Source organism: Streptomyces sp. DS1-CR2, assembly GCF_055760475.1.
Map to the genome: position 1 here is coordinate 2523059 of NZ_CM147085.1, position 115343 is coordinate 2638401.

99 protein-coding genes, 1 tRNA gene and 2 pseudogenes (1 of these 102 cut by a window edge) are annotated in these 115343 nt (G+C 70.7%); 48 read left to right on the forward strand and 54 right to left on the reverse strand.

Features of this window, described 5'->3' with window-relative positions:
- The first annotated feature begins 221 nt into the window (after positions 1–221).
- Positions 222–1034 carry a class I SAM-dependent methyltransferase gene (locus tag ACY0PA_RS12495; RefSeq protein WP_473086301.1) on the forward strand — a complete coding sequence of 271 codons (813 nt, stop codon included), beginning with the start codon at positions 222–224 and terminating at the stop codon, positions 1032–1034.
- Positions 1035–1107: 73 nt separating this feature from the next.
- Positions 1108–3651, forward strand: coding sequence for an ATP-dependent helicase HrpB (hrpB, locus tag ACY0PA_RS12500; RefSeq protein WP_473084691.1), 2544 nt, complete (start codon positions 1108–1110; stop codon positions 3649–3651).
- Here hrpB and pgfA read toward each other — a convergent pair.
- The 3 genes from pgfA to ACY0PA_RS12515 all read right to left on the reverse strand — a co-directional run bounded on the left by pgfA (position 3641) and on the right by ACY0PA_RS12515 (position 6704).
- Complete coding sequence (gene pgfA, locus ACY0PA_RS12505) at positions 3641–4642, reverse strand: cell envelope lipid trafficking protein PgfA (RefSeq protein WP_473084692.1); 1002 nt, start codon at positions 4640–4642, stop codon at positions 3641–3643. The two genes, hrpB and pgfA, sit on opposite strands and share 11 nt — an antisense overlap.
- A 20-nt stretch (positions 4643–4662) precedes the next feature.
- A complete protein-coding gene (locus tag ACY0PA_RS12510; RefSeq protein ID WP_107489191.1) occupies positions 4663–4797 on the reverse strand; it encodes an SPW_0924 family protein in 135 nt (44 codons plus the stop codon).
- A gap of 173 nt (positions 4798–4970) precedes the next feature.
- Positions 4971–6704, reverse strand: a complete 1734-nt coding sequence (locus tag ACY0PA_RS12515) for a lytic transglycosylase domain-containing protein (protein WP_473084693.1) — start codon at positions 6702–6704, stop codon at positions 4971–4973.
- A gap of 215 nt (positions 6705–6919) precedes the next feature.
- On the opposite strand from ACY0PA_RS12515, the gene ACY0PA_RS12520 reads away from it, so the two are divergent.
- Positions 6920–7804: a DUF4184 family protein gene (locus ACY0PA_RS12520; protein WP_473084694.1), complete on the forward strand. Its 885-nt coding sequence runs from the start codon at positions 6920–6922 to the stop codon at positions 7802–7804.
- Positions 7805–7889: 85 nt separating this feature from the next.
- Here ACY0PA_RS12520 and polA read toward each other — a convergent pair whose 3' ends face one another.
- Complete coding sequence (polA, locus tag ACY0PA_RS12525) at positions 7890–10616, reverse strand: DNA polymerase I (RefSeq protein ID WP_473084695.1); 2727 nt, start codon at positions 10614–10616, stop codon at positions 7890–7892.
- 123 nt (positions 10617–10739) lie between these two features.
- On the opposite strand from polA, the gene ACY0PA_RS12530 reads away from it, so the two are divergent.
- From ACY0PA_RS12530 to ACY0PA_RS12565, 8 genes are all read left to right on the forward strand, one after another.
- Positions 10740–13031 (forward strand): FdhF/YdeP family oxidoreductase, encoded by a 2292-nt coding sequence (locus tag ACY0PA_RS12530; RefSeq protein WP_473084696.1) that lies wholly within the window; start codon positions 10740–10742, stop codon positions 13029–13031.
- A gap of 78 nt (positions 13032–13109) precedes the next feature.
- Positions 13110–13571 carry a PaaI family thioesterase gene (locus tag ACY0PA_RS12535; protein WP_473084697.1) on the forward strand — a complete coding sequence of 154 codons (462 nt, stop codon included), beginning with the start codon at positions 13110–13112 and terminating at the stop codon, positions 13569–13571.
- 355 nt (positions 13572–13926) lie between these two features.
- Positions 13927–14349, forward strand: a complete 423-nt coding sequence (locus ACY0PA_RS12540; protein ID WP_473084698.1) for a hypothetical protein — start codon at positions 13927–13929, stop codon at positions 14347–14349.
- Positions 14350–15020: 671 nt separating this feature from the next.
- Positions 15021–16220 (forward strand): branched-chain amino acid ABC transporter substrate-binding protein, encoded by a 1200-nt coding sequence (locus ACY0PA_RS12545; protein ID WP_473084699.1) that lies wholly within the window; start codon positions 15021–15023, stop codon positions 16218–16220.
- Positions 16221–16330: 110 nt separating this feature from the next.
- On the forward strand, positions 16331–17260 hold the full coding sequence (locus tag ACY0PA_RS12550) for a branched-chain amino acid ABC transporter permease (RefSeq protein ID WP_454402808.1): 930 nt from the start codon (positions 16331–16333) through the stop codon (positions 17258–17260).
- Between the two features lie 5 nt (positions 17261–17265).
- A complete protein-coding gene (locus ACY0PA_RS12555; protein ID WP_473084700.1) occupies positions 17266–19035 on the forward strand; it encodes a branched-chain amino acid ABC transporter permease in 1770 nt (589 codons plus the stop codon).
- Between the two features lie 5 nt (positions 19036–19040).
- Entirely contained in the window at positions 19041–19892 is an 852-nt protein-coding gene (locus ACY0PA_RS12560; RefSeq protein ID WP_453773430.1) for an ABC transporter ATP-binding protein, read from the forward strand.
- Positions 19889–20605: an ABC transporter ATP-binding protein gene (locus ACY0PA_RS12565; RefSeq protein ID WP_453773431.1), complete on the forward strand. Its 717-nt coding sequence runs from the start codon at positions 19889–19891 to the stop codon at positions 20603–20605. Before ACY0PA_RS12560 ends, ACY0PA_RS12565 begins: the two co-directional genes overlap by 4 nt.
- A 72-nt stretch (positions 20606–20677) precedes the next feature.
- Here the strand turns inward: ACY0PA_RS12565 and ACY0PA_RS12570 are convergent, their stop codons facing one another.
- Positions 20678–21334: an ANTAR domain-containing response regulator gene (locus tag ACY0PA_RS12570; RefSeq protein ID WP_473084701.1), complete on the reverse strand. Its 657-nt coding sequence runs from the start codon at positions 21332–21334 to the stop codon at positions 20678–20680.
- Between the two features lie 102 nt (positions 21335–21436).
- On the opposite strand from ACY0PA_RS12570, the gene ACY0PA_RS12575 reads away from it, so the two are divergent.
- The 3 genes from ACY0PA_RS12575 to ACY0PA_RS12585 all read left to right on the forward strand — a co-directional run bounded on the left by ACY0PA_RS12575 (position 21437) and on the right by ACY0PA_RS12585 (position 23862).
- Positions 21437–21509 (forward strand) — tRNA-Leu (locus ACY0PA_RS12575).
- 105 nt (positions 21510–21614) lie between these two features.
- Entirely contained in the window at positions 21615–22394 is a 780-nt protein-coding gene (locus tag ACY0PA_RS12580; RefSeq protein WP_473084702.1) for a helix-turn-helix domain-containing protein, read from the forward strand.
- 91 nt (positions 22395–22485) lie between these two features.
- Positions 22486–23862 (forward strand): IS701 family transposase, encoded by a 1377-nt coding sequence (locus tag ACY0PA_RS12585; protein ID WP_473084703.1) that lies wholly within the window; start codon positions 22486–22488, stop codon positions 23860–23862.
- A 38-nt stretch (positions 23863–23900) separates the two neighbouring features.
- On the opposite strand, the gene pyk is transcribed toward ACY0PA_RS12585, so the two are convergent.
- Both pyk and ACY0PA_RS12595 read right to left on the reverse strand, forming a co-directional pair.
- Positions 23901–25337 carry a pyruvate kinase gene (gene pyk, locus ACY0PA_RS12590; protein WP_473084704.1) on the reverse strand — a complete coding sequence of 479 codons (1437 nt, stop codon included), beginning with the start codon at positions 25335–25337 and terminating at the stop codon, positions 23901–23903.
- A gap of 155 nt (positions 25338–25492) precedes the next feature.
- Positions 25493–26218, reverse strand: a complete 726-nt coding sequence (locus ACY0PA_RS12595) for an SIMPL domain-containing protein (protein ID WP_473084705.1) — start codon at positions 26216–26218, stop codon at positions 25493–25495.
- A gap of 132 nt (positions 26219–26350) precedes the next feature.
- Here ACY0PA_RS12595 and ACY0PA_RS12600 point away from each other — a divergent pair, with 132 nt between their 5' ends.
- Positions 26351–28150, forward strand: a complete 1800-nt coding sequence (locus ACY0PA_RS12600) for a bifunctional metallophosphatase/5'-nucleotidase (protein ID WP_473086302.1) — start codon at positions 26351–26353, stop codon at positions 28148–28150.
- Positions 28151–28167: 17 nt separating this feature from the next.
- Here the strand turns inward: ACY0PA_RS12600 and ACY0PA_RS12605 are convergent, their stop codons facing one another.
- From ACY0PA_RS12605 to ACY0PA_RS12625, 5 genes are all read right to left on the reverse strand, one after another.
- Positions 28168–29604 carry a lysine N(6)-hydroxylase/L-ornithine N(5)-oxygenase family protein gene (locus ACY0PA_RS12605; protein ID WP_473084706.1) on the reverse strand — a complete coding sequence of 479 codons (1437 nt, stop codon included), beginning with the start codon at positions 29602–29604 and terminating at the stop codon, positions 28168–28170.
- On the reverse strand, positions 29601–31022 hold the full coding sequence (locus tag ACY0PA_RS12610) for a pyridoxal phosphate-dependent decarboxylase family protein (protein WP_473084707.1): 1422 nt from the start codon (positions 31020–31022) through the stop codon (positions 29601–29603). The genes ACY0PA_RS12605 and ACY0PA_RS12610 overlap by 4 nt, the downstream gene beginning before the upstream one ends.
- Positions 31023–31196: 174 nt before the next feature.
- Positions 31197–33734, reverse strand: a complete 2538-nt coding sequence (gene pepN / locus ACY0PA_RS12615; RefSeq protein ID WP_473084708.1) for an aminopeptidase N — start codon at positions 33732–33734, stop codon at positions 31197–31199.
- A gap of 124 nt (positions 33735–33858) precedes the next feature.
- Positions 33859–34194, reverse strand: a complete 336-nt coding sequence (locus tag ACY0PA_RS12620; RefSeq protein WP_473084709.1) for a chorismate mutase — start codon at positions 34192–34194, stop codon at positions 33859–33861.
- An 11-nt stretch (positions 34195–34205) separates the two neighbouring features.
- Positions 34206–35117, reverse strand: coding sequence for a helix-turn-helix domain-containing protein (locus ACY0PA_RS12625; RefSeq protein WP_473084710.1), 912 nt, complete (start codon positions 35115–35117; stop codon positions 34206–34208).
- A 137-nt stretch (positions 35118–35254) separates the two neighbouring features.
- Between ACY0PA_RS12625 and ACY0PA_RS12630 the strand changes: the two genes are divergently transcribed.
- From ACY0PA_RS12630 to ACY0PA_RS12640, 3 genes are all read left to right on the forward strand, one after another.
- Positions 35255–37000, forward strand: a complete 1746-nt coding sequence (locus ACY0PA_RS12630) for a beta-galactosidase (protein ID WP_473086303.1) — start codon at positions 35255–35257, stop codon at positions 36998–37000.
- 286 nt (positions 37001–37286) lie between these two features.
- Entirely contained in the window at positions 37287–38180 is an 894-nt protein-coding gene (locus ACY0PA_RS12635; protein ID WP_473084711.1) for a hypothetical protein, read from the forward strand.
- Between the two features lie 48 nt (positions 38181–38228).
- Positions 38229–39707, forward strand: coding sequence for an ankyrin repeat domain-containing protein (locus ACY0PA_RS12640; protein ID WP_473084712.1), 1479 nt, complete (start codon positions 38229–38231; stop codon positions 39705–39707).
- A 214-nt stretch (positions 39708–39921) separates the two neighbouring features.
- On the opposite strand, the gene ACY0PA_RS12645 is transcribed toward ACY0PA_RS12640, so the two are convergent.
- Together ACY0PA_RS12645 and ACY0PA_RS12650 are read right to left on the reverse strand one after the other, a co-directional pair.
- Positions 39922–40869, reverse strand: coding sequence for an SDR family oxidoreductase (locus ACY0PA_RS12645; RefSeq protein ID WP_473084713.1), 948 nt, complete (start codon positions 40867–40869; stop codon positions 39922–39924).
- Position 40870: 1 nt separating this feature from the next.
- Positions 40871–41626, reverse strand: a complete 756-nt coding sequence (locus ACY0PA_RS12650) for an SDR family oxidoreductase (RefSeq protein WP_473084714.1) — start codon at positions 41624–41626, stop codon at positions 40871–40873.
- A gap of 88 nt (positions 41627–41714) precedes the next feature.
- Here ACY0PA_RS12650 and ACY0PA_RS12655 point away from each other — a divergent pair, with 88 nt between their 5' ends.
- The 5 genes and pseudogenes from ACY0PA_RS12655 (at position 41715) to ACY0PA_RS12675 (ending at position 45474) form a co-directional block, all read left to right on the forward strand.
- The gene (locus ACY0PA_RS12655; protein WP_473084715.1) at positions 41715–42554 is read left to right on the forward strand and encodes an enoyl-CoA hydratase family protein; all 840 of its coding nucleotides are present in this window, start codon (positions 41715–41717) and stop codon (positions 42552–42554) included.
- Positions 42551–43402 (forward strand): annotated as a pseudogene (locus ACY0PA_RS12660) (CoA transferase subunit A); the annotation flags it as partial. The gene ACY0PA_RS12655 and the pseudogene ACY0PA_RS12660, both read left to right, overlap by 4 nt.
- Before the next feature lie 99 nt (positions 43403–43501).
- Positions 43502–44212 carry a CoA-transferase subunit beta gene (locus tag ACY0PA_RS12665; protein ID WP_473086304.1) on the forward strand — a complete coding sequence of 237 codons (711 nt, stop codon included), beginning with the start codon at positions 43502–43504 and terminating at the stop codon, positions 44210–44212.
- Positions 44209–45273, forward strand: coding sequence for an NAD(P)H-dependent flavin oxidoreductase (locus ACY0PA_RS12670; protein ID WP_473084716.1), 1065 nt, complete (start codon positions 44209–44211; stop codon positions 45271–45273). The genes ACY0PA_RS12665 and ACY0PA_RS12670 overlap by 4 nt, the downstream gene beginning before the upstream one ends.
- Positions 45274–45300: 27 nt before the next feature.
- Positions 45301–45474, forward strand: coding sequence for a tyrosine-protein phosphatase (locus ACY0PA_RS12675; protein ID WP_473084717.1), 174 nt, complete (start codon positions 45301–45303; stop codon positions 45472–45474).
- A 94-nt stretch (positions 45475–45568) separates the two neighbouring features.
- Here the strand turns inward: ACY0PA_RS12675 and ACY0PA_RS12680 are convergent, their stop codons facing one another.
- From ACY0PA_RS12680 to ACY0PA_RS12705, 6 genes are all read right to left on the reverse strand, one after another.
- Entirely contained in the window at positions 45569–47269 is a 1701-nt protein-coding gene (locus ACY0PA_RS12680) for a DEAD/DEAH box helicase (RefSeq protein WP_473084718.1), read from the reverse strand.
- 189 nt (positions 47270–47458) lie between these two features.
- Positions 47459–47662, reverse strand: a complete 204-nt coding sequence (locus tag ACY0PA_RS12685; RefSeq protein WP_042152846.1) for a cold-shock protein — start codon at positions 47660–47662, stop codon at positions 47459–47461.
- A gap of 199 nt (positions 47663–47861) precedes the next feature.
- Positions 47862–49019 carry an acetyl-CoA C-acetyltransferase gene (locus ACY0PA_RS12690; protein ID WP_473084719.1) on the reverse strand — a complete coding sequence of 386 codons (1158 nt, stop codon included), beginning with the start codon at positions 49017–49019 and terminating at the stop codon, positions 47862–47864.
- Between the two features lie 13 nt (positions 49020–49032).
- Complete coding sequence (locus tag ACY0PA_RS12695) at positions 49033–49653, reverse strand: TetR/AcrR family transcriptional regulator (RefSeq protein ID WP_473084720.1); 621 nt, start codon at positions 49651–49653, stop codon at positions 49033–49035.
- A gap of 36 nt (positions 49654–49689) precedes the next feature.
- Positions 49690–50475 (reverse strand): SDR family oxidoreductase, encoded by a 786-nt coding sequence (locus ACY0PA_RS12700; protein ID WP_473084721.1) that lies wholly within the window; start codon positions 50473–50475, stop codon positions 49690–49692.
- Positions 50472–50681 carry an acyl-CoA dehydrogenase family protein gene (locus ACY0PA_RS12705; protein WP_473084722.1) on the reverse strand — a complete coding sequence of 70 codons (210 nt, stop codon included), beginning with the start codon at positions 50679–50681 and terminating at the stop codon, positions 50472–50474. Before ACY0PA_RS12705 ends, ACY0PA_RS12700 begins: the two co-directional genes overlap by 4 nt.
- 47 nt (positions 50682–50728) lie before the next feature.
- Here ACY0PA_RS12705 and ACY0PA_RS12710 point away from each other — a divergent pair, with 47 nt between their 5' ends.
- Genes ACY0PA_RS12710 through ACY0PA_RS12720 form a run of 3 tightly spaced genes read left to right on the forward strand, consistent with a single transcriptional unit; the run spans position 50729 to position 53753 of the window.
- Complete coding sequence (locus ACY0PA_RS12710; RefSeq protein ID WP_473084723.1) at positions 50729–51631, forward strand: enoyl-CoA hydratase; 903 nt, start codon at positions 50729–50731, stop codon at positions 51629–51631.
- Positions 51631–52776: an acyl-CoA dehydrogenase family protein gene (locus ACY0PA_RS12715; protein ID WP_473084724.1), complete on the forward strand. Its 1146-nt coding sequence runs from the start codon at positions 51631–51633 to the stop codon at positions 52774–52776. The genes ACY0PA_RS12710 and ACY0PA_RS12715 overlap by 1 nt, the downstream gene beginning before the upstream one ends.
- Positions 52776–53753 (forward strand): acyl-CoA dehydrogenase family protein, encoded by a 978-nt coding sequence (locus tag ACY0PA_RS12720; RefSeq protein ID WP_473084725.1) that lies wholly within the window; start codon positions 52776–52778, stop codon positions 53751–53753. The genes ACY0PA_RS12715 and ACY0PA_RS12720 overlap by 1 nt, the downstream gene beginning before the upstream one ends.
- 295 nt (positions 53754–54048) lie before the next feature.
- Here ACY0PA_RS12720 and ACY0PA_RS12725 read toward each other — a convergent pair whose 3' ends face one another.
- The gene (locus ACY0PA_RS12725; protein WP_473084726.1) at positions 54049–54627 is read right to left on the reverse strand and encodes a HutD/Ves family protein; all 579 of its coding nucleotides are present in this window, start codon (positions 54625–54627) and stop codon (positions 54049–54051) included.
- Between the two features lie 124 nt (positions 54628–54751).
- Here ACY0PA_RS12725 and ACY0PA_RS12730 point away from each other — a divergent pair.
- Positions 54752–55405 (forward strand): annotated as a pseudogene (locus ACY0PA_RS12730) (rhomboid family intramembrane serine protease); the annotation flags it as partial.
- A gap of 79 nt (positions 55406–55484) precedes the next feature.
- Positions 55485–56390 carry a chitosanase gene (locus ACY0PA_RS12735; protein ID WP_473084727.1) on the forward strand — a complete coding sequence of 302 codons (906 nt, stop codon included), beginning with the start codon at positions 55485–55487 and terminating at the stop codon, positions 56388–56390.
- A gap of 396 nt (positions 56391–56786) precedes the next feature.
- Here the strand turns inward: ACY0PA_RS12735 and ACY0PA_RS12740 are convergent, their stop codons facing one another.
- From ACY0PA_RS12740 to ACY0PA_RS12750, 3 genes are all read right to left on the reverse strand, one after another.
- Positions 56787–58247 carry a glutamate synthase subunit beta gene (locus ACY0PA_RS12740; protein WP_473084728.1) on the reverse strand — a complete coding sequence of 487 codons (1461 nt, stop codon included), beginning with the start codon at positions 58245–58247 and terminating at the stop codon, positions 56787–56789.
- Positions 58240–62844, reverse strand: coding sequence for a glutamate synthase large subunit (gene gltB, locus ACY0PA_RS12745; protein WP_473084729.1), 4605 nt, complete (start codon positions 62842–62844; stop codon positions 58240–58242). Before gltB ends, ACY0PA_RS12740 begins: the two co-directional genes overlap by 8 nt.
- A gap of 345 nt (positions 62845–63189) precedes the next feature.
- Positions 63190–63921, reverse strand: a complete 732-nt coding sequence (locus tag ACY0PA_RS12750) for a VIT1/CCC1 transporter family protein (protein ID WP_384680302.1) — start codon at positions 63919–63921, stop codon at positions 63190–63192.
- Between the two features lie 273 nt (positions 63922–64194).
- On the opposite strand from ACY0PA_RS12750, the gene ACY0PA_RS12755 reads away from it, so the two are divergent.
- The 7 genes from ACY0PA_RS12755 (at position 64195) to ACY0PA_RS12785 (ending at position 72473) form a co-directional block, all read left to right on the forward strand.
- Entirely contained in the window at positions 64195–65271 is a 1077-nt protein-coding gene (locus ACY0PA_RS12755; RefSeq protein ID WP_473084730.1) for a LacI family DNA-binding transcriptional regulator, read from the forward strand.
- Positions 65268–66485 carry an ADP-ribosylglycohydrolase family protein gene (locus tag ACY0PA_RS12760; RefSeq protein WP_473084731.1) on the forward strand — a complete coding sequence of 406 codons (1218 nt, stop codon included), beginning with the start codon at positions 65268–65270 and terminating at the stop codon, positions 66483–66485. The genes ACY0PA_RS12755 and ACY0PA_RS12760 overlap by 4 nt, the downstream gene beginning before the upstream one ends.
- 127 nt (positions 66486–66612) lie before the next feature.
- Positions 66613–67812, forward strand: coding sequence for an ADP-ribosylglycohydrolase family protein (locus ACY0PA_RS12765; RefSeq protein WP_473084732.1), 1200 nt, complete (start codon positions 66613–66615; stop codon positions 67810–67812).
- On the forward strand, positions 67809–69020 hold the full coding sequence (locus tag ACY0PA_RS12770) for an ADP-ribosylglycohydrolase family protein (protein ID WP_473084733.1): 1212 nt from the start codon (positions 67809–67811) through the stop codon (positions 69018–69020). The genes ACY0PA_RS12765 and ACY0PA_RS12770 overlap by 4 nt, the downstream gene beginning before the upstream one ends.
- Positions 69020–70435 carry an ADP-ribosylglycohydrolase family protein gene (locus tag ACY0PA_RS12775; RefSeq protein WP_473084734.1) on the forward strand — a complete coding sequence of 472 codons (1416 nt, stop codon included), beginning with the start codon at positions 69020–69022 and terminating at the stop codon, positions 70433–70435. Before ACY0PA_RS12770 ends, ACY0PA_RS12775 begins: the two co-directional genes overlap by 1 nt.
- Positions 70432–71640, forward strand: a complete 1209-nt coding sequence (locus tag ACY0PA_RS12780; RefSeq protein WP_473084735.1) for a CaiB/BaiF CoA transferase family protein — start codon at positions 70432–70434, stop codon at positions 71638–71640. Before ACY0PA_RS12775 ends, ACY0PA_RS12780 begins: the two co-directional genes overlap by 4 nt.
- Complete coding sequence (locus ACY0PA_RS12785; RefSeq protein ID WP_473084736.1) at positions 71637–72473, forward strand: HpcH/HpaI aldolase/citrate lyase family protein; 837 nt, start codon at positions 71637–71639, stop codon at positions 72471–72473. Before ACY0PA_RS12780 ends, ACY0PA_RS12785 begins: the two co-directional genes overlap by 4 nt.
- Before the next feature lie 74 nt (positions 72474–72547).
- Here the strand turns inward: ACY0PA_RS12785 and lgt are convergent, their stop codons facing one another.
- The 11 genes from lgt to hisI all read right to left on the reverse strand — a co-directional run bounded on the left by lgt (position 72548) and on the right by hisI (position 81361).
- Positions 72548–73477 carry a prolipoprotein diacylglyceryl transferase gene (lgt, locus tag ACY0PA_RS12790; protein ID WP_473084737.1) on the reverse strand — a complete coding sequence of 310 codons (930 nt, stop codon included), beginning with the start codon at positions 73475–73477 and terminating at the stop codon, positions 72548–72550.
- Between the two features lie 90 nt (positions 73478–73567).
- Entirely contained in the window at positions 73568–74347 is a 780-nt protein-coding gene (locus ACY0PA_RS12795; RefSeq protein WP_473084738.1) for a DsbA family protein, read from the reverse strand.
- A gap of 93 nt (positions 74348–74440) precedes the next feature.
- Positions 74441–75265, reverse strand: coding sequence for a tryptophan synthase subunit alpha (gene trpA, locus ACY0PA_RS12800; protein WP_473084739.1), 825 nt, complete (start codon positions 75263–75265; stop codon positions 74441–74443).
- Positions 75262–76551, reverse strand: coding sequence for a tryptophan synthase subunit beta (gene trpB / locus ACY0PA_RS12805; protein WP_473084740.1), 1290 nt, complete (start codon positions 76549–76551; stop codon positions 75262–75264). Before trpB ends, trpA begins: the two co-directional genes overlap by 4 nt.
- Before the next feature lie 142 nt (positions 76552–76693).
- Positions 76694–76840, reverse strand: a complete 147-nt coding sequence (gene trpM / locus ACY0PA_RS12810) for a tryptophan biosynthesis modulator TrpM (protein WP_473084741.1) — start codon at positions 76838–76840, stop codon at positions 76694–76696.
- Between the two features lie 8 nt (positions 76841–76848).
- Complete coding sequence (gene trpC, locus ACY0PA_RS12815) at positions 76849–77658, reverse strand: indole-3-glycerol phosphate synthase TrpC (RefSeq protein ID WP_266669554.1); 810 nt, start codon at positions 77656–77658, stop codon at positions 76849–76851.
- Between the two features lie 145 nt (positions 77659–77803).
- Positions 77804–78259 carry a DUF2752 domain-containing protein gene (locus tag ACY0PA_RS12820; RefSeq protein ID WP_473084742.1) on the reverse strand — a complete coding sequence of 152 codons (456 nt, stop codon included), beginning with the start codon at positions 78257–78259 and terminating at the stop codon, positions 77804–77806.
- Positions 78260–78367: 108 nt separating this feature from the next.
- Positions 78368–78610 carry an HGxxPAAW family protein gene (locus ACY0PA_RS12825; protein ID WP_329574166.1) on the reverse strand — a complete coding sequence of 81 codons (243 nt, stop codon included), beginning with the start codon at positions 78608–78610 and terminating at the stop codon, positions 78368–78370.
- A gap of 140 nt (positions 78611–78750) precedes the next feature.
- Positions 78751–79407 (reverse strand): TIGR02234 family membrane protein, encoded by a 657-nt coding sequence (locus ACY0PA_RS12830; protein ID WP_473084743.1) that lies wholly within the window; start codon positions 79405–79407, stop codon positions 78751–78753.
- Positions 79408–79429: 22 nt separating this feature from the next.
- A complete protein-coding gene (locus tag ACY0PA_RS12835; RefSeq protein ID WP_473084744.1) occupies positions 79430–80911 on the reverse strand; it encodes an anthranilate synthase component I in 1482 nt (493 codons plus the stop codon).
- Positions 80912–80986: 75 nt separating this feature from the next.
- A complete protein-coding gene (hisI, locus tag ACY0PA_RS12840) occupies positions 80987–81361 on the reverse strand; it encodes a phosphoribosyl-AMP cyclohydrolase (RefSeq protein ID WP_100592257.1) in 375 nt (124 codons plus the stop codon).
- A 139-nt stretch (positions 81362–81500) separates the two neighbouring features.
- On the opposite strand from hisI, the gene ACY0PA_RS12845 reads away from it, so the two are divergent.
- A complete protein-coding gene (locus ACY0PA_RS12845; RefSeq protein ID WP_473084745.1) occupies positions 81501–82136 on the forward strand; it encodes a TIGR03085 family metal-binding protein in 636 nt (211 codons plus the stop codon).
- Between the two features lie 174 nt (positions 82137–82310).
- Here ACY0PA_RS12845 and hisF read toward each other — a convergent pair whose 3' ends face one another.
- The 8 genes from hisF to hisD are packed head-to-tail and all read right to left on the reverse strand — an operon-like array spanning position 82311 to position 88065.
- Positions 82311–83066 carry an imidazole glycerol phosphate synthase subunit HisF gene (gene hisF / locus ACY0PA_RS12850; RefSeq protein WP_473084746.1) on the reverse strand — a complete coding sequence of 252 codons (756 nt, stop codon included), beginning with the start codon at positions 83064–83066 and terminating at the stop codon, positions 82311–82313.
- Positions 83063–83464 carry a RidA family protein gene (locus tag ACY0PA_RS12855; protein WP_383096426.1) on the reverse strand — a complete coding sequence of 134 codons (402 nt, stop codon included), beginning with the start codon at positions 83462–83464 and terminating at the stop codon, positions 83063–83065. The genes hisF and ACY0PA_RS12855 overlap by 4 nt, the downstream gene beginning before the upstream one ends.
- Positions 83461–84189, reverse strand: a complete 729-nt coding sequence (priA, locus tag ACY0PA_RS12860) for a bifunctional 1-(5-phosphoribosyl)-5-((5-phosphoribosylamino)methylideneamino)imidazole-4-carboxamide isomerase/phosphoribosylanthranilate isomerase PriA (protein WP_473084747.1) — start codon at positions 84187–84189, stop codon at positions 83461–83463. The genes ACY0PA_RS12855 and priA overlap by 4 nt, the downstream gene beginning before the upstream one ends.
- The gene (hisH, locus tag ACY0PA_RS12865; protein ID WP_473084748.1) at positions 84189–84851 is read right to left on the reverse strand and encodes an imidazole glycerol phosphate synthase subunit HisH; all 663 of its coding nucleotides are present in this window, start codon (positions 84849–84851) and stop codon (positions 84189–84191) included. The genes priA and hisH overlap by 1 nt, the downstream gene beginning before the upstream one ends.
- Positions 84852–84871: 20 nt before the next feature.
- Positions 84872–85036 carry a hypothetical protein gene (locus tag ACY0PA_RS12870; protein ID WP_356283346.1) on the reverse strand — a complete coding sequence of 55 codons (165 nt, stop codon included), beginning with the start codon at positions 85034–85036 and terminating at the stop codon, positions 84872–84874.
- Between the two features lie 4 nt (positions 85037–85040).
- Entirely contained in the window at positions 85041–85634 is a 594-nt protein-coding gene (gene hisB / locus ACY0PA_RS12875; protein ID WP_473084749.1) for an imidazoleglycerol-phosphate dehydratase HisB, read from the reverse strand.
- Complete coding sequence (locus ACY0PA_RS12880) at positions 85631–86746, reverse strand: histidinol-phosphate transaminase (protein ID WP_473084750.1); 1116 nt, start codon at positions 86744–86746, stop codon at positions 85631–85633. The genes hisB and ACY0PA_RS12880 overlap by 4 nt, the downstream gene beginning before the upstream one ends.
- Entirely contained in the window at positions 86743–88065 is a 1323-nt protein-coding gene (hisD, locus tag ACY0PA_RS12885; protein WP_473084751.1) for a histidinol dehydrogenase, read from the reverse strand. The genes ACY0PA_RS12880 and hisD overlap by 4 nt, the downstream gene beginning before the upstream one ends.
- 217 nt (positions 88066–88282) lie before the next feature.
- Between hisD and ACY0PA_RS12890 the strand changes: the two genes are divergently transcribed.
- The 4 genes from ACY0PA_RS12890 (at position 88283) to ybaK (ending at position 92326) form a co-directional block, all read left to right on the forward strand.
- The gene (locus tag ACY0PA_RS12890) at positions 88283–89857 is read left to right on the forward strand and encodes an oxidoreductase (RefSeq protein WP_473084752.1); all 1575 of its coding nucleotides are present in this window, start codon (positions 88283–88285) and stop codon (positions 89855–89857) included.
- Between the two features lie 142 nt (positions 89858–89999).
- Complete coding sequence (locus ACY0PA_RS12895) at positions 90000–90995, forward strand: hypothetical protein (protein WP_473086305.1); 996 nt, start codon at positions 90000–90002, stop codon at positions 90993–90995.
- Between the two features lie 11 nt (positions 90996–91006).
- On the forward strand, positions 91007–91789 hold the full coding sequence (locus ACY0PA_RS12900; RefSeq protein ID WP_473084753.1) for an LON peptidase substrate-binding domain-containing protein: 783 nt from the start codon (positions 91007–91009) through the stop codon (positions 91787–91789).
- 36 nt (positions 91790–91825) lie between these two features.
- Entirely contained in the window at positions 91826–92326 is a 501-nt protein-coding gene (ybaK, locus tag ACY0PA_RS12905) for a Cys-tRNA(Pro) deacylase (RefSeq protein WP_383096472.1), read from the forward strand.
- 160 nt (positions 92327–92486) lie between these two features.
- Here ybaK and ACY0PA_RS12910 read toward each other — a convergent pair whose 3' ends face one another.
- From ACY0PA_RS12910 to ACY0PA_RS12925, 4 genes are all read right to left on the reverse strand, one after another.
- Positions 92487–93137 carry an AAA family ATPase gene (locus ACY0PA_RS12910; RefSeq protein ID WP_473084754.1) on the reverse strand — a complete coding sequence of 217 codons (651 nt, stop codon included), beginning with the start codon at positions 93135–93137 and terminating at the stop codon, positions 92487–92489.
- A 34-nt stretch (positions 93138–93171) separates the two neighbouring features.
- Positions 93172–94005 carry an ABC transporter permease gene (locus ACY0PA_RS12915; protein ID WP_406107344.1) on the reverse strand — a complete coding sequence of 278 codons (834 nt, stop codon included), beginning with the start codon at positions 94003–94005 and terminating at the stop codon, positions 93172–93174.
- A 60-nt stretch (positions 94006–94065) separates the two neighbouring features.
- Positions 94066–95037, reverse strand: coding sequence for an ABC transporter ATP-binding protein (locus tag ACY0PA_RS12920; RefSeq protein ID WP_326778712.1), 972 nt, complete (start codon positions 95035–95037; stop codon positions 94066–94068).
- Positions 95038–95485: 448 nt separating this feature from the next.
- Positions 95486–96814 carry an NYN domain-containing protein gene (locus ACY0PA_RS12925; RefSeq protein WP_473084755.1) on the reverse strand — a complete coding sequence of 443 codons (1329 nt, stop codon included), beginning with the start codon at positions 96812–96814 and terminating at the stop codon, positions 95486–95488.
- A gap of 308 nt (positions 96815–97122) precedes the next feature.
- Here ACY0PA_RS12925 and ACY0PA_RS12930 point away from each other — a divergent pair, with 308 nt between their 5' ends.
- Positions 97123–97302: a hypothetical protein gene (locus ACY0PA_RS12930; RefSeq protein WP_473084756.1), complete on the forward strand. Its 180-nt coding sequence runs from the start codon at positions 97123–97125 to the stop codon at positions 97300–97302.
- Between the two features lie 117 nt (positions 97303–97419).
- On the opposite strand, the gene dnaE is transcribed toward ACY0PA_RS12930, so the two are convergent.
- A complete protein-coding gene (gene dnaE / locus ACY0PA_RS12935; protein WP_473084757.1) occupies positions 97420–100959 on the reverse strand; it encodes a DNA polymerase III subunit alpha in 3540 nt (1179 codons plus the stop codon).
- A 283-nt stretch (positions 100960–101242) separates the two neighbouring features.
- On the opposite strand from dnaE, the gene ACY0PA_RS12940 reads away from it, so the two are divergent.
- From ACY0PA_RS12940 to ACY0PA_RS12960, 5 genes are all read left to right on the forward strand, one after another.
- A complete protein-coding gene (locus tag ACY0PA_RS12940) occupies positions 101243–102568 on the forward strand; it encodes a DUF2252 domain-containing protein (protein WP_473084758.1) in 1326 nt (441 codons plus the stop codon).
- 65 nt (positions 102569–102633) lie between these two features.
- Positions 102634–103341 (forward strand): hypothetical protein, encoded by a 708-nt coding sequence (locus ACY0PA_RS12945; RefSeq protein ID WP_473084759.1) that lies wholly within the window; start codon positions 102634–102636, stop codon positions 103339–103341.
- A 60-nt stretch (positions 103342–103401) separates the two neighbouring features.
- Positions 103402–104211: a thioredoxin domain-containing protein gene (locus ACY0PA_RS12950; protein ID WP_473084760.1), complete on the forward strand. Its 810-nt coding sequence runs from the start codon at positions 103402–103404 to the stop codon at positions 104209–104211.
- A gap of 118 nt (positions 104212–104329) precedes the next feature.
- The gene (locus tag ACY0PA_RS12955) at positions 104330–106009 is read left to right on the forward strand and encodes an alkaline phosphatase D family protein (RefSeq protein WP_473086306.1); all 1680 of its coding nucleotides are present in this window, start codon (positions 104330–104332) and stop codon (positions 106007–106009) included.
- Between the two features lie 317 nt (positions 106010–106326).
- A complete protein-coding gene (locus ACY0PA_RS12960; protein ID WP_473084761.1) occupies positions 106327–107325 on the forward strand; it encodes a zinc metalloprotease in 999 nt (332 codons plus the stop codon).
- Positions 107326–107341: 16 nt separating this feature from the next.
- Here the strand turns inward: ACY0PA_RS12960 and ACY0PA_RS12965 are convergent, their stop codons facing one another.
- From ACY0PA_RS12965 to ACY0PA_RS12990, 6 genes are all read right to left on the reverse strand, one after another.
- Positions 107342–107911 carry a dienelactone hydrolase family protein gene (locus ACY0PA_RS12965; protein ID WP_266565256.1) on the reverse strand — a complete coding sequence of 190 codons (570 nt, stop codon included), beginning with the start codon at positions 107909–107911 and terminating at the stop codon, positions 107342–107344.
- Positions 107912–107963: 52 nt separating this feature from the next.
- Positions 107964–109550: a Na+/H+ antiporter gene (locus ACY0PA_RS12970; RefSeq protein ID WP_473084762.1), complete on the reverse strand. Its 1587-nt coding sequence runs from the start codon at positions 109548–109550 to the stop codon at positions 107964–107966.
- 125 nt (positions 109551–109675) lie between these two features.
- Positions 109676–110182, reverse strand: a complete 507-nt coding sequence (locus ACY0PA_RS12975; RefSeq protein WP_473084763.1) for a GNAT family N-acetyltransferase — start codon at positions 110180–110182, stop codon at positions 109676–109678.
- Positions 110179–111120, reverse strand: a complete 942-nt coding sequence (locus ACY0PA_RS12980; RefSeq protein WP_473084764.1) for an RluA family pseudouridine synthase — start codon at positions 111118–111120, stop codon at positions 110179–110181. Before ACY0PA_RS12980 ends, ACY0PA_RS12975 begins: the two co-directional genes overlap by 4 nt.
- A gap of 62 nt (positions 111121–111182) precedes the next feature.
- Positions 111183–111764, reverse strand: coding sequence for a signal peptidase II (gene lspA / locus ACY0PA_RS12985; RefSeq protein ID WP_473084765.1), 582 nt, complete (start codon positions 111762–111764; stop codon positions 111183–111185).
- Between the two features lie 102 nt (positions 111765–111866).
- Positions 111867–112943 carry a TraR/DksA family transcriptional regulator gene (locus ACY0PA_RS12990; protein ID WP_473084766.1) on the reverse strand — a complete coding sequence of 359 codons (1077 nt, stop codon included), beginning with the start codon at positions 112941–112943 and terminating at the stop codon, positions 111867–111869.
- A gap of 345 nt (positions 112944–113288) precedes the next feature.
- Here ACY0PA_RS12990 and ACY0PA_RS12995 point away from each other — a divergent pair, with 345 nt between their 5' ends.
- Together ACY0PA_RS12995 and ileS are read left to right on the forward strand one after the other, a co-directional pair.
- Complete coding sequence (locus ACY0PA_RS12995; protein ID WP_473084767.1) at positions 113289–113480, forward strand: DUF1059 domain-containing protein; 192 nt, start codon at positions 113289–113291, stop codon at positions 113478–113480.
- A gap of 383 nt (positions 113481–113863) precedes the next feature.
- Positions 113864–115343, forward strand: the start of a protein-coding gene (gene ileS, locus ACY0PA_RS13000) for an isoleucine--tRNA ligase (RefSeq protein ID WP_473084768.1). Its footprint extends 1649 nt past the window's final position; only the first 1480 of its 3129 coding nucleotides appear in the window; the start codon lies at positions 113864–113866; the stop codon falls past the right edge of the window.

Consider the following 115343-nt stretch of genomic DNA (forward strand, 5'->3'; position numbering starts at 1 on the left):
GACATACATACAGATGCGAGCGCAGCCTGCTACGTCTGAGGAGCGCAGGCTCGCAGCGCAACTTGTAGCATACGGGGGCAGCCGGACAGGGTCAATGCGCGAAGCCGCACACCCGGGGCGAAATTCGCATACCCGGCACAAAACCTGTCGCACGAGGCCATGGGCCGCTCGGCACTCTGCCGCGACGGGTTGAACGGAAGAGTACGACTAGGGAGCCCATCATCCAAGAGCCCGAACCGTTCGAGCCCGAAGCCACCCGGCGCGATGCCGACGTCACGGAGAGTTCCCGTGCCAATCGTGGCTGGTGGGACAGGAACGCGGACGACTACCAGGTCGAGCACGGCACGTTCCTCGGAGATGACCGCTTCGTGTGGGGGCCCGAGGGTCTCGACGAGGTGGAGGCCGAGCTGCTCGGCCCTCCGGAGGACCTGAAGGGCAAGGTCGTCCTGGAGATCGGCGCGGGCGCGGCGCAGTGCTCGCGCTGGCTCGCCGCGCAGGGCGCGCACCCCGTCGCGCTCGACCTATCGCACCGGCAGCTCCAGCACGCGCAGCGCATCGACGGCGGTGCGGTGCCGCTGGTGGAGGCGGACGCGGGCGCGCTGCCGTTCGCGGACGGCTCCTTCGACCTGGCCTGCTCGGCGTACGGCGCGCTCCCCTTTGTCGCCGATCCGGTGCGGGTGCTCCGGGATGTGCACCGGGTGCTGCGGCCCGGCGGCCGGTTCGTGTTCTCGGTGACGCATCCGATCCGCTGGGCGTTCCCGGACGAGCCGGGTCCGGAGGGGCTCTCCGTAGCGGCCTCCTACTTCGACCGCACCCCTTATGTGGAGCAGGACGACGAGGGGCGCGCCGTATACGTGGAACACCACAGGACGGTCGGTGACCGGGTGCGGGACATCGTGGCCGGCGGGTTCCGTCTGGTGGACCTCGTCGAGCCGCAGTGGCCGGCATGGAACACGCAGGAGTGGGGCGGCTGGTCCCCGCTGCGCGGAAACCTGATCCCGGGGACGGCGATCTTCGTGTGCGAGCGAAGCTAGATCCAGAGGGGGCACCCCCGGCCGAAGTCCCCCAGCCTCCGGCCGGAGGTGCCCCCGGGGAGAGACTGAGCATGTGATCCGTAACGACGCTCTGGACCTGCCTGTACGCAGTGCACTGCCCGGCCTGCGCGATGCCCTCGACGGGCCCGCGGCGCCGGGCAGCGCCGTTCTCGTGGCGCCGCCGGGGACCGGCAAGACGACCCTGGTGCCGCTGGTGCTCGCCGGGCTCGTCGGTGACGGGCCCGCGCGGCGTGTCGTCGTCGCGGAGCCGCGGCGGATCGCGGCGCGGGCCGCGGCGCGGCGGATGGCGTGGCTGCTCGGCGAGGAGGCCGGCGAGAGCGTCGGCTACACGGTGCGCGGTGAGCGGGTGATGGGGCGCCACGCGCGCGTGGAGGTCGTCACGACGGGTGTGCTCCTGCAACGGCTCCAGCGCGACCAGGAGCTGACGGGCGTGGATGTCGTCATGCTCGACGAGGTCCACGAGCGGCATCTGGACGCGGACACGGTCGCGGCGTTCCTGTGCGACGTGCGCGAGACGCTGCGGCCCGAGCTTCGGCTGGTGGCGGCGTCGGCGACGACGGACGCGCAGGGCTGGGCGCGGCTGCTCGGCGGGGCGCCCGTGGTCGAGGCCGAGGGAATCTCGTATCCCGTGGAGACGGCGTGGGCGCCGCCCGCGCGTCCGGTACGGCCGCCGCACGGGATGCGGGTGGATCCGGCGTTGCTCACGCACGTGGCGGCGGTGGTGCGGCGCGCGCTGCGGGAGCAGAGCGGGGATGTGCTGTGTTTCCTGCCGGGGGTCGGTGAGATCGCGCGCGTGGCCGGGCAGTTGGGCGCGCTGGGTGATGTGGATGTGCTTCAGGTGCACGGGCGGGCGCCGGCCGCGGTGCAGGACGCAGTGCTCTCGCCCGGCGCGCGGCGGCGGGTGGTGCTCGCGACGTCCGTGGCCGAGTCGTCGCTGACGGTTCCGGGTGTGCGGGTCGTCGTGGACTCGGGGCTCGCGCGGGAGCCGCGGGTGGACCACGCGCGCGGGCTGAGCGCCCTGACGACCGTACGGGCCTCGCAGGCTGCGGGGCGGCAGCGGGCGGGGCGTGCCGGGCGCGAGGCTCCCGGCGTGGTGTACCGGTGCTGGACGGAGGCGGAGGACGTGCGGCTGCCTCGGTTCCCCGCGCCGGAGATCAAGGTGGCGGACCTGACGGCGTTCGCGTTGCAGGCGGCGTGCTGGGGCGATCCGGACGCCTCGGGCCTCGCGCTCCTGGACGCTCCGCCGGCCGGGGCGATGGCGGCGGCCCGGTCCGTCCTGACGGCGATCGGGGCGGTCGGGGCGGACTCGGGCCGGGCCACGGAGCGCGGCGCGCGCCTCGCGGGCCTCGGCCTGCATCCGCGCCTGGCCCGCGCCCTCCTCGACGCGACCCCGCTGGTGGGCGCTCGCCGCGCGGCCGAGGTGGTCGCCCTCCTGAGCGAGGAGCCGCCCCGCGACTACGGCGACGATCTGGCCGCCGCGTGGCGCACCGCGCGCCGGGGCGCCGACGCGTACGCCGCGCGCTGGAAGACGGAGGTACGGCGGCTTACGGGGGCGGCAGGGGCCGGATCGGAGCGAACCGCCGGGCAGGCCCCGGTGCGCGATGCCGGGACCGGGGTCCTGTCCGAGGACCGGGTCGCCGGCATCGTCGCCGCGCTCGCCTTCCCCGAGCGGGTGGGGCGTGGGCGCGACGGCGAGTATCTGATGGTGTCCGGTACCCGGGCCGCGCTCGCGGAGGGGTCACGACTGCGGGGCGCGCCGTGGATCGCCGTCGCGGTCGCCGACCGGCCTGTGGGCGCCGGGCACGCGCGCGTGCGGCTCGCCGCGGTCGTCGACGAGGAGGTCGCGCTGCGTGCCGCGGCGCCGCTGCGTACCGAGGGGGACGAAGTGGCGTGGGCCGACGGCGAGTTGGTGGCGCGGCATGTCGAGCGGCTCGGCGCGGTGGAACTCGCCGTGCGCCCGCTGAAGGAGGCCGCCCCCGCTCTCGTACGGGAGGCGCTGAAGGAAGGACTGCGGCGGGAGGGGTTCTCTCTGCTGCGGTGGTCTCGGGAGGCCGGGGAGCTGCGGGAGCGGCTCGCGTTCCTGCACCGGACGCTGGGCGCGCCCTGGCCCGACGTGTCGGACGACGCGCTGCACGCGCGCGTGGACGAGTGGCTGGAGCCGGAGCTCGGCAAGGCGCGGCGCCGGTCCGATCTGGGCCGGATCGACGCGGGCCAGGCGCTGCGGCGGCTGCTCCCCTGGGCGAGCGGTGACGCGGCCCGCCTCGACGAGCTGGCGCCTGAGCGTCTTGAGGTGCCGAGCGGGTCCAGGATCCGGATCGACTACGCGAACCCCGAACAGCCCGTACTGGCCGTGAAGGTGCAGGAGATGTTCGGGCTGCACGAGTCGCCGCGCGTGGCCGGTGTGCCGGTCCTGGTGCATCTGCTGTCCCCCGCGGGGCGGCCCGCGGCCGTGACCGCGGATCTCGCCTCCTTCTGGCGCGAGGGCTACCGGGCGGTGCGCTCCGAGCTGCGCGGCCGGTACCCGAAGCATCCGTGGCCCGAGGATCCGGCGGGCGCGGTCGCGACGCGGCACACGAGCGCGCGGCTCAGGCGCTGACGGGTTCCGGCTCGTGCTCCGGGGCGGCCTCGGGCTCGCCCGGGCGGCGGCCGCGGGCCTCCAGCCACAGGGAGAGCGCGAGCAGGAGCAGGCCGAGGACGAAGAAGCCCCACGGCAGGTACGAGGTGAGCAGGACGACCAGGACGCGGTTGGACTTGACGAGGTCGACCGTCGACCTGATGTAGTCCTCGCGCATCTTCACGTGGCCCTTGAAGACCGTCACCTTGTCGCGGCCTCCCAGGAGCGTGCCGCCGCGGAGTTCGTTGTTCTGGATCTCCTCGCCGTAGACGGGGGCGCCGGTGACCGGCTCGACCCAGAACTTGCGGACCGTGCTGTACCAGCGGGTGGTGCCGGTCTTGGCGACGGACTCCGGTGTGATGCCCTTGACCGGCATCGTCTTGGGGAGGGGAACCTTCGTCCAGGGGATGGTCTGTTCGAAGTAGTAGACCTTCACGCCGCGGAACGTCTGGGTCCCCTTGTAGTGGATGGGCCGGGTGATGCGGGCCTGGGCGTCGTAGTACTCGTAGTCCCGCTTCTCCGTGAGGAAGGGCCACTTGAACTCGATGCCGTCGCGCCTGACCTTGTCGCCGTCGACGGTCTCGGCGTACTTGCCCGTGGGGTGGACGGGTGCCTGGCTGTGGGCGTCGAAGACGTAGCGTTCGGGGACCTGGGAGACCATCTTGCCGTCGGGTCCGACGACGTAGGAAAGGGAGTCCCAGACGACGACGTCGCGGCCCGCGCTCTTCTCGACCTGTTCGGAGGCCTCCACGTTGCCCTTGAGCGTCTGGACGATCGTGACCTTGGGGACCTTCTTCGCCTGCATCGAGCCGTAGTCGAGGAGGGTCGGGTTCTTCGCCTCCAGGACGGCGGTCTGGTACTGGCCGGCCGGGATCTTCGCGAGGCGCGGGAACGCGTACCAGCGCATCAGCGGGGACATCGCCGTGCAGAACACGGCGAGGGCGAGCAGGATCAGGCTGGCCTTGCGGCGCATCGCGCGGCCTCCTCGGCGGGTCAGGGGTGCTTGGGGACGGTGGTCAGCAGCGGTTTGGGCGAGGTCTCGCCGGGCGGGGAGCCGATCGCCGAGATCGTGATGACGAGGGCGAGCGCCACGGCCAGACCGGTCGCGGCGGCGATCAGGGCACGCATGCAGCCTCCCGGCGGATCACCGGATCTGGAATCTGATAGAGCGTCAGGGCTGGGGCACCGTAGCAACGCGCGGCCGAGATGAGAACACGTTGCACAACAGCGCCGCCCCCTCGGCCGGTGAGCGGCGAGGGGGCGGCGCGGGTGCTGCTGATACGGCTTGTGCCGTACGGGAGTTACGTCGCCGAGGGCGAGGCGGACGGGGTTGCCGTGGCGCCGGCCGCGGTGACCTTCAATTCGATGGTGAGGGTCGCGCCGCCGGTGGTGTTGATGCGGAGCAGGAACGTGCCGGTGGCGTCGTCCGCGTAGATCCTCGGCAGCTGGAGGCGGCCGTCGCCGTCGGTCTTGAGGCCCTTGAGGGTGCGGATCGCCTTGCCGTCCGCGTCCTTGAAGTAGGGGCCCTTGTCGTTCTCGGCCGCGTCGTCCTTGGACTTGATCAGCGTGGCCGTGGTGGCGACCCCGTCGGCGGCGTCGCCCTTGTACGTGGCCTTGACCTGGACCGGGTCGGCGAACTGGCCGCCGGCCTCGCAGGTCAGCTCCGTGTCGCCGGTCCTGGTGAGGGCGTCGGCCTGGCGCGCGGAGACGGTCGCCGTGTAGTCGAGGCCGGGCAGCTTGCGGTCGACGACGGTGGCGCGGACGGTGAACTCGCCGGTGTCCTCGCCCGCCCTCAGCGGCGGCGCCGTGGCCTTGCCGGTGCTGTCGGTGACAACGGTGACGGTCTTGAAGCCGCCGCTGAAGGCCAGATCCGTGTCGCCGACGACGGTGAGCTTCACCTTGACCGTGCCGACGCCTTTGCCCGCGGCGTTCTCCGTGCGCACGGCGACGCGTTCGGCGAAGGCGTCGCCGGCGGTCGCGGCGAGTTTGCCCGTGCCGGCGTCCTCGATGTGCGCGACCGTCTCGGCGGGCGTGGGCGGTGTGGGGCTCGTGGAGCCTCCGCCGCCCGGCTTCGACGGGTCGGTGCCCGGGGAGCCGCCCGGGTTGCCGGGCTTCGACGGCTCGGAGGGCTTGGGCGGCTTGGATGTGCCGGGGGACGGGCTGGTCGTGCCGGGGCTGCTCGGCGAGGGCGAAGGGCTGGGGCCGCCGTCGCTGCGGTCGCCGGGCTGGACTCCGGTGCCGTCCGGGACCTCGTGGGTGCCCTTGCGGTAGAACTCGAGCCACGACAGGACCGTGTTGAGGTATTCCTGCGAGTGGTTGTAGCTCAGGATCGCCGCGTTCAGGCCGGCGCTGCGGGACAGGTCGCGGTCGCCGCGGCACAGGTAGTGGCCCGCGGCGAGAGCCGCGTCGTAGATGTTGTTGGGGTCCTTCTTACCGTCGCCGTTGCCGTCGCGGCCGGACCACTCCCAGGTCGACGGGATGAACTGCATGGGGCCGACGGCCCGGTCGTGCGTCATGTCCCCGTCGTAGGCGCCGTTGTCCGTGTCGGTGATCCTCGCAAAGCCGTTGCCGTCGAGGACCGGGCCGAGGATCGGCTTGAGCGTCGTGCCGTTCGCGTCGACGTTGCCGCCGCGGGCCTGGCCCGACTCGACCTTGCCGATCGCGGCGAGCAGCTGCCAGGGGAGGTTGCAGCCCGGCTTGGTCGCGGCGAGCTCCGCCTCGGCCTTCTTGTACGCGTCGAGAACGGTGGCGGGGATACCGTCCTCACCCGAGCCCGTACCCGTACCTCCCGGGCCGCCGGTGCCCGTACTGGGCGGCGCGGTGGGGCTGTTGAGGGGCGGCAGGTCGGTGTAGTACGGGGAGTTGCCGGTCGCCGAGTCGCCGGGCGGGGGCGTCGCGTCGGCCGTGGAGTGCCCGCCGTTCTGCGCGGTGGTGAAGCCGGGCGCCTGGGACGCGGAGAGTGCCGCCACGGCGGCAGCCGCCACAGCGGTCGTCATCGCCGACCTGCGCAACCGCTTTCCGAATAGCGCCGCCATGCCGTGAGCCCCTCCGATTGCCGACCGTTTCCGGGTCCGTCCACGCTCCCCAGCGTGGAGTGACCCAGGCGACACTACGACAACTTCCCGCGCGCAGACACCTGTTCGTGCCCGAATTTCGCCGGTTGGCCATGTACGCGTTACCGCGATCGCCACGGGCCATACTGAGCGCCGCGTACGCACCGCATCATCAAGTACCGTCCGAGGGGGACCTCTTGCCGTTCACGATCAGCCATGCCGCGGCCGTGCTGCCGGCCGTCCGCCGCGACGGCACGGGGCGCGGCGCGCTCGTACCGTCGCTGCTGGTGGCGGGCTCGTTCGCGCCTGACGTGACGTACTTCGCGGCGAGTGCGGTGCCGGGGGCGATGGAGTTCGGGGACTTCACCCACTCCTTCCCGGGCGTCTTCACGATCGACGTGGCCATCGCTGCGGTACTGGTCGGCCTGTGGCGCCTGCTGCGGGAGCCGGTGATCGCGCTGCTGCCGGGGCGGGTGCGGGGGCGGGTTCTTGTGGTGGCGCGGGGTGCGGGCGGCGCTCGGGGCGGCGTCGCGTCCGGCGCTTTCGCGTGGGAGCGGCGGCCGGTGGCCGCGGCGTGGTGGTGGTACGTGTCCGCCGTCCTCGGCGCGGCGACGCACGTGGTGTGGGACGCGTTCACGCATCTCGACCGGTGGGGCATGCGCGTGTTCCCGGTCCTCGGCGAGAGGATCGCCGGCTCCCCTCTCTACTGGTACGCGCAGTACGGGGGTTCGGCGGTCGCGCTCGTCGTGATCGCGCTCTTCGTGATGTCGGCGGTGCGCCGTGTCCCCTCGTCGGCCGCCGCCGACGCCCGCGCCGCGCTGCCTCAGCTCTCGGTGCGCGAGCGGTGGGTGGCGGCGCTGGTGATCGGCGGGTGCGTGGCGGTGGCCGCGGGGGTACGGACGGTGCGCTGGTGGACGTACTGGGGCGCTGTCGCCAAGCCGTGGGAGATCATCCCGACCCTGTGCTTCGGCGGGGGCGCGGGCCTCGTACTCGGCCTGGTCGTGTACGCGCTTCTCGTGCGGGGGCGTCGAGGAGCGGCCGATCGCGGTGAGGCGCCGGCTCCGGTGACACAAGAACGGTGAACAGGGTCGTGAAGCAGGTAAGGGGCGGAGCCTATGGGCCCCGCCCCTTACCTGAACTCCCGTCCGGACTCCCGTCCGCCGGAGGCTAGTGCGCCGCGGACTCCCAGTCCGGGCCCACGCCCACCGACACGTCCAGCGGCGCCCGCAGCTGCACGGCCCCGGCCATCTCGCGCCGGACCAGCTCCTCCGCCGCCGCGGCCTCGCCCGGGGCGATCTCCAGGACGATTTCGTCATGGACCTGGAGCAGCAGCCGGGACGTGAGCTTCGCGTCCTTGAGCGCCTTGTCCACGTTCAGCATGGCGATCTTGACGATGTCGGCGGCCGTGCCCTGAATGGGAGCGTTGAGCGCCATGCGCTCGGCCATCTCACGGCGCTGGCGGTTGTCGCTGTTGAGGTCCGGCAGATACCGGCGGCGGCCGAGCATCGTCTCGGTGTAGCCCGTGGCGCGCGCCTCGTCGACGACGCGGCGCAGATAGTCGCGCACGCCGCCGAACCGCTCGAAGTACGTGTCCATGAGGACCCGCGCCTCGCCCGGCTCGATGTTCAGCTGCCCGGACAGGCCGAACGCGGACAGGCCGTAGGCGAGCCCGTACGACATGGCCTTGATCTTGCGGCGCATCTCCGCGTCGACGGCGGATCGCCCGACGCCGAAGACCTGCGCGCCGACCGTGGTGTGCAGGTCCTCGCCCGAGGTGAACGCCTCGAGAAGGCCCTCGTCCTCGGAGAGGTGCGCCATGACGCGCAGCTCGATCTGGCTGTAGTCCGCGGTCATGAGCGACTCGAAGCCCTCGCCGACGACGAAGCCGCGGCGGATGGCGCGGCCCTCGTCGGTGCGGACCGGGATGTTCTGCAGGTTCGGGTCGGTCGAGGAGAGCCGGCCGGTCGCGGCCACGGTCTGGTTGAACGTCGTGTGGATGCGGCCGTCCGCGGCGATCGTCTTGATGAGGCCCTCGACGGTGACGCGCAGCTTCGCCTGCTCGCGGTGGCGCAGCATGATCACGGGGAGTTCGTGGTCGGTCTGCGCGGCCAGCCAGGCGAGCGCGTCCGCGTCCGTCGTGTACCCGGTCTTCGTCTTCTTCGTCTTGGGCAGGTCGAGCTCGCCGAAGAAGACTTCCTGGAGCTGCTTGGGCGAGCCGAGGTTGAACTCGTGGCCCACGGAGGCGTGCGCCTCCTTCACCGCCTGCTGGACGGCGCCCGCGAACATCTGCTCCATGGTCTCCAGATGGGCGCGGTCGGCGGCGATGCCGTGCCGCTCCATGCGGGCGAGGAGCGTGGACGTGGGCAGCTCGACGTCCTTGAGGAGGTCGGCCGCGCCGACTTCCCGGAGCTTCCCGCCGAAGGCCTCGCCGAGGTCGAGGATGGCGCGGGCGTGCACCATGAGCGCGTCGGCCTCGGCCTGGTCGTCGTCCTCCGTACCGAAGGCGAGCTGTCCGTCGGCCGCCGCCGGGGCGAGCTCACGGCCGAGGTACTCCAGGGTCAGCGCGTCGAGCGCGAAGGAGCGGCGGCCGGGCTTGACCAGGTACGCGGCGAGCGCCGTGTCCATGGTGACGCCGTCCACGGTCCAGCCGTGCTCGGCGAAGACCCGCATGACACTCTTCGCGTTGTGCAGGACCTTGGGCTTCGCGACGTCGGCGAGCCAGGCCGCGAACGCGTTCTCGTCGGCCTCGTCGAGCTGGGTGGGGTCGAACCAGGCGGCGGCTCCCCCGGCGCCGGCGAGCGCCACCTCGGTGACGGATCCCGTGCCGAGCGTCCAGGTGTCGACGGTGGCGAGACCGAGGACCGCGTCGCCGTGCTCGGCGAGCCACGGGGCCACCTCGCCCGCACCGAGCACCGAGCCGTCGACGTCGACGCCCGGCTCGGCGGGCGCCTGTTCGGCCTGCTCGGCGCCCGGGTCGACGGCGAGGAGCCGCTCGCGCAGCGACGGGTTACGGATCTCCAGGGTGTCCAGGATCATCGCGAGGGCCGTGCGGTCGTACGCGGTGCGCTCCAGGTCGTCGACCGTCTTGGGGAGCTCGACGTCGCGCACCATCTCGGTCAGCCGGCGGTTCAGCTTGACGGCTTCGATGTGGTCGCGGAAATTCTGCCCCGCCTTGCCCTTGACCTCTTCGGCGCGCTCCACGAGCTCGGCGAACGAACCGAACTGGTTGATCCACTTCGCGGCGGTCTTCTCGCCGACGCCGGGGATGCCCGGCAGGTTGTCCGACGGGTCGCCGCGCAGGGCCGCGAAGTCCGGGTACTGGGCCGGCGTGAGCCCGTACTTCTCCTCGACCTTCTCCGGCGTGAACCGGGTCAGCTCGGAGACGCCCTTCGTCGGGTAGAGCACCGTGACGTGGTCGCTGACGAGCTGGAAGGAGTCCCGGTCGCCGGTGACGACCAGGACGTCGAACCCGGCGGCCTCGGCCTGGGTGGCGAGCGTGGCGATGACGTCGTCCGCCTCGAACCCGTCGACCGCGAAGCGCGGTGTGTGCATCGCGTCGAGGATCTCGCCGATCAGCTCGACCTGGCCCTTGAACTCGTCCGGGGTCTTCGAACGGTTCGCCTTGTACTCCGTGAACTCCTCGGAGCGCCATGTCTTGCGCGAGACGTCGAACGCCACCGCGAAGTGCGTGGGCGCCTCGTCGCGCAGCGTGTTCGCCAGCATCGACGCGAAGCCGTAGATCGCGTTCGTCGGCTGTCCGGTCGCGGTCGTGAAGTTCTCCGCGGGCAGCGCGAAGAACGCGCGGTACGCCAGCGAATGCCCGTCCATGAGCATCAGCCGCGGCCGGCTGCCTGAGGTCGTCTTCTCGGTCTTCTTCGCTGCTGTCTCTGCCACGCCCCCGATCCTGCCACGCCCCACTGACAGTCCGGTCCGCCACGGGCCTCCGGCGAGGGCTGTCAGTCGTGCGTGCGAGGATCGGAGACGTACCTCACACGTGTGCTAGAAGGGGAACAGACGATGGCAACGAAGCCGCCCACGGGAGATCCGGTCCAGGACGCGCCGCAGGTGGACGCGCCGCTGCACGCCGCCGCCGGACTGCCCGCCGTCGCCCATTCCCTCAAGATCGCCCAGCAGCAGATGGGCGTGCGCCGCACCGCGCTCACCCTTCTCCGCGTCAATCAGAAAGACGGCTTCGACTGCCCGGGCTGCGCCTGGCCGGAGCCCGACCACCGGCACAAGGCGGAGTTCTGCGAGAACGGCGCGAAGGCGGTCGCCGAGGAGGCCACCCTGCGCCGGGTCACCCCCGACTTCTTCGCCGCGCACGCCGTCGCCGACCTCGCGACCCGCTCCGGGTACTGGCTGGGCCAGCAGGGCCGCCTCACCCACCCCATGTATCTGGCGGACGGCGCCGAGCGCTACGAGCCGGTGTCCTGGGAGCGCGCCTTCGACATCATCGCCGAGGAGCTGGCGGCCCTGGCCTCCCCCGACGAGGCCGTGTTCTACACCTCGGGCCGCACGAGCAACGAGGCGGCGTTCCTCTACCAGCTGTTCGCCCGCGAGTTCGGCACGAACAACCTGCCCGACTGCTCGAACATGTGCCATGAGTCGTCCGGTTCCGCGCTCACGGAGACCATCGGCATCGGCAAGGGCAGCGTCCTGCTGGAGGACCTCTACAGGTCCGACCTGATCATCGTGGCCGGGCAGAACCCGGGCACGAACCACCCGCGCATGCTCTCCGCCCTGGAGAAGGCCAAGGAGAACGGCGCGAAGATCATCACGATCAACCCGCTGCCCGAGGCCGGACTCGAGCGCTTCAAGAACCCGCAGACCCCGCAGGGCATGTTCAAGGGCGCCGCCCTGACCGACCTGTTCCTCCAGATCCGCCTCGGCGGGGACCAGGCCCTCTTCCGCCTCCTGAACAAGCTGATCCTGGAGACGGACGGCGCCGTCGACGACGCCTTCATAGAGGAACACACCCACGGCTACGAGGAGTTCACGGAGGCCGCCCGCGCCGCCGACTGGGACGCGACACTGACGGCGACGGGCCTGGAGCGCGCCGAGATCGAGGAGGCCCTCGCCCTGGTGCTCGCCTCCGAGCGCACCGTCGTGTGCTGGGCGATGGGCCTCACCCAGCACAAGCACTCCGTGCCCACGATCCGCGAGGTCGTCAACTTCCTGCTGCTGCGCGGGAACATCGGCCGCCCCGGCGCGGGCGTGTGCCCGGTGCGGGGCCACTCCAATGTGCAGGGCGACCGCACCATGGGCGTCTTCGAACGCCCCGCGCCCGCCTTCCTGGACGCCCTGGAGAGGGAGTTCGGCTTCGCGCCGCCCCGCGAGCACGGCTTCGACGTCGTACGGGCCATCGAGGCGCTGCGCGACGGCGAGGCGAAGGTGTTCTTCGCGATGGGCGGCAACTTCGTGGCGGCCTCCCCCGACACCGACGTCACCGAGGCCGCGATGCGCCGCGCCGCCCTGACGGTGCACGTGTCGACGAAGCTCAACCGCTCCCACGCGGTCACCGGCGCGCGCGCCCTGATCCTGCCGACGCTGGGCCGCACCGAGCGCGACCTCCAGGGCAGTGGCGAGCAGTTCGTGACCGTCGAGGACTCCATGAGCATGGTCCACGCCTCCCGTGGCCGCCTCGCGCCCGCGAGCAAGCACCTCCTGTCGGAGCCGGCGATCGTGGCCCGCCTCGCGCGCCGCGTCCTGGGCGAGGCGTCACGCACGCCCTGGGAGGAGTTCGAGAAGGACTACGCCACGGTCCGCGACCGCATCGCGAAGGTCATCCCGGGCTTCGAGGACTTCAACGCGCGCGTGGCTGGTTCTGCTGGTCGCCCTGGCGGCTTCACCCTGCCGCACGGCCCGCGCGACGAGCGGCGCTTCCCCACCACCACCGGCAAGGCGAACTTCACGGCCGCGCCCGTCGAGTACCCGAAGCTCCCCGAGGGCCGGCTGCTGCTGCAGACCCTGCGCTCGCACGACCAGTACAACACCACGATCTACGGCCTCGACGACCGCTACCGCGGCATCAAGAACGGCCGCCGGGTCGTCCTCGTCAACCCCCACGACGCCCAGGACCTGGGCCTCGCCGACGGCTCCTACGTCGACCTGGTCAGCGAGTGGACGGACGGTGTGGAGCGCCGCGCCCCCGGCTTCCGCGTCGTCCACTACCCGACGGCCCGGGGCTGCGCGGCCGCGTACTACCCGGAGACCAACGTCCTGATCCCGCTGGACGCCACCGCCGATACCAGCAACACCCCCACCAGCAAGTCCGTCGTCGTCCGCCTGGAACAATCGGCGACCGACTGAGCGTTCGCTCAGGCAGCCGACCAGGCCGCACAGCACCACATCACGAACACCGACAGACGACGAACGGAGCCGGGCACCATGGGCGAGCACAGCAGCGTGAAGTTCCCGCAAGAGGTCATCGACGAGTATGCGGCGCTCGGCGTCGACCTGCACGCCCTGTTCTCCGCGGGGCATCTCGGCACCCGCATGGGCGTCGAAATCAAGGAAGCGTCCGCTGACCGCGTCGTCGGCACCATGCCCGTCGAGGGCAACACGCAGCCCTACGGCCTGCTGCACGGTGGCGCCTCCGCGGTGCTCGCCGAGACCCTCGGCTCCGTCGGCTCCATGCTCCACGGAGGCAGCTCCAAGATCGCCGTCGGCGTCGACCTGAACTGCACGCATCACCGCGGCGCACGCTCCGGCCTCGTCACCGGCGTCGCCACCCCCGTACACCGCGGCCGCTCCACCGCCACGTACGACATCGTGATCACCGACGAGCAGGACCGGCGGGTCTGCTCGGCCCGCCTGACCTGCCTCCTCAAGGACATGCCCACGAGCTGAAGCCCCTCGTCCGCGGCAGGACCCGCCCGTCACCGGACTCAACCGTCGCAGGGCCCGTCCGCCGCGGGGCCCGTCCGTCACAGGGCGCCACAACGATCACGACGCTTCACGCCGCCGCTCCCGGCGCGGACGGCCACCGCCGCCGCGCCGGGCAGTGCAGACGTCGATCAGGGGACGGGAGCCGGGCACCGCGGCACACGGCCGCCGACGCGAGTTCCTCCCGCGCGAAGCCCTCCCCCGGCCACCACAGCGCAGGCATCCACCAACACCGGCCCATGCCCCAACTGGCCGCTGACACACCCCGGTTACCCCCGCCCATATGGGCGGACCCGCCCCCTGCGCACCAGCGTGGAGCATGGCCGGTATCGGGCCCGTCGAGCCGGAACCCCCCTCCGGCGACGGCGCCCCGCACACCCCCGCCCACACCGACACCCTGTGGGCCGAATCCCTCAACTCACACCATCTCTACGAGCGTTGGGCAGCCCTTTTGCCGCACCCGCGCCGCACCCTGCAAGCTCTGCTCGCCGCCGCAGCCATCACGGGCGCTTACGCGTACGCCGCCCTCACCACCACCCCGGCCGCACCCGCCCCCACTCCCTGGCCCTCCCAGGTCACCTTCCTGCACTACGAGGGAACGGGCCCGCCGGACCCGCACCACCCGCGCCCCGCCACCTTCCGCTTCACCGTCTCCGTACCCGGCACCCACCCCGTGACCAACCGTCAAGTACGAGCCGGACCACCGGGATTGACCGCCTACGCCACCCCGCCCTGCCACTGACAGTGAAGGCGGCACCCCGACACCCCTCACGGTGCGCATCTCCGTATACAAGTGCACCGCCCTGCCGCCCGGCTTCACCCTGCCGCACCTCGACCTCGGTCTGCACAACCGTCAGGCACAGCAGCAGCACAGCTACCTCTTCGGCGGCGCCTTCCCACGCGACTCGCCACCTACCTGCACGACACCTGCGGCACACAGGGCCCCGCGGACCGCCCCGCGGACCGCGAACAGATCTCACGCAGAAGTAACACTCAGTTACCTCTGTCGCAACAGAGCAATGCGGAGCGCGAGCCACCGCCACCCGAAGCACCCGGCACCCACCCCGCCGACGGCACGCTCCCGCCCGTAAGGACCAAGATCACCTCAAGTTCCTTAGCGGAACAGCATGTTCTCTACACGCGAGCGCCGGCCACCCATATCCACAAGGCCTGATCGCCCCCACCACACCCGCCCACGAGCACCGCGTCATAACAAGAGCGTCACATCCTTCCCTCCTCAGCTCCGCACCCCACCCACCTGCGCTTATAGTCACGGCCAGTCACCGCGCCGCCGGGCGCGTCTGCTGCACGGCCCTGTACCACCCCAGTACGGCCCGGCGAGACACACGGCCCCCAACCGCGGGAGCCGCGCCAGGGAGAGGATTGATCGTGCGACACCGTTCCTTGCTCATCATGACCAGCGTGCTCACCACCGGAGCACTCACGCTCACCGCCTGCGGATCGCGCGACGACAACAAGGGCAGCGACAGCAGCAAGAAGGCCACCGTCGTCATCGGCGTCGACGCCCCGCTCACCGGCGCGAACTCCGCCACCGGCCTCGGTATCCAGTACGGCGTCCAGATCGCCGTCGACGACGCCAACAAGAAGAACACCGTTCCCGGCGTCACGTTCAAGGTCAAGGCGCTCGACGACAAGGCCGTCCCCGCCACCGGCCAGCAGAACGCCACCGCCCTCGTCGGCAACAAGGACGTCCTCGGAGTCGTCGGCCCCCTCAACTCCGGTGTGGCCACCTCCATGCAGCAGGTCTTCGCTACGGCCAACCTCGTCGAGATCTCGCCCTCCAACACGGCGCCCGAGCTCACCCAGGGCAAGGACTGGCAGACCTCGAAGAAGCGCCCGTACAAGTCGTACTTCCGCACCGCCACCACCGACGCCCTCCAGGGCGGCTTCGCGGCCGACTACGCGTACAACACCCTCAAGAAGAAGAAGGTCTACGTCGTAGACGACAAGCAGACCTACGGCGCCGGCCTCGCCAAGCTCTTCACCGCGGGCTTCAAGAAGACCGGCGGCAAGGTCGTCGGCACCGACCACGTCAACACCGGCGACAAGGACTTCTCCACCCTCGTCACCAAGATCAAGAACTCCGGCGCCGACCTGCTCTACTACGGCGGCCAGTACGACGAGTCGCAGATCCTCACCAAGCAGCTCAAGGACGCCGGCGCCAAGATCCCGCTCTTCGGCGGTGACGGCATGTTCTCCGACACGTACATCAAGACCGCCGGAAAGTCCGCCGAGGGCGACCTCTCCACCTCCGTCGGCGTCCCCGTCACCACGCTGCCCGCCGCCAAGGACTTCATCGCCACCTACAAGGCGAAGAAGTACCCCGGCGACTACGGCACCTACGGCGGCTACTCCTACGACGCCGCGACCGCCATCATCAAGGCCGTCGGCGCCGTCGTGAAGGACGGCAAGGTCCCGTCCGACGCCCGCGGCAAGATCGTCGAAGAGGTCCAGAAGGCCAAGTTCGACGGCATCGCCGGCCCCGTCGCCTTCGACGAGTACGGCGACACCACCAACAAGCAGCTCACCGTCTACCAGGTCACCAAGGGCGAGTGGAAGGCCGTCAAGAGCGGCACCTACAACGCCGGCTGACCCACCCCGCACCGCACGCACCACACAGGGCCGCGCGGCCACGACGACCCGTCACCGCGCGGCCCCACCCATATCCCTGCCCCACTCTCCCCACCCATGGAGGCCACGCGGTGAACACCCTGCCGCAGCAGCTGGCCAACGGGCTGTTCCTCGGCTCGATGTACGGGCTGATCGCCATCGGCTACACGATGGTGTACGGCATCGTCCAGCTCATCAACTTCGCCCACGGCGAGATCTTCATGACCGGCGGCTTCGGCGCACTCACGGTCTACCTCGCGCTCCCCGACGGCATATCCATGTGGATAGCCCTCCCGGCCATGCTCATCGGAGGCGCACTCGTCGCCACCCTCATCGCCGTCGGAGCCGAACGCTTCGCGTACCGGCCACTACGCGGCGCGCCACGCCTGGCCCCCCTCATCACCGCGATCGGCCTCTCCCTCGCACTCCAGCAGGCCGTCTTCAACTGGTACCCCGACGCCAAGAGCGCCCGCGTCTTCCCGCAACTCCCCTTCGGGCCCTACCACCTGGGTGACATCCGCATCCAGAGCGGCGACGTCTTCCTGATCATCGCCGCCCCCCTGTGCATGGCCGCCCTCGCCTTCTTCGTCCGCCTCTCGCGCACCGGCCGCGCCATGCAAGCCACCGCCCAGGACCCGGACACCTCCCAGCTCATGGGCATCGACACCAACCGCATCATCGTGATCGCCTTCGCCATCGGCGGCATCTTCGCCGCCGTCGCCGGCGTCGCCTACGGCCTCAAATACGGCTCCGTCCAGTACGACATGGGCTTCCAGGCCGGCCTCAAGGCCTTCACCGCAGCCGTACTCGGCGGCATCGGCAACATCTACGGCGCCATGCTCGGCGGCGTCGTCCTCGGCCTCGCCGAAGCCATGGCCACCGCCTACATCGCCGACATCCCCGGCATGCAACAGTTCGGCGGCCAGGGCTGGGCCTCCGTCTGGGCCTTCGTCCTCCTCATCCTCGTACTGCTGCTACGGCCACAAGGCCTGCTCGGCGAACGCGTCGCGGACAGGGCGTGATCACCATGACCACACAGAAGACCGACACCGCCCGCGGCCTGATCACCCTCCCCGCAGGCGCCCCCCGCATCCTCATCGCCGCCGGCGCCGCCGCCACCATCGCCAGCACCTTCATGTCCTGGACCTGGACCTCCGACTTCCCCGGCGACCTCACCGTCTACGGCTACCCCGCAGGCCTCCAGACCATCGCCCTCGTCGCAGGGCTCATCACCCTCCTCTTCACCCTCCCCCTGTGGAACGTGCGAGGACTGCACCGGCTCAACCCCGCCGGCGCCACCTCCCCGATCCTCCTCACCACCCTCGCCGGCTTCACCGTCTGCTGGTACGCGGCCATCGCCATCGCAGTCGAACTCGGCGGACTCGCCAACCTCGACCCCGGCGCCTACGTCGCCGCCATCGCCTCCGCACTCCCCGTCCTCGGCGCCCTCGCCCTGCCACGCCCCGGCGACACGGCCAAGGCCTACCTCACCAAGCCCGACCAGCCCGCACCCACCGGCCAACTCCCCGGCTGGACACAGCGGCTCATCGTCACCCTCGGCATCACCCTCGGCCTCATCGCCTTCACCTACGGCATCGGCATCAACGACGAAGAAAGCGAAACCTTCATCGGCTTCGTCCTCCTCCTCGTCTTCGTCGCCTGGGCCCTCGTCCACGCCGGACAGCTCGACCGCTTCTCCACCCTCTGCGCCCAGAACAAGGGCTTCGCCACCGGCATCGCCTTCCTCGCCGCAGCGATCTTCCCCTTCACCCAGAGCGAAGACCACAACGCCAACCTCGGCGTCAACATCCTGATCTTCGCCACCGTCGCCCTCGGCCTCAACATCGTCGTCGGCCTCACCGGACTCCTCGACCTCGGATACGTCGCCTTCCTCGGCGTCGGCGCCTACGCCGCCGCCCTCGTCTCCGGCTCCGAGTTCTCCCGCTTCTCCGGAGTCCAGTTCCCCTTCTGGGCCGCCGCCCTCACCGGCATGGCAGCCTCACTCGTCTTCGGCGTCCTCATCGGCGCCCCCACCCTGCGACTGCGCGGCGACTACCTCGCCATCGTCACCCTCGGCTTCGGAGAGATCTTCCGCATCGCCGTCAACAACATGGACGGCTCCTCCGGACCCGACATCACCAACGGCCCCGACGGAATCCCCTCCATCCCCGACCTCGAAATCTTCGGATTCAACCTCGGCGCCCCCCACGACGTCGCCGGATTCACCCTCGGCCGATTCGCCAACTACTTCTTCCTGATGCTCCTCATCACGGCGCTCGTCGTACTCGTCTTCACCCGCGCCGCCGACTCCCGCATCGGCCGCTCCTGGATCGCCATCCGCGAAGACGAAACCGCCGCCACCGCCATGGGCATCAACGGCTTCCGCGTCAAACTCATCGCCTTCGCACTCGGCGCCACCCTCGCCGGCCTCGCCGGCACCGTCAGCGCCCACGTCACCTACAGCGTCGTCCCCAGCCCCTACCAGTTCGCCGGCGCCGCACCCCCCAACAGCGCCTTCCTCCTCGCCGCCGTCGTCCTCGGCGGCATGGGCACCGTCAGCGGCCCCCTCCTCGGCGCCTCACTCCTCTACCTCATCCCCGAAAAGCTCACCTTCCTCAAGGAATACGAGCTCCTCGCCTTCGGCATCGCACTCGTCATCCTCATGCGCTTCCGCCCCGAAGGCATCATCGCCAACCGCCGCCGCCAACTCGAATTCCACGAGACCGGCCAACTAGACATCCCAGAACAACAAAGCCTGCCCGACAGCACCGTCGGCGCCACCAAGGCAGGGGCGTGACCCGCATGACCACCACCACGACCACTGCCGTCCTCGAAGCCAAGGGCGTCACCATGCGCTTCGGCGGACTCACCGCCGTACGCTCCGTCGACCTCACCGTCAACAGCGGCGAAATCGTCGGCCTCATCGGCCCCAACGGCGCAGGCAAAACCACCTTCTTCAACTGCCTCACCGGCCTCTACATCCCCACCGAAGGCCAGGTCTCCTACAAGGGCACCGCACTCCCCCCCAAGCCCCACCTGGTCACCAAAGCGGGCATGGCCCGCACGTTCCAGAACATCCGCCTCTTCGCGAACATGACCGTCCTGGAGAACGTCCTCGTCGGACGCCACACCAGGACGAAGGAAGGCCTCTGGTCCGCTCTCCTGCGCGGCCCCGGCTTCAAAAAGGCCGAACGCGCCTCCGAAGAACGCGCCATGGAACTCCTCGAGTTCATCGGCCTCGCCCACAAACGCGACCACCTCGCCCGCAGCCTCCCCTACGGCGAACAACGCAAGCTCGAAATCGCCAGGGCCCTGGCGAGCGAGCCGGGCCTCCTCCTCCTCGACGAGCCGACCGCGGGAATGAACCCCCAAGAGACGCGCGCCACCGAAGAACTCGTCTTCGCCATCCGCGACAAGGGCATCGCCGTACTCGTCATCGAGCACGACATGCGCTTCATCTTCAACCTCTGCGACCGCGTCGCCGTCCTCGTCCAAGGCGAAAAACTCGTCGAAGGCACCAGCGACGTCGTCCAGGGCGACGAACGCGTCATCGCCGCCTACCTCGGCGAACCCTTCGAAGGCGCCCCCGAAGACACCGCCGCAGCCGCAGTCGAAGCCGCGGAAGCACACGCCACGGAAGGAGACGACCAGTGAGCGCACTCCTCGAAGTAGAAGACCTCAAGGTCGCCTACGGCAAGATCGAAGCCGTCAAGGGAATCTCCTTCAGCGTCCAGCAAGGCGAAGTCGTCACCCTCATCGGCACCAACGGCGCCGGCAAAACCACCACCCTGCGCACCCTGTCCGGGCTCCTCAAGCCCCTCAGCGGCAAAATCACCTTCGACGGCAAACCCCTCACCGGCATCCCCGCACACAAGATCGTCGCCATGGGCCTCGCCCACTCCCCCGAAGGCCGACGCATCTTCCCCCGCCTCTCCATCGCAGAAAACCTCCAGCTCGGAGCATTCCTCCGCTCCGACAAGGCCGGCATCGAGAAGGACATCCAGCGCGCCTACGACCTCTTCCCCATCCTCGGCGAACGCCGAAAGCAAGCCGCGGGAACTCTCTCGGGCGGCGAACAGCAAATGCTCGCCATGGGCCGCGCCCTCATGTCCCAGCCCAAACTGCTCATGCTCGACGAGCCCTCCATGGGCCTCTCCCCGATCATGATGCAGAAGATCATGGCCACGATCGCGGAACTCAAGTCCCAGGGCACGACCATCCTGCTCGTCGAGCAGAACGCCCAGGCCGCACTCTCCCTCGCCGACCACGGCCACGTCATGGAAGTCGGCACCGTCGTCCTCTCCGGAACCGGACAAGACCTCCTCCACGACGAATCCGTCCGCAAGGCCTACCTCGGCGAGGACTGAGATCCACATATGGCTGAGGCCCGTACCCCCCTCGGGGTACGGGCCTCAGCCATACGACGTGTGCGGCGGAACTCAGTCCTTCGCCGCCTTCTTCTCCTCGGCGTCCTGAATAACCGCCTCAGCAACCTGCTGCATCGACAGACGACGATCCATCGACGTCTTCTGAATCCACCGGAACGCCGCCGGCTCCGTCAGCCCGTACTGCGTCTGCAACACCGACTTCGCCCGGTCCACCAGCTTCCGTGTCTCCAGCCGCTGCGTCAGATCCGCGACCTCGTTCTCCAGCGTCCGCAGCTCCTGGAACCGCGACACCGCCATCTCGATGGCCGGAACGACATCACTCTTACTGAACGGCTTCACCAGATACGCCATCGCACCCGCGTCCCGCGCCCGCTCCACCAGATCGCGCTGCGAGAACGCCGTCAGCATCAGCACCGGAGCGATCGACTCCTCCGCGATCTTCTCCGCCGCCGAGATGCCGTCCATCTTCGGCATCTTCACGTCCAGGATCACCAGATCGGGCTTGTGCTCACGGGCGAGCTCGACCGCCTGCTCACCGTCACCGGCCTCACCGACGACTGAGTAGCCCTCTTCCTCGAGCATCTCTTTGAGGTCGAGGCGGATCAGGGCCTCGTCCTCGGCGATGACGACACGGGTCGTCAGCGGCGGGACGTGCGACTTGTCGTCGTCGGGCGCGTCTACGGGCTGGGGCGACTCGGGGGCGGTCACGATAGCTCCTAGTTCAGGGCACGGGTACTGCTCCCAAGAGCGTACCTAGCTGCGATAAGGTGTGAGCACGGCGGGTAACCGCCAACCTCTGTTTTAGAGGAAGCCCCGGTAGTCCAGCGGTAGAGACACGGTGCTCAAACCACCGACAGCGTCGGTTCGAATCCGACTCGGGGCACTTTTCCTTCGATTCGAAGGTTGGAGCTGCAAGCGGATGTCCACATTCTCGTGAACATCCGCTTTTTGCTGCGTGGCACAGCCATCAGTGACACAGAGTGGCCGCATGGAACCGCACAGCGAATCGATTCGCGCCCATGCCGTCGAACTCATGCGCCAAGGCATTCCCAACCGCATCGTTGCCGAGCGACTCAACATCCCGCGCGGAACCGTCGGCTGGTGGCGCAGCGAAGACCGAAAAGCGCGTGGCGAAACTTACGAGCAACCGACCGACTGCCCGCAGTGCACGAGACGCGAGTTCGACACGGTCGCGTATGCCTATCTACTTGGCCTCTATCTCGGCGACGGCCACATCATCTCCAAGCCCAAGCAGCATCACTTATCGATCTTCTGCAACGCAACGCAGGTCGGACTGATCGCAGCTGCGGAAGACGCGATTCGCAGGGTGATGCCGCTCCCAAGCGTGCGCGGACGCCACAAGACCGGCTGCGTCGAGGTGAAGTCCTACACCAAACACTGGACGTGCATGTTCCCTCAACACGGCCCCGGCAAGAAGCACGAGCGCAAGATCGCCCTCGAACCCTGGCAACAAGAGATCGTCGACGCCCATCCGTGGGAGTTCATCCGAGGCCTCATCCACTCCGACGGCTGTCGGGTCACCAACTGGACCACCCGCGTCGTCCGGGGCGAGCGCAAACGCTACGAGTACCCCCGCTACTTCTTCACCAACGTCTCCGACGACATCAGGCAACTCTTCACTGACACTCTCGACAAACTCGGCATCCAGTGGACGCACTGCACCCGCGACGGGAACCCATACAACATCTCGGTCGCCCGGAAAGCGTGCGTCGCCCTCATGGACATCCACGTAGGCCCCAAATACTGACACGGCAGCTGTAGTTCCGTCGTCTTCGCTGTTCAGCGGCTTGCCGGGGTGCGGGCGGGCGCAAGTACGGCCACCGCGATCATGAACGTTTGTGACGACGTATCAAGACGCGGTGGCCGTGGAGGCCACGATAGTCGAGCGGGCGTGGGGCCAGACGTTCGGGAGGGCGATGGCGGTGGTCTCGGGCTGCTTCGCGCGATGCGAGACGCGCACGACAGCGGCGGAGTTGGTCGCTGGACTGTTGCTGGAAGTGGACACGCGGAACTGCTGGACGCTCGCGCAGGCGCTGGGACACCCGGGCCCGCACCGGCTGCAGCACCTGCTGTCCCGTGCCCGGTTCGACCACGAGGAGGCCCGGAAGGAGATCACCCGCCTGGTGATTGGCGAACTCGCCGGGCAGGACGTGGTGTTGGTCGTGGACGAGACGGGCGACGCAAAGTCGTCCACGGACTGTGTGGGCGCCGGCCGGCAGTACTCCGGTGCGATCGGCGGCGTGGGACTGTGCCAGGTGGCGGTGCATTTGGCGGTGGTCACCGCGACGACGAAGGTGATCATCGATCGGGCCCTGTATCTCCCGGCGGACTGGGCCGCGGACGAGGAACGCCGCGGAGTGACCGGGGTGCCGGAGAAGATCGGGTTCGCGACGAAGCCGCAGCAGGCGTTGACCATGGTCGCCGATGCGCTCGCGGCCGGGAGCGAGGCCCGCTGGTTCGCGGGCGACGAGGTGTACTGCGGACGCGAACTGCGCCAGGGGGTACGGGCGTTGGGGCTCGGCTACACGGTCGGGATCGCCGCTACATATCAGGTCACCGACGGGTCCGGCCGTCGGTGGGAGGCCCGCAAACTGATCAACAAGGTGCGGCCCGGGCAGTGGATGCGAAGGCAGACCGGACACGGCACGAAGGGCACCCGCGAGTACGACTGGGCCTGGCTCGATGTCCGTCCCGACGATGCTCCCGCCGAGAACGAGAACGAGAACGAGAACGAGAACGCAGCCGGTGTAGGGGCCGGGACGAGTGTGCTGGTCGCGCGGCGGCACCGTTACACCGGCGAGGTGTCCTACTTCCGCTGCTGGGCACCCGGCAACGTCTCGCTGGGCACGCTGGTGGAAGTGATCTGTCGCAGGTGGCGGATCGAGGAGACCTTCCAACTCGCCAAGGGTTTCACCGGACTCGACCAGGGTCAGGTGACCTGCTGGAACTCCTGGATGCGCTGGTCGCTGTTCTCCCTGATCGCCGCCGCTGTCCTCGCCCTTACGACCGCCGCCGTCCACGAGGCCACCGAGGAGCGGCCTGAACTCGTCCCGCTGACCTGCCCCGAGCTCATCCGTCTCCTGCGGGCCCTCGCGCTGCCCCCACCAGTCCGCGACCGGGATCACGTCCTGCACTGGACCGCCTGGCGCCGCCGCCACCAAGCCGTTGCGACAGCGTGCCACCAGCAACGACACCGCCGTCACGACCAGCCGTGATCAAGAACTACAGCTGCCGTGACTGACCCCTAACGCCCCTACTTCGGGCTGTCGTCCTCGCCGATGTGGTGGACGCGGACCAGGTTGGTGGAGCCGGAGACTCCGGGCGGGGAGCCGGCCGTGATGACGACGATGTCGCCCTTCCGGCAGCGGCCGTACTGGAGGAGGAGTTCGTCGACCTGGTCGACCATCGCGTCGGTGGAGTCGACGTGGGGGCCGAGGAAGGTCTCCACTCCCCAGGTGAGGTTGAGCTGGGAGCGGGTGGCCGGGGTCGGGGTGAAGGCCAGGAGCGGGATGGGTGAGCGGTAGCGGGAGAGGCGGCGGACCGTGTCTCCGGACTGGGTGAAGGCGACCAGGAACTTCGCGCCGAGGAAGTCGCCCATTTCGGCTGCGGCGCGGGCGACGGCTCCGCCTTGGGTGCGGGGTTTGTTGCGTTCGGTGAGGGGCGGGAGCCCTTTGGCGAGAATGTCTTCTTCGGCGGCTTCGACGATGCGGCCCATGGTGCGGACCGTTTCGACGGGGTATTTGCCGACGCTGGTCTCGCCGGAGAGCATGACGGCGTCGGTGCCGTCGATGACGGCGTTGGCGACGTCGCTCGCTTCTGCCCTCGTCGGGCGGGAGTTGTCGATCATCGAGTCGAGCATTTGGGTGGCGACGATGACCGGCTTGGCGTTGCGCTTGGCGAGTTTGATGGCGCGCTTTTGGACGATGGGGACTTGTTCGAGTGGCATTTCGACGCCGAGGTCTCCGCGGGCGACCATGATTCCGTCGAAGGCGGCGACGATGTCGTCGATGTTGTCGACGGCCTGGGGTTTTTCGACCTTGGCGATGACGGGGAGGCGGCGGCCTTCCTCGTCCATGATGCGGTGGACGTCTTGGATGTCGCGGCCGCTGCGGACGAAGGAGAGGGCGATGATGTCGGCGCCGGTGCGCAGGGCCCAGCGGAGGTCTTCCTGGTCCTTGTCGCTGAGTGCGGGGACGGAGACGGCTACGCCGGGGAGGTTGAGGCCTTTGTGGTCGGAGACCATGCCGCCTTCGATGACGAGGGTGTGGACGCGGGGGCCGTCGACGCCGGTGACTTCGAGGGTGACTTTTCCGTCGTCGACGAGGATGCGTTCGCCGGTGGTGACGTCGGTGGCGAGGCCGTCGTAGGTGGTTCCGCAGGTGTGGCGGTCGCCTTGGGTGTCGGGTTCGACGGTGATGGTGAATTCGTCGCCGCGTTCAAGGAGTACGGGGCCTTCGTGGAAGCGTCCGAGTCTGATCTTCGGGCCTTGAAGGTCGGCGAGGATTCCGACGCTGTGGCCGGTTTCGTCGGAGGCCTTTCGGACGTGGTGGTAGCGCTCCTCGTGTTCGGCGTAGGTGCCGTGGCTGAGGTTGAAGCGGGCTACGTCCATTCCGGCTTCGACGAGTGCCTTGATCTGCTCGTACGAGTCGGTGGCTGGTCCCAGGGTGCAGACGATCTTTGCTCGGCGCATGGTTCGAGCCTAGGGCTTACCGGCGGGTAGGGAATTGGTTGCGCATGACTGCCCAACCACCTTTAGGTGAAGGGCTATTGACAAGTGTTGAATTGTGCATGGGGGTGCTCTGATGAGCATGTATTTCGGGGCGGGCTTTCGGGGGGAGCGGGTCTTTACAGCTCGGGCGGGTGCATGGTGAATCGGGCGTTGACGTTGGCGTAGACGGTTTGTCGCTGGGGTTCGAGGTCGAGGGGTGCGGGGGTGTCGTCGGGGGCGCCCGAGTAGGCGGCCATGCGCATGTGGGGTGCGCCGGGGACGGGTCCGTAGCGGTCGGGGTCTTCGGCTGCGGTGTCGGCGAGTTCGATGAGGGCGGCGAGGCGGGTGCCGAGGGCTTCGGCGTATTCGCGGGCGCGCTGGACGGCTTCGTGGACTGCTTGCTGTCGGGCGGTGCGGTGGACGGGTGAGTCGGGGCGCAGGGTCCACCAGGGGCCGTCGATGCGGGTGAGGTCCTGGTCGGCGAGGCGGGTGGTGAGTTCGCCGAGTGCGGTGAAGTCGGTGAGTTCGGCGGTGATGTGGACGCTGCCGTGGTAGGCGCGGATGCGTTCGGAGCGGCCGTGACGGGTGAGTTCGGGGGTGATGGAGAAGGCGCCGGTCTCAATTTTTTCGATGGCTTCTCCGTAGCTCTTGATGAGGTCGAGGGTGGCGGTGTTGCGGCGGGTGAGGTCGGTGAGGGCTTCGCGGCGGTCGGTGCCGCGGGCGTTGACGGTGATGCCGATGCGGGCGAGGTCGGGGTCGGTTTCGATGTGGGCTTCGCCGCGGACGGCGATGCGGGGGGCTTGGGGGGTGCCGTAGGGGGTGGCGGTGGGCTGGGTGCCGGGTGTCGTCTCGTCGGGGGTCATGGGGTCACTGTGGCAGCGTCGCATTGGACAGTCATCGGATTGAAACCTCGTGGGTCTGTTGCGTGTTGGGTTGAGGGGCCAGAATCTACGCGCGTTGCAAGTGTCGGTGAGTGGTGCCGGAGGGGATCTGAGATGGCGTTGAATCGCAGGAAGTTTCTGGGCAAGTCCGCTGCTACGGGTGCGGCCGTGGCGCTGACGGGGGCCGTGTCGGCGCCGGGCGCGCAGGCGCACGAGGGGCGGCCGAAGGGGCGTAGGCGGTACTCGTTCACTGTCATGGGGACGACGGATCTGCATGGTCATGTCTTCAACTGGGACTACTTCAAGGACGCGGAGTACTCGGATCCGGCGGGCAACGCGATGGGTCTGTCGCGGATCTCGACGCTGGTGGAGCAGATCCGTGTCGAGCGGGGCCGTCGGAACACGCTGCTGATCGACGCGGGCGACACGATCCAGGGGACGCCGCTGACGTACTACTTCGCGAAGGTGGATCCGATCACCGCGAAGGGTGGTCCGGTGCATCCGATGGCGCAGGCGATGAATTCGATCGGCTATGACGCGGTGGCGCTGGGGAACCACGAGTTCAACTACGGGATCGAGACGCTGCGTAAGTTCGAGTCTCAGTGTGACTTCCCGCTGCTCGGTGCGAATGCTGTGGACGCGAAGACGGAGAAGCCGGCGTTCCCGCCGTATTTCATGAAGCGGCTGCGCACTCCGTTCGGCAGGGACGTGAAGGTGGCGGTGCTCGGGTTGACGAATCCGGGGATCGCGATCTGGGACAAGGCGTATGTGCAGGGCAGGTTGAAGTTTCCCGGTCTTGAGGAGCAGGCCGCGAAGTGGGTGCCGAAGCTGCGGTCGATGGGTGCGGACGTGGTGATCGTGTCGGCGCATTCGGGGGCTTCGGGTACGTCGTCGTACGGGGATCAGGTTCCGTATGTGGAGAACGCGGCGGCGAATGTGGCGCGGCTGGTGCCGGGGATCGACGCGATTCTTGTGGGGCATGCGCATGTGGAGATTCCGCAGCAGCTGGTGACGAACGAGGAGACGGGCAAGGCGGTCGTGTTGTCGGAGCCGCTTTGTTATGCGGAGCGGCTGACGCTGTTCGACTTCGATCTGGTGTGGGAGAAGGGGCGTTGGTCGGTCGAGTCCGTGAAGGCGTCGCTGCGTGACTCGAAGACGGTGGCGGACGATCCGAAGATCACGAAGCTGCTTCAGGACGAGCATGCCGCGGTGGTGAAGTACGTCAATCAGGTGGTGGGCCGGGCGACGGTGGAGTTGACGACGGTCGACGCGCGGTACAAGGACGCGCCGATCATCGATCTGATCAACACGGTGCAGGCGGATGTGGTGAAGAAGGCGCTGGCGTCGACGGAGTACGCGTCGCTGCCGGTGCTTTCGCAGGCTTCGCCGTTCTCGCGGACGTCGTCGATTCCGGCGGGTGAGGTGACGATCCGGGATCTGTCGGGTCTGTATGTGTACGACAACACGCTGGTCGCGAAGTTGATGACGGGTGCGCAGGTGCGGGCGTACCTGGAGTTCTCGGCGGAGTATTTCGTGCAGACGGCGGCGGGCGCGGTCGTGGACGTGGACAAGCTGACGAACGCGAACAACCGGCCGGACTACAACTACGATTATGTGTCGGGGCTTTCGTACGACATCGACATCGCGCAGGCGGCGGGTTCGCGGATCAAGAATCTGACGTATCAGGGTGCGGCGCTGGATGACGCGCAGAAGTTCGTGTTCGCGGTGAACAACTACCGGGCGAACGGTGGCGGGGCGTTCCCGCATGTGGCGTCGGCGCAGGAGCTGTGGTCGGAGTCGACGGAGATCCGTACGCGGATCGCCGAGTGGGTGACGGCGAAGGGCACCCTGAACCCGGCGGAGTTCGCTTCGGTGGACTGGCGGCTGACGCGGGACGGTACGCCTGTGTTCTAGGGCCTCTCGTTGGGACCCTAGTTCTTGAGCTCGATGAGATGAGATGTGCCGCGTTCTCCGGACTGGGTCCGGGGGGCGCGGTTTTCGTTGGGGGTGAGGCCGAAGGTGGTGAAGGCGGTGCGCTGCGGGAGGGGGTAGGGGTCTTTGCCTGTGAGGGTGTTGAGGATGGTGGCGCTGCGCCAGGCGGCGAGGCCGAGGTCGGGGGCGCCGACTCCGTGGGTGTGGCGTTCGGCGTTCTGTACGTAGATGTTGCTGCCGGCGTCGGTGACGGTGGGGTCGAGGACGAGGCGGAACTGTTCGTCGATGCGGGGGCGTTCGCTGTTGTCGCGGCGGAGGTGGGGGTCCAGGCCGGTGAGCATGTGGTCGAGGGGGCGTTCGCGGTAGCCGGTGGCGAGGACGACGGCGTCGGTGGTGAGGCGGGAGCGGGTGTTCTGCCGGCGGTGTTCGAGGTGAAGTTCGACTTTGGTGGTGGCGACGCGGCCGGCGGTGCGGACAAAGACGCCGGGGGTGAGGGTGGCGTCGGGCCAGCCGCCGTGGAGGGTGCGCTGGTAGAGCTCGTCGTGGATGGCGGCGATGGTTTCGGCGTCGATGCCTTTGTGGAGCTGCCATTGGGCGGGGACGAGTCCGTCGCGTACGTCTTCGGGGAGGTGGTGGAAGTAGCGGGTGTAGTCGGGGGTGAAGTGTTCGAGGCCGAGCTTGGAGTACTCCATGGGGGCGAAGGCTTCGCTGCGGGCGAGCCAGTGGAGCTTTTCGCGGCCTTGGGGGCGGTTCTTGAGGAGGTCGAGGAAGATTTCGGCGCCTGACTGGCCTGATCCGATGACGGTGATGTGGCCGGCGGCGAGGAGTTCGGTGCGGTGGGTGAGGTAGTCGGCGGAGTGGATGACGGGGACGGTGGGGGCTTCGGCGAGGGGGCGCAGGGGTTCGGGGATGTAGGGGGCGGTGCCGACGCCGATGACGACGTTCTTGGTGTAGGTGCGGCCGAGTGCTTCGGCTTCGCCTTCGGTGTCGAGTTGGGTGAAGTCGACTTCGAAGAGGCGGTGTTCGGGGTTCCAGCGGACGGCGTCGACCTGGTGGCCGAAGTGGAGTCCGGGGAGGTTTTCGCTGACCCAGCGGCAGTAGGCGTCGTATTCGGCGCGCTGGATGTGGAAGCGCTCGGCGAAGTAGAAGGGGAAGAGGCGGTCGCGGGTTTTGAGGTAGTTGAGGAAGGACCAGGGGCTGGCGGGGTCGGCGAGGGTGACGAGGTCGGCGAGGAAGGGGACTTGGAGGGTGGTGCCGTCGATGAGGAGGCCGGGGTGCCAGTGGAAGGCGGGGCGTTGTTCGTAGAAGGCGGTGTCGAGTTCGGTGAGGGGGTGGGCGAGGGCGGCGAGGGAGAGGTTGAAGGGGCCGATGCCGATGCCGACGAGGTCGCGGGGTGCTTCGGGGTGCGGGGGCCTGGGGGTGGGGGCGGTGGTCATCGGGCTGTGTTTCCTTCCACCAGTTTCAGCAGCTGGGCCAGGTCGCCCGGCTGGGTGTGCGGGTTGAGCAGGGTGGCTTTGAGCCAGAGCCGGCCGTCGATGCGGGCGCGGCCGAGTACGGCGCGGCCTTGGGTGAGGAGGGTGCGGCGGATGTGGGCGATGCGTTCGTCGGGTGCGCCGTGGGGGCGGAAGAGGACGGTGCTGAGGGTGGGGGTGTCGTAGAGGTCGAAGCCGGGGTGGGCCTGGAGGGTGGCGGCGAACTCCTGTGCCTGGTCGCAGACTTGGTCGACGAGGGCGCCGAGTCCGGTGCGGCCGAGGGCTTTGAGGGTGACGGCGATCTTGAGGATGTCGGGGCGCCGGGTGGTGCGCAGGGAGCGGCCGAGGAGGTCGGGCAGGCCGGCTTCGGTGTCGTCGTTTGCGTTGAGGTAGTCGGCGTGGTGGGTGAGGGGCGCGAGGTCGGCGGGGTCGCGTACGGCGAGGAGGCCGGCGGCGACGGGCTGCCAGCCGAGTTTGTGCAGGTCGAGGGCGACGGTGTCGGCGCGGTCGAGGCCGGTGAGCTGGGTGCGGCGGGTGGGGCTGAAGAGGAGTCCGGCGCCGTACGCGGCGTCGATGTGGAGGCGGGCGCCGTGGGCTTCGCAGACGTCGGCGATCTCCGGGAGGGGGTCGATGAGTCCTGCGTCGGTGGTGCCGGCGGTGGCGGCGACCAGTTTGGGTCCTGGCAGGTCGGTGAGGGCTTCGTCGAGGGCGGCCGGGTCGAGGGTGCCGGTGGGGGCGGGCACGGTGACGGGGTCGGGGAGCCCGAGGAGCCAGGCTGCGCGGGGCAGGGAGTGGTGCGCGCCTGCGCCGGTGATGAGCTGGAGGGGGCCCTGCGAGGCGTGGGCTTCGCGGGCGAGGAGGACGGCGAGCTGGTTGGCCTCGGTTCCTCCGGTGGTGACCAGGGCCTGGGGGTGGCCGGGCTGACCAGGGTGCGCGGGCCGGCCGGGGTGACCAGGGTCGCCGTAGACCTCATGGGCGAGTGCGTCGGTGACGAGGGTTTCGAGGGCGGAGGCCGCGGGGGCCTGGTCCCAGGAGTCCATGGAGGGGTTGAGGGCCGAGGCGGCGAGGTCGGCGGCCGTGGCGAGGGCGAGGGGCGGGCAGTGGAGGTGGGCCGCGCACAGGGGGTCGGCGGGGTCGGCGGCGCCTTCGGCGAGGGCCTGTACGAGGGTGCGCAGCGCGGTGTCGGGGCCGGTGCCGTGGTGGGGCAGGGGGTCGCCGGCGAGTTGGCGCAGGCGGGCGGTGACGGTGTGGGGGCCGCCGGCGGGGAGGGGGCCGCCTCGGGCGGTGGCTCCGTCGTGGAGGGCGTCGAGGACGGTGTTGAGCAACGGCCGCAGGGCTTGGGGGCCTTGGGGGCCTCCGGCGAGGGGCGGCGGGTTGCTCATGGCGGTGTCCTTCGGGGGTGCGGTGGGCCTCCAGCCTGTCTGCGGTGGCGGTGGCGTGCCCGTCGATCACAACGATCGGAACCCGAAAGTGGTACTGCCGTGCGGGGATTGGGCGGCGGCGGGGTGGCTGGTGGTACGGGGTCCGGGCACGCCGGACCCCGTACATTCCAGGCCCTAGTAGGCGGTGGTGGCCGTCCTGATCTTCAAGGCGCGGGCGAGGTCGTCGAGTTGGTCGGCGAGTTTGCGGCGCAGGGCGGGGATGGGGTCGTCGTCCTCCAGGCAGGATTCGCCAAGGGTGAGGGTGTGGGTGTCGACGGCGTGGGCGGGGAAGGCCCAGCGTCCCGCGGCGTCGGCGACGGCGGGGCCACGGCGGTGGGCGACGGCTACCGCGTCGGGGAAGTAGCGGGCGACGTAGGGGTGCAGGAGGTCGCTCTGTTCGGGCTGCCAGAAGCCCTGGGCGGTGGCGGTGAAGAGGTAGTTGGAGAGTTCGTCGGTGGTGAACATGGCGTCCCAGGCGGCGCGTTTGGCGTCGGGGTCGGGCAGGGCCGCGCGGCAGCGGGCGGCGCCTTCCTGGCCGGTGGCGCTGGGGTCCTGGGTGAGTTCGGCCTCGATGACGGCGTCGTCGACGGCGCCGAGTACGCAGAGGCGGCCGAGGATGCGCCAGCGCAGTTCGGGGTCGAGTTCGGGGCCGCCGGGGACGCTGCCGCTGTCGTACCAGTCGCGGATGGTGTCGGCGTGTGCGGCACTGTCGATGAGGGTGCGCACGGCGGTGAGGCGCAGGCCGGGGTTGCTGCCGTCCTCGGTGCGCCGGATGAGGTCGGTGCACAGGTCGGTGACGAGGGCGAGTGCGTCGGGGCGTTCGGCGGGGGTGGTGTAGCGGTCGGCCACCTGGATGCGGGCGAAGGCCAGGACGCCCTGGACGTTGGCGAGTTCGCGTTCGCCGGGGAGGTGGGCGCGGGCGGCTTCGAGATAGGTGAGGGTTTCGAGTTCGCCGTCGCGGACCCTGTCGCGCAGGCAGTTCCACAGGACGGCGCGAGTGAGGGGGTCGGGCACGCGGGACAGGCTGCGCAGGGCGGTTTCCTCGGAGTGGAGGTCGAGGCGAATCTTGGCGTAGGTGAGGTCCTGGTCGTTGGGGACGACGAGGGCGGGGCGGGGGCCGGGGAGGCGGTGTTCACCGTCGACGGGGATGTCTGGGGTGGCGGGGATGGCCGGGATAGCTGGGATGTCGATGTCTCTCAGTTCCCGGCGGACGAGGGTGGCGCCGTCGATGAGGTCGCGGTCGTAGACGCCGACGGTGACGCGGTGGGGGCGGCTGCCGTCGCGGGTGAGGGTGAGTTCTGTCTGCCCCGGGTGTTCGGTGAGGGTGGCGGTGAGGGTGTCGACGCCGGTGGTGCGCAGCCAGGTGTCGGCCCAGGCGTGGACGTCGCGGTCCGTGTGGTGGGCGAGGGAGGCGATGAAGTCGGCGAGGGTGGCGTTGGCGAACTTGTGGCGCTGGAAGTGGGTGTTGATGCCGGCGAGGAAGTCCTTCTCGCCCAGCCAGGCGACCAGCTGCCGTAGTGCGGAAGCCCCCTTGGCGTAGGAGATGCCGTCGAAGTTGAGCAGGGCGGACGCGGTGTCGGGGACCGCGTCGGCGTCGGGGGCGACGGGGTGGGTGGAGGGGCGCTGGTCGGCGTCGTATCCCCAGGCCTTGCGGGACACTCCGAAGTCGACCCAGGTGTCCTTGAAGCGGGTGGCTTCGGTGAGGGTCTGGTAGCCCATGTATTCGGCGAAGGACTCGTTGAGCCAGATGTCGTCCCACCATTGGAGGGTGACGAGGTCGCCGAACCACATGTGGGCCATTTCGTGGGCGATGACCATGGCGCGGGTCTGGCGTTCGGTGTCGGTGACGGCGGAGCGGTGGACGAACTCGTCGCGGAAGGTGACGAGTCCGGGGTTCTCCATGGCGCCGGCGTTGAACTCGGGGACGAACGCCTGGTCGTAGGAGTCGAAGGGGTAGGGCTCCTCGAACTTCTCGTGGTAGCGGTCGTAGCAGGCGCGGGTGATGTCGAGGATTTCTTCGGCGTCGGCGTCGAGGTAGGGGGCGAGGGAACGGCGGCAGTGCAGGCCGAAGGGCAGGCCGCGGTGCTCGGTGCGTACGGAGTGCCAGGGTCCGGCGGCGACGGCGACGAGGTAGGTGGACAGCAACGGGGTGGTGGCGGCCTGCCACTTCCCCTCGCCGAGGTACTCGGTGACGCTGTTGGCGAGGACGGTCCAGCCGTCGGGGGCGGTGACGGTGAGGTCGAATACGGCCTTCAGGTCGGGCTGGTCGAAGGCGGCGAAGACGCGCTGGACGTCTTCCATGAACAGTTGCGTGTAGACGTACGTCTCGCCGTCGGCGGGGTCGGTGAAGCGGTGCATGCCTTCGCCGGTGTGCGAGTAGGCCATGGCGGCTTCGACGCGCAGTTCGTGCGGGCCGGGGGTGAGTCCGGTGAGGGGGAGCCGGTTGCCGTCGAGTGCGGCGGGGTCCAGGGGCTGTCCGTCGAGGGTGACGGATCGCAGGGCTGCGGGCCTGACCTCGACGAAGGTGTCTCCGGCGGTGCGGGTGGTGAAGCCGATGACGGTGGTGGAGTCGAAGGTGTCGGCTCCGCGGGTGAGGTCGAGGTCGATCTCGTACCGCTGGACGTCGATGAGCCGGGCTCGGGTCTGCGCTTCGTCGCGCGTCAGTACGGGCATTTGGTTATCGTGCCGTACGCCTCCGGCGGGGAACAGGGTGGACGGGGCGAGGGGCTGGTGCCCGTCGGCGCGATGTCCCGGCGCCTGTGCCGAGGCCTCGGGGCTCCGCCCCGGACCCCGCTCCTCAATCGCCGGAGGGGCTTGAACTGGCGGCGATCTGCTCGTGGTGGCGGATGACCTCGCTGATGATGAAATTCAGGAGTTTCTCGGCGAACGCGGGGTCGAGTTTGGCGCTCTCGGCGAGCTGGCGCAGGCGGGTGATCTGGCTGGCCTCGCGGGAGGGGTCGGCCGGGGGCAGGGCGTGTTCGGCCTTGAGGTGGCCGACCTGCTGGGTGCATTTGAAGCGTTCGGCGAGCATGTGGACGACAGCGGCGTCGATGTTGTCGATGCTGTCGCGCAGGCGGGCGAGTTCGGCGCGGACGGCGGAGTCCACGGTGTCCGCGGCGTTGCTGTTGGTCATGGGAGGAAACCCTACGTGGCGCGAGGGCGCTCGATCGTGGGGCCCGGGGAGCGCAGCATCGGCGGGTCGTCGGGGTCGGGGACCGTGTGCGACCAGCCGCCGGGGACGGTGCGGCCCTGCTGTTCGCGGAAGCGGACGGGCGCGGTGCCGACGCGGCGGGTGAACAGGCGGGAGAAGTAGGCGGGGTCGTCGTAGCCGACGCGGCGGGCGACGGCGGCGACGGGGAGTTCGGTGGCGGCGAGGAGTTCCTTGGCGCGGCCGAGGCGGATGCCGAGGAGGTAGTCCTTTGGGCTGCAGCCCGCGCCGCGGCGTACGGCGGTGCGCAGTTCGGCGGGGGTCATGCCGTGGCGGGCGGCGTGTTCGGCGACGGACAGGGGCTGGAAGGCGTCGCGGGCGAGGGACTGGAGTACGGGGTCGCCGTCGGGGGCCATGTCGGCACGGGCGCGGCGCAGGGCGACGAGGAGTTCGTGGACGGCGGCGGCGGTCTCGACTTCGAGGAGGGGGTTGCCGCGGCGGGCGGCGCGGGCGATGCGGCCGACGGCGGTGCGGGCGTGTGCGGCGTCGGAGAGCGGGACGACGGGGCGTTCGGGCTCTATGTAGCCGAGTTCGGTGTACGTGGTGGTGGCGGGGCCGGTGAAGTCGACGAAGCACTCGTCCCAGCCGGTGTCGGGGTCGGGCCCGTAGTGGTGGGGGGTGCCGGGGGTGACCCAGATGAGGGCGGGTGCGGTGACGGCGGTGCGGCGGCCGTCAGGGGCCTGGTACCAGCCGCGTCCGGCGGTGATGACGACGGCGACGTGGTGGTCGAGGGTGCGGGGGCCGACGGTGGGCAGGGCGCCGTACTGGAGGCCGACGCCGAGGCAGACGAGGCCGAGGCGGTGGTGGGCCGGGCTGGGGGTGAAATACCGCATCCAGGTGTGGTACATCCGCTTGCGTCCCTTCCTGGGCGGGTGTGGTGCCGGTGGTGCGCGCGTTCCGTCCAAACAGGGCTGATCTTTGTCCATGGACCGTGCCGCCCGCCAGAGGTGATCGTGGCGGGCAGTACGTGAGCGAGAGGGACATGATGGCCGGGTTCACAGTGGGCGAGGACGACTTCGAGGTCGACGGGCGGCCGGTGCGGCTCCTGTCGGGGGCGCTGCACTACTTCCGGGTGCACGAGGAGCAGTGGGGGCACCGTCTCGCGATGCTGCGGGCGATGGGCCTGAACTGTGTGGAGACGTACGTCCCGTGGAATCTGCACGAGCCGCGTCCCGGCGAGCTGCGTGACGTGGGGGCTCTGGGCCGGTTCCTGGACGCGGTGCGCGAGGCGGGGCTGTGGGCGATCGTGCGTCCGGGTCCCTATATCTGTGCCGAGTGGGAGAACGGCGGGCTGCCGCACTGGCTGACGGGTCCGCTGGGCTCGCGGGTGCGGACCAGGGACGGCGAGTTCCTGGCGGCGGTGGACCGCTGGTTCGCGGCGCTGCTCCCCCAGGTCGTGGAGCGGCAGTTCGGCCGGGGCGGCCCGGTGATCATGGTGCAGGTGGAGAACGAGTACGGGTCGTACGGCTCGGACCAGGTGTATCTGGCGCATCTCGCGGACGGTCTGCGCGGGCTCGGGGTGACGGTGCCGCTCTTCACGTCGGACGGTCCGGACGACCACATGCTGACGGGCGGGTCGGTACCGGGTGTCCTCGCGACGGCGAACTTCGGGTCGAACGCGCGGGGCGGTTTCGAGACGCTGCGCCGGCACCGGCCCAAGGGTCCGCTGATGTGCATGGAGTTCTGGTGCGGCTGGTTCGACCACTGGGGCGCGGATCATGTCGTGCGCGGCGCCGAGGACGCGGCGGCAGCTTTGCGGGAGATCCTGGCGTGCGGGGCGTCGGTCAATCTGTACATGGCGCACGGCGGGACGAGTTTCGGCGGCTGGGCGGGGGCGAACCGTGCGGGGCCGTTGCACGAGGGCCTGCTCCGGCCCGATGTGACGTCGTACGACTACGACGCGCCGGTCGACGAGCACGGGCGGCCGACGGAGAAGTTCTGGCGCTTCCGTGAGGTGTTCGCCGCGTACGCGGACGAGCCGCTTGTGGACGTGCCCGGGCAGCCGGCGGCGCTGGCCGCAGCGGTGACGGCGGAGCTGACCTCGTACGTGCCGCTGGACGCGGTCCTGGACGGGCTCGGTTCGGCGGAGGGTGAGTACGCGGTGCCGCCGACGTTCGAGGAGCTCGACGTGGACCGGGGGCTGGTCCGCTACAGCGTCGACGTGCCGGGGCCGCGCCGGGCGTATCCGCTGCGGGTGGCGGGGCTGCGGGACCGCGCCGTGGTGTATGTGGACGGGGTGCGGGCCGGGGTGCTCACGGAGGACGAGCCGGTCCTCGCGGAGCCCGTCGCGGGACCCGCGCACATCGAGCTGTGGGTGGAGTCGCTGGGCCGGGTCAACTACGGGCCGCGCACGGGTGAGTCGAAGGGCATCACGGGCGGGGTGCTGCACGAGCGGCAGTATCTGCACGGGGTGCGGGCGCAGGCGCTGCGCCTGGACGCGTTCGACGACGCGGACGCGGTGCGGGGCCTGGCGCCGGCGGACGGGTCTGCGGGGGCGGCCGGCCTGTACCGCGGCATGTTCGAGGTGAGCGGCGCCGGGGATGCGGAGCTCGAACTGCCGGGCTGGACACGGGGGTTCGTGTGGGTGAACGGCTTCAGCCTGGGACGCTATTGGTCGGTCGGCCCGCAGCACTCGCTGTACGTTCCCGGTCCCGTGCTGCGGGAGGGCCGCAACGAGGTGTGGGTGCTTGATACGGAGGCGGCGGGCGAGCCGCGCGTGACGTTGTCGTAGGCACCGCCGGGCGGACGTACGGGGCCGGTTCCGGATCACGGAACCGGCCCCTCTTTACGCGCGACGGGGTGCGGGCCGCTCTCCGTGGGAGCCGGCGGGCACGGTCCTCGCTGCGCTCATGGTGGGGCGCGCTGATCACGATGGTGCGTGCGGAGCGTGCGGGCCCATGGACAAAGGGGGGAGAGGTCTTGGACTGATCGCGCACGGTGGGCCTGCCGGATCCCGCCGTACAGTGGAGTTCCGGTGTCCGGGCGGTGGTGCCCGGGCGGCCCCAGGGGGTGCGGGCGTGGCGAACGGCGGACCGGTGGAGCACGGCTTTCCGCATCTGGAGACGGTGCGGGCGGCGGTGACCGCGCTGTACAAGCGGCTCTCGTACGACACCGTGCACGCCTTCGAGACGAGTGTCGCCCCGGTCGACGTGGCGTTCTGCGACCAGGACGACCTGTATCTGGGGGCGCAGCGGGTGGCGCGTGAGCTGGTGCGGCACTACCGGCTGCCGGACGCGCGGATGATCGTCAGTTTCCGCGAGATGACGCACGCGGCGAATGTGGAGCTGGCGGCGGGTCCGGAGTACTTCATCGAGCTGAACGACCGGTTCCGTACACATCAGCGTGACATCGGGGCCGCGCTCGCCCATGAGGTCATGCACGTCTATCTGCACCGGCTCGGGCTCTCGTTCCCGGGGACGCGGGACAACGAGATCCTCACGGACACGGCGACCACCTATCTGGGGGCCGGCTGGCTGCTGCTCGACGCGTACCGGGAGGACGCGGCGTCGTCGCAGAAGCTCGGCTATCTCACGCCGGAGGAGTTCGGTTACGTCCTGGCCAAGCGGTCGCTGGCGTTCGGTGAGGCGCCGGAGACGTGGTTCACCAGTGCGCAGGCCTACACCGCGTACACGAAGGGGCTGGCGCGGGCGCGGGCCGACGAGCAGCGGCCGCCGCTGACGGCGGCCGGGTGGGCGGGGCGGCGGCGGTACGCGAAGGACCGGCGTGAGGCGCGGGAGAGCGGGGTGGGCACGGTGGCGCCGGGCGGTGCGTACGCGTTCTCGACGGAGGGGTCCGCGCTGCGGGTGACGTTTCCGTGCCCGACGTGCCATCAGCGGATCAGGGTGCCGGTGCGGGGCCGGGTGCGGGCGCGGTGCGCACTGTGCCACACCGCCATGGATTGCGACACATAGCCTCAAATCGCTTTGCGTTCACCCCGGGTGAGGGGCGATGGTCGACAGATGGACGAAGAGCTGAAGGCGGGCGCGGGCGGCCTGTTCGACGCGGTGTACGGCGGTGACGAGGACGCGGTGGTGCGGGCTCTGCGCGCGGGTGCCGCGGCGGACGAGCCGGACGACGAGGGCCGTACGGCGCTCTATCTGGCGTCGGTGAGCGACGAGCCGGGCATCGTACGGCTGCTGTTGTCGGCCGGGGCTGACCCGGACCGGCTGAGCAGTGGCTCGGATCTGCCGCTGTGCGGGGCGGCGTGCGGCGGGCACACGGAGGTCGTGCGGGCGCTGCTCGCGGCGGGCGCGCGGGTCGATCTGCGCGAGGAGTTCGGGTTCACGGCGATGACGTGGGCGCTCCAGCGCGGGCACGAAGGGGTGGTGCGTGCGCTGCTCGACGGCGGCGCGGATCCGCAGCTGCCGGGTCCCGGCGGCGGGCTTTTGCTGGTCGCGGCGGCGAGGCGCGGGTCGACGGGGTGTGTGCGGGCGCTGCTCGAACACGGCGCGCCGGGGCGGACCGAGGCGCTCGCGGAGGCGCTGGCCTGGTGCGGTGTGGATGTGGCGGCGGTGCTGCGTGCGGGCCTTGAGCAGCCGCAGAGCGAGACGGTGACGCAGCAGTTCACAGAGGACGGTGGGGTGACCGTGGTCGTGGAGCTGCTGGACGAGGAGGGGCGGCCGCGTTCGGGCAACGACATGCAGACGGGGCACGCGGCGATCGCCACGCTCCTGGAGGCGGACCTGGGTGTCGTGACGCCGGCCGCCGAGCTTGCGGAGCGTGCGCTGCGTCGCGGCGACCCGGACGACGACGACTGGACCGAGGCCGTTGCGGTGCTCCAGGCGCGCGGTGACGAGGAGACGTATCGGTCGGCGTCCGCGTGGTGCGCGAGCGATGAGGCGCTGCGGCGGGCCTTCGGGGCGGACGTGCTCGGGCAGTTGGGGCCGCGGGGCCGGTACACGGCCAGGTCGCTGCCCGTGCTGCGCGCCCTGGCCCGAACGGCCCGCGACAGCGCGGGTCTGCGCTCGGCGGTCGTCGCGCTCGGCCATCTCGGGGATCCGGCCGCGCTGCCGGAAATCCTGCTCCACGCCGGGCATCGGGAGCCGCGGGTGCGGCGCGCGGTGGCGCTCGCCCTGACGGGCCTGGTGCCCGCCGGTCACGACGAGGCCGTCGCCGCACTGGTCGCGCTGGCCCACGACGCGGACGGCGATGTGCGCAACTGGGCCGCGGCGGCGCTCGCCGCGGCGCCTGCCGACACGGCCGAGGTGCGCGACGCGCTGGCCGCGCTCCTCGAAGACCCGGTCGCGGACGCCGCGGCGGAGGCGGCCCGCGGTCTGGCGCTGCGCCACGATCCGCGGGCCGTCGAGGCGCTCGCGCGGATCCTCGCCTGTCAGGCGCCGGGCGGGTACGCGCACGACACGGCGCGGGACGCGATCCGCCACGTCCCGAATGCGCGGGTCAGAGCCCGTCTTGAGTGGACGGTCCCGCGATGTCGCTGACGGCGGCCCAGCTGAACGCCATGGCGGGCCCGATCGTCGCGCCGGGCCCGGGTACGTCTCCACCCGCGGTGCGGTGCACCGAGGTGGGCCAGACGGTGGGTCGGAGCCGGTACGTGGAGGGAGGCCGGATTCCCGCTCAGCGGGAAGGTGACGCAGCTCAGCGGGAAGGTGTCGGGGTGGGCTCGCAGGGGCGGGGCACGCCCCCTACGGGGCGTCACCCGCTCCCGTACACCGCCCCCGGAACCTCCGCCCTGCCGAGGAGTTCCCTCGCCGCCTCCCCGGCCTCGGCCGGGGTCCAGCGTGCCGCCTTGTCGGCGGTGGGGCCCGGGCGCCAGCCCTCCATGACCGTGATGCGGCCGGCCTCCGCCTCGAAGACGCGGCCGGTCACACCGTCGCTCGCGGCGGAGCCGAGCCACACCACCACCGGCGACACGTTCTCCGGGGCCATCGCGTCGAAGCCGTCCTCGGGGGCGGCCATCGTGTCGGCGAACGTGCGCTCCGTCATGCGGGTGCGGGCCGCCGGCGCGACCGCGTTCACCTGCACCCCGTACCGCGCCATCTCCGCCGCGGCGACCAGGGTCAGGCCCACGATGCCGGCCTTCGCCGCGCTGTAGTTGCCCTGCCCCACCGAGCCGAGCAGCCCCGCCCCCGACGACGTGTTCACGACCCGGGCCGAGGGCGTCCTGCCCGCCTTCGCCTCCGTGCGCCAGTGCGCCGCCGCGTGCTTCAAGGGCAGGAAGTGGCCCTTGAGATGCACCCGCATGACCGCGTCCCAGTCGTCCTCGTCGAGGTTGACCAGCATCCGGTCGCGGAGAAAGCCCGCGTTGTTGACCAGTGTGTCCAGGCGCCCGAAGGTGTCGAGGGCCGTGGCGACGAGGGACGCGGCGCCCTGCGTGGTCGCGATGTCACCGCCGTGGGCGACCGCCTCGCCGCCCAGGACCCGTATCTCCTCGACCACTTGGGCCGCCGGACTGTCCGGCGCCGGTGCCCCGTCCAGGCCCACCCCCAGATCGTTGACCACGATCCGTGCGCCCTCGGCGGCGAACGCCAGCGCGTGCGCGCGCCCCAAGCCTCGCCCGGCCCCCGTCACGATCACGACCCGCCCCGCACACAGCCCCGAACCAGCACCCGCACCCATATCCGCTCCCGTGCCCTTCTCCATGTCACGCCTCCTTGTTGACAGTTGCCGCGTCCAGGAACGCCGGTCGCTCCCCGCCTCCGTGCACCAGGAGGCTCGCCCCCGTGATGTACGACGCCGCGTCCGAGGCGAGGAACACCGCGGCGTCCCCGATCTCCGACGGCTCGGCGAGGCGGCCGACCGGCACCGTGCGCCCCACCGCCGCCACGCCTTCCTCGTCCCCGTAGTGCAGATGGGACATCTCGGTGCGCACCATCCCGAGGACCAGCGTGTTCACCCGTATCTCGGGCGCCCACTCCACCGCCATCGAGCGCGCCAGGTTCTCCAGGCCCGCCTTGGCCGCCCCGTAGGCCGCCGTGCCCGGCGAGGGTCTCGCGCCACTCACGCTGCCGATCATCACGACGGCGCCACGCGTACGCCGCAGTTGCTCCCGCGCGGCCAGCGACGCGGTCATCGGCGCCGTGAGATTGAGCTCGACCACGCGCGCGTGCCGCTCCGCGTCGGACTCGCCGAGCAGCCGGTACGGCGTGCCTCCCGCGTTGTTCACCAGCACGTCCACCCGGTCGAGGCCCGCGAAGAAGCGCCGTACGGCCGGACCGTCCCGCAGGTCGACCGGTATGAACTCGCAGCCGGGCAGCGGCTCTTCGGGGGGTCTGCGCGCACACACCACGACATCCGCCCCCGCCCGCACGAACGCCGCCGCGATCCCGGCCCCCACGCCCCGCGTGCCCCCGGTGACGACCGCGACCTTCCCCCTCAGGGGCCTTGAGCTCAGATTCATGCCGTCCACCCCAGGTCCATTCCGCTCGTCCCCATCGCCTGCTACCTTCCTACCAAACAAACGTTAGGTGGAAAGGTAGCTGAACGCCATGGGTGTCTCCACCTCCTCACCCGAAAAGGGGATCGCCGTCGTCACGGTGGACTTCCCTCCGGTCAACGCGCTGCCGGTGCGGGGCTGGTACGACCTGGCCGACGCCCTGCGCGCGGCGGGCCGCGACCCGGACGTGCGCTGCGTCGTCCTCGCCTCCGAGGGCCGGGGGTTCAACGCGGGCGTCGACATCAAGGAGATGCAGCGCGACACGGCGTCCGGCGGCCACGGCGCCCTCATCGGCGCCAACCGCGGCTGCTACGAGGCCTTCGCGGCCGTGTACGAGTGCGAGGTGCCGGTCGTCGCCGCGGTGGGCGGCTTCTGCCTGGGCGGCGGCATCGGCCTCGTGGGCAACGCGGACGCGATCGTCGCCTCGGACGACGCCACGTTCGGCCTCCCCGAGCTCGACCGCGGAGCGCTCGGCGCCGCGACCCATCTCGCCAGGCTCGTGCCGCAGCACCTGATGCGCGCCCTTTACTACACCTCGCGCACGGCGACGGCGCAGGAGCTGCACACGCACGGTTCCGTCTGGAAGGTCGTGCCGCGGGCCGAACTCCGGGCCGCCGCACTGGACCTGGCCCGCGAGATCGCCCGCAAGGACGGCTCGCTCATCCGTCTGGCCAAGGCCGCGATCAACGGCATCGACCCCGTCGACGTACGCCGGAGCTACCGCTTCGAGCAGGGCTTCACCTTCGAGGCGAACCTCAGCGGTGTCGCGGACCGCGTCCGCGACACGTTCGGCACAGACGCAGGCACAAGTACAGGTACAGGGACAGGTACAGGGACTGGCCCAAGTACTGCCGCAGGCACGGGCACGGCAACCAAGGGGGAAGCCACGTGACGGACAAGACCATGACGCCCGAGGACGTCGTCGCCCGCCTGAGCAGCGGCATGACCATCGGCATCGGCGGCTGGGGCTCGCGCCGCAAGCCCATGGCCCTCGTACGGGCCCTGCTGCGCAGCGACGTCACGGATCTCACCGTCGTCGCGTACGGCGGCCCGGACGTAGGCCTGCTCGCCGCCGCCGGCAAGATCCGCAAGCTGGTCACCGCCTTCGTGACCCTCGACTCGATCCCGCTCGAACCGCACTTCCGCGAGGCCCGCCAGCGCGGCGCGTTCGAGCTGACGGAGGTAGACGAGGCGATGTTCATGTGGGGCCTGCACGCCGCGGCGAACCGGCTCCCCTTCATCCCGGTGCGGGCCGGCATCGGCTCGGACGTCATGCGCGTCAACCCCGCGCTGAAGACGGTCGGTTCGCCGTACGAGGACGGGGAGACGCTGGTCGCGATGCCGGCGCTGAGGATGGACGCGGCGCTCGTCCACATGAACCGCGCGGACCGGCACGGAAACGGCCAGTACCTCGGCCCCGACCCGTACTTCGACGACCTGTTCTGCGAAGCGGCCGACACGGCGTACGTGTCGTGCGAGGAGCTGGTGGAGGGATTCGGCGACGTCGGGGACGCCGTTCCGCAGACCCTCCTCGTCAAGCGGCACGCGGTCACCGGCGTGGTCGAGACGCCGAACGGCGCGCACTTCACGTCGTGCGCCCCCGACTACGGGCGGGACGAGGCATTCCAGAAGCTGTACGCGACCACGCCCTGGCCCGAGTTCGCCGAGCGCTTCCTGCCGGCGTGCGGCGACGAGAAGAGCTATCAGGAAGCCGTACGGACCTGGCACGCGGAGCGCGAGCAGCCCGCCGGAGTCACCGCCACACCGGCGACAGCACCCACCCCGGTAACAACGGCCACCGCTTCCGCCACCACCCCCACCCGCGCCGAATACTGCGTCATCGCGTGCGCCGACGCCTGGCGCGACAGCGGTGAGATCCTGGCGAGCCCCATGGGCCTGATCCCGTCCGTCGGGGCCCGCCTCGCCAAGCGCACCTTCTCCCCCGATCTCCTCCTCACCGACGGCGAGGCGATGACCGTGAGTCTCGACGGGGAGCCGGAGGGCTGGCTTCCCTACCGTCAGCACCTCACCATGGTCACCGGCGGCAGGCGCCACGTGATGATGGGCGCGAGCCAGATCGACCGGCACGGCAACCAGAACATCTCGTGCATCGGCGACTGGGACCGCCCCGCCCGCCAGCTGCTCGGGGTCCGCGGCGCACCCGTCAACACCCTCAACAATCCGGTGAGTTACTGGGTCCCGAAGCACTCCGCGCGCGTGTTCGTCGAGAAGGTCGACATGATCAGCGGGGTCGGGTACGACAGCGCCGCCGCGGCGGGACCGTCGGCGACGCGCTACCACCGCATCCCACGCGTCGTGTCGAACCTCGGCGTCTTCGACTTCGAGACGCCGGACCGCTCGATGCGCCTCGCGTCCGTGCACCCCGGGGTCACCGTCGACGAGGTGATCGCGGCGACGGGCTTCCCGCTTGTCCTGCCGGACAGGGCCGACGTGCCGTACACGCGCGAGCCCACCCCCCAGGAACTCCGGCTGATCCGCGAAGTCATCGACCCGAAGGGCCTGCGCGACCGCGAGGTCAGGCCCGTATGAGCGACGCGACACTCGAGACGGCGTTGACCGAACTGGTCGGCGTGCGCCACCCGCTGGTGCAGACCGGCATGGGCTGGGTCGCGGGCCCGCGCCTCGTGTCGGCGTCGGCGAACGCCGGGGCGCTCGGCATCCTCGCCTCCGCCACCATGTCCCTCGACCAGCTCAGGTCGGCGGTGCGCGAGGTGAAGTCCCGTACGGGCGAACCCTTCGGGGTCAATCTGCGCGCGGATGCCGGTGACGCGCGGGACCGCGTGCGGGTGATCATCGACGAGGGTGTGCGGGTCGCCTCGTTCGCGCTCGCGCCGTCCCGTGACCTGATCGCCGAGCTGAAGGACGCGGGCGTCGTCGTCATCCCGTCCATCGGTGCCCGGCGGCACGCGGAGAAGGTCGCCGCGTGGGGCGCGGACGCCGTCATCGTGCAGGGCGGCGAGGGCGGCGGGCACACGGGGGACGTCGCGACGACGGTGCTGCTGCCGCAGGTCGTGGACGCCGTGGACATCCCGGTGATCGGCGCGGGCGGGTTCCATGACGGGCGCGGCCTGGTCGCCGCCCTCGCGTACGGCGCGGCCGGCGTCGCCATGGGCACCCGTTTCCTGCTCACCTCCGACTCGACCGTCCCGGACGCGGTGAAGGCGAGATATCTGGCGGCCACGGTCAAGGACGTCACCGTGACGACGGCCGTGGACGGTCTGCCGCACCGCATGCTGCGTACCGATCTCGTCAACTCACTTGAACGGGCGGGGCGTACGCGCGCGCTCGTGCAGGCCGTGCGGCGGGCCGCCGGGTTCAGGAAGCTGTCGGGCCTGAGCTGGCCGCAGATGGTCCGCGACGGGCTGGCGATGAAGCACGGCAAGGAACTTTCGTGGAGCCAGGTCCTGCTCGCCGCGAACACCCCCATGCTCCTCAAGGCGTCCATGGTCGAGGGCCGCACCGACCTCGGAGTCATGGCATCGGGCCAGGTCGCGGGGGTGATCGAGGACCTTCCGAGCTGCGAGGAACTCGTCACTCGCGTCATGTCAGAGGCCCGGCACGTGCTCGGCACCCTGCCTGCCCCAGGGTGATCCCGCTTCCCGCAAGGGAGTTCAGCGATGCCACGCACTGTGTCCAGACGTGCCCTCGCCGGCGCCGCGCTCACCACCCTGACGGCCGCGGCCGTCGGCCAGGCGCGGGCGGACCACGGAAGCCTGGGCCAGTACGTCTCGCAGGGGCTCGGCTTCGATCTGGACACCGTCGCGGCCCTGCGCCACCGGCTGCTCGACTGACGCGAACGCGAAGACTGACGCGAACGCGAAGCGGGGCGGTGGGGCGAGGCTGTTCGCCTCGTCCCACCGCCCCGCTGCTCAGCTGGAGTACCGCTTACGCGGCCGCGCCGCGCCCGGCGTCACGCGGACCGCGCCGCGCCCGGCCACCGCGCCCGCCGGCGCTCTGAGCGGCGCCGCCCTGGACGGGACCGCCCTGGCCACGACCGCCCTGGCCTCGGCCACCGGCGCCCTGGGAGCGACCGCCCTGGACGGCCTGGCCGCGCCCGCCGCCCTGGCCGCCGCCTTCGCCGCGCCCGGCCTGCGCGCGCCCGCCCTGGGCACGCCCTGCCTGGCCGCCGCCCTGGCCGCGTCCGCTGCCGCCACGGCTGCGCCGCGGCTTGCGGGCACCGGAGGCGGCCGGAGCGGTCGGCTCCGGGACCTCGATGACGGCGGGGACGCCGGAGGGCTCCCGCGCGCCGGTGATGCGGACGAGCTCTTCGTCGGTGGACTTGACCTGGGTGGTCTCCGGGCGGATGCCCGCGTCCCGCATGAGGCGCGTGACGTCGCGCTTCTGCTCGGGCAGGACCAGCGTGACGACGCTGCCGGACTCGCCGGCGCGGGCGGTGCGGCCGCCGCGGTGCAGGTAGTCCTTGTGCTCGGTCGGCGGGTCGACGTTCACGACGAGGCCGAGGTCGTCGACGTGTATGCCGCGGGCGGCGACGTTCGTGGCGACGAGGGCCGTGACCCGGCCGTCCTTGAACTGTTCCAGGGTGCGGTTGCGCTGCGGCTGCGAACGTCCGCCGTGCAGCGGCGCCGCGAGGACTCCGCTGGCGAGGAGCCGCTTGGCGAGCCGGTCGGCGGACCGCTTGGTGTCGACGAAGAGGATCACGCGGCCTTCGCGGGCGGCGATGCGCGCGGTGACGGCCTTCTTGTCGGTCTCGTCGAGCACGTGGAGGACGTGGTGCTCCATCGTGGTGACGGCGCCGGCCGACGGGTCCACGGAGTGGACGACCGCGTCGGTCAGGAACTGCCGGACGAGCCGGTCGACGTTCCGGTCGAGCGTCGCCGAGAACAGCATGGTCTGGCCGCCCGGGGCAACCTGCTTCAGGAGCGCCGTGACCTGCGGCATGAAGCCCATGTCGGCCATCTGATCGGCCTCGTCGAGGACGGTGATCCGCACCTCGGACAGGTCGCAGTCGCCGCGCTCGATGAGGTCCTTGAGGCGGCCGGGCGTCGCCACGACGACGTCCGCGCCGCGGCGCAGGGAGGACGCCTGGCGGGAGATCGACATGCCGCCGACGACGGTGGTCAGACGGAGCCTGACGGCGCCCGCGTACGGAGTGAGGGCGTCGGTGACCTGCTGGGCGAGCTCACGGGTCGGCACGAGGACGAGGGCCAGCGGCATACGCGGCTCGGCCTTGAGGCCGGCGGTGCGGGCGAGCATCGGCAGGCCGAACGCGAGGGTCTTGCCGGAGCCGGTGCGGCCGCGGCCGAGGAGGTCGCGTCCCGCGAGGGAGTTGGGGAGGGTGGCGCCCTGAATGGGGAACGGCTCGGTGACGCCCTGCTCGGTGAGCGTCTTCAGAAGGCCGGCCGGCATGTCGAGCTCGGCGAACGTCGCGGCCGCGGGCAGCGCGGGCGTCGTGTTCTCCGGCATCGTGAATTCCTGCGGCGGCGTGGGCCTGCGCTCGGGAACGCGGCCCTTTCCGCCGGACCTTCCGCCCCGGGAATTCCTTCCGGCGTTTCCGGCGCCCGCGTTTCCTGAAGCGGATGCGGACCGGTTGCGGGTCGGGCGGGGCGGACGTGCGGGGTTAGCCATGCGGGCATGCCTTCCTGGGCCTGAGCGGCCGGGAGCCGGTGGCCATCGACGCGTCTGCGGGCCGCCGGCCTGGTGTGGCCATCGACGCATCTGCGAGCCGCAGGCCTGGGGACAGCACGGGCCGGGGCCCGCACCTTCGCGGTGCGGACCCCGGCCGTGGGGTGCGTGATCCTGGGATCAAGCGGTGTTTCAGGCGGGGAGGATGTTCTCCGCCTGGGGGCCCTTCTGGCCCTGCGTGACGTCGAACGTCACCTTCTGGCCCTCCTGGAGCTCACGGAAGCCCTGGGTGGCGATGTTCGAGTAGTGGGCGAAGACGTCGGCGCCGCCGCCGTCCTGCTCAATGAAGCCGAAGCCCTTTTCCGAGTTGAACCACTTCACGGTTCCGGTGGCCATAACAATCTCCTTTACTGGGGCGGTACGGAAATCCGAGTCCTTCGAATCTCCAGTCGCACCATTGAGCCCCATCCGGAGTTGGCCCGGAGGACCGGCCGGAAAACAATAATGCGCCTGAGGAACATTCCCGTCAGGCGCACATAAAGTCTATGGGTACCAAAACTGCAACGTCGTCGACCTTAGCACGACCGTCACGGGACTAGAGACGCTCGATGATCGTGACGTTCGCCTGGCCCCCTCCCTCACACATCGTCTGCAGTCCGTAGCGCCCGCCCGTGCGCTCCAGTTCGTGCAGCAGGGTCGTCATCAGTTTCGCGCCGGTCGCGCCGAGGGGGTGGCCCAGCGCGATCGCTCCCCCGTTCACGTTCACCTTCTCGGGGTCCGTGCCCGTCTCCTTGAGCCAGGCGAGGACCACAGGGGCGAACGCCTCGTTGATCTCGACGAGGTCGATGTCGTCCATGGACATGCCGGTCTTCTTCAGCGCGTACGCCGTCGCGGGGATCGGCGCGGAGAGCATGCGGATGGGGTCCTCGCCGCGTACGGAGAGGTGGTGGACGCGGGCGCGCGGGGTCAGGCCGTGCTCGCGTACGGCGCGCTCCGAGGCGAGGAGCAGCGCGGCGGCGCCGTCGGAGACCTGCGAGGAGCAGGCCGCGGTGATCGTGCCGCCCTCGACGACGGGCTTGAGGCCCGCCATCTTCTCCAGGGTGGTGTCGCGGCGGGGGCCCTCGTCGACGGTGACGTCTCCGTAGGCGGCGGTCTCGCGGGCGAAGCGGCCCTCGTCGATGGCGCGGATCGCGCGTTCGTGGGAGCGCAGGGCCCACTCCTCCTGGTCACGGCGGGTGATGCCCCACTTGCCGGCGATGAGCTCGGCGCCGTGGAACTGGTTCACCGGCTGGTCGCCGTAGCGGGCTCGCCAGCCCTCGCTGCCCGCGAACGGGCCGTCGGTGAGGCCGAGGGGCCCGCCGGCCTGGCGGGAGGCGAAGGCGATGGGGATCTGCGTCATGTTCTGGGTGCCGCCGGCGACGACGAGGTCCTGGGTGCCGGACAGGACGCCCTGCGCCGCGAAGTGCACGGCCTGCTGTGACGAACCGCACTGGCGGTCGATGGTCACGCCGGGGACCTCCTCGGGGAGGCCGGCGGCGAGCCAGGCCGTCCGCGCGATGTCACCGGCCTGCGGGCCCACCGTGTCGAGGCAGCCGAAGACGACGTCCTCGACGGCGGCGGGGTCGATCCCGCAGCGGGCGACGAGCTCCTTGAGGACGTGCGCGCCGAGGTCGGCGGGGTGGGCGGCCGCGAGGCCTCCCTTGCGCCGTCCTACGGGGGTGCGGACCGCTTCGACTATGTAGGCCTCGGCCATGACGGGTTTCCCTTCAGGGTTGGGTGGCGCGTACGGCGATGCCGTCCAGGACCATCGAGAGGTACTGGCGGGCGATCTCCTCGGGGCTGTGCTGTCCGCCGGGGCGGTACCAGGACGCGGCGACCCAGACGGTGTCGCGGACGAACCGGTAGGTGAGCCGGATGTCGAGGTCGCCGCGGAACACCTCGGCGGCGACGCCGCGCTCCAGGGTGGAGAGCCACGCCTTCTCGAACTTGCGCTGGGAGGCGGCCAGGAACTCGAAGCGCTCCTGGACCGCGAGGTGCTTGGACTCTTTCTGGTAGATCGCGACGGCGGCGCGGTGCCGGTCGATCTCGCGGAAGGACTCGGTGACGAGGGCCTCCAGGGTTTCCCTGGGGCCGAGCCGGGAGTCGAGGACGGAGTCGTATCCGTGCCACAGCTCGTCGAGGAAGGTCCGCAGGATCTCTTCGAGCATCGACTCCTTGGAGTCGAAGTGGTAGTAGAGGCTGCCCGCGAGCATGCCCGCGTGGTCGGCGATCTTGCGGACGGTGGTGGCGTTGTACCCCTGGGCGGCGAAGACCTCGGCCGCGGTGTCGAGGAGTTCGCGGCGGCGCTCGGGCGAGGCGGTCACCTGGGGCTTCTTCTTGGTAGGCACGGGTCCATTGTCGTCCTCACCGGCACGCGCGCGGCGCTACGCATGCTGGCTGCTGACGGAGACGGTCTCGCCCGTCATGTACGAGGAGTAGCCGGACGCCAGGAACACGATCACGTTGGCGACTTCCCAGGGCTCCGCGTACCGGCCGAAGGCCTCCTTCTCGGTGAGTTCGGCGAGGAGTTCGGCGGAGGTGACCTTCACGAGGTGGGGGTGCATGGCGAGGCTGGGCGAGACCGCGTTGACCCGGACTCCGTACTCGGCGGCCTCGACGGCGGCGCACCGGGTGAGGGCCATGACGCCGGCCTTGGCGGCGGCGTAGTGGGCCTGTCCGGCCTGGGCGCGCCAGCCGACGACGGACGCGTTGTTCACGACGACGCCGTGGCGGCCTGAGTCGCGGAAGGCGCGCAGGGCGGCTCTCGTGCACCGGAACGTGCCGTTCAGGGTGACGTCGAGGACGCGGGACCACTGGTCGTCCGTCATGTCGACGAGGTTCGAAGTGCCACCGAGACCGGCGTTGTTGACCACGATGTCCAGGCCGCCGTGCGTTTCGGCGGCCAGCGCGAACAGGGCGCCGACCTGTTCCTCGTCGGTGACGTCGCAGGGCAGTGAGACGACGCTCGCCGCGCCGAACTCGTCGGCGAGCGCCCGTTCGCTCTCCTTGAGCCTGCGGGCATGCGCGTCACTGATGAGGACACGGGCGCCCTCTTCGAGGAACTTGCGTGCCGTCGCGCCGCCGATCCCGGCTCCGGCGGCCGCCGTGATGACGGCCGTGCGCCCCTTCAGCAGGCCGTGGCCCGGCACGTACTCGGGCTTCGCGCTCATACCCGCGCCTCCTTGGGCAGGCCGAGCAGGCGCTCGGCGACGATGTTCTTCTGGATCTCGTCGGATCCGGCGTAGATGGTGTCGGCGCGGGAGAAGACGAACAGCCGGCCCGGCCCGCCGCGGCCCCTCAACTCGGCGAACTCCCCCACGAGATGGTCCGCGAGCCGGGCCCGGATCTCGGCGCGAAACTCCTCGACGCTGCTCATGGACGTACGTTAACCTACCAAACACTTGTTAGGGAAGGATGTTTCCGATGCCCGCAGCCCACGACAGTCCTGAACCCGCCCCGCACGAGGGTCCCGAGCCCGTCCCGTCCGAGGGTCCTGAGCCGGTTCTGTACGAGCGCCGCGGACCGGTCGCGTACGTGACGATGAACCGTCCGCGGTACCGCAACGCGCAGAACTCGGCGATGACCTACGCCCTGGACGCCGCTTTCTACCGCGCGGCCGACGACCCCGACGTCAAGGTCGTGGTCCTCGCCGGCGCGGGTGACCACTTCTCCGCGGGGCACGACATCGGCACCCCGGAGCGGGACGCGCATCTGCCCTTCGAGCGGCGGGCCGGGCTCTGGTGGGACCACTCCGACAAGCAGGGCGCCGAATCGCGGTTCGCCCGCGAGTCGGAGGTGTACCTCGGCATGTGCCGGCGCTGGCGCGAGCTGCCGAAGCCGGTGATCGCCTCGGTCCACGGGGCGTGTGTGGCGGGCGGGCTCATGCTCGCCTGGGTCTGCGACCTGATCGTGGCCTCCGACGACGCGTTCTTCGCCGACCCCGTCGTGCGCATGGGGATCCCCGGCGTCGAGTACTTCGCGCACCCGTGGGTGATGCCGCCTCGCGTCGCCAAGGAGTTCCTGTTCACCGGCGACCGGATGACCGCCCGGCGGGCGTACGAGGTGGGGATGGTCAACCGCGTCGTCCCGCGCAGCGAACTCGCCGGGGCGGCCGATGAGTTGGCACTGCGCGTCGCCGAGATGCCGCGGCTCGGGCTCGCCCTCACCAAGCGGGCGGTGAACCAGGCCGAGGACCTTCAGGGCCTGCACGCCGGCATGGACTCCGTGTTCGGCCTGCACCACCTCGCCCACGCGCACAACGCGGAGACCGCGAAGGACTCCCTCGGCGGCATGGACGTACGCGCGATGAAGGAGGCGAACGCCTGATGGACCTCGACTTCACGCCCGCCGAGGACGCGTTCCGCGCCGAGGCCCGTGAGTGGCTCGCCGGGCATGTTCCCGGCGAGCCGCTGCCTTCACTTGAGACCGAGGAAGGGTTCGCCGCGCATCGCGCGTGGGAGGCGCGGCTTCACGCCGGCCGCTGGTCGGTGGTGTCCTGGCCCGAGGAGTACGGGGGGCGGGGCGCCGACATCTTTTCGTGGCTGCTCTTCGAGGAGGAGTACTACGCCGGGGGCGCCCCTGGGCGTGTCTCGCAGAACGGCATCAACCTGCTTGCGCCGACCCTCTTCGACCACGGCACACCTGAGCAGCGGGCCCGGGTGCTGCCCTCCATGGCAAGCGGCGAGACGATCTGGGCGCAGGCCTGGTCCGAGCCGGAGGCCGGGTCCGACCTGGCGTCCCTCAGGTCCAGGGCCGTGCGCACGGAGGGGGGCTGGCTGCTGTCCGGGCAGAAGACCTGGTCATCGCGGGCCGCCTTCGCCGACCGGGCCTTCGGGATCTTCCGTACGGATCCTGACGCGCCCAAGCCCCATCAGGGGCTGACCTATCTGATGTTCGACCTGCGGGCGCCCGGGGTGACCGTGCGGCCTATCGGGCGGCTCGACGGGAAGCCGGCGTTCGCCGAGCTGTTCCTCGACCGGGTCTTCGTGCCTGACGAGGACGTCATCGGTGAGCCGGGCAACGGGTGGCGTATCGCTATGTCGACTACGGGGAACGAGCGGGGGCTCACGCTCCGGTCGCCCGGGCGCTTCCTTGCCGCCGCCGATCGGCTCGTACGGCTGTGGGTGGAGCGGGGGGAGGATGCCGGGATGCGCGATCGCGTTGCCGATGCCTTGATCGGGGCGCGGGCGTATCAGTTGTTCACGTACGCCAATGCGTCGCGGTTCGCTGCCGGTCAGACGATCGGGGCCGAGTCCAGTCTGAACAAGGTGTTCTGGTCGGAGTACGACATCGCTCTGCATGAGACCGCGCTCGATCTGCTCGGCTCCGATGGCGAGTTGGCCGATGACCGCGGTGGGTGGGGTGAGGGGTATGTCTTCTCGCTCGCCGGGCCCATTTATGCGGGCACCAATGAGATCCAGCGCGACATCATCGCCGAGCGGCTGCTCGGCCTGCCGAAGGGACGGCGCTGATGAGGTTCCTCCTCGATACGGAGCAGGCCGAGTTCGGGCGCACGCTCGATCGGTTGCTGGGCGCGGCGGATACGCCCACGGTGATCCGGGCCTGGTCGTCCGGCGATCACGGCCCCGGACGGGCTTTGTGGTCGCGGCTGGGTGGGACGGGGGTCTTTGCGCTCGGCGTTCCGGAGGTCTATGACGGGGCCGGATTCCTGCCCGTCGAACTGGCCGTCTCCTATGTGGAGTTGGGGCGGCATGGAGTGCCCGGGCCTGTGGTGGAGACCGCTGCCGTTGCTCGGCTGCTGGGCTGCCTGCCCGATGCCGGCAAGGAGTGGCTTCCCGGGATTGCCTCCGGGGATGTGGTGGTGTCCCTGGGCGTGGACTCGTCGTACGTCCTCGATGCCGATTCCGCCGATGCCGTCTTCGTCGTCTGCGGTGACGAGCTGCGGCTCGTCTCCGGCGACCACGGGCCTCTGTTGCCGTCCGCCGATCCTGCGCGCCGGCTCTACGCGCCGGCTGCGGAGGGTGGGACGCTGCTCGCGCGGGGGCCGGAGGTGCGGGACGCTGCCGCGCGGGCTGTGGATCTTGCCGCGTTTCTCACTGCCGCGCAGTCGCTCGGTGTGGGGCTCTGCCTGCTGCACCGGACCGTCGAATACGTCACGCAACGCACCCAGTTCGGCGCACCCATCGGATCCTTCCAGGCCGTGAAGCACCGGCTCGCGGACGCGCTCACGGGGCTGGAGTTCGCGCGGCCGCTGGTGTTCGGGGCGGCGCTCTCGATGGCGCCCGGGGACATCGCCGCGGCGAAGGTTGCGGCGGGTGAGGCTTCTTACGCGGCGGCGCGGGCTGCGCTCCAGCTGCATGGGGCCATCGGGTACACGCAGGAGCTGGACCTGTCGCTGTGGCTGCGCAAGGCCCGACCGCTGCGGGACGCGTGGGGGGCGCCTGCGGCTTGCCGGGCCCGGGTGCTGGCGCAGGGGGTTGGCGGCTGACCGCGCTCTGAGGGCCGGTTCGGTTCTGGTTCGGTGCGCCTCGCGGCCTCGGTCGTGGAGGGCACTCGCCGTTCAGCGTGCGGCGCCGTGCCTGCTGCGTCCCGCCGTTCGTGGGTGCGGGGACGCGCCAGTTTGTACGTGCTCGTTGTTCTGTGGGTTCTGAGCATCGGAACGTGGGCCCGACCGCTCCCGCACGTGGCTCCGCGCGCACATCCCGCCACGCCCCCTCCCGTCGGGGGGCGGCTGCGGGCCGGTGGGGCTTCCTCTCGCGTGCGCCCGTCTCTTACGCGGATGATCAGGGCGTTGGCTCAGCGAATGTGACTACGGCCGTGCGGCCCATGGCGTGCAGTGGGGCGGCGGCGGTGGCCGCGTTCATCAGCGCGGCGTCGTAGCGGCCCAGCGCGCGCCCTGCGACCACCGCGCCCTCGTCGTCCAGTGCTACGACCAGGGCCTTGCCGGTGATCGTCAGGCGGCCGCGGACCACTGCTACCGACGGGGGCGTGCCCGCTCCTCTGCGCCACATGACGTTGAAGTTCACCACCGGGCCGTCGATGAGGCGGCAGTCGGTGGGTACGTCGCCCCGGAAGTCTTGCGGTGCGTAGCGCTCGTCCACGGTTCTGCGGTCGCCGCCGAGCGTCAGTTCCATGCCGGCGCCCTCGACCATCGTCAGGGTTCGGTCGACGTCGGGGAACGCGGAGAACGGGCCGTCGCCCGCTACGTCCGCGAGGCTCACCCGCCACACGAACTCGTCCGTCCCCGCGTCCGGCGGCGACGCCGCGATGTTGCGGGTGACCCCGCCGCCGTTCTTCCAGGCCGCGGCGGTTCGCTCCGCTGCGGGCAGCAGTCGTACGCCGTTGTCAGTGGTCCCGGGCATGGGGCGGCTCCGATGGTGCTGGGGTGTGGCGGGAGTGCAGAGGTTACGTCACTGGGGTGAGGTCCAGGCCGGCGGCGAGGCGTTGTCTGTGTTCAGGTGGGGGGCCGAGGAGCAGGGCGGGCGGGCCTACCTCGCCGAGCTGCTGCGCCCGGCCGTCGTGGACCGCTTCGGGATGCTGGGCGCGGGGCTCGTCGGCCCTGACGGCGGGCATTACGTGTACCAGGACGGGTTCCCGGCCGGCTTCCACGCGGAGGGGGTGGTGGCGGGCGAGTGGTACCGGATGATCACCGGCGCGTTCCTCCATATGCCGGCCACCGAGGGCGTCTTCGGGATCCTGCACATCCTGTTCACCATGTACTCGCTGTGGAACCTCGGCCGTGTCGTCGAGACACAGCTGGGCCGCGTCCGCTATCTCGCCGTCCATGTCCTGTCCGCGTTCGGCAGCTCCGTGCTCGTCTACCTGATCGCCCCGGGCACCCTCACGGTCGGCGCGTCGGGCGCGATCTTCGGGCTCGGCGCCGCGTACTACGTGATGGCGCGGCGTCTGGGCCCGGACATGAGCGGCGTCAACCGGTTCATGGCGTACTTCCTGCTGTGGATGCTGATCTCGGCCGGATTCGCCTCCTGGCAGGGCCACTTGGGCGGCCTGCTCACGGGCGGCGCGGCCACCCTCGCCCTCGCGTGCGCGCCCCGCGCCCGCCGCACCCTGGTACAGGGCTCGGCGTGCGCGGCCCTGCTCGTGCTCCTTGTGGCGCTGACGCTCCTCAAGCAGCCGTAGAGGGACGGGCCGTTACTTCGCCCGCTCCTGCTCCTGCTCCTGCTCCTGCTCCCTGCGTCCGCCACGTAATCTGAGCCGCATGAAACGCGCAGGCTGCCTACTCCTGGCCGTGGCTCCGGTCGCCACGGTCGCGGTGTTCCTCTTCACGCCGGGGCACGACGACGGCAAGGGCGGCTCGCACGGCTCGTCCACGTCGCGTCAGTCCGCCGAGGACGCCGCGGCAGCCAAGGCCGCCGCGGAGAAGCAGGCCGACGACGACGCCATCGCCGACCTGCCGCCCGGCCTCGCCGCGCCCGCGAAGAAGGACCTTGCCCAGCAGATCGTGGCCAGCGCGGAGAACTCGACGCTCGACTGGCGCGGCCAGTACGGCTACATCGAGGACATCGAGGACGGGCAGGGCTACACGGCCGGGATCATCGGCTTCTGCACCGGCACGCACGACCTGCTCACCCTCGTCGAGCGGTACACGAAGGCCCGCCCGGACAACGGCCTCGCCCGCTATCTGCCCGCCCTGCGCAAGGTCGACGGCACGGACTCCCACGAGGGCCTCGACCCCGGCTTCACCGCCGCGTGGAAGAAGGAGGCGTCCGACCCAGCCTTCCGCGCCGCCCAGAACTCCGAGCGCGACCGCGTCTACTTCGACCCGGCCGTCCGCCTCGCCAAGCTCGACGGCCTGGGCACGCTCGGCCAGTTCGTCTACTACGACGCGATGGTCCTGCACGGCCCCGGCACGGCCCCGAGCGGCTTCTACGGCCTGCGCGAGAAGGCCATGCGGGAGGCGGACACCCCGGCGCAGGGCGGCAAGGAGAAGGCGTACCTCGACATCTTCCTCGACGTGCGCCGCACGGCGATGAAGGCGAAGAAGCCGCACCGCGACACCACCCGCATCGACACGGCGCAGCGCCAGTTCCTCTACGACGGCAACCTGACCCTGAAGACGCCACTGACGTGGAAGGTGTACGGGGAAACGTTCCGGGTGCCGTAACCGCCGGCAGCGGCGACGGGAATACCCATCTGCTGCCGACCCTCTGGGAGCCCGGCCATGCCGCGCACCATCCCCGCCCCGCCCCGTCGACGTCGAAGCGGCCTTCCCCGAGCTGGTCGCGCTGCGCCGGGCCGCCACCCGGCTCCATCTGCGACCCGGCAGCCCGACGGCGCAGGACAGTTCGGTCGGTGGGCCGTTCTTGTGGCCGGGCGACGAACCCTGGCCGGGTGTGCGGGCTGCCGCACGGTGTCACGCGCGACCGGCACCAGAGGGCGGGCGCGCCACGGCGCCCGCCCAGTCGTCCGGTCGGGGACAGTGGGGCGGGCGCCGTGTTCAGTTCCGTACGCCTTTGTACGGGACGTCTTTTGAGGGGCCGTCAGGCCACCGTCGTGTCGGTCAGACGGTCAGGGAGCGGTCCGTCGGGCGGATCGGGGCCGGCAGTTCGCTGGCACCGGTCAGGAAGCGGTCGACCCCGCGGGCGGCCGAGCGGCCCTCCGCGATGGCCCACACGATGAGCGACTGGCCGCGGCCCGCGTCACCGGCGACGAAGACGCCGGGGACGTTGGTCTGGAACTCGTCGTCGCGCGCCACGTTGCCGCGGGCGTCGAGGTCCAGGGCGAACTGGGAGACGAGGCCGTTGTCCTGGTCCGTGCCCGTGAAACCCATCGCGAGCGTGACGAGCTGGGCGGGGATCTTTCGCTCCGTGCCCGGCTTCTGCGTCAGCTTGCCGTCGACGAACTCCACCTCGATGAGGTGCAGGTGCTGGACGTTGCCGTCCTCGTCGCCCTCGAAGTGGGTGGTCGAGACGGAGTAGACCCGCTCGCCGCCCTCCTCGTGCGCGGACGTCACCTTGTAGAGCATGGGGAACGTCGGCCAGGGCTGGCCCGCATTCCGCTCCTCGCCGGGCCGCGGCATGATCTCCAGCTGCGTGACCGAGGCCGCGCCCTGCCGGTGGGCGGTGCCCACGCAGTCCGCGCCGGTGTCGCCGCCGCCGATGACGACGACGTGCTTGCCCTCGGCGGAGACGGGCGTGGTGACGTAGTCGCCCTCCTGGACCTTGTTGGCCAGGGGCAGGTACTCCATCGCCTGGTAGACGCCCTTGAGCTCACGCCCCGGGACCGGCAGGTCGCGTGCGGTCGTGGCACCGGCGGCGATGACCACGGCGTCGTAGCGCTTGCGCAGCTTCGCGGCGTCTATGTCGCGGCCGATCTCCACGCCCGTACGGAACTTGGTGCCCTCCGCGCGCATCTGCTCGATGCGGCGGTTGATGTGGCGCTTCTCCATCTTGAACTCGGGGATGCCGTAGCGGAGCAGGCCGCCGATGCGGTCGGCGCGCTCGTAGACGGCGACCGTGTGACCGGCCCGCGTCAGCTGCTGGGCGGCGGCGAGGCCCGCCGGGCCCGAGCCGATGACGGCGACGGTCTTGCCGGAGAGGCGCTCCGGGGCCTGGGGCGCGACATCGCCGCGGTCCCACGCCTGGTCGATGATCGAGACCTCGACGTTCTTGATGGTGACTGCCGGCTGGTTGATGCCGAGCACGCACGCCGACTCACAGGGCGCCGGGCAGAGGCGGCCGGTGAACTCCGGGAAGTTGTTGGTGGCGTGCAGCCGCTCCTGCGCCGCCGACCAGTCCTCGCGGTACGCGTAGTCGTTCCACTCGGGGATCAGGTTCCCGAGCGGACAGCCGTTGTGGCAGAACGGGATGCCGCAGTCCATGCAGCGGGACGCCTGCTTGCTGATGATGGGGAGCAGGGAGCCGGGAACGTAGACCTCGTTCCAGTCCCGCACGCGCTCGCCGACCGGACGGGTCTTGGCGACCTCGCGGCCATGGTTGAGAAAGCCCTTGGGATCAGCCATTGGTCGCCGCCTCCATCATCTTCTCGGTGGTCTCGGACTCGGAGAGTCCGGCTCGCTCGGCGGCGTCCTTGGCGGCGAGCACTGCCTTGTACGTGCTGGGGATGATCTTGCTGAAGCGGTCCACCGCCGCCGGCCACTCCGCGAGGAGCTTTTCGGCGACCGTCGAGCCGGTCTCCTCCGCGTGGCGGCGCACGACGTCGTGCAGCCACTGCTTGTCGGTGTCGTCGAGGGGCTCGACGGCCGACAGGTTCCCGGAGTTGACGTTGTCGCGGTCCAGGTCGATGACGTACGCGATGCCGCCGGACATGCCGGCCGCGAAGTTGCGTCCGGTCTCGCCGAGGACGACCGCGCGGCCACCGGTCATGTACTCGCAGCCGTGGTCGCCCACACCCTCCGAGACGACCGTCGCACCCGAGTTGCGGACGCAGAAGCGCTCGCCGGTGCGGCCGCGCAGGAACAGCTCGCCGCCCGTCGCACCGTACGCGATCGTGTTGCCCGCGATCGTGGAGTACTCGGCGAGGTGGTCGGCGCCGCGGTCCGGGCGGACCACGATGCGGCCGCCGGACAGGCCCTTGCCGACGTAGTCGTTGGCGTCGCCCTCCAGGCGCAGGGTCACACCGCGCGGCACGAACGCGCCGAACGACTGGCCCGCGGAGCCGGTGAAGGTGATGTCGATGGTGTCGTCGGGCAGGCCCGCGCCACCGAACTTCTTCGTCACCTCGTGGCCGAGCATGGTGCCGACCGTGCGGTTGATGTTGCGGATCGCGACCTGGGCGCGGACCGGCTGGGCGTCGGCCTGGGCGTTCGCGTCGAGCGCGTCGGCGGCCAGCTTGATCAGCTCGTTGTCCAGGGCCTTCTCCAGGCCGTGGTCCTGAGTGATCACCTGGTGGCGCACCGCGCCCTCGGGCAGCTCGGGGACGTAGAAGAGGGGCTCGAGGTCGAGGCCCTGCGCCTTCCAGTGGTCCACGGCCCGCTCGGTGTCGAGGAGTTCGGCGTGGCCGACGGCCTCCTCGATGGTGCGGAAGCCGAGCTCGGCGAGCAGCTCGCGGACCTCTTCGGCGATGAACTGGAAGAAGTTCACGATGTACTCGGCCTTGCCGGAGAACCGCTCGCGCAGAACGGGGTTCTGCGTGGCGATGCCGACCGGGCAGGTGTCCAGGTGGCAGACACGCATCATGACGCAGCCGGAGACGACGAGCGGCGCGGTCGCGAAACCGAACTCCTCGGCGCCGAGCAGCGCGGCGATGACGACGTCGCGGCCGGTCTTCAGCTGGCCGTCGGTCTGGACGACGATGCGGTCGCGCAGGCCGTTGAGCAGCAGGGTCTGCTGGGTCTCGGCGAGACCGAGCTCCCAGGGACCGCCGGCGTGCTTGAGGGAGGTGAGCGGGGATGCGCCCGTACCGCCGTCGTGGCCGGAGATGAGCACCACGTCGGCATGCGCCTTGGAGACACCCGCGGCGACCGTGCCGACGCCGACCTCGGAGACCAGCTTCACGTGAATCCGCGCCTGCGGGTTCGCGTTCTTGAGGTCGTGGATCAGCTGGGCCAGGTCCTCGATGGAGTAGATGTCGTGGTGCGGCGGCGGCGAGATGAGGCCGACACCCGGCGTCGAGTGACGCGTCTTGGCGACCCACGGGTAGACCTTGTGGCCGGGCAGCTGGCCGCCCTCGCCGGGCTTGGCGCCCTGCGCCATCTTGATCTGGATGTCGTCCGCGTTGACCAGGTACTCGCTCGTGACACCGAAGCGGCCGGAGGCGACCTGCTTGATGCTGGAGCGGCGCGCCGGGTCGTACAGACGGTCCGCGTCCTCGCCGCCCTCACCGGTGTTGGACTTGGCGCCCAGCTGGTTCATGGCGATGGCGAGGGTCTCGTGCGCCTCCTTGGAGATGGAGCCGTACGACATGGCGCCCGTGGAGAACCGCTTGACGATCTCGCTGACCGGCTCGACCTCGTCGATGGAGATCGCTTCACGGTCGCTCTTGAAGCCGAAGAGGCCGCGCAGCGTCATCAGACGCTCCGACTGCTCGTTCACACGGCCCGTGTACTTCTTGAAGATGTCGTAGCGGCGGCCCCGCGTCGCGTGCTGGAGGCGGAAGACCGTCTCCGGGTCGAACAGGTGCGGCTCGCCCTCGCGGCGCCACTGGTACTCGCCGCCGATGTCGAGGGCGCGGTGCGCGGGCGCGATGCCGCTCGCCGGGTACGCCTTCGCGTGGCGGGCGGCGACCTCCTGGGCGATGACGTCGAGACCGGCGCCGCCGATCTTCGTCGCCGTGCCGTTGAAGTACTTCTCGACGAAGGCCTCGTCGAGGCCGACGGCCTCGAAGACCTGGGCGCCGCGGTAGGAGGCGACGGTCGAGATGCCCATCTTGGACATGACCTTGAGGACGCCCTTACCGAGCGCGTAGATCAGGTTACGGATCGCCTGCTCGGCCTCGATGCCGGGCAGGAACGTACCCGCGCGGACCAGGTCCTCGACGGACTCCATCGCCAGGTACGGGTTGACGGCCGCGGCGCCGAAGCCGATGAGGAGGGCCACGTGGTGGACCTCGCGCACATCGCCCGCCTCGACGAGCAGGCCCACCTCGGTGCGCTGCTTCGTACGGATGAGGTGGTGGTGGACGGCCGCGGTGAGCAGGAGCGACGGGATCGGCGCGTGCTCGGCGTCGGAGTGCCGGTCGGAGAGCACGATCAGGCGGGCGCCGGCCTCTATGGCGGCGTCGGCCTCGGCGCAGATCTCCTCGATGCGGGCGGCGAGCGCGTCGCCGCCGCCGGAGACCCGGTACAGGCCGGACAGGGTCGCGGCCTTCATGCCGGGCATGTCGCCGTCGGCGTTGATGTGGATGAGCTTGGCCAGCTCGTCGTTGTCGATCACCGGGAAGGGCAGGGTGACCGAACGGCAGGAGGCCGCGCCCGGCTCGAGCAGGTTGCCCTGCGGGCCGAGGGTGGAGCGCAGCGAGGTGACCAGCTCCTCGCGGATGGCGTCCAGCGGCGGGTTCGTGACCTGCGCGAACAGCTGGGTGAAGTAGTCGAAGATCAGCCGCGGGCGGGCGGAGAGCGCCGCGATCGGCGAGTCCGTGCCCATGGAGCCGAGCGGCTCACCGCCGGTCTTGGCCATCGGCGTGAGGATGACGCGCAGCTCTTCCTCGGTGTAGCCGAAGGTCTGCTGGCGGCGGGTGACCGAGGCGTGGGTGTGGACGATGTGCTCGCGCTCGGGGAGGTCCTCGAGCTCGATCTCACCGGCCTCCAGCCACTCGGCGTACGGCTGCTCGCCGGCCAGGCCGGCCTTGATCTCGTCGTCCTCGATGATGCGGTGCTCGGCGGTGTCGACGAGGAACATCTTGCCGGGCTGGAGGCGGCCCTTGCGGACGACCTTCGCGGGGTCGATGTCGAGGACGCCGACCTCGGAGCCGAGGACGACGAGGCCCTCGTCGGTGACCCAGTAGCGGCCGGGGCGCAGACCGTTGCGGTCGAGAACGGCACCCACCTGCGTACCGTCCGTGAAGGTCACGCACGCCGGGCCGTCCCAGGGCTCCATCATCGCGGAGTGGAACTGGTAGAAGGCGCGGCGGTCGGCCGCCATGGAGGCGTGGTTCTCCCAGGCCTCCGGGATCATCATCAGGACGCTGTGCGGCAGGGAGCGGCCGCCGAGGTGCAGCAGTTCGAGCACCTCGTCGAAGGAGGCCGAGTCCGAGGCGTCGGGCGTGCAGACGGGGAAGATCCGCGACAGGTCCTCGGCGCCGAACAGGTCGGAGGCGAGCTGCGACTCGCGCGCCTTCATCCAGTTCCGGTTGCCCTTGACCGTGTTGATCTCACCGTTGTGCGCGACGAAGCGGTACGGGTGCGCGAGCGGCCAGCTCGGGAAGGTGTTCGTGGAGAACCGCGAGTGGACGAGCGCGATCGCAGATGCGAATCGGCGGTCCGACAGGTCGGGGAAGAAGGGCTCCAGCTGGCCGGTGGTCAGCATGCCCTTGTAGACGATGGTGCGGGCGGAGAGCGACGGGAAGTACACGCCGGCCTCGCGCTCGGCGCGCTTGCGCAGGACGAAGGCCTTGCGGTCGAGCGCGATGCCCCGACAAGAAGCAGTGGTGCCGTCGGCGTCCGCGACGAAGATCTGACGGAAGGCCGGCATCGTCGAGCGGGCGGTGGCGCCGAGGAGCTGCGGGGCGACCGGCACCTCGCGCCAGCCGAGGACGGTGAGGCCCTCCGCGGCGGCGATCGTCTCGATCTGTGAGACGGCGGCGGCGTTGTCGGCCTCGTCGACGGGCAGGAAGGCGATGCCGACCGCGTACGCGCCGGCGTCGGGCAGATCGAAGGAGACCGCGGCACGCAGGAAGGCGTCCGGGACCTGGGACAGGATGCCCGCTCCGTCACCCGAGTCGGGCTCGGAACCGGTGGCACCTCGGTGCTCCAGGTTGCGCAGAACCGTGAGCGCCTGTTCGACCAGCGCGTGGCTCGCCTCGCCGGTGAGGGTGGCCACGAAGCCGACGCCGCAGGCGTCGTGCTCGTTGCGGGGGTCGTACATGCCCTGGGCGGCAGGGCGAGCATCCATGAACGGCTGGTTCATGGAGTGCTGGGACGGCTGGCGCGGCGTGCGCATCGGCTCTCCCGTCGTCGATTTTCGTGGCATATGACATCTGCCGAGGGACGACGTTGGCCCTCTGCTGGGGGTGCAAATTTCGAACAAGTTACATGATGGATCGGTTCTCGGGAACCGGACACTATGTTCCAACATGCGGACACCGCGGTGGCGGTGGGTGCCGCTCCCGGTGACGGAGCGGCGGCGTCATAGGGGACCTTCACGGGCAGATCGATGTCCGCGGGTCCATGAGCGAGGCGGGCGTCATTGCCCGCAGCGCTTACGGCTCATGCCCCGCCGTTAAGCAATCGAAACCGCCGAGTAACGGCTACTTATACAGAGGCCTGTATAGCCATCACTGGGTCGTCATCCTACGGCCGTACCGAACAGGTTGCCCAGGAGATACGTCACACCCGCCGCGGCGCCACCGAGAGCCAGCTGGCGCACCCCGCTGAACCACCAGGACCGCGCCGTCACCTTGGCCACGATCGCCCCACAGGCGAAGAGGCCGATGAGCGCGAGCAGGACCGCGGGCCACAGGGCGCTCGCACCCAGCAGATAGGGCAGCAGCGGAAGCAGGGCGCCGAGCGCGAAGGACCCGAAGGAGGAGACGGCGGCGACCGTCGGCGACGGCAGGTCGCCCGGGTCGATGCCCAGCTCCTCGCGCGCGTGGATCTCAAGAGCCTGCTCGGGGTCCTTCGAGAGCTGGCGCGCGACTTCGCGGGCGAGGTCGGGCTCCACGCCGCGCGACATGTAGAGGTCGGCGAGCTCCCGCTCCTCGTCCGCGGGGTGCTTCCTCAACTCCCGTCGCTCGACGTCGAGTTCGGCCTCGACCAGCTCGCGCTGGGAGGCGACGGAGGTGTACTCGCCGGCGGCCATGGAGAAGGCGCCTGCGGCCAGGCCGGAGAGCCCCGTGATGATGATCGTCTGCTGCGACACGGCGCCGCCCGCGACACCGGTCATCAGGGCGAGGTTCGAGACGAGCCCGTCCATCGCGCCGAACACCGCGGGGCGCAGCCAGCCACCGTTGACGTCGCGGTGCGTGTGGTTGTCGCGGTGCGCGTCGTGCAGCGTCGCTTCGGTCTCGATGATGGCCATCCCGCCCAGTGCTCCTCTCGTACGGAGCCGATGCCACGCAGCGTTCCCGCGGGCCCGGACTCCCCCCTCAACAGCTTCGAAAGTACGCACGGATTCGGGCTCCCGCCAGCAAGGAAGGCCGTACTTACCAGGGCTTTCGACCGCTTTGCCCACCCGCTCGAACGGCCCTCGCCGTCACCCGAGAGATGGATCACATGATCGGAGCGTTGACGGACGGGGGAAACATCGCCGCAACACCTGTAAACGTTTCCACATGCGGTGAGGAGCGAACCCATGTCTCCGGTGCCGGGCGGCGGCCAGCCGACGATCGTGTCGATCGCGCGGCGGGCCGGGGTCTCCATCGCCTCGGTCTCCCGCGTCCTCAACGGTCTGGGCGCGCGGCGGGAGACCGTCGAACGGGTGGAGCGCGCCGCGTCGGAGCTCGGCTACGTACCCAACGCCGTGGCCCGCTCCCTCAAGGACGGCAGGACCCGGCAGCTCACGTTCGCGCTGCCGGACATCGGCAATCCGGCCTACGTGGCGATGGTCCGCGCCGTCCAGGGCGTCACCAAGAACCATGGCTACCGCCTGCTCCTGCACTCCACGGACGCGGTCGTCGACGACGAACTGGCCGTCCTGCGCAGCCTCGGCGACCGCACCAGCGACGGCCTGATCATCTGCCCCATCCGCATCACCGACGACCACATCGAGGCGCTGACCTGCGCGGCGGGCCCCGTCGTGGTCATGGGATCCCTGCCGTCCGGGGTGCCCGTGGACAGCGTCCGCGCCGACTCGGTGACGGGCGCGGCCCTGGCCGTACGCCATTTGCACGACACCGGCCGCCGCCGCATCGCGTTCATCAACGGCCCCTCCGACACGGTCCCCGGCCAGAGCCGCGAGGAGGGCTACCGCGCGGCTCTCGCCGAGTGCGGACTCGTATACGACGACACGCTGGTCGTCGAGACCGGATTCGGCATCGAGGCGGGGGCCCGGGCTGCCGCGGAACTGCTCGCCCGGCGCCCCGACGCCGTCTTCTGCGCCAACGACCAGCTGGCGCTCGGCGCGGCCCGCGCGCTGCACTCGCGGGGCCTGCGCATACCGCAGGACGTAGCGGTCGCGGGGATGGACGACAGCGTGCTCGCCCGATCCGTGTGGCCCCCGCTGACCAGCGTCGACCTGGGCTCGACAGAACGCGGGCGGCGAGCGGCCGAACTCCTGGTGGAACGCCTGGACGGCACGGCCCCGACCCCCCGCGGCACCACGGCCACGGCACCACCCCGCCTGGTGGTCCGCGCATCCACAGCACCGACCGAGAACCACGAGGTCCACATGAGCGCCCACCGCACCTCGCAGAGCCCGAACACGCCATGAGCGTCAGCCTCGGCCCCGGTCCTTCGGCGGGCGCGGAAGGTCCGCGAAGGCTCGGCACGGTCCCGCACCGCCAGCCGCCTGCCACGATCTCCCTGCGGGACCGTGCCCGCGGAGCGCTGCTCGGCCTCGCGGTGGGCGACGCGCTCGGCGCGCCCGCGGAGAACATGAAGCCGTCGCAGATCCGCGAACGATGGGGCCGTATCGAGGGGTTCGTCTCGCCGGACCCGGCGGGCACGGACGACACCGAGTACGCGATCTTCTCCGGCCTCCTCCTGGCGGAGCACGGTTCGGCGCTCACCGTGGGACATGTCGAGGCGGCCTGGCACACATGGATCGCCGACCGCGACGAGGGCCCGTTCCGAGGCGCGGGCTTCAGCGAGAGAGGAACCCTGGAGAACCTGCGCCGGGGCCTGGCGGCACCCATCTCGGCGCAGCACCGCCACGCGTGGAGCGACGGACTGGCCATGCGGGCGGCCCCGTTCGGGGTGTACGCGGCGGGCCGCCCGGCGGAGGCGGCACGCCTCGTAGCGGTGGACGGCACGGTGTCGCACGACGGGGAGGGCATCCACGGAGGCCGGGCGGTGGCGGCCGGGGTCGCGGCGGCCATGGTGAGCCACAACCCGGACACAGTCGTCCAGGCAGCCCTGTCCGTGGTCCCCGAGGACTCCTGGACAGCGCGCTCCCTGCACCGCGCGGTGGCGGCGGCCCGCAGCGCCCGCCGCGACGCCGAGGGCACGCAACTCTCCATGGAGCGAGCGGTACGCCGGGCCGTGGTGGTCGGCGGCTACCCCTGGCCGGACCTGGCCCCGGAGGCGGTGGGCCTGGCCTTCGGAGCGTTCGCGGCGGCCCGGGGCGAGTTCAGGGAGTCGGTCCTGATGGCGGTGAACATGGGCCGCGACGCGGACACGACGGCCGCGGTGGCGGGCGCCCTGGCCGGCGCGCTTCGCGGCGAACGAACGATCCCCGCCGACTGGGCGACGACCATCGGCCCGGTCCGGGGCAGCTGCCTCCCGTCGATGAAGGGACGTCACATCCTGGACATCGCCGGCAGATTGACCCCCACACCGCCCCTCCCGCCCAAACCGCCACACCGTGACCCCCGCACCCATCCACGTACAAGCACTCAGGGCCCCCGGCCCCAGAACAGCGGCACCCGCGACCGAACGGAAGGGGCCGGGCCGGTATGTCCGCCCGGAGCCGGCACACACAACTGACGCCTACGAGATCCAACGCCGAACCATCCAAGCGAGGACGGACATACCGGCCCGGCCCCGCACCCCCCACCGGCGCGAGCAGGAGCACCCGACAAGGGGCACCCGCCCCCAGAGAGGCCAGCACAACATGCCGCCACCAACCGTCACCGCCCAGACAACCCCCCGCACCACCGGAACCCCCACCACCCCCCACCGGATCGAGGGCCTCCTACTGGGCATCGCCGCAGGCGACGCCGCGGGCTGGCCCTCAGGCAGACACCGCGCGGCCCGCCTCCCCGACTGGACCCGCCGCCTGACCCGAGAACTGGACACGTTCGCGGAGCAGAACGCGACGACGACACTCCCCGTACCGATCGCGCTGAACCAACCCCCGGAACCCCTGCGCCTGGGCCCGTCGGACGACGCGGAGTGGGCGGCGTTCACGGCGGCGTCGATCCTGAACGCCACCGAGGCGGGAGCCCGAAGCACGAACGTTCCCCCGGACGAACACGTACGCGCGGCACTGGCCCTCGCCTGGAACACCCTCGCCGCCGAGGTGGCCGAAGCAACGGCCCGAGCGGACGAGATCGAGTCGGCGCGCATGCCGATGCGGGCACGCATCTCCGTAAGAGCGGGCCTGGGCAACCTGGCGGCGGGCCTGAGCCCCCCGGCCACAGGACACGACAACCCGCACTACTTCGACGACGCGGCCTGTGTACGCGCCGCGGTACTGGCCGTGGTCCACCCGGGCGACCCCGAACTGGCCGCGGAACTGGCGGAGTTCGACGCCCGCTACACCCAGGACGGCGACGGAGTCCACGGCGCGAGAGCGATGGCGGCAGCCGTAGCGGCAGCGCTGGGCGGCGCCCCGGTCGACGCCTGCGTGGACGCGGCGCTGGCCCAGCTGCCCGAGGGCACCGAGATCCGCCGCAACGCGCTGCAGGCGGTGGACCTGGCGCGAAGGGCGGCCGCGGCCCGCCCGGGCCTGCCGGGAAACGCGTTCGCGCTGGTCCCGGTCCTGGAGCACGAGATCGTCGACCACGTCTACAGCTACGGCATCGCGGCAGCGGAAACGGTCCCGGTGGCCCTGGCCGTGGCGACCGCGGCCGCCGGCGACGTGACGGAGGCGGTGCCCACGGCGGCGTGCCTCTCGCGGGTGGCGGACTCGGCCCCGGCGCTGGCGGGCGCGCTGACGGGCGCGATCGGCGGAGCCGACACGCTCCCGGCGAGCTGGCGGGACGCCTGCCGCAGGCTCGCGGGCTGCGCGCTGCCGCGCCTGGCAGGAACGGACCTCGTAGCCATCGCAGCAGACCTGACCAGGGCAACCACACCGAAAGGCGCCCGATGACAACCCCCACAACAGCCGGCCCCACACCTGCCCGCACTCAGAACTCAGCCTCAACCCCCTTCTCCCTGGAGGACCGCACCACAGGAGCCCTCGTGGGCGCGGCGGTGGGCGACGCGCTGGGCGGCCCCGTGGAGGGCTGGACGCCGGAGGCGATCGCGGAGCGCCACGGCGGCCGGGTCCGCGGCATCGTGGAGCCGTTCCACAAGGACGACTGGCGTACGGCGCGCCCGATCGCCCCGTACCACAAGGGCGACGGTCACGTCACGGACGACACCTTGATGACGCACGCGCTGATCAGGGTCTACGAGAACGTACGGGACCACCTGGACGCGTACGCGGTCGCGGACCACCTCGTCCCCGACCTGATCACCAACACGCGCTGGATCCCGGAGCTGGAGGCGGAGGCGCTCCCGCTGCAACGGATCTTCCTGGCGGAGAAGTGGATCGTGGCGCGCATCCACTACGGCCATGTCGATCCGCGCGAGGCGGGCGTGGGCAACATCGTGAACTGCGGCGCGGCGATGTACATGGCTCCGGTCGGAGCGGTGAACGCGGGCAACCCGGCCAAGGCGTACGAGGAGGCGCTGGACGTGGCGGGCGCGCACCAGTCGTCGTACGGCAGGGAGGCGGCGGGCGTCTTCGCGGCAGCGGTGGCCGCGGCGTTCAGGCCGGGCGCGACGCCGGAGTCGGTGGTGGAGGACGCGCTGGCGCTCGCGAAGGACGGCACGAGGTCGGCGATCGAAGCGGTATGCGAAGTGGCGCGCGACTACACGGACTTCGAGGACGCGCTGGGACCGCTGCGCGAGGCGATCACACCCTTCGACACGGTAGGCCCGGATTACCGCAAGCCGTCACTCGGGGCGCGCCGCCCGTCCCGCCTCCACGCGATCGAGGAGCTGCCGATCGCGCTCGGGATGCTCCTGGTCGGCCGGGGCGACTTCCGTCACACGGTCCTCGGTTCGGTCAACTACGGCCGGGACTGCGACTCGATCGCGACGATGAGCGGAGCGATCGTGGGCGCGCTGTACGGGGAGCCGGCGGTGCCGCGGGAGTGGAGCGGGGAGGTGGCCCGCGCGAGCAGGCTCGACCTGTACACGCCGGCGGCCTCACTGGCCCGGGTCGCGCGTGAGGTCTTCGCAAAGGACATGACCCGCCGCCGGTCCCACGAGGCGGCGTTCGCAGAGCTCACCGCCACCGCGGGGTCGTGATGCTGCGCCTCACCTGGGTCCAGCCCGAGGACCTGCTCGGCCACGAGCTGCGCCAGGCGGCACAGGAGGGCCGCAACGCAAGCGGGGTGGAGCGCCGCTGGCGCGAGGCAGGAGGCCACCCGCCCCCCGAGCGCGCGGGAGCGTCACCACCGCCCCAGGACCCGAAGCTGCGATCCCTGGCACGGCACCTCCTGGACGAACTGGCCTCGGCACAGAGCCCGTTGAGGGCACTTGAGCCGACATCCTTGCCGGAAATCAAACAGCTGACCCCCCACCCGGCCCGTCCGGCGCTTGAGGACAAGGAACGCGGGGGCCTGGGGGCAGCGCCCCCAGAGACCCCCGAAGCGAAAAGCCTGCACGCATCCTGGCTGGGCAGAGCCGTCGGCTGCCTCCTCGGCAAACCCGTCGAGAAACTCCCCCTGCGCGGCATCCGGGCGATCGCGAAATCCACGTCCAACTGGCCCCTGAACACCTGGTTCACGCAGCGGAACCTCCCGCAGGACGTGGCGGAGCGCTACCCCTGGAATCGCCGCTCCCGCCCCACCTCCCTCGCCGAGAACATCGACGGCATGCCCGAGGACGACGACCTCAACTACCCGCTCCTCGGCCTGCTCCTGCTCCAGCGCCACGGCGCCGGCTTCACCACCGCGGACGTGGCGCGGCTCTGGCTCGACGCGTTGCCGGCGGGCCGCACGTTCACCGCGGAGCGCGTCGCGTACCGCAATCTCCTGGACGGCATCGAGCCCCCGGACACGGCCGTGCACCACAACCCGTTCCGGGAGTGGATCGGCGCCCAGATCCGTGCGGACATCTTCGGCTGGACGAACCCGGGCGACCCCGTCAGAGCAGCCGAACTGGCGCACAGGGACGCGACGTTGACGCACACGGCGAACGGCGTCTACGGCGAGATGTTCGTAGCGGCGGCCATCGCCCACGCATCAGCGCCTTCGGGCACGGCCCCCACCATCCGGGCAACCCTCGACGCGGCCCTCTCCGTCATCCCGCCCGACTCCCGCTACGCCCAAGCGATCCACTTCGGCATCGAGACGGCCCGCGCCGAACCCACCGGCACCCCGGCGGGCTTCGCATCAGTCGTCGACACGCTCCACGCCCGTTACGCCCACGACCACCACTGGGTGCACGTCCTGCCCAACGCGGCGCTGCTCGCCGCCGCGCTCACCCACGCCGACGGCGACTTCACGGGGTCCATCTGCCGTGCGGTGTCGGGTGGCTGGGACACCGACTCCAACGGCGCGACGGCCGGTTCGATCGCCGGACTCCTCGCCGGCTCCCCCGACGCGATCGACGACCGCTGGACCGCCCCGCTCAAGAACCGTCTGTCGACCTCGGTCGCCGACTTCGACGGGATCGGCTTCGACGAACTGGCCAGGCTCACTCTGGAGGCCCGCACATGAAATCCCCTACGCCCGACACCCCCGCCCCCCTGCAAGGCCTACGCGTACTCGACCTCGCCACCCTCTTCGCCGGCCCCCTCGCCGCCACCATGCTGGGCGACTTCGGCGCCGACGTGATCAAGGTCGAGCACCCCCGTAAACCGGACCCGTCCCGTGGCCACGGTCCGTCGAAGGACGGCGTCGGCCTGTGGTGGAAGCTCCTCGGCCGCAACAAGCGGAACATCACGCTCGACCTCTCCACGCGGGGCGGGCGCGAGATCCTCCTCAAGCTGGTCGCGGACGCCGACGTCCTGATCGAGAACTTCCGCCCCGGCACCCTGGAGAAGTGGAACCTCGGCTGGGAGGAGCTGAGCGCCGTCAACCCGCGCCTGGTGCTCACCCGCGTCACCGGCTTCGGCCAGTTCGGACCGTACTCGCACCGCCCCGGCTTCGGCACGCTCGCCGAGGCGATGAGCGGCTTCTCGGCGCTCACGGGCGAGCCCGACGGCCCCCCGACGCTCCCCCCGTTCGGCCTCGCGGACTCGATCGCCGCCCTCTCCACGTCGTACGCGGTGATGGCCGCGCTCCAGGGCCGCGAGCGGACGGGCCGGGGCCAGGTCGTCGACATGGCGATCATCGAGCCGATGCTGACCGTCATCGGCCCGCAGCCCATCTGGTACGACCAGCTCGGCTACGTTCAGCCGCGCACGGGGAACCGCTCCACGAACAACGCCCCGCGTAACACGTACCGTACGAGCGACGACAAGTGGGTGGCGGTCTCCACGTCCGCCCAGTCGATCGCCGAGCGCGTGATGCGCCTGGTCGGCCGCCCCGAGCTGATCGACGAGCCGTGGTTCGAGACGGGGTCGGGCCGCGCGGGCCACGCCGACGAACTCGACGCTGCGGTCGGCTCCTGGATCGCCCGGCACTCGCGGGACGACGTCCTCGCGGCCTTCGAGAAGGCGGAGGCCGCCATCGCCCCCGTCTTCGACATCCGCGACGTGATGGAGGACGAGCAGTACCGGGCACTCGACTCGATCACCGAGGTGCCCGACCCCGAGCTGGGCACCGTCAAGATGCAGAACGTGCTGTTCCGCCTCTCCGAGACCCCCGGCGCGATCAAGTGGGCCGGCCGCCCCCACGGCGCCGACACGGACGAGATCCTCACGGGCCTCGGTCTCTCCCTCTCGGAGATCACCGCCCTCCGCGAAGCGGGCGCGCTGTGACCGCCCAGTCCTACGAGACCTTCCTGACCTGGCTCTACGCCCCGGGAGACCGGCCGGAGGTCGTGGCGAAGGCGCTCGACTCGGGCGCCGACGTGGTCCTGATCGACCTGGAGGACGCGGTCGCCCCCGACCGCAAGACGTACGCCCTCGACGCGACCGCCGAGCTCCTCGCCGAGAAGCACCCGGTGCCGGTGCACGTGAGGGTCAACGCGCTGGACCTCCCGCGCGCCGAGTGCGAGGTCAGACGCCTCACCCCGCTCCCCGGCCTCGGCGCCCTGCGCCTCCCCAAGGTCCACGGCCCCGCCGACCTGGACCGCGTATCGGACTGGTCGGTCGAGGTGCCGCCCCTGTACGCCCTCCTGGAGTCGGCGCTCGGCGTCGAGCACGCGTACGAGATCGCCCGGCATCCCGGCGTACGCGGCATCGCGCTGGGCGAGTCGGATCTGCGGGCGGAGCTCGGCCTGGCGAACGGCGAGGGTCTGGCGTGGCCACGGGGGCGGGCGGTGGTCGCCGCGCGCGCCGCGGCGCTGCCCCCGCCGCCGCAGTCCGTCTATCCGGACATCCGCGACACGGTGGGCCTGGCCCGCTCCTGCTCGCAGGGCCGGGCGCTCGGTTTCTTCGGCCGCATGGCGATCCACCCCCGCCAGCTTCCCGTCATCGAGGCGACGTTCCTGCCGACGGCGGCGGAGGTCGACGCGGCGACGGAGGTCGTCGGCGCCGCCTCCACGGAGGCGGGGGCCCTGGCCCTGCCCGACGGCCGCTTCGTCGACGCGGCGATCGTCTCCGACGCGCGCCGGGTCCTTGCGCTGGCGTCGCGCCGCCGCGGGGGCTGACCCGGACAGAGCGACGGGGGCGCCGGATCGATGCGATCCGGCGCCCCCGTCGACGTACGGGTGGTGAGGCTCAGCTAGCTCTTCCCGGCCTTGGTCGCCCCTGACTCGCCGTTGGCCTCGTCCTTGGGATCGGCGTCGTCGTCCTTGTCCTCAGCCTTGTCCTTGGCATCGGCATCGGCATCGTCACCGGCGCCCGGCTCCACGACCGTCTCGCGCCCAGGGCGGATCTTCGCCGAGATCACGATGTAGATCACCGCGAGCAGGAAGACACCCATCGCGGTCCAGTCGTTGAGCCGCAGGCCGAGGATGTGGTGCGCGTCGTCGACGCGCATGTACTCGATCCAGAAGCGACCTACGCAGTACGCGGCGACGTAGAGCGCGAAGGCGCGCCCGTGGCCGAGCTTGAAGCGGCGGTCCGCCCAGATGACGAGCAGCGCGACACCGATGCACCACAGAGACTCGTACAGGAAGGTCGGGTGGTACGTGCCCGGCACGCGCCCGTCCGCCGACGACGTGATCTTCAGGGCCCACGGCAGGTCGGTGGGCTTGCCGTACAGCTCCTGGTTGAACCAGTTGCCCCAGCGGCCGATGGCCTGCGCGACGGCGATGCCGGGTGCGATGGCGTCGGCGTAGGCCGGGAGCGGGATGCCGCGCCTGCGGCACCCGATCCACGCGCCCACCGCGCCGAGCGCGATGGCACCCCAGATCCCGAGGCCGCCCTCCCAGATCTTGAAGGCGTCCACCCAGTCGCGGCCCTCGCTGAAGTACAGCTCGTAGTCCGTGATCACGTGGTAGAGCCGGCCGCCGACGAGGCCGAACGGCACGGCCCAGACCGCGATGTCGGCCACGGTGCCGGACCGCCCGCCGCGGGCGATCCAGCGCTTGTTGCCGAGCCAGACGGCCACGAAGACGCCGATGATGATGCAGAACGCGTAGCCGCGCAGCGGAATGGGTCCGAGATAGACCACTCCGTGTGACGGGCTGGGGATGAAGGCAAGAGTCATGGCGATGCCGACGCTACCGTGCCGGGCCGTGGCGGCGGCAACCAGCCCGGCTACGGGTCCATAACGAGACCCCCGCGTCTCCTGCCGCTCCTACGACTTGTCGGCCGCCTGCACCATCTGCTTCAGCTTCGCGGGGGTCAGCGGGTTGGCCTGGTCGCCGAGCACGTTCTTCCCGTTCAGGAGCACTGTCGGCGTGCCCTGGAAGCCGCCGGCCTGGAACGCCTGGTCCGACTTCTTGACCCAGCTGTCATGGCTGCCGTCATCGACACACTTCTTGAAGTCCGGCGTCACGAGGCCGCCGACCTTGCCGGCGAGCTCGATCAGCTTGCCGTTGTCCGCGAAGGCGTCGTCGGTCTCCGGCGGCTGGTTCTCGTAGAGGACGTCGTGGTACGGGGGGAACTTCCCGGCGTCCTGGGCGCACGCCGCCGCGTTCGCCGCGCGCAGGGAGCCGCTGCCGCCCATGTTCTTGTCGATGAGTGTGGCCAGGTGGTACTCGACCTTGAGCTGCCCGGAGTCGGTCAGCTCGTGGATCGTCGTGCGGTAGGTGTCCTCGAAGGCCTTGCACGCCGGGCAGCGGAAGTCCTCCCACACCGTGAGCGTCGACTTCGCGCTGTCCTTGCCGACCGGGATCGCGAGGCTGTCCTTGCCGACCGCGCCCTGGGGGACCACGACGGGACCCGAGGCGTCGCTCTTGTCGTCGCCGGAATTCGCCGCGATCACCCCGATCACGGCGGCGAGCGCGAGGACGCCCACGACGGCGCCCCCCACGATCACGCCCCTGCGGCGCCTGTCCTTGGTTCTCTGCTTCTCGCGCTCCTCCGCCAGCCGGTCACGGGCGGTGCGCTTTCCGTCACGGTTCTTCTCGCTCACACCCGCCAAACGAACCGGGGAGGCACCAGCGTGCCTCCCCGGCCCCAGGTCCACCCATACGGGTTACGACGCGATGGGTGACGACGCGACGGGTCACGCCTTGGCGCGCACTCCGTCCGCGAGGTCCGCCGCGAGCGCCCGCACGGCGGCGAGGCCGACGGCTGTGTCGTTTGCGCCCTCCGCGTCGAGCATCAGCTTCACGAACGCCGAGCCGACGATGACCCCGTCGGCGAACCCGGCGACCTCGGCCGCCTGCTTCGCGTTCGAGACGCCGAGGCCGACGCAGACCGGCAGGTCGGTGGTGGCCTTGGTGCGGCGCACGAGGTCCTGGGCCTGGTTGCCTACGGACTCGCGGGTGCCGGTGACACCCATCAGGGAGGCGGCGTACACGAACCCGGAGCCCGCGGCGGTGATCGTCGCGAGGCGCTCGTCCTTGCTGCTGGGGGCGACGACGAAGACGGTCCCGAGGCCGTGCTTGTCCGCGTGCTCCCTCCAGGTCGCCGACTCCTGGACGGGCAGGTCGGGCAGGATGCAGCCCGCGCCGCCCGCCTCCGCCAGCTCGGCGGTGAACCGCTCGATGCCGTACCGGTCGATGGGGTTCCAGTACGTCATGACGAGGACCGGCTTGCCGGTCGCCGCGTGGGCCTCGCGGACCGTGCGCATCACGTCGGCGATCCGGACGCCGCCGCGCAGCGCGATGTCGTCCGCGGTCTGGATGACGGGACCGTCGAGGACCGGGTCGCTGTGCGGCAGTCCGACCTCCACGACGTCGGCGCCGCCGTCGAAGACGGCCTTGACAGCCTCGATGCCGCCGTCCACGGTCGGGAACCCGGCCGGGAGGTAGGCGATGAGGGCGGCGCGGCCCTCGGCGCGCGCGGCGGCGAGGGTGTCGTTCAACAGCTGGATGTTGCCGCTCACTTGGCGTCTCCCTCGATCTCCGCGCCGGTCCCGGCCGCGTCCGCCGCGACCGCGGCGTCGGTGTCGTACAGGCCGAAGTAGCGGGCGGCCGTGTCCATGTCCTTGTCACCGCGCCCGGACAGGTTGACGATCATCAGCCCGTCCTTGCCGAGCTCCTTGCCGGCCTCGATGGCGCCGGCGAGCGCGTGGGCGCTCTCGATGGCCGGGATGATGCCCTCGGTGCGCGAGAGCAGGCGCAGGGCCTGCATGGCGGCGTCGTCGGTGACCGCGCGGTACTCGGCGCGGCCGCTGTCCTTGAGGTAGGCGTGCTCGGGGCCGATGCCCGGGTAGTCGAGGCCCGCCGAGATCGAGTACGGCTCGGTGATCTGGCCCTCGTCGTCCTGGAGGACGTACGACCGTGAGCCGTGCAGGATGCCGGGCTCGCCCGCGCTCAGCGTGGCCGCGTGCTCGCCGGTGTCGAGGCCGTGGCCGGCCGGCTCGCAGCCGATGAGGCGCACACCGGCGTCGGGGATGAAGGCGTGGAAGAGGCCGATGGCGTTCGAGCCGCCGCCGACGCAGGCCACGGCCGCGTCGGGCAGGCGTCCGGCGCGCTCCAGGATCTGGCGGCGGGCCTCGACGCCGATGACGCGGTGGAAGTCGCGGACCATCGCCGGGAAGGGGTGGGGTCCCGCTACGGTCCCGAAGAGGTAGTGCGTGCGGTCGACGTTGGCGACCCAGTCGCGGAACGCCTCGTTAATGGCGTCCTTGAGGGTGCGGCTGCCGGACTTCACGGCGACGACCTCGGCGCCGAGCATCCGCATGCGCGCCACGTTGAGCGCCTGGCGCTCGGTGTCGATCTCGCCCATGTAGATGGTGCACTCGAGGCCGAAGAGCGCGCAGGCGGTGGCGGTCGCCACGCCGTGCTGGCCCGCGCCGGTCTCGGCGATGACGCGGGTCTTGCCCATGCGCTTGGTGAGGAGCGCCTGGCCGAGCACATTGTTGATCTTGTGCGAGCCGGTGTGGTTGAGGTCCTCGCGCTTGAGGAACATCCGGACGCCACCGGCGTGCTCGGCGAACCGGGGCACCTCGGTGAGGGAGCTGGGCCGTCCCGTGTAGTTGACGAGCAGGTCGTCGAGCTCGGCGGCGAAGGCCGGGTCGTTCTTGGCCTTGTCGTACTCGACAGCAACCTCGTCGACGGCGGCGACGAGCGCCTCCGGGATGAACTTGCCGCCGAACGCGCCGAAGTACCCCTCGGCGGTGGGGACTTGACCCTCGGGGTCGGGAATGAAGAACTCGCTGCTGGACATGGGTGACCTGTCTGTCTGGGTCTGACGAGTGCGATGGGGTCGGGCACTGCCCCCTACCCGTTGTGGGCAGGCGTCCCGCACCGCGGGACGGATGGGCACAACCCCCGGTGCCGGGTGCCGGCGTCGGGGGCCTCGGTGGGCGCTAGTCGCGCCCGCACCATCGCATCCCGTTGACCTGACCCGGCTCGTCGCCGATGACATAGCGCACCCGGCGCCCGTGCACACGCCGCGCCGGCGCCCGGCAGCCGCGAGGGCGGCAGCCGGGCGCGAGGCGGGTGGCAATGGGCATCGGGGAGGTCAGCTCCTGCCGTGGCGCAGCGCCGGGTGGGCGCCCGCGGCAACGAGGTCGGAGACCGCGGTGCGCGGGTCGCGGCCGGTCACGAGGGACTCGCCCACGAGGACGGCGTCCGCGCCCGCGTTGGCGTACGCGATCAGGTCGTGCGGACCGCGCACGCCCGACTCGGCAATCTTGACGATGTGGTCGGGGATCTCCGGGGCGACCTGCTGGAACGTGTCGCGGTCGACCTTGAGCGTCTTGAGGTTGCGCGCGTTCACGCCGATGATGCGGGCGCCCGCGTCCACGGCGCGCTCGACCTCGTCCTCGTCGTGCACCTCGACGATCGGCGTGAGCCCGATGGACTCCGCGCGCTCGATGAGCGACTCGAGGGCGGGCTGCTCCAGGGCGGCCACGATCAGCAGCGCGAGGTCGGCGCCGTACGCCCTGGCCTCCCACAGCTGGTACGAGGTGACGATGAAGTCCTTGCGCAGGATCGGGATGTCGACCTTGGCGCGCACGGCCTCCAGGTCGGCGAGCGAACCGCCGAAGCGGCGCTGCTCGGTCAGTACGGAGATGACGGCGGCGCCGCCCGCCTCGTAGTCGGCGGCGAGGCCGGCCGGGTCCGCGATCGCGGCGAGCGCGCCCTTGGACGGGCTCGAGCGCTTGACCTCGCAGATCACCTTGACGCCGTCGCCGCGCAGGGCGGCCACTCCGTCCTTGGCGGCGGGTGCCTTGGCCGCGCGCTCCTTGAGCTCGTCGAGGCTGACGTGCGCCTGCCGCTCCGCGAGGTCGGCACGGACTCCGTCGATGATCTCGTCGAGCACACTCACGCGAGCGGCCCCCTTCCTGACGGTGGAGCGGTGGAAGCTGATTGCCCAGAGGGCAATCCACTGTTCACAGCGATGATATCCGGAGGAGGGCGAAGGCTCCGCATCCGGTTGACGCCGGTCCCACTACCTGGACAAATACTGTTGATCAAGGATGGAGCCAGCCACCCAGGGGCAGGTTCCGGACAACCGTGAAGACAACGACCACGGCGCCCACGGCCCACAGCTGGGGGCGTCCGAGATCGATCCGTACCGGCCGTCCCCGTACCACCCGTACGGCCCATACGACCCACAGGACGGCGAAGACGGCGTAGCCCGCGACAGCGAGCGCGTTGTCCCCGAGAGCGGCCGTGAGATCGCCGTGCACGAGCGCGTGGGCGCTGCGCAGGCCGCCGCACCCGGGGCAGTAGATCCCCGTGTAGTGGAGCAGCGGGCAGGCGGGGTAGTGGCCCGGCTCGTTCGGGTCGACGGACCCGACATACGCGAAGCCCGCGCCGACCGCGGCGAGGACGCCCAGAGGGACGGCCAGTCGCCGCAGTGAACCGCCGGCGCTGCCGGCGCCGCTGGTCAGGGTGGCCGCGGAGGTGTCCGTTTCGGCGTTCACCCGTGAATTGTGCAACGGGCCTGCCGGGTCCGCCCGTCGGCGGCGCAGAACACACGAGAGGCGGCCCGCCACCAGGTGCCGGGCCGCCTCTCGCGACGTGGACGAGGCTCAGGCCTCCACGGCGACGGCCTCGGGCGAGACGGCCGGCAGCGACTGCGGCTTCGGCTTGCCGAGACCCGCGGCGCTCATGGCGCCGCCGACGACCGCGGCGACGGCGAGCAGGGCCATGCCCGCCCAGAAGCCGACGGGGTCGCCCATCACCATGAAGGCGCCCGCGACGCAGAAACCGATGAAGGCGATGATGACACCGGTCCAGGCGGCCGGGGTGTGTCCGTGGCTGCTGTCCGCCATGGTTGCTCCTCGTTGCTCAATGCGTGGCTGGTGCGTGGCCCGTACCCCGCGCGTGGCACCGCGCTGGGTGGTGAGCCGGACGCTCTTGCCCATTGTCCCGCACTCGCGGGCATGGGCGGCACTCGGGGTCCGGGGCCCCGCTATGCCTCGTGTGTGGGGTCCTCGCCCCGGTCGAGTGCTTTCCACAGCTCCTCGGGGCGCTCGGGATCGACGGGTCGGGCCGCCTTGCGGGGCCGCGGGGTGCCGTCTCGCTCGTAGCGTCCGCCCATCGACGGCCAGGAGCGGCCGTAGCGCAGGGCGAGCAGACCGGCCAGGAGGATGAGCGCGCCGCCCGCGGCACCGACGTACGGCCAAACCGTGTGACCGAGGGAGCCGATGGTGGCGGCGGTGTTGCCGGAGACCTCTGCGGCCTTCTCGTCGAGGGCCGCGCTGTCGGTCGCGCCGAGGACGGCGGCGACGACGGTGCCCGCGCCGCTGAGCGCGAGGAGCCCGGCGACGAGCATGCGCCCGGCGCGGCGGACCGCGAAGACGGCGACGAGGGCCGCGAGCCCCACTATGGCGAGGGCCGCGGGCACTCCGGTGACGTCGCTGCCCTTGGCGGCGAGCGGGAAGCTGCCGCCGGGCACGGTCGCGGCCCCGGAGGCCCACTCCTGCCGGGAGGAGAGCAGGGCCACCGCCGCGCCGAGGGCGCCGAACAGCAGCGCTGCGGCGAGGCTGCGGCGGCCGTTGCGCGCGGCGGCCGTCTCCGGGGAGGCGGTCCCGGCTTCGGTTCGGGGGGAGGGCACTGCGGAAGTCACCTCACCACTATCCCCCACGTCGTCAGGCGTCGTGCATCCGGTTGGCCGTGTGCACCGCGCGCAGCACCGCCGCCGCCTTGTTGCGGCACTCGGTGTCTTCTGCGACGGGATCGGAGTCGGCGACGATACCCGCTCCGGCCTGCACATATGCGGTGCCGTCACGCAGGAGCGCGGTGCGGATGGCGATGGCCGTGTCGGAGTCCCCGGCGAAGTCGAGATATCCGACACATCCGCCGTACAGACCGCGCCGGGAGGGTTCGAGCTCGTCGATGATCTGCATCGCGCGCGGCTTGGGAGCGCCCGAGAGGGTGCCCGCGGGGAAGCAGGCGGTGAGGACGTCGAAGGCGGTGGTGTCCGGGGCGACCCGGCCGGTGACGGTCGACACGATGTGCATGACGTGCGAGTACCGCTCGACGGACATGAAGTCGACGACCTCGACGGAACCCGGCTCGCAGACGCGGCCGAGGTCGTTGCGGCCGAGGTCGACGAGCATCAGGTGCTCGGCGCGCTCCTTGGGGTCGGCCAGGAGCTCGTCGGCGAGCGCCTGGTCCTCCTGGGGAGTGTCGCCGCGATGCCTGGTCCCGGCGATGGGGTGCACCATGGCGCGCCCGTCCTCGACCTTGACGAGGGCCTCCGGCGACGAGCCGACCACGTCGAACCCGTCGAAGCGGAAGAGGTACATGTACGGCGACGGGTTGGTGGCGCGCAGCACCCGGTAGACGTCGAGCGCGCCGGCCGTGCACGGCGTCTCGAAGCGCTGCGAGGGCACGACCTGGAAGGCCTCGCCCGCCCTGATGCGCTCCTTGATGTCCTCGACGGCCTCCTGGTAGTCCGTGCCGCCCCACAGAGCGGTGAACTGAGGGAGTTCGGACGGGGGGAGCGAGGCGGGGGCCTGGACGACGGGCCGGGAGAGGTCGGCCTCCATCGCGTCGAGGCGGGCCACGGCGTCCGCGTACGCCTCGTCGACGCCGGTGTCGAGGTCGTTGTGGTTGATCGCGTTGGCGATCAGCAGGACCGAGCCGTCCCAGTGGTCGAGTACGGCGAGGTCGCTGGTGAGCAGCATCGTCAGCTCGGGGAGCTTCAGGTCGTCGCGCTCGCCGGGGCCGATCTTCTCCAGGCGGCGCACGATGTCGTAGCCGAGGTAGCCGACCATGCCGCCGGTGAACGGGGGCAGGCCCTCGTAGCGGGGGGTGTGGAGGGTCTCGACAGTGGCGCGCAGGGCGGCGAGCGGGTCGCCGTGGGTGGGGACGCCGACGGGCGGGGTGCCGAGCCAGTGCGCCTGGCCGTCGCGGGTGGTGAGGGTGCCGGCGGAGCGGACGCCGACGAAGGAGTAGCGGGACCACGAGCGGCCGTTCTCCGCGGATTCCAGGAGGAACGTGCCGGGGCGTTCACCGGCCAGCTTGCGGTAGAGACCGACGGGGGTGTCGCCGTCCGCGAGGAGCTTGCGGCTGACGGGGATCACTCGGCGGTCGGTCGCGAGCTTGCGGAAGGTCTCGAGATCCATGGGAAGAGCTTAGGGCGTGTCCGGGCGGGTCCGGTGCGCCGCCCGGTCCGTGGAACGGGCGGCGCGGCGGTGGTCTCAGGCGCCCGTGCCGGTCACCGTCAGCTCGCCCGCGTCGAAGCAGGTGCGGTCGCCGGTGTGGCAGGCCGCGCCGACCTGGTCGACCTTCACCAGGAGGGTGTCCGCGTCGCAGTCGAGGGCGACCGACTTCACGTGCTGGAAGTGGCCGGAGGTGTCGCCCTTGACCCAGTACTCCTGGCGGCTGCGGGACCAGTACGTGCAGCGGCCGGTCGTCAGCGTGCGGTGCAGCGCCTCGTCGTCCATCCAGCCGAGCATGAGCACCTCGCCGGTGTCGTACTGCTGTGCGATCGCGGGGACCAGGCCGTCGGCGCTGCGCTTGAGGCGGGCGGCGACGGCGGGGTCGAGGCTGCTGGGCGGGGGCGTGCTGGTCATGGGGACCATTGTGCCGCGCCGCGCGTGCCTCTTCGGGCGGCCGTCCACTGATTGAGAGCAGCGGCGCGGAGCGCCACGTTGAGGGGCGGCGGTCGGGTGACGGGTGGGCGGACCGGCCGGGCGGTCGTACGCTGACCGTATGTCGACCCATGCAAAGCGTGAACGACTTCTTCTCGCCGACCTGTTGGAGGCGTCGGGCCCCGACGCCCCGACCCTGTGCGAAGGCTGGAACGCCCGTGATCTCGCGGCCCATGTCGTGGTGCGCGAGCGCCGCGCGGACGCCGCCGGCGGGATCGTGATCAAGCAGCTGGCGCAGCGTCTGGAGCGGGTGCAGGCCGAGTTCGCCGAGAAGCCCTTCGACGAGCTGATCCAGCTGATCAGGACGGGCCCGCCGCGCTTCTCGCCGTTCGCCCTCAAGCAGATCGACGAGGCGTCGAACGCGGTCGAGTTCTTCGTCCACACGGAGGACGTGCGCCGCGCGCAGCCGGACTGGACGCCGCGCGAGCTCGACCCGGTCTTCGCGGACGTGCTGTGGGCGCGCCTCGAGCGGATGGCCCGTGTGATCGGCCGCAAGTCGCCGGTCGGCCTGGTCCTGCGCCGCCCGGACGGCCGCACGGCAGTGGCTCACAAGGGCACGCCCGTGGTGACGGTGACCGGTGAGCCCGCCGAGCTGCTGATGTTCGCCTTCGGCCGGCAGGACGCAGCGCGGGTGGAGACGGAGGGCGACAAGGACGCGATCGGGAAGCTGCACGAGGCGAAGCAGCTCGGCATCTGACGCGCGTTCAGGCCGGGTTCGGCGCGGCGCAGGGGCGCGCGGCACAGGCCGTGGACGCCGGCGAGAGCGTTCCTCGCCGGGGCGCCGCTCTTCCCGCCGGGGCGCCGCTCTTCCCGCCGAGCGCGACGCCGAGATCGCCTGGCGGCGCGCCCACGACGTCGGCGGGTCCCCGTGTCAGCGGACGGGATGGCCCGCCGCGCGCAGTGTCTCCTTGACCTCGCCGATCCGCAGATCGCCGAAGTGGAAGACGGACGCGGCGAGCACCGCGTCGGCGCCCGCGGCGATCGCGGGCGGGAAGTGCTCCAGGCGCCCCGCGCCGCCGGACGCGATCACCGGCACGGTGACGTGCTTGCGGACGGCGGCGATCATCTCGATGTCGTAGCCGTCCTTCGTGCCGTCGGCGTCCATCGAGTTGAGCAGGATCTCGCCCGCGCCGAGCTCGGCGGCCTCGTGGGCCCACTCGACGGCGTCGATTCCGGCGGACGTGCGGCCGCCGTGCGTCGTCACCTCGAACGTGCCGGACTGCGTGCGGCGCGCGTCGACGGACAGGACGAGCACCTGGCGGCCGAACCGCTCGGCGATCTCGCGGATCAGCTCGGGGCGGGCGATGGCGGCCGTGTTCACGCCCACCTTGTCCGCGCCGGCCCGCAGCAGCTTGTCCACGTCGTCCGCCGTGCGGACGCCGCCGCCGACGGTGAGCGGGATGAAGACCTGCTCGGCGGTGCGGCGCACCACGTCGTAGGTCGTCTCGCGGTTGCCGGAGGACGCGGTGATGTCGAGGAACGTCAGCTCGTCGGCGCCCTCGGCGTCGTACACCTTCGCCATCTCGACGGGGTCGCCCGCGTCGCGCAGGTTCTGGAAGTTGACGCCCTTGACGACCCGGCCGTTGTCCACGTCCAGGCAGGGGATGACCCGTACGGCCAGCGTCATGACGGTGTGTCTCCTCGGTACGCCTCCACCTCGACCTCGACGACCAGGCTCGGGTCGATGAAGCCGGAGACGATGATCATGGATGCGGCGGGGCGGACGGCGTCGAACAGCTCCTTGTGGGCCCGGCCCACGTCGTCCACATCGCGCGCATGGGTGATGTACATACGGGTGCGCACCACATGCTCGCTCCCGAGTCCCAGGGTCTTGAGGGCGTCGAACGCGGCCTGGAACGCGTTGAGCGTCTGCTCGTACGGCGTTCCCGCGTCGATGACGCCGTTGACCACGGACGTACAACCGGACACCAGGACAAGGCCGTTGGGCAGTTCGACCGCGCGCGAGTAGCCCACGGCCTCCTCCCACGGCCCGTCCGAGCCGACCCTGCGTACGCCGTCGCTCATGAGGCCACCGCGGCGAGCGCGTCTTCCAGCGTGAAGGCCTTCGCGTACAGCGCCTTGCCGACGATCGAGCCCTCGACGCCGAGCGGGACGAGCTCGGAGATGGCGCGCAGGTCGTCGAGTGAGGAGACGCCGCCGGAGGCGACGACCGGGCGGTCGGTGGCCGCGCAGACGTTCTTCAGGAGCTCCAGGTTCGGGCCCTGCAGCGTGCCGTCCTTGGCGATGTCGGTGACGACGTAGCGGGCGCAGCCCTCGGAGTCGAGGCGCGCGAGCGTCTCGTAGAGGTCGCCGCCGTCGCGGGTCCAGCCGCGGCCGCGCAGCGTGGTGCCGCGCACGTCCAGGCCCACCGCGATCTTGTCGCCGTGCTCGGCGATGACCTTGGCGACCCACTCGGGGGTCTCCAGTGCGGCGGTGCCGAGGTTGACGCGGGTGCAGCCGGTGGCGAGCGCGGCGGCGAGCGTGGCGTCGTCGCGGATGCCGCCGGACAGCTCGACCTTGATGTCCATGGCGCCGGTGACCTCGCCGACCAGCGCGCGGTTGTCGCCGGTGCCGAACGCGGCATCCAGGTCCACGAGGTGCAGCCACTCGGCGCCGGAGCGCTGCCACGCGAGGGCGGCCTCGAGCGGGGAACCGTAGGAGGTCTCCGAGCCGGACTCGCCGTGCACGAGACGTACGGCCTGGCCGTCGCGGACGTCGACGGCGGGGAGGAGTTCGAGCGTGCGGGACATCAGAGGGTTCCGATCCAATTCGTGAGGAGCTGGGCACCGGCGTCGCCGGACTTCTCGGGGTGGAACTGTGTCGCCCACAGTGCGCCGTTCTCGATGGCGGCGATGAACGGCTCGCCGTGCGTGGCCCAGGTGACCTTGGGCGGGCGCATGTGGACGTTGCCGACCTCGAAGTCCCACTGCTGCACGGCGTAGGAGTGCACGAAGTAGAAGCGGGCGTCGCTGTCGAGACCGGCGAAGAGCTCGGTGTCCTCGGGCGGGCGGACCGTGTTCCAGCCCATGTGCGGGACGATCTCGGCCTTGAGGGGCTCGACCGTGCCGGGCCACTCGTCGAGGCCCTCGGCCTCGACGCCGTGCTCGATGCCGCGCGCGAAGAGGATCTGCATGCCGACGCAGATGCCCATCACGGGGCGGCCGCCGGCGAGGCGGCGGTCGATGATCCAGTCGCCGCGTGCCTCCTTGAGGCCCTTCATGCAGGCGGCGAAGGCGCCGACGCCGGGGACGAGGAGGCCGTCGGCGTTGAGTGCGGTGTCGAAGTCGCGGGTGATCTCGACGTCCGCGCCCGCGCGGGCCAGGGCCCGCTCGGCGGAGCGGACGTTGCCGAACCCGTAGTCGAAGACGACGACCTTCTTGCCGGCCGTGCCGGCGGGCTTGGCTGAAGTCATGGCTGGCTGCTCCCTGCCCCTCAGTTCCAGTAGTCGAGCCGCAGGACACCGGAGACCAGGCACATGGCCGCGGCGATGGAGAGCAGCGCGATCAGGCCCTTGGGCAAGCCCTGCTTGACGAAGGAGATGACGCCGCCGATCAGGAAGAGACCGACGAGGATGAGGATGGTGTTGAGGCCGTTCATGGCTTTACAGGGCGCCCTTCGTGGACGGAAGGATGCCCGCGGCGCGCGGGTCGCGCTCGGACGCGTAACGCAGCGCGCGGGCCAGCGCCTTGAACTGGCACTCCACGATGTGGTGCGCGTTGCGCCCGTACGGGACGTGGACGTGCAGCGCGATCTGGGCCTGCGCGACGAACGACTCCAGGATGTGCCGGGTCATCGTCGTGTCGTACGAGCCGATCATGGGAGCCATGTTCTCGGGCTCGGTGTGCACCAGGTAGGGGCGGCCGGAGAGGTCGACCGTGACCTGGGCGAGCGACTCGTCCAGCGGGACGGTGCAGTTGCCGAAGCGGTAGATGCCGACCTTGTCACCGAGCGCATGCTTGAAGGCGGCGCCGAGCGCGAGGGCGGTGTCCTCGATGGTGTGGTGCGTGTCGATGTGCAGGTCGCCCTCGGTCTTGACCGTGAGGTCGAAGAGGCCGTGGCGGCCGAGCTGGTCGAGCATGTGGTCGTAGAAGCCCACGCCCGTGGAGACTTCGACCTTGCCGGTGCCGTCGAGGTCGATCTCGACGAGGACCGAGGTCTCCTTGGTGGTCCGCTCCACCCTGCCTACGCGACTCATGCGCTCCGCTCCTTCTTGATTGCGCGTACCGCATCGAGGAACGCGTCGTTCTCGTCCGGGGTGCCCGTGGAGACACGCAGCCACCCGGGTACGCCGTTGTCCCGGACCAGGACGCCCCGGTCGAGGATCTGCTGCCACACCGCGTGGGCGGCGCCTTCGCCTTCGAACCGGCCGAACTGCACGAAGTTGGCGTCCGAGTCGGTCACCTCGTAGCCGGCCGCCCGCAACTCGGTCACCAGGCGGTCGCGTTCGTCCTTCAGCTGCTCGACGTAACCGAGGAGCGTGTCGGTGTGCTCGAGGGCGGCGAGCGCCGTGGCCTGGGTGACGGCCGACAGGTGGTACGGCAGGCGCACCAGCTGGACGGCGTCGACCACGGCGGGGGCTGCGGCCATGTAGCCGAGGCGCAGGCCCGCCGCGCCGAACGCCTTCGACATGGTGCGCGAGATGACGAGGTTCGGCCGGCCTTCGAGCAGCGGGAGAAGGGACTTCCCGTGGCTGAACTCGATGTAGGCCTCGTCGACGACGACCATGGACGGCTTGGCCGCCTGCGCGGCCTCGTACAGGGCGAGGACCGTCTCGGGCGGGACCGCGCTGCCCGTGGGGTTGTTGGGCGTCGTGATGAAGACGACGTCCGGGCGGTTCTCGGCGATGGCCTTCACGGACGCTTCCACGTCGATGGTGAAGTCCGCGCTGCGCGGTCCGGAGATCCAGCCGGTGCCGGTGCCGCGCGCGATGAGGCCGTGCATCGAGTACGAGGGCTCGAAGCCGATGGCGCTGCGGCCGGGGCCGCCGAAGGTCTGCAGGAGCTGCTGGATGACCTCGTTCGAGCCGTTGGCGGCCCAGACGTTCTCGATGCCGACGTGGTGGCCGCCGGTGCGCGTGAGATAGCCGGCGAGCTCGGTGCGCAGCTGGACCGCGTCCCGGTCGGGGTAGCGGTTGAGGTCGCGGGCGGTCTCGCGCACCCGCTCCGCGATCCGCTCGACGAGCGCCTCGGGCAGCGGGTAGGGGTTCTCGTTCGTGTTCAGGCGTACGGGTACGTCGAGCTGGGGGGCGCCGTACGGGGACTTGCCGCGCAGCTCGTCCCGTACGGGAAGATCGTCGATGCCGGTCACTGGCCGGGAACCTTCCATCCGAACCTTGCCTTGATCGCCGCGCCGTGCGCGGGCAGGTCCTCCGCCTCGGCGAGCGTGACCACGTGGTGGGCGACGTCGGCGAGTGCGTCGCGCGTGTAGTCCACGATGTGGATGCCGCGCAGGAACGACTGGACGGACAGACCGGACGAGTGGCAGGCGCAGCCGCCGGTGGGCAGCACGTGGTTGGAGCCCGCGGCGTAGTCGCCGAGGGACACCGGCGCCCAGGGGCCGACGAAGATCGCGCCGGCGTTCTTCACGCGCTGGGCGAGGGCGGCGGCGTCGGCGGTCTGGATCTCCAGGTGCTCGGCCCCGTATGCGTCGACGACGCGCAGGCCCTCGTCGACCCCGTCGACCAGGACGATCGCGGACTGCCTGCCGCGCAGGGCGGGGACGATCCGGTCGTCGATGTGCTTGGTGGCCGCGACCTGCGGCTCCAGCTCCTTCTCGACGGCGTCCGCGAGCTCGCCCGAGTCGGTGACGAGGACGGCGGCGGCGAGCGGGTCGTGCTCGGCCTGGCTGATCAGGTCGGACGCGACGTGCGCCGGGTCGGCGGTGGAGTCGGCGAGGACCGCGATCTCGGTCGGGCCCGCCTCGGCGTCGATGCCGATGAGGCCGGTGAAGTAGCGCTTGGCCGCGGCGACCCAGATGTTGCCGGGGCCGGTGACCATGTTCGCCGGGGCGCAGGACTCGGTGCCGTACGCGAACATCGCGACGGCCGTGGCGCCGCCCGCGGCGTACACCTCGTCGACGCCGAGCAGCGCGCACGCGGCCAGGATCGTCGGGTGCGGGAGGCCACCGAACTCGGCCTGGGCCGGCGAGGCGAGGGCGATCGACTCGACCCCGGCCTCCTGCGCGGGCACCACGTTCATGATCACGGAGGACGGGTAGACGGAGCGGCCGCCCGGCGCGTACAGGCCGACGCGCTCGACGGGCACCCACTTCTCGGTGACCGAGCCGCCGGGGACGACCTGCGTGGTGTGGGTGGTGCGGCGCTGCTCGCGGTGGACGATGCGGGCGCGGCGGATCGACTCCTCCAGAGCGGCGCGCACGGCGGGGTCGAGCTGCTCCAGGGCTTCCTGGAGGGCCTTGGCGGGAACCCGTACGGACTCCAGCTTCACGCCGTCGAACTTCTCCGCGTAGTCGATCAGCGCCGCGTCGCCACGATGATGCACGGCCTCGCAGATCGGACGCACCTTCTCGAGGGCGGCCTGGACGTCGAAGTCGGCTCGGGGCAGCAGGTCGCGCAGGGCGGGGCCCTCGGGGAGGGCGTCGCCGCGCAGATCGATTCGGGAGATCACATGGTCAATTCTCGCAGACGTCACATCAGCGCCCGACGTCCGTATCAATGGCTGATACGGATCACCGCCCGAGACCGGAGGATGACCTTCACCAGTAGCGTTCAGCCCGTCACTCAGCGGGCATGAACAGTTGTACTAAACCCACGAGTAGCGGAGCCGTACCGGGACGTACGGGGCTTCGTGAGGATCCGGGGGTCTACGGGGAGGAAGACGAGTCGTGGTCGACGGTACCGGCATCGGTGACCCGCCGGACGGTCTCACGGGCACCGAGATCGGCATGTGGCAGGCCTTCCGCAACGGCAGTGTCTACGACCTGAGCTCGGGCGATCCGGACGTGGACGACCCGCACGGCGGACACGCCTGGGGGCCCGGCCGCAGCGTGCGGGCGCGGATCGTGGCCTGGCTGCTGCTCGACGGGCCGCCCGCGCTGTCGGGGCGTGTCGCGTCGCTCAAGCTCACGGGCGTACAGATCACCGACGTGCTCGACGTCGCGGGCGGCGGGGTCGTGCCGTACGTCGAGATGAAGCAGTGCCGTTTCGAGAAGGAGATCCTGCTTCCCGAGGCGCGCTTCACCACCCTGCGCCTGGTCGACTGCTCGATCCCCCGCCTCGAGGGCGCCCGCGTCCACACGGAGGGCGATCTGCATCTGCCGCGCTGCCGCTTCCACAGCGGCGTACGCCTCACCGACGCGCACATCGGCACGGACCTGCTGCTCAACCAGGCCGTCGTGTACCGCGACCGGCGCGGCAAGTCGATCATGGCGGACGGCATGTCCGTCGGCCAGGACCTCCAGGCCGAGATGCTGGAGACGCACGGCGAGGTAAGCCTGCGCGGCGCGCAGATCGGCGTGTCGCTCAGCCTGCGCGGCAGCCGGCTCTCGAACGCGTACGGGCGCCGCGCGCTCAACGCGCCGCAGCTGACGGTCGAGCGGTCCCTGTATCTGACCCCCGCCGGTGTCGGCAATCCGCTCCAGAGCAGCGGCACGACACCGGCCCAGGGCACCCGAGTGCAGCGCTTCGAGTGCCAGGGCGGGGTCCGGCTCGACGACGGCCGGTTCGGCGACGCCCTCGACCTCGACCAGGCACGCTTCCATCTGGAGGACGACCAGGAGGTGTCGCTGCGCCGCATCCAGACGCCCGAGCTGCGCTTCCTGTGCGAGCGCCCGCAGCGCGGGCGGATCGTCCTGTCCGGCGCGAAGGTCGTCAACCTCATCGACAGGGCGGCGAGCTGGCCGGGCCCCGGCGGTCTGCGCGTGGGCGGCTTCACGTACGAGAACCTGATCCCCACCGGCCCGTTCCCGCTGACGCGGCGTCTGGAGTGGCTGTCGGCCGCGACTCCGGAGTACAGCCCGGAGCCGTACGAGAAGCTCGCGGCCGTGCTGCGCAACAGCGGCGAGGACGCCGACGCGCGCGAGGTGCTGCTCGCCAAGCAGCGCCGCCGCCGCGAGACGCTGCCGCCCGCCGCGAAGATCTGGGGATACATCCAGGACTGGACGGTCGCCTACGGGTACCGCCCGGGGCGGGCCGCGGTGTGGATGGCCGTGCTGTGGGCGGCGAGCACGCTGGCCTTCTCCCACTCGTCACATCCGGCCATCAAACCGGGTGAGTCGCCGAACTGGAGTCCGGCGCTCTTCTCGCTCGATCTCATCCTGCCCGTCATCGACCTGGGCCAGGACGGCTACTGGCAGCTGCGGGGCGGCTGGCAGTGGGCCGCGACCGCGCTGATCCTGCTCGGCTGGATCCTCGCCACGACGGTCGCCGCGGGGGCCACCCGGCTGCTCCGCAGAAACTGACCGGGCACCCTCGCATTTTTTGCCGGACCGCGGGCAACCATGGGCGCATTTCAGCCGTCATCCCAGCGCAACCATCAACCGAGCCACGGGGAGCGGGGTCCACACCTTGGCACTGCTGCGCGCCCTCATCCGCACCGCGCGGATGGTCCGCCACACCTCGGGTCTCGCGGCCGGCCTGCCCGCCGACGACGACGTCCTCCTCGACGTCCCCGACGAACGCCTCGCGTCGGCGCTCGTCGCCGCGGGCCGGGGCGAGTACGAGGCGGCCGCCAAGCTGCTCGCCGCCACCCGCGAGGCCGGCGAGTGGGAGAACAGGGACCGCTACGTCACCCGGCTCGCCGCCTTCGCCAGATCGCGCGGCGAATGGTTCGACGACTGGCGGTTCGCGGCGCCCCACGACCCGGACGCCCTCCTCGTCAAGGCCGAGCTGGAGGTCGCGCGCGGCTGGGAGTCGCCCGCCCGCGCCGAGCTCCTTCGCGAGGTGACGCCGCTGATCACCGCCGCCGCCGAGGGCGACCCCGGCGACCCGGTGCCATGGCGGGTCGCCCTCGACCACGCGCGCGGCACGAACGCCTCGCACACCGTCTTCGAGAAGCTCTGGGCCGAGGCCGTGCGCCGCTCGCCTCACCACTACGGCTGCCATGTGTCGGCGCTCCAGTACCTGTCGGCCGCCTGGTACGGCTCGCACCGCGAGTGCTTCGACTTCGCCGAGCGCGCGGCGCAGGACGCCCTGCCCGGTTCCCTCGTGCAGGCGCTTCCGGTGCGGGCCGCGTTCGCCTACCTGACGAGCGAGGAGGGCCCGGGACCGGCCGCGAAGGTGCCCCGCGAGCGCCTGGACGAGGCCGCCGATCTGGCGATCGCCCTGTCCCGCGAGTACACCGCCGACGACCCCTGGCCGGCCGAGGTCCGCAACCTCCTGACCTACGTCCTGGTCCGCCTGGAGCGCTGGTCCGACGCCCTCGAACAGCTGCGCCTGACCGGCCCGTACGCGACGTCGTTCCCCTGGGACCGGATCTCGCACGACCCGCTCGGACAGTTCCTGGAACTGCGCGACGGCGTACGGATCGAGGTCGCCGCGGCCCGTACGCTCCGCGGCCGCGACACCGGTCGCGGACCTCTCGCCTCCGGCTCCCATTAGGCTTGACCGTCGTGACCACCGTCCGGCTTCCGCTCTTTCCGCTCAACTCGGTGCTGTTCCCGGGACTCGTGCTTCCGCTGAACGTGTTCGAGGAGCGCTATCGCGCCATGATGCGCGACCTGCTGAAGACCTCCTCCGGGGGTTCCGAGGCCTCCGGCGACCCCGCCGACTCCGACGAGCCGCGGCGGTTCGCCGTCGTGGCGATCCGCGACGGCCACGAGGTCGCGCCCAGCGCCCCGGGCATGCCGGACCAGGCAGCGAAGACCGCCGCCGGGGCGGGCCCGGCCGCGGGCTTCGGCGTCGACCCGATCAAGGCCCTGCACGGCGTGGGCTGCATCGCCGACGCCGCGACGATCCGCGAGCGCGCCGACGGCAGCTTCGAGGTGCTCGCCACCGGCACGACCCGCGTGAAGGTGCACTCGGTCGACGCGTCGGGCGCCTATCTGACGGCCGAGGTCGAGGAGCTGCCCGAGGAGCCGGGCGACGAGGCGGGCGCCCTCGCCGAAGGGGTGCTGCGCGCCTTCCGCTCCTACCAGAAGCGTCTCGCGGGCGCCCGCGAGCGCTCCCTGGCCACCGGCGCCGACCTGCCCGACGACCCGTCCGTCGTGTCGTACCTGGTGGCCGCGGCGGCCGTCCTCGACGTGCCGACGAAGCAGCGCCTCCTCCAGGCTCCGGACACGGCGTCGCGCCTGCGCGACGAGCTGAAACTCCTTCGCGCCGAGACGGCGATCATCCGTAATCTGCCGTCCTTGCCGGCCGGCGACCTGACCCGGCAGGCGACCAGCCTCAACTGACGTGGCCGGTCCCGACTGACGTAAGGCATGAGGGCGTTGGCGAAGAAGTCCAAGAAGCAGCAGTCCGGGGGAACTCCCGCGACCGTGGCGCTCACCGCCGCGGGGACGCCCTTCACGACGCACGCGTACGAGCACGACCCGGCCCATCCCTCGTACGGGGACGAGGCGGCGGAGGCGATGGGCGTCTCCCCCGACCGGGTGTTCAAGACGCTCGTCGCCGACGTGGACGGCGAGCTGACCGTCGCCGTCGTGCCCGTTGCCGGCCAGCTCGACCTGAAGGCCCTGGCCACGGCGGTCGGCGGCAAGCGGGCCGCGATGGCCGACCCGGCGGCGGCGGAGCGCACCACGGGCTATGTGCGGGGCGGCATCTCCCCGCTGGGCCAGCGCAAGAAGCTGCGTACGGTCCTGGACGACTCGGCGCGGGCGCACGACACGATCTGTGTCTCGGCGGGCCGCCGCGGCCTGGAGGTGGAGCTGGCCCCCGCGGACCTGGCGACGCTCACGTCCGCGGTCCTGGCCCCCATCGGCCGCACCTGACGCCGCCGGCGCCCGGCAACCCGGAATCCCCGCCACCTCTCGACGTACGACATGTCCTCGGCTAAGTACCGAGGACATGTCGAAGAGGACGCGCAAGCGGAAGTGGCGGGTCAGGAAGCACAAGGCCCATCACGGGCGCAGGCCCGCCTGAGAGCCGCCCTCAGGGAGCCGGAGGGGTGTCCTGCGGGTAGTGGGTGTCGAAGTACGGGTCGGGATCGCGGGGCCCGAACAGGCCGGTCAGGCCGAGGTGGACGATCATCGCGGCGAGCGGCCAGGCGAGGAGCGCGCCCTTCGCGTTGAGTTCGAGCGGCGCGTCGAACGTGACGCCCTTGCCGACCTCCTTGGCGTGGGCCGCCACGTCCTGCGTCGGGCCGAGCCAGATCCCGAACCGCCAGGCGAGAAGCCCGCCGAGGAGTCCGCCGAGGGCCAGGGCGATGACGAGCGGTACGCCGCCGCGCTTGCGCCACAGGAAAACGGCGACCGCGCTGACCACGCCGAACGCGACGCCGAGCAGGGTGAACGTCCCGTCGACGCCGACGGCCTGCTCGCCCTCGGTGTCCTTGAGGTAGACGGCCTGCGCGTCCGCGACGAGCGGCACGTGCGGCGCGAGCCACATCCACAGCGCGCCCAGGAGCAGCCCGCACACAGCCAGCGTGACCGTGACGACGGCGGCCTCCCGCAACTCGGTCCTCATCCCTGGCCCGTCCTCCTGGTGCTCGTGAGCGTGCGACGGCACAGCACCCGCGGGCCCGGAGGCCTGCCATGGGTCGTGCTGGGGTTGCTGGGGTCGTGGCGTCAGCGGTGCGGTCACCCTGCCATCGTGCCAGGCGCCCGCGAACCGCGCGTCACCGGACGGCTGCCCGGCGGTATGCCCAGGTCGCGAGGGCCAGCGAGGCGACGCCGACGCCCGCGCAGACGCCCAGATCGAGGAGCACGACGCCCCAGTCCGGATGCGCCCCGAAGGTGCGGGCGAAGGCCTCGACGCCGTACGTCGACGGCAGCAGATCGCGCGCGTACTGGATGATCCCCGGCATGCGGTCGGCCGGCAGGACGCCGAGCAGGAGCGCCGCGGACATGCCCAACTGGCCGAGCAGCGTGGCCAGTTCGGGCCGCGGCGCGAGCAGCCCGAGTGCGGCGCCGAGCCCGGAGAGCGCGGCACCGGCGAGCGGGATGACGGCGGCGAGCACCCACAGGTGCGCGAGCGGGAGCTGGAACATGACACAGCCGACGACGGCGGTCACCACGGTCCCCGGCACGGTGAAGGAGGCGTACGCACCGGCGGCGCCCAGCACCACGGCGGCGGGCGGCACGGGCAGTGTCGCGTAGTGGTCGAGCCCGCCGGCGGCCCGCAACTGCCCGAAATACTGCGCGAGCAGATTCAGAGCCACAAACGCCACAACCAGCACGCTGGACCCGGCGACAACGGCCTGGGCCTCCCGGCCCCCGTCCACCACGCCCCGCATCAGGATCATGATGCCGACGGACTGGAAGGTGGCGACGAAGAGCAGCGGGATCCTGGCGACACGCGCCCGCGAGAGCTGAGCGCGGTACACGGCCGCGAGGGACGGCAGGAGCCGGGCCCTCGGGGCGAGCTCACCGACGGCGTCAGCCTCGGCGCTCGGCCCGCTCGCGCCCGCCCGGGCGCCGCCCTGAAGGACCTCAGCAGGTACGACACTCACGGTGCGCGACTCCTGTCGTGACTGTTCCGTCCGGTACTACGTCCATGGGGGCTGCCGTGTTCAAGACTTCACCAGCCCCTTGGCCTCGCCGCCGAGCGCCAGATACACATCTTCCAGGCTCGGCGTGGTCAGGGAGAAATCGTCAAGGGCGGCGAACGCGGGGCCGCCGGTGACGGCGGCGACGGCGGCCCGCGCCTCGTCGGGGCCGAGCCGCAGCGACCAGCGGCGCCCGGACTCGACGGCAAAAGCCCGCAGCGCGGCGACGGCAGGCACATCGAGCGGCGCCCGTTCCCGCCACACGAGTTCGACACGCACCTCGCCGGCGACCTTCTCCTTCAGCCCGGCCGGGGTGTCGCAGGCGATGACGCGCCCACGGTCCAGAACAGCGACGCGATCGAGCACGGTCTCGGCCTCGATGACGTTATGGGTGACCAGCACCACCGTGGCGCCGCTCTCGGCCCGCCGCCGGTCGACGGCGGCCCAGACGGCCCGACGGGCGACGGGATCCATCCCCGTGGTCGGCTCATCCAGCACAAGCAGCGGCCGCTCCCCCACAAGGGCAGCAGCAAAGCAGGCAAGCCGCCGCTGCCCGCCGGAAAGCTTCTTCAGGGGGCGCGACGCGATCGCCCCGAGCCCCAGCTCCTCGACCACGGCGTCCCGCTCGGCGCGGGCCGTACGCAGATCGAGCCCCCGCAGCCGCCCGGTCGTCTCGGCGGCGAGCGACACGGTCAGCTCGTCCAGAGCGCTCGACTCCTGCCCCAGATAGGCCAGGATGCGCGAGGCCCGCTCCGGATACCGGACGATGTCGTGCCCCAGAATCCCGACGCTCCCGCTGTCGGGCCGCATCAGCCCGGTCAGCTGCCGTACGAGGGTGGACTTACCGGCGCCGTTCGGCCCGAGCAGCCCGAAGATCTCCCCGCGCCGGATCTCGAGGGACACCCCGTCGGTGGCCCGGATCGCAGCGCTCCCGGGCGCTCCGCGACGCCCGCGGGTGGCGGGATACGTACGCACGAGATCCCGCACGACGCACACCACATCCCCCCGTCGCCCTCTGGGGGCCGCCTGTGCCGTGCGCGTACTCACGAAGGACGAGACTACGGGGTCGCACCCTCCCGACGACGCCCGGGTAGACATGCCACCGAAATCGGGACGCGCCCCGCACCCACCCACGTACAAGGCCCGAGGGACAGGACCCCCGGCCCCGAAGCATCCGCACCCGCGAGCGAACGGGAGGGGCCGGGCCGGTATGTCCGCCCGGAGCCGGCACACACTACTGACGCGCACGAAATCCAACGCCGAACCATCCAAGCGAGGACGGACATACCGGCCCGGCCCCGCACCCCCCACCGGCACGAGCAGAACCCCAGAACAAGCCGGCACCCGGCACCCCGCACCCGCACCCGCACCCGCACCCGCACCCGCACCCGCCGAGAACACCACCCAAGGCAAGACCGCCCCACCCCCGCTCGGCAGCAACCCGCTACTCCGCGCTCACCCGCTCCGCAGCGCTACGCACATCGACCTCGCGCCAGAACCCGGCCCGAATCGCATACCGATCGTGCTCGTCGATCTGATCGTCCTTATGGGCAAGGAGCCCGAACCGCGCGGCATACCGCAGCAGCTCCCCGTCAATGCGATGCGGCACCCGGGGATACATGGTGGACAGCTTCTGCAACTGCACCTGGTCCCCCAGCCGCTCCATCCACCGCCGGGCGAACACCTGCCCTACCTCGAAGGGGTCACCCCCGACGGTGGTGATGTCCTCCTCGCGGTCGGCCCACCGCTGCTCCGCGGTGGTCAGCTGCGCCAGCGTCGGCAGGGACGCCGCGTCCGCGGACTCCCCCACGACCCCGGGCCGCTCGACCCACCCCTTGTCGGACGACCACCGCAGCGTCGCGTTGGCGGGGTGCTGCGCGGGATGGACTTGAGGATGCGCGCCGAGCCCAGGAGCGGCACCGGGCCCCCGCAGGGCCGCGAGGTCCTTGGGCGTGGGCACGCCCTTCCCCACGCCACCCCGCTCGTCCTCGGCCCCTCCACCGTCACCTTCACGCGCGGCCACACCATGATCGGCACCGTCAGCGCCCGCCGCGGCACCCCCCGGCCCCCCGCCGGGGACGGAGGCGCCGCCGCCCCCCGGCACATCGGACAGATCCGCGGAGCGCCCCGCCGCGGAGGCGAGCGCCGACTCGGGCAGCGGCGCGGACAGAATCGCCGCGATCTCCGGCCGCGGAGCGGGCTGCGGCGCACAGATCCCGCCGACTTCCTTGGCCCGCACGGCCTTGGTGATCCAGGCCCGGTCGAGCACACGCCGCTCGTCGGCCTCGGCGACGAGGTCCTCGGACTGGTTGTAGTCGCCGTCGGCGGCCTGTACGGCCCACAGATGCACGGCGACCCCGTGCTCCTTCGCGGCCATCATGCCGGGCAGCAGATCACCGTCGCCGGTGACGAGCACGATGTCGGAGCAAGCGCGGTTACGGGCGAGTTCGGTCAGCTCGGCGTGCATCGCCGCGTCGACCCCCTTCTGCGCCCACCGCCCGTCGCTCCGCGTCAACGCACCGAGCCGCACGGTCACACGGGGCATCACGCGGAGCCGGCGGTGCTCGGGCTGGGGCACCCGGTCCGGTGCCCCGTCGAACCAGTAGATCCGCAGAAGTGGCCGCTCGGTGTCGGATTCGGCGCGCTCACGCAGCCCCTGGATGAGGGCGACGTGATCGACGGTGATCCGGGACCGGGACGGCTCCCCCGCGAGGAGACTCGCGGCGGCCCCCAGCAGGTAACCGGCGTCCACCAGGACGATGCAACGGTCCACGCGATCCACCCTCTTTCGCTGAATTACCGGCGTCCGGAGGTCCCACGGTGTCGACGATCGCGGGTTCGCTTCGGGTTTCCTTCGAGTCTGCCCGACCACGCGGAGGTTAACGGCCCGAACTCGATCTTCGGCGTGGCGGATCGGACGAATTCCCGAAGCGGCCCGCTCACAGAACTCCCGATGCGGCTCCGAACAACGCGCTGACAGCGCTTATTACGCACGGTAATTCTCTGAAATGCGTGCCTCGTCAGCATATGTGAATCTGAATCCGGCCCTGGCCCCTAGACCCCCCGCAGGAGGCAGTCACCATGGCCAAGAACAAGAACCGCAAGCAGGGCGACCAGCGCAGCCGCGCTTCCACCTCCGAGCAGGCGTCCGAGAAGGCCAAGTCGGCCGGTATGGAAGCCCAGTCGGAGATGCAGTCGCAGGCTCAGGGCACCCCCGCGGACGTTGCCCGTAAGCACCAGCGCCGCTTCGGCCACAACTGACGCCTTCCGCAAGGCAGGTAGCCCTTTGGGCACACGGTGAGGGGCGTTCCCGGAATCTTCCGGGAACGCCCCTCACTCACGTAACCGCCCACGCCTCAGGCCTCGCAGCCCGCTGCCTCAGCCCGCCAGACAGGACGGCCCGAGCAGCACCTTGAGGTCGCCGAAGAGCGCGGGATCGGGCTGCACGCGGTGCCGGTCGAGCCGCAGCACCGTTGTCTTACGGGCCCCTTGGAGCTTGATCCGCACCTCGCTGTTGCCCTTGTGGTGGCTGAGGATCTCGCCGAGCCTGCTGACCATCGGCGGGGTCACCTTCACCGTGGGGATGGTGATCGTCACGGGCGCGTTGGTCCCGGCGTTCGACAGGTCGGGGACCATGAGTTCCATCGCGACGAGGCGCGGCACGTCCTCGCGCTTGTCGAGGCGGCCCTTGACGAACACGACGGCGTCCTCGACGAGTTGGGTCGACACCAGCTGGTACGTCGCCGGGAAGAACATGCACTCGATGGAGCCGGCGAGGTCCTCGACGGTCGCGATGGCCCAGGCGTTGCCCTGCTTGGTCATCTTGCGCTGGAGGCCGGAGATGATGCCGCCGATGGTGACGATCGACCCGTCCGAGTAGTCGCCGCCGGTGAGCTGGCCGATGCCCGCGTCCGCCTTGTCGGACAGCACGTGCTCGAGTCCGAACAGCGGGTGGTCGGAGACGTACAGGCCGAGCATCTCGCGCTCCTGGGCGAGGAGATACGTCTTCTCCCACTCGTCCTCGGAGAATTCGACGTCGAGCCCGAAGCCCGGCTCGCTGCTGTCCTCCTCGCCCATGCCGCCGAAGAGGTCGAACTGCCCCTCGGCCTCCTTGCGCTTGACCTGTACGACGTTGTCGATCATCGGCTCGTACTGTGCGGTGAGGCCCTTGCGGGTGTGCCCCATCGTGTCGAACGCGCCTGCCTTGATCAGCGATTCCGTGGTGCGCTTGTTGCACGCGGCGGCCTCGACCTTGTCGAGGTAGTCGGGGAAGGAGGCGTACTTCCCCTTCGCCTTGCGGCTGCGGATGATCGACTCGACCACGTTCGTACCGACGTTACGCACGGCGGAGAGGCCGAAGAGGATCACGTCATCGCCCTGGGCGGCGAAGTTGTGCTCGGACTCGTTCACATTCGGCGGGAGGACCTTGATGCCCATGCGGCGGCATTCGTTGAGATAGACCGCGGACTTGTCCTTGTCGTCCTTCACCGACGTGAGCAGCGCGGCCATGTACTCGGCCGGGTAGTTCGCCTTGAGGTAGGCGGTCCAGTAGGTGACGAGGCCGTACGCGGAGGAGTGCGCCTTGTTGAACGCGTATCCGGCGAACGGCACCAGGACGTCCCACAGGGCCTGGATCGCCGCGTCGGAGAAGCCCTTCTTCTTGGCGCCGGCCTGGAAGAGGACGAAGTTCTTCTCCAGTTCCTCGGGCTTCTTCTTGCCCATCACGCGGCGCAGGATGTCGGCCTCGCCGAGCGAGTAGCCGGCGATGATCTGGGCGGCCTTCTGCACCTGCTCCTGGTACACGATGAGGCCGTAGGTGAGACCCAGGGTCTCCTTCAGCGGCTCTTCGAGCTCCGGGTGGATCGGGGTGATCTCCTGGCGCCCGTTCTTGCGCTCCGCGTAGTTCGTGTGCGAGTTCATTCCCATCGGGCCCGGCCGGTACAGGGCCGAGACGGCGGAAATGTCCTCGAAGTTGTCCGGCTGCATCTGGCGGAGCAGGGAGCGCATCGGGCCGCCGTCGAACTGGAACACGCCGAGCGTGTCACCGCGGCAGAGCATCTCGTACGTCTTGGGGTCGTCCAGCGGCAGGCTGAGCATCTCCAGGTCGACGCCCTTGTTGGCCCTCACCATCTTGACGGCGTCGTCCATGATCGTGAGGTTGCGCAGGCCGAGGAAGTCCATCTTCAGCAGACCGAGCGACTCGCACTGCGGGTAGTCCCACTGCGTGATGGTGACGCCGTCGGTGTGCCGCGTCCAGAGCGGGGCGTGGTCGACGATGGGCTCGCTGGACATGATGACGCCGGCGGCGTGCACGCCCATCTGCCGGACCAGGCCCTCGACGCCCTTGGCGGTGTCGATGACCTTCTTGACGTCCGGCTCGTTCTCGTACATCCCGCGGATCTCGCCCGCCTCGCTGTAGCGCGGGTGGGCGGGGTCGGTGATGCCCGAGAGGTCGATGCCCTTGCCGAGGACATCGGCGGGCATCGCCTTGGTGAGGCGGTCGCCCATCGCGTACGGGTAGCCGAGGACGCGCGCGGAGTCCTTGATCGCGTTCTTGGCCTTGATCTTTCCGTAGGTGCCGATCATGGCGACCTTGTCGGCGCCGTACTTCTCGGTCACGTACCTGATCACTTCGACGCGCCTGCGCTCGTCGAAGTCGATGTCGACGTCGGGCATGGAGACGCGCTCGGGGTTGAGGAACCGCTCGAAGATCAGTCCGTGCGTGATCGGGTCGAGGTCGGTGATGCCCATGGCGTACGCGACGATCGAACCGGCCGCCGAACCACGGCCCGGTCCCACCGCGATCCCGTTGTTCTTGGCCCACATGATGAAGTCGGCGACGACCAGGAAGTACCCGGGGAACCCCATCTGGATGATGATGTCCATCTCGTACTCGGCCTGCTTCTGCCGGTCCTCGGGGACGCCGCCCGGGTAGCGGCGGTTCATGCCGACCCGGACCTCTTCCTGGAACCAGGTGACCTCGGTGAAGCCGTCCGGGATCTCGAACTTGGGCATCAGGTCGCGCTTCTCGAACATGCCCGTGGTGTCGATCTGTTCCGCCACCAGGAGCGTGTTGGCGCAGCCCTCCTGCCAGGCGTCCGAGGAGTCGATGGCGTACATCTCGTCGGTCGTCTTGAGGTAGTAGCCCGTGCCGTCGAAGCGGAAGCGGTCCGGGTCCGAGAGGTTCTTGCCGGTCTGGATGCAGAGCAGGGCGTCGTGCGCGGTCGCCTCGTGCGCGTACGTGTAGTGCGAGTCGTTCGTCACCAGGGGCGGGATGCCGAGCTTCTTGCCGACCCGCAGCAGGTCGTCGCGGACCCGGCGCTCGATGTCGATGCCGTGGTCCATCAGCTCCAGGAAGTACCGGTCCTTGCCGAAGATGTCCTGGTACTCGGCCGCCGCCTTGACCGCCTCGTCGAACTGGCCGAGGCGAAGGCGCGTCTGGAGCTCACCGGACGGACAGCCGGTCGAGGCGATGAGCCCCTCCGACCACTGGGAGATCGTCTCCTTGTCCATGCGCGGCCACTTCGTCAGCCAGCCCTCCGCGTACGCGTCCGAGGACAGCTTGAAGAGGTTGTGCAGGCCCGTGCTGTTCGCCGCCCAGATCGTCTTGTGCGTGTAACCACCCGAACCGGAGACGTCGTCCCGCTTCTGGTGCGGCTGGCCCCACTGGACCTTGCGCTTGTTGCGCCGGGACTCGGGGGCGACGTACGCCTCGATCCCGATGATCGGGACGACCCCGGACTTCTTCGCCGTATGGAAGAAGTCGTACGCCCCGTGGAGGTTGCCGTGGTCGGACATGGCGATGTGCGTCATGCCCATTTCATTGCAGGCGTTGAACATGTCCTTGAGCCGCGCGGCACCGTCCAGCAGCGAGTACTGGGTGTGGACGTGCAGGTGCGTGAACGGCGGCTTTGACACGGCTTCGGCCTCCAACGAGAACGGACGGAAACGGACCGGTGACGGGCAGCGGTCAGCCTCGGGGGACAGCTTGGAAGTCTACGGGTGGCCACTGACATCCGAGATGAACACTGCGGCGCGCAGCGTCCCGATAAAGGGCGGAGGTCGGGTGACGGGCGGGCGGGCACTCGGGGGTACGGTCGTGCGTTGGACAGAGCAGGACAGCTGTCCCCCATTCACGATCCACGGTCACCATCCGCCGTCACCCCCGACGGACACAGCCCGCACCAGGAGGCACCCCGCGATGTCGGTCCCGCAGCCCACCGCTGAGCAGCGCGGCGAGCAGATCCTCACCGTCTTCGACACCGCGTTCGGCGAGCTCCTGGCCGCCGACCCCGCGGCGTTCCGGGTCAAGTTCCGGAAGATGGCCTCGTCCGCCTTCGCTTTCTACCGCGGCACGGCGTGCCTGTTCTACGCGGACCTGGAGCGCGAGCGGCACGGCGGCCCGTACCTGGACGACCGTACGGGCCGGGTGTGGATCCACGGCGATCTGCACGCGGAGAACTTCGGTACGTACATGGACTCCACGGGCCGCCTGATCTTCAATGTGAACGACTTCGACGAGGCGTACGTCGGCCCCTTCACCTGGGACCTCAAGCGCTTCGCCGCCTCCGTGGCGCTGATCGGCTACTCCAAGGCACTCAGTGACGAGCAGATCACCGAGCTGGTGGGCACGTACGCGGGCGCCTACCGCGAGCGGATCCACGCGCTGGCGACGGGAGCGAAGAGCGACGAGGTGCCGCCCTTCACCCTGGACACCGCCGAGGGCCCGCTCCTGGACGCGCTGCGCGACGCCCGCTCCCTGACGCGCTTCGGGCTGCTCGACTCGATGACGGAGATCCGTGACTTCGAGCGCCGTTTCGCGCCCGGCGGCGGCTCCATCGAGCTCGACGCGGCCACGCGCTACAAGGTCCTCGCGGCCTTCGACGGGTATCTGGAGACGCTCCCCGAGTCGTCCCTGACCCGCCCCGACTCGTACCGCGTGAAGGACGTCGTGGGGCGGCGCGGCATCGGCATCGGCTCCGCGGGTCTGCCCTCGTACAACATCCTTCTGGAGGGCAACAGCGACGCCCTGGAGAACGATGTCGTGATCTACCTCAAGCAGGCGCAGACCCCGGCCGTGTCGCGGCACATCACGGACGCGGCGATCCGGGACTACTTCGAGCACGAGGGCCACCGCACGGTCATCTCACAGCGCGCTCTCCAGGCGCACGCGGACCCGTGGCTGGGGTGGACCGAGCTGGACGGCTCGGGGCAGCTGGTCGCCGAGGTGTCGCCGTACGCGGTGGACCTCGACTGGTCGGACATCGACGACCTGGACGAGATCGCGGCGGTCGTCGCCGACCTCGGCCGGGCCACGGCGACGATGCACGCGGCGGCCGACGACCTGTCCGGGCAGTCCCTGGTGCCGTTCTCCACGGAGCGGGCCATCGACGCGGTCATCGCGGCGGACGAGGACGGCTTCGCGGGTCTGCTGGTCGACTTCGCGCACGACTACGGGGCACGCGCGCGTGCGGACCACCAGATCTTCGTGGACCTCTTCCGCAACGGCCGGATCCCGGGCCTGTAGGCCGCAGGGGCCGACAACGCTCCCGTAACACACAGCGACCCTTTAGGGGTCCCTTACAGGAACGCATGGCACACTCCTCCGCGATGGACGACATATCCGGGACCCAGCTCAGAGCCGTGCGCGCGGCACTCTTCACGGCGCTCGTCGTGACGCTCTCCGCCGCGTCGCACGTCCTGCTGTCCCGGGTCCCCCTTCCGCTGGTGACGGTGGCGGCCACGGCCTTCGCCGTCTTCGTCCTCGCGTACGCGCTGGCGGGGCGCGAGCGGAGCTTCGGCCGGATCGCGGCCCTGCTCGTGCCGCTGGAGCTGGCCGCCGACACGGTGTTCACCACGGGCCAGCACGTCTGTTACGGCGCGGCGGGCGGGCCCGTGGCCGGGCCGCTGCGGGCGGTCGGCCTCGACGTCCTGTGCGGCGGCAGCGTCGGTACGCCGCTGGCCCGCATGACCGGCGGACACACCGACAAGTCCGCCACGCTCCTCGCGCACACCGACCCTGCCGCCGCCTGGCTGCTCCTCGGCGCGCATGTGGCCGTCGGCCTCCTTGCCGCCGCCTGGCTGCGCCGCGGCGAGCAGGCGCTGGCCCAGCTGCTGCGCGCGGTCGCCGGGTTCACCTTCCGGCCGCTGCTGATCGCCTTCGCCGCGGTGCGGGCCCACCTGGAGCCCGTACGCCGCCTGCCGCGGCGCCCCTCGCGCCGGGTGCGGGCCGCGCGTACGCAGCTGTGGGCGCACTCCGTGGGACGGCGCGGACCGCCGTGCGTGGCCCTGGCCGCCTGAGGCCGGGCCCGGCACAGCAGTCCCCCCGAAGACTTCGCAGAACCCACACGGAGAACGATCATGAGCCAGAGGAACAGCCAGGCCGCGAAGAGGGCCGCCCGAGAGCGGCTTCGCGTCGAGCGCGAGAAGCAGGCGAAGAAGGAGAAGGCGAAGCGGCAGGTGACCGTCGCCGGTGCCATCGTCGCGGTCCTCGCGATAGCGGGCGGCATCGGCTTCGCCGTGATGCAGGCCAACAAGCCCAGCTACTGGGAGGCCGCGAAGGACGACAAGCTGGTCGCGCCCGCGAACACGTCGGGCAAGAACGGGACCACGGTCGTCATCGGCAAGGACAGCGCGAAGAAGACCCTCGAGATGTACGAGGACCCGCGCTGCCCGATCTGCGCCACCTTCGAGCAGACCGTCGGCTCGAACGTCGACAAGGACGTCGAGACCGGCAAGTACAAGATCCAGTACATCGGCGCGACGTTCATCGACAACAGCGACAACGGCGAGGGCTCCAAGAACGCCCTCAGCGCCCTGGGCGCCGCGCTGAACGTCAGCCCGGAGGCGTTCCTCGAGTACAAGACCGCGCTGTACTCGAAGGCGAACCACCCCGATGAGACGGACGACAAGTTCCAGAAGGACACCTACCTGATCAAGGTGGCGAACACCGTCGACGCCCTCAAGAACAACAAGGCGTTCCAGAAGGACGTCAAGGACGGCACCTACGACAAGTGGGCGCTGACCATGTCGAAGAAGTTCGACGACAGCGACGTCAAGGGCACGCCGACCCTCAAGATGGACGGCAAGACCCTCACCGGGCCCGACGGGAACGCCCCGATGAACGTGGCCGACTACACGACCGCGATCGACAAGGCCCTCAAGGCCTGACGCATGGACGGTCCGGCCGGCTGACGCGCGGTCGAAGTGTGGGCGAACTCTTCGGAGTTCGCCCACACTTTGCTTTTACTGGTCAGTAATGTGATCGCTCGTGACCAGTCGACTCAAGATAGACGGACCTCTCGGCACCGCAGCCGGGACGGCCGATTCCCTTGCCCCGCGCCGCCGTTCGGTCGTGAAGGCAGCCGCCGCCACGGCCGGCGCCGCAGCCCTCGCCCCGCTCGCCACCGCGCACGCCGCGCACGCGGCGGACGGACCCGCCTTCCTGCACGGCGTCGCGTCGGGCGACCCGCTGCCCGACGGCATCCTCCTGTGGACGCGCGTGACGCCCACCCCCGATGCCGTGCCCGGCTCCGGAAAGGACCCCGACACGGACGTCCGCTGGGAGGTCGCGCAGGACAAGGACTTCCGCCAGGTCGTCGCCCACGGCACCACCACGGCCCGGGCGTCCGCCGACCACACCGTCAAGGCCGATGTAAGGGGCCTGCTCCCTGCGAGCGTCTATTACTTCCGCTTCTCCGTAGAAGGCACTCAGAGCGCCGTCTCCCCCGTGGGCCGCACGCGCACGGCGCCCGCGCTCGACGCGCAGGCCGCGGGCGTCCGGTTCGGCGTCGTCTCCTGCGCCAACTGGGAGGCCGGCTACTTCTCGGCGTACCGCCATCTCGCCGCCCGCACCGACCTGGACGCGGTGCTCCATCTCGGCGACTACATCTACGAGTACAAGACCGGCGAGTACCCCGAGGCCAAGTACGTCGTACGACAGCACGAACCGCGGCACGAGATCCTCACGCTCGCCGACTACCGCGTGCGCCACGGCCTGCACAAGACCGACGCCGACGTGATGGCCGTGCACGCCGCGCACCCGCTGATCGCCATCTGGGACGACCATGAGTTCGCCAACGACGCCTGGTCGGGCGGCGCCGAGAACCACACGCCCGGCACCGAGGGCGACTGGGCTGCGCGTCAGCAGGCCGCCAAGCAGGCGTACTTCGAGTGGATGCCCGTGCGTCCGTCCACCGCTGGCACCGTCTACCGCCGCCTGCGCTTCGGCAAGCTGGCCGATCTGCACCTGCTCGACCTGCGCTCGTTCCGCTCCCAGCAGTCGACCGTCGGCAACGGCGACGTGGACTCCCCCGAGCGCTCCATCACCGGCCGCGCCCAGCTCGACTGGCTCAAGGCGGGCCTCGGCGCGTCGGACGCCTCGTGGAAGCTGGTCGGCACCTCGGTGATGATCTCGCCGGTCGCCTTCGGTTCGCTGCCGGCCCATCTGCTGGAGCCGCTCGCCGAGTTGCTCGGCCTGCCGACCGGCGGCCTCGCGATCAACGTCGACCAGTGGGACGGCTACACGCACGACCGCAAGGAGCTGATCGGGCACCTGCGGGACAACGCGATCCGCAACACGGTCTTCCTCACCGGCGACATCCACATGGCCTGGGCGAACGACGTACCGGTGACGGCCGGAACGTATCCCCTCTCTCCGTCCGCGGCCACGGAGTTCGTCGTCACGTCGGTGACCTCCGACAACCTCGACGACATCCTGCACGTGGCTCCGAACACCGTCTCGACGGTGGCGGAGGGCGCCATCAAGGCGGCCAACCGCCATGTGAAATGGCTCGACATGGACGCGCACGGCTACGGCGTCCTCGATGTCACCGCCGAACGCTCGCAGATGGACTACTACATCGTCTCCGACCGCACGGACCGAGCCGCGACGACCTCCTGGGCCCGCTCCTACCGGACACTCAGCGGCGCACAGAAGGTCGAGCGGGTGAACGCGCCGGTGCGCTGAGCCGAACCTCGGGTGGCGGACGAAAGGCCAATTCCGGCCACTCATCGGCGCGTTAAGAACAGATCACAGCACTACGGCGGGTGGTGGTGTCCGCGGATCGAATGCGGACACACCACCCGTCGCGGTAACCGCTCCCGTTACGTACGGATCTCAAACTCCGGACGCCACAAGAAAATTTCTTCCCGTTGCCCCGAATTGCCGGAGGAAGAGCGGTAGTTGATTGGGCCAGAACTTCGCTCTTCAAGGACTGACATGGCCACGTAATCTCCCCGCGGCGGCGAGGAAGTTCCTCCCCCACCCGTCCGCGAGGAGTCCGCATGACCACGCTTGCCCGAATATCTCCGCTGATGCGCCGCCGGCTGGTCGGCACCGCGCTGGTGGCCGGAACCCTGGCGATCGCCCCGCTGTCCGCCCCGTCGGGCAGCGCCGCCACCGCCAAGGCGTCGGCCTCCGCGCAGAAGTGCGCCGACAGCGGCAACGCCGTGGCACGCGAGAAGAAGCCCACCGGCGCCGGCCACGCGCAGGAGCCGAACGAGGTCAGCGCGGCCAAGGCCAAGTCCATGGACGCGGACATGCAGCGCAGACTCGACAGGATGCGCGCCGACGGCACCCTCTCCAGAGGCCTCGCCGCCGCATCGACCACGATCCCGGTCTACGTCCACGTCATCCACGACGGCGCGACCGGCAATCTCACGTCGACCGACATCGCCCAGCAGATCGACGTCCTGAACGCGGCCTACAGCGGCCAGGGCACCGGCAACAACGACTCGGGCTTCACGTTCACGCTGGCCGGCACCGACTACACGGACAACGCCGCCTGGTACAACGGCATCACGCCGGGCTCCGCCGCCGAGAAGTCCATGAAGTCCTCGCTCCGCAAGGGCGGCGCGGGCGCGCTCAACTTCTACACGGCCAACCTCGGCCAGGACCTGCTCGGCTGGGCGACCTTCCCGTCCTCGTACAAGTCGAACCCGTCCGACGACGGTGTGGTCGTCCTGGACACCTCGCTGCCGGGCGGCTCGGCCACCAACTACAACCAGGGCGACACGGGCACCCACGAGATCGGCCACTGGATGGGGCTGTACCACACGTTCCAGGGCGGCTGTAACGGCAACGGTGACTACGTCTCCGACACCCCGGCCGAGAAGAGCGCCGCGTTCGAGTGCCCGACCGGGCGCGACACCTGCACCAACAAGACGGGGGTCGACCCGATCCACAACTTCATGGACTACACGTACGACTCCTGCATGTACCAGTTCACCGCGGGCCAGGTGCAGCGGATGAAGGACAGCTGGACGGCGTACCGCGCGGGCTAGCGGACGGCGGTACGGCCTAGAGCGAATCGAGGAAGCCGAGCGCCACCCGCCAGGTGGCCTCGGCCGCCTCCGCGTCGTAGTCCGGCAGTTCGGGGTCGGTGTAGAGGTGGCCGGCGCCCGCGTACCGGTAGACCTCCACGTCGGCGCCGGTCCGGCCCATCTGGAGGTACCAGGCGCTCAGCCAGTCGTCCGTCTCGAACGGGTCGGGCTCGGCGACGTGCAGCTGTACGGGCAGTTCGTCCACGGAGGCGTTCTCGGCGATGTCCGAGGTGCCGTGCAGGAGCAGCAGGCCGCGTGCCTTTTCGTCGCCGAGGGCCAGGGTCTGCGCGATCGAGGCGCCGAGGGAGAAGCCGGCGTAGACGAGCCCGCGCTCGGAGTACGGAGCGGCGGCGAGGATGGCGCGCTTGAGCAGCTCGTCCTTGCCGATCTCCTCGTTGAAGGCCATGCCGTCCTCGACGGTGTCGAAGGTGCGGCCCTCGAAGAGGTCCGGGGTCCACACCTCGTGTCCGGCGGCCCGCAGCCGGTCGGCCGCGTCTCGGACGGCGGGACGCAGGCCGTACGTCGAGTGGAAAAGCATGATGTTCATGGGGCCCATGGTGCCATCCGGGGGCGCCCGTCACCGTCAGCGGCCGCGCTCCTCAGCGCAGGCTGCGCACGTCGAGGTGGCTCAGTACGCGGTCCACGATCTCGGGGTCGGCGCCCGGCTCGCTGCGCGCCGCGAGCACCTCGTGGCGGGCGGCGGAGAGCATCTCGTTCTGGATGCGGCGCACGCGCTTGATTCTTGCGACGCGCTTGGCGTGCGCCTCCTTGCGTTCCTCGCTGCCCAGTTCGGGGTCGATGCGCAGCCCGATGTCGTAGGCCCTGCGGGCCATCTGGTCGGAGAGGTCGTCGGGCAGCTCCTCGACCTCCTCGATCTCCTTGAGGCGACGCTTGGCGGCCCTGGCCGCGCGGAGCGCGAGCTGCTGCTCGAACTCCTTCTCCTTCTCGGCGTCCGCCTTGACCCCCAGCTTCTTCACCAGCCAGGGCAGGCTCAGCCCCTGGAGCACGAGGGTGCCCATGATGACACCGAACGCGATGAAGACGATCTCGTCGCGGTCGGGGAACGGTGACTTGTCGTCCATCGTGAACGGGATGGCGAGGGCCAGCGCGACGGAGGCGACCCCGCGCATTCCGGCCCACCACATGATCACGGTCTCGCGCCAGGAGATGGGGATGTCCTCGTCGAGATCCCGCCGCGCATGCAGACGCCGCGTCAGCCAGGTAGCCGGAAGCAGCCACAGCAGGCGTACGAAGATGACGACCGCCACGACGGTGCCGGCCCAGCCGAGCATCTCGCCCCAGCGGCCGGACGCGGTCCTGATCGCGTTGTGCAGTTCGAGGCCGATGAGGCCGAAGGCGACGCCGGTGACGAGTGTGTCGACGACGTCCCAGAAGGCGCGGCCGGTCAGCCGGGTCATGACGTCGTCCGCGCCGAACGCGTACTCGGCGAGGAAGAGCGCGGTGACGAGTACGGCAAGCACCCCGGAGCCGTGCAGCTCCTCGGCCAGCACGTACGAGGCGTACGGCATCAGGAGCGTCAGGCCGATCTGGAGCGTGGAGTCGTCGAGGAAGTTCATCAGCTTGTTCGCGGTCCAGCCGATCACGAGCCCGACGACGAGCGCCACGACAGCGGACAGGAGCAGCGAGACGACGGCCTCCGGCCACGAGAAACTGCCGCTCACGACGGCGGCGATGGCCACGTGGTAGAGCACGATCGCGGTCACGTCGTTGAACAGGCCCTCGCCCTCCAGGGTCGACACCAGGCGGCGGGGCAGGCCGAGTTGGCCGGCCACCGCGGTCGCGGCGACGGGGTCGGGCGGTGCGACGAGGGCGCCGAGCGCGAGGGCCGCGGCGATCGACAGGCCCGGCACGATGGCGTTGGCGACAAACGCGACGGCCGCCATGGTGACGAAGACCAGGGCCACGGCCAGCAGGAAGATCGGTTTCTTGTTCGCGGCGAACTGGCGCCATGACGTGCGCTTCACGGCCGCGTAGAGCAGGGGCGGCAGCAGCATCGGGAGGATCAGGTCGGGCGGGACCTCGACGTTCGGCACGACCGGGAGGAGCGCCAGGCTGACGCCGAGCAGCGTCATCAGCACGGGCGCCGGCAGCCCGAGCCGGTCTCCGAGCGGCACACTCAGCAAGGCCCCGAGCAACAGCACGAACAGCAGGGCCAACTGATCCACGGTGCGCACCCCGGCGAGTAACGGCGGTCAAGCCATCGGACGATCAAGTCCCCAGCGTGCCACGCACGTCGCTCTGTGGTGATTTGTGGCGCGAGTCCGTGCCGTTGAGACCAGGCCGCGCGGACCTAGGAGGCGTCCGGCTGCCCCAGCGCCTTCCGCATCGCCCGGTGCGCAATCCCCGCGTCGGGAAACTCCGGCCCGTACACGGCATAGCCGAGGCGCTCGTAGAACCCCAGCGCTTGCGTCTGCGCGTGCAGGTCCACGGCGACGAGCCCACGCTCCGCCGCGGCGTCCTCGATGGCCCGCACGAGGGCCGCGCCCACGCCGAGCCCGCGCGCGGACTTCGCCACCGCGAGCCGGCCGAGCGCGCCGACCCCGGCGTCCCCGCCGTTCTTCGCCACTGCGGCGGCGCCGGTCAGCAGCCGCCCCGTGCCGAGCGGCTCACCGTCGGCGCGCAGCGCCAGCACGTGCACCGTGCCGGAACCGGCGTCGTGCTCGTCGTACTCGAGCTCCTGAGGAACCCGCTGCTCGACGACGAAGACCTCCTGGCGCACGGCGAAGCACGCCTTGCGGTCGGCCTCGCTGTCGGCGACCCGCACCACGTATGCGGAAGAGGGCTGCGGCGCGGTCACGAGCTCTCCGCCCGGACGCGGTCCAGGGCCGTCTGCAGGTCCTCGGGGTAGTCGCTGGAGAACTCGACCCACTCGCCGTCGGCCGGGTGCTCGAAGCCGAGGCGCACGGCGTGCAGCCACTGCCGGGTGAGGCCGAGACGCTTGGCGAGCGTCGGGTCGGCGCCGTACGTCAGGTCGCCGACGCAGGGGTGCCGGTGGGCGGACATGTGCACGCGGATCTGGTGCGTGCGCCCCGTCTCCAGCTTGATGTCGAGGAGGCTGGCGGCGCGGAACGCCTCGATGAGGTCGTAGTGCGTGACGGAGGGCTTGCCCTCGGCCGTCACGGCCCACTTGTAGTCGTGGTTCGGGTGGCGCCCGATGGGGGCCTCGATCGTGCCGCTCATCGGATCCGGGTGGCCCTGGACCAGCGAGTGGTAGCGCTTGTCGACGACGCGCTCCTTGAACTGGCGCTTCAGCGTCGTGTACGCGCGCTCCGACTTGGCGACGACCATGAGGCCGGAGGTGCCGACGTCGAGCCGGTGGACGATGCCCTGGCGCTCGGCGGCGCCGGACGTGGAGATCCGGTACCCGGCGGCTGCGAGGCCGCCGATCACGGTCGTCCCGGTCCAGCCGGGGCTGGGGTGCGCGGCGACGCCGACCGGCTTCATGATCACGACTATGTCGTCGTCGTCATGGACGATCTCCATGCCCTCGACGGGCTCGGCGACGATCTGCACCGGGGCGGGCGCCTGCGGCATCTCCACCTCGAGCCAGGCACCGCCGTGCACCCGCTCGGACTTCCCGACCACCGAGCCGTCGACCGCGACCTTCCCCGCCGCGGCGAGCTCGGCGGCCTTGGTGCGGGAGAAGCCGAACATGCGGGAGATGGCGGCGTCTACGCGCTCGCCCTCCAGGCCGTCGGGCACGGGCAGGGTTCGGATCTCGGGAATCGTGCTCACCCATTGAGTATGCAGGAGCCCGCCGACACTCCGGACCGCGCGAGAGGAAAGCCCCTGGTCGCTCAGTCCTTGTGGACGGTCCCGTCCGGGTCGAGGCCCCGGAACGACAGGAGCACGATCAGGATGCCGCCGCACACGATCGCGGAGTCGGCGAGGTTGAACACGGCGAAGCTCTTCGGCGCGATGAAGTCGACCACGGCCCCTTCGAAGACGCCGGGCGAACGGAAGATCCGGTCGGTGAGATTGCCGAGCGCCCCGCCGAGGAGCAGCCCGAGCGCGATCGCCCAGGGCAGGCTGTAGAGCTTGCGGGCGAGCCGGGCGATCACGACGATCACGGCGGCGGCGATCACGGTGAAGATGATCGTGAAGGCCTCGCCGATGCCGAACGCGGCGCCCGCGTTCCTGATCGCCTCGAGCCGCAGCCAGTCACCGAGGAGCTCGATCGGCTCGTGGTGTTCCAGCTTCGCGACCACGATCATCTTGCTGACCAGGTCGAGGGCGTACGCGAGGGCGGCCACCGCGAACAGCACGGCGATCCTCCGCTTGCCCTTGGGCCGCTCCTGGGCCTCCCCGCCGTTGTCCGGCCCGTCTGCCCCCGCATCCGGGGTGTCCGGAGTACCGATGACGCGCTCCGCCTCTGCCACGTGAGTCCCTCAACCTAGGTACCTGACTGAGGACGAGAGTACGGCACACGCGTACGCCCTCAGCAGCCCAGGAGCGACTCCATGACGGAGCGCGCCGCCGGGTCAGTAACGGCGCTCCTGCTTCTGCTTGCACTCGACGCACAGGGTCGCGCGCGGGAAGGCCTGCATCCGCGCCTTGCCGATCGGGTTCCCGCAGTTCTCGCAGATCCCGTACGTGCCCGCGTCGAGCCGCTCCAGGGCGCGCTCGGTCTGCTGGAGCATCTCCCTGGCGTTCGCGGCCAGCGACAGCTCGTGCTCCCGCGTGATGTTCTTCGTGCCGGTGTCCGCCTCGTCGTGGCCGGCACCGTCCCCGGAGTCCCTCATGAGCCCGACGAGCGCCTTCTCCGACGACTCGATCTCGCTGTTCAGGCGCAGCGCCTCGCTCTGGAGCTCCGCCCGCGCCTCCGTGACCTCGGCCGGGGTCCAGGGGTCCTCGCCCGGCCGTACCGCGAGCTCGCCCGGCTCCACGGCCGCGACCCGCGCGTTCGGCACCGCGCGGGGCTTCTTCGCCGTGGCCGTGCCGGGGGTCTTCTTCGCAACCACAGTCGTGGCTCCCGTCGTCTCCGCGGCCGACGCCGCGCCATCGGCCGCGGACGCGACCGCCTTCTTCTCCGCGCTCTTGTGACCAGTGGCCTTCTTGACCGCGCCCTTCCTGGCGCCCGTTCTCCCGGCCGCGCCCTCCGCGGCGACGACGCTTTCCGCTTCCCCGGAGGCCTGCGCGGTCTTCGCGTTCTTCGCGCTCTGCATGGCCTTCGTGGACTTCGCGGCCTTTGCCGACTGAGCGGTCCTGTCGGCGGTCTTGGTGGGACCGGCGGTCTTGGTGGGACCGGCGGTCTTGGTGGGACCGGCGGTCTTGGTGGGACCGGCGGTCTTGGTGGGACCGGCGGTCTTGGTTACGGTCTCGGCCGCCGCCTTCGCGGCCTTCGCCGTCTTCTTGGCGGCCGCGCTCTTCGTACCCGCGCTCCCCGCTCTCTTCGTAGCGGTCTTCGTGGCCGCCGTGCTCTTCCTGGCCGCCGTCTTCGTCGCGATGCTCTTCTTCCCGGCGGCCGGCTTCTTCGCGGCCGGGGCCGCGTCGGCCGCCGCCTTCGCAGGCACCGCCTCCTCGACCGCGGCCTTCGCGCCGGCGAATGCCTCACGCACCCCCGCCGGTCTCTTTTTCGCCACCATGGCCGCGGCCCCTTCACATTTTGTGATCTTGCTCGCGAATCGTGCTGGGACGATAAATCGACTTCTGACCCGCGGCAACGGGGCACACCGCCCGATGCGCCCGCCCCGCACGTCCCGCGCGGCAGACTTGCAAGCGTTGTGCCCAGCTCCCCGCCGGGTAATCCGCGAAGGCGCACCGCCCCGCGATCCGTCAGGCCCCGTGTCGCCATTCGGGTCAGCCCGCGAAGCCGCGACCAGCCCGGAAAGAGCCCTGGCGAGCCCGTACGGCAACGAACTCAGAGGAATAAACTGAGGCATAAATAGAGAAGGTGCATCATCATGCGCAAAGTAGTCGACTGCCGTGACGTGCCGAGCGAGACGAACTGCACCCTCGCCATCACGGGCGAGGAGGACGAGGTGGTCCGCGCCGCGGCCTTGCACGCCGTGTCTGTCCACGGTCACACCGACACCCCCGAGCTGCGGAACATGATCCGCAGCAACCTCAAGGACGAGATCCCCCAGCACGCCTGACACCGGCCGCCCCGGGTCCCCGGCCCGCCCGCCCCAAAACCGGTCGGCCGCGTGCGCCCACGCCCCGTACACTGGGCGGAGCGAGAAGCGTGGATGGGGCCGAGTAGCGGCGTACGCAGCCAAGAGCGACCCGGGGGCGGTGGAAGCCCGGGGGCGAGCGCGACGCGAAGATCACCCCGGAGCCGCCGGAAGAAAGCCCCGCTCGCGGGGCGAGTAGAGCCGGCATCGCGACCCCAATGAGGGGGCTCACCGGAGCAGTCAGCGCCCCGGAGGGCCAAGGAGGGTGGTACCGCGGGAGCGCGCCGCACACGGCGTACGTCACAGACGAAGCTCTCGTCCCTCCGACGGAGACGGAAGAAACAGTGTCCGCCGGAGGAAGATCGATGACGTACCGCCAGGTGCCCGCCCAGGTCGACCTGCCCGCCCTCGAGCATGCCGTGCTCGACTTCTGGCGCGAGCAGAAGATCTTTGCCAAGAGCTTGGAGCAGTCCGAGGGACGCCCCGAGTGGGTGTTCTACGAGGGCCCGCCCACGGCCAACGGCATGCCGGGCGCCCACCACATCGAGGCCCGCGTCTTCAAGGACGTCTTCCCGCGCTTTCGCACCATGCGCGGCTATCACGTGGCCCGCAAGGCCGGCTGGGACTGCCACGGCCTGCCCGTGGAGCTGGCGGTCGAGCAGGAGCTCGGCTTCAACGGCAAGAAGGACATCGAGGCGTTCGGCATCGCCGAGTTCAACGCCATGTGCCGCGAGTCCGTGACCCGGCACACCGACGCCTTCACCGACCTGACGACCCGCATGGGTTACTGGGTCGACCTCGACGACGCGTACCGCACGATGGACCCCGCGTACATCGAGTCCGTGTGGTGGTCGCTCAAGGAGATCTTCAACAAGGGCCTGCTGACCCAGGACCACCGCGTCGCCCCCTGGTGCCCCCGCTGCGGCACCGGGCTCTCGGACCACGAGCTGGCACAGGGCTACGAGACGGTCGTCGACCCCTCCGTCTACGTCCGTTTCCCGCTCACCTCCGGTCCGCTGGCCGGCGAGGCCTCGCTCCTCGTCTGGACGACGACCCCCTGGACGCTCGTCTCGAACACGGCGGTCGCCGCGCACCCCGACGTCACCTACGTCGTCGCGACGGACGGCAACGAGAAGGTCGTCGTCGCCGAGCCCCTCGTCGAGAAGTCGCTCGGCGAGGGCTGGGAGAAGACCGGCGAGTCCTTCACCGGCGCCGAGATGGAGCGCTGGAAGTACCAACGTCCGTTCGAGCTCGTGGAGTTCCCGGCCCCGGCGCACTTTGTCGTCAACGCCGAGTACGTGACCACCGAGGACGGCACCGGTCTGGTCCACCAGTCCCCCGCGTTCGGTGAGGACGACCTCAAGGTCTGCAAGGCGTACGGCCTGCCGGTGGTGAACCCGGTCCGTCCCGACGGCACCTTCGAGGAGGACGTCCCGCTCGTGGGCGGTGTCTTCTTCAAGAAGGCGGACGAAAAGCTCACCGAGGACCTCAAGGACCGCGGCCTGCTCTTCCTGCACGTCCCGTACGAGCACAGCTACCCGCACTGCTGGCGCTGCCACACGGCGCTGCTCTACTACGCGCAGCCGTCCTGGTACATCCGCACCACGGAGATCAAGGACCGCCTTCTCCAGGAGAACGAGAAGACCAACTGGTTCCCTTCGAGCGTGAAGCACGGCCGCTTCGGCGACTGGCTGAACAACAACATCGACTGGGCGCTGTCCCGCAGCCGCTACTGGGGCACCCCCCTCCCGCTGTGGCGCTGCGAGGACGACCACCTCACCTGCGTCGGTTCGCTGGCCGAGCTCGGCGAGCTGACCGGCACCGACCTGGCGGACCTCGACCCGC

Coding starts and splice junctions, on each gene's coding strand:
- ACY0PA_RS12755 (WP_473084730.1), top strand. CDS start 64,195: ATGTCTCCGGTGCCGGGCGGCGGCCAGCCGACGATCGTGTCGATCGCG.
- ACY0PA_RS12690 (WP_473084719.1), bottom strand. CDS start 49,019: ATGGCCGAGGCCTACATAGTCGAAGCGGTCCGCACCCCCGTAGGACGG.
- ACY0PA_RS12960 (WP_473084761.1), top strand. CDS start 106,327: ATGACCACGCTTGCCCGAATATCTCCGCTGATGCGCCGCCGGCTGGTC.
- ACY0PA_RS12540 (WP_473084698.1), top strand. CDS start 13,927: ATGGCCGGTATCGGGCCCGTCGAGCCGGAACCCCCCTCCGGCGACGGC.
- ACY0PA_RS12720 (WP_473084725.1), top strand. CDS start 52,776: ATGAGGTTCCTCCTCGATACGGAGCAGGCCGAGTTCGGGCGCACGCTC.
- ACY0PA_RS12680 (WP_473084718.1), bottom strand. CDS start 47,269: ATGGCTAACCCCGCACGTCCGCCCCGCCCGACCCGCAACCGGTCCGCA.
- ACY0PA_RS12725 (WP_473084726.1), bottom strand. CDS start 54,627: ATGCCCGGGACCACTGACAACGGCGTACGACTGCTGCCCGCAGCGGAG.
- ACY0PA_RS12700 (WP_473084721.1), bottom strand. CDS start 50,475: ATGAGCGCGAAGCCCGAGTACGTGCCGGGCCACGGCCTGCTGAAGGGG.
- ACY0PA_RS12600 (WP_473086302.1), top strand. CDS start 26,351: ATGGCGTTGAATCGCAGGAAGTTTCTGGGCAAGTCCGCTGCTACGGGT.
- ACY0PA_RS12950 (WP_473084760.1), top strand. CDS start 103,402: ATGAGCCAGAGGAACAGCCAGGCCGCGAAGAGGGCCGCCCGAGAGCGG.
- ACY0PA_RS12930 (WP_473084756.1), top strand. CDS start 97,123: ATGGCCAAGAACAAGAACCGCAAGCAGGGCGACCAGCGCAGCCGCGCT.
- hisB (WP_473084749.1), bottom strand. CDS start 85,634: ATGAGTCGCGTAGGCAGGGTGGAGCGGACCACCAAGGAGACCTCGGTC.
- priA (WP_473084747.1), bottom strand. CDS start 84,189: ATGTCCCGCACGCTCGAACTCCTCCCCGCCGTCGACGTCCGCGACGGC.
- ACY0PA_RS12855 (WP_383096426.1), bottom strand. CDS start 83,464: ATGAGCGACGGCGTACGCAGGGTCGGCTCGGACGGGCCGTGGGAGGAG.
- lgt (WP_473084737.1), bottom strand. CDS start 73,477: ATGACTCTTGCCTTCATCCCCAGCCCGTCACACGGAGTGGTCTATCTC.
- ACY0PA_RS12530 (WP_473084696.1), top strand. CDS start 10,740: ATGGCAACGAAGCCGCCCACGGGAGATCCGGTCCAGGACGCGCCGCAG.
- ACY0PA_RS12710 (WP_473084723.1), top strand. CDS start 50,729: ATGCCCGCAGCCCACGACAGTCCTGAACCCGCCCCGCACGAGGGTCCC.
- ACY0PA_RS12740 (WP_473084728.1), bottom strand. CDS start 58,247: ATGGCTGATCCCAAGGGCTTTCTCAACCATGGCCGCGAGGTCGCCAAG.
- ACY0PA_RS12940 (WP_473084758.1), top strand. CDS start 101,243: ATGTCGGTCCCGCAGCCCACCGCTGAGCAGCGCGGCGAGCAGATCCTC.
- ACY0PA_RS12750 (WP_384680302.1), bottom strand. CDS start 63,921: ATGGCCATCATCGAGACCGAAGCGACGCTGCACGACGCGCACCGCGAC.
- ACY0PA_RS12780 (WP_473084735.1), top strand. CDS start 70,432: ATGAAATCCCCTACGCCCGACACCCCCGCCCCCCTGCAAGGCCTACGC.
- gltB (WP_473084729.1), bottom strand. CDS start 62,844: ATGCGCACGCCGCGCCAGCCGTCCCAGCACTCCATGAACCAGCCGTTC.
- pgfA (WP_473084692.1), bottom strand. CDS start 4,642: ATGCGCCGCAAGGCCAGCCTGATCCTGCTCGCCCTCGCCGTGTTCTGC.
- ACY0PA_RS12620 (WP_473084709.1), bottom strand. CDS start 34,194: ATGACCAACAGCAACGCCGCGGACACCGTGGACTCCGCCGTCCGCGCC.
- ACY0PA_RS12870 (WP_356283346.1), bottom strand. CDS start 85,036: ATGAACGGCCTCAACACCATCCTCATCCTCGTCGGTCTCTTCCTGATC.
- ACY0PA_RS12510 (WP_107489191.1), bottom strand. CDS start 4,797: ATGCGTGCCCTGATCGCCGCCGCGACCGGTCTGGCCGTGGCGCTCGCC.
- ACY0PA_RS12545 (WP_473084699.1), top strand. CDS start 15,021: ATGACCAGCGTGCTCACCACCGGAGCACTCACGCTCACCGCCTGCGGA.
- ACY0PA_RS12650 (WP_473084714.1), bottom strand. CDS start 41,626: ATGAATCTGAGCTCAAGGCCCCTGAGGGGGAAGGTCGCGGTCGTCACC.
- ACY0PA_RS12535 (WP_473084697.1), top strand. CDS start 13,110: ATGGGCGAGCACAGCAGCGTGAAGTTCCCGCAAGAGGTCATCGACGAG.
- ACY0PA_RS12760 (WP_473084731.1), top strand. CDS start 65,268: ATGAGCGTCAGCCTCGGCCCCGGTCCTTCGGCGGGCGCGGAAGGTCCG.
- ACY0PA_RS12685 (WP_042152846.1), bottom strand. CDS start 47,662: ATGGCCACCGGAACCGTGAAGTGGTTCAACTCGGAAAAGGGCTTCGGC.
- ACY0PA_RS12705 (WP_473084722.1), bottom strand. CDS start 50,681: ATGAGCAGCGTCGAGGAGTTTCGCGCCGAGATCCGGGCCCGGCTCGCG.
- ACY0PA_RS12835 (WP_473084744.1), bottom strand. CDS start 80,911: ATGGATCTCGAGACCTTCCGCAAGCTCGCGACCGACCGCCGAGTGATC.
- ACY0PA_RS12775 (WP_473084734.1), top strand. CDS start 69,020: ATGCTGCGCCTCACCTGGGTCCAGCCCGAGGACCTGCTCGGCCACGAG.
- hisH (WP_473084748.1), bottom strand. CDS start 84,851: ATGACTTCAGCCAAGCCCGCCGGCACGGCCGGCAAGAAGGTCGTCGTC.
- ACY0PA_RS12770 (WP_473084733.1), top strand. CDS start 67,809: ATGACAACCCCCACAACAGCCGGCCCCACACCTGCCCGCACTCAGAAC.
- ACY0PA_RS12895 (WP_473086305.1), top strand. CDS start 90,000: ATGGTCCGCCACACCTCGGGTCTCGCGGCCGGCCTGCCCGCCGACGAC.
- ACY0PA_RS12610 (WP_473084707.1), bottom strand. CDS start 31,022: ATGAGCAACCCGCCGCCCCTCGCCGGAGGCCCCCAAGGCCCCCAAGCC.
- ACY0PA_RS12630 (WP_473086303.1), top strand. CDS start 35,255: ATGGCCGGGTTCACAGTGGGCGAGGACGACTTCGAGGTCGACGGGCGG.
- ACY0PA_RS12825 (WP_329574166.1), bottom strand. CDS start 78,610: ATGGCGGACAGCAGCCACGGACACACCCCGGCCGCCTGGACCGGTGTC.
- pepN (WP_473084708.1), bottom strand. CDS start 33,734: ATGCCCGTACTGACGCGCGACGAAGCGCAGACCCGAGCCCGGCTCATC.
- hisF (WP_473084746.1), bottom strand. CDS start 83,066: ATGACGCTGGCCGTACGGGTCATCCCCTGCCTGGACGTGGACAACGGC.
- ACY0PA_RS12845 (WP_473084745.1), top strand. CDS start 81,501: ATGTCGACCCATGCAAAGCGTGAACGACTTCTTCTCGCCGACCTGTTG.
- ACY0PA_RS12715 (WP_473084724.1), top strand. CDS start 51,631: ATGGACCTCGACTTCACGCCCGCCGAGGACGCGTTCCGCGCCGAGGCC.
- ACY0PA_RS12580 (WP_473084702.1), top strand. CDS start 21,615: ATGGAACCGCACAGCGAATCGATTCGCGCCCATGCCGTCGAACTCATG.
- ACY0PA_RS12995 (WP_473084767.1), top strand. CDS start 113,289: ATGCGCAAAGTAGTCGACTGCCGTGACGTGCCGAGCGAGACGAACTGC.
- ACY0PA_RS12735 (WP_473084727.1), top strand. CDS start 55,485: ATGAAACGCGCAGGCTGCCTACTCCTGGCCGTGGCTCCGGTCGCCACG.
- ACY0PA_RS12670 (WP_473084716.1), top strand. CDS start 44,209: ATGAGCGACGCGACACTCGAGACGGCGTTGACCGAACTGGTCGGCGTG.
- ACY0PA_RS12945 (WP_473084759.1), top strand. CDS start 102,634: ATGGCACACTCCTCCGCGATGGACGACATATCCGGGACCCAGCTCAGA.
- ACY0PA_RS12965 (WP_266565256.1), bottom strand. CDS start 107,911: ATGAACATCATGCTTTTCCACTCGACGTACGGCCTGCGTCCCGCCGTC.
- ACY0PA_RS12645 (WP_473084713.1), bottom strand. CDS start 40,869: ATGGAGAAGGGCACGGGAGCGGATATGGGTGCGGGTGCTGGTTCGGGG.
- ACY0PA_RS12560 (WP_453773430.1), top strand. CDS start 19,041: ATGACCACCACCACGACCACTGCCGTCCTCGAAGCCAAGGGCGTCACC.
- ACY0PA_RS12515 (WP_473084693.1), bottom strand. CDS start 6,704: ATGGCGGCGCTATTCGGAAAGCGGTTGCGCAGGTCGGCGATGACGACC.
- ACY0PA_RS12640 (WP_473084712.1), top strand. CDS start 38,229: ATGGACGAAGAGCTGAAGGCGGGCGCGGGCGGCCTGTTCGACGCGGTG.
- ACY0PA_RS12555 (WP_473084700.1), top strand. CDS start 17,266: ATGACCACACAGAAGACCGACACCGCCCGCGGCCTGATCACCCTCCCC.
- ACY0PA_RS12765 (WP_473084732.1), top strand. CDS start 66,613: ATGCCGCCACCAACCGTCACCGCCCAGACAACCCCCCGCACCACCGGA.
- trpB (WP_473084740.1), bottom strand. CDS start 76,551: ATGTCCAGCAGCGAGTTCTTCATTCCCGACCCCGAGGGTCAAGTCCCC.
- pyk (WP_473084704.1), bottom strand. CDS start 25,337: ATGCGCCGAGCAAAGATCGTCTGCACCCTGGGACCAGCCACCGACTCG.
- trpM (WP_473084741.1), bottom strand. CDS start 76,840: ATGCCCATTGCCACCCGCCTCGCGCCCGGCTGCCGCCCTCGCGGCTGC.
- ACY0PA_RS12655 (WP_473084715.1), top strand. CDS start 41,715: ATGGGTGTCTCCACCTCCTCACCCGAAAAGGGGATCGCCGTCGTCACG.
- ACY0PA_RS12605 (WP_473084706.1), bottom strand. CDS start 29,604: ATGACCACCGCCCCCACCCCCAGGCCCCCGCACCCCGAAGCACCCCGC.
- ACY0PA_RS12595 (WP_473084705.1), bottom strand. CDS start 26,218: ATGACCCCCGACGAGACGACACCCGGCACCCAGCCCACCGCCACCCCC.
- ACY0PA_RS12625 (WP_473084710.1), bottom strand. CDS start 35,117: ATGTACCACACCTGGATGCGGTATTTCACCCCCAGCCCGGCCCACCAC.
- ACY0PA_RS12675 (WP_473084717.1), top strand. CDS start 45,301: ATGCCACGCACTGTGTCCAGACGTGCCCTCGCCGGCGCCGCGCTCACC.
- hisI (WP_100592257.1), bottom strand. CDS start 81,361: ATGACCAGCACGCCCCCGCCCAGCAGCCTCGACCCCGCCGTCGCCGCC.